Source organism: Hydrogenophaga taeniospiralis CCUG 15921 (genome assembly GCF_001592305.1).
Lineage (GTDB): Bacteria > Pseudomonadota > Gammaproteobacteria > Burkholderiales > Burkholderiaceae_C > Hydrogenophaga > Hydrogenophaga taeniospiralis.
This window is the reverse complement of sequence record NZ_BCWR01000001.1, coordinates 448580-561651: the sequence shown is the minus strand read 5'-3', so window position 1 is coordinate 561651 and position 113072 is coordinate 448580. Positions and strand designations below refer to the sequence as shown.

Sequence of the window (113072 nt, the reverse complement as noted above, 5' to 3'; positions counted from 1 at the left end):
TCACCGACGCCGTGTCGCAGTTCTCGCCATCGCTGGGGCCGACGGTCGACCTTGGACCGCACGTTCGCCTGGTGCCGGCGCCCCGCCAGTACCACGCTGAGGGCGCCGACCTGGGCGAGCGCTTCACCCGCGACGTGGAGGCGGCCATCGCCGACCTGCAGCGCCACGGCATCAAGCCGGCGGCCCTGATCGTCGATTCGCTCTTCACCAGCGACGGCATCCTGCCCGAGCCTGCGGGCTTTCTGAAGGGTGCGGTCGAGGCGATCCAACGTGCCGGCGGCCTGTTCATCGCCGACGAAGTGCAGCCCGGCTTCGGACGCACCGGCGGGCACATGTGGGGCTTCCAGCGCCACGGCCTCAAGCCCGACATCGTCACCCTGGGCAAGCCCATGGGCAACGGCCAGCCCATCGCCGGTCTGCTCGCGACCGCCGACGCGCTGGCGGAGTTCGGCGAGTACTCGCGCTACTTCAACACCTTCGCCGGCAACACCGTCTCGTGCGCAGCGGCCCTGGCCGTGCTGGAAACCATCGAACGGGAACAGTTGATGCCGCATGCCGCCAAGGTCGGCCAGCTGCTGCTCGACGGCATCGCCGGGCTCGCCGCCAGGCACGAGGCCATTGGCGATGTGCGCGGAGCGGGGCTCTTTGTGGGCGTCGAGCTCGTGTCGGACCGCACCACGCGGGCGGCGGACCGCGGCCTGACCAGCCGGGTGGTCAACCTGATGCGCGACAAAGGCGTGCTGCTCAGCGCCTGCGCCCAGGGCCACAACGTGCTCAAGATCCGTCCGCCGCTGGTGCTGTCGGCGGAGCAGGCCGGCATGGTGATCGATGTGCTGGACCAATCCTTGGCCGAGGCGCAACTCACATCGCCCAGGTCGGCCTGACGGTACGATGGCGCCATGAGTTCTGCAGTTTCGTTCGACCGGTTTGACCTCAAGATCCTGGTGCGGCTTCAGCGCGAGGGCCGCTGCTCGAACGTTGATCTGGCAAAGGCTGTGGGCCTCAGTCCCAGCCCGTGTTTGCTGCGCACGAAGCGGATGCAAGAGGTCGGACTGATCCGAAGCTATGGCGCCGACATCGCACTGGAAAAGCTGGGTGACCACGTCATCGTGTTCTCTGAGGTCACCCTCGGCAGCCACACGCCCCACGACTTCCGAAAGTTCGAGGAAGCCGCCGCCAAGTACGAGGAGATCGTCGAGTGCTACAACGTCAGCGGCGGCTACGACTACCTGCTGAAGATCGTGGCGCCGGGCGTCGGTTACTTCCAGGCGCTGATGGACAAGATGCTGGAAGACGACATGGGCATCGAACGTTTCGCCAGCCGGATCGTCCTGCGTCAGCCGCTGAACCGGCGTGAATACCCCCTGAGCATCATCGCGAGCCGCAAGCGCTGGGAGTAAGGCTCGGGAGCGAGAGCGCAACGGCAGGATCTGCTGGCAGGTACCCACACAATCGCAGCCTGCTTTGTGCAGGCCCCTCAATACGGCATCGGCGCGAGGGGCATGCGGTCTAGACTTTTGGTGATCCACCCCCTGAACGACGAAACAGATCCACCATGTCCCCTCCGCTGCAACACATCCAGACCTCGACCCCGCTGCCGGCCTCCGCCGACGTGGTGGTGATCGGCGGCGGCATCATCGGCGTCTTCACGGCCTACTACCTGGCCAAGCGCGGTGTGTCGGTCGTATTGCTTGAAAAGGGCCGGATCGGCGCCGAGCAATCCAGCCGCAACTGGGGCTGGTGCCGGCAGCAGAACCGCGACGCCCGCGAACTGCCCATGGCGAGCAAGAGCCTCGACCTGTGGGAACAATTCGCCTCCGAGAGCGGTGAAGACACAGGGTTCAACCGCTGCGGGCTCTTGTACCTGAGCAACGACGAGGCCGAGATATCGCGTTGGGCCAGCTGGGGCGAATTTGCCAAGACCGCCGGCGTGACCACCCACATGCTGAGCGCCCGTGAGGCCGCCGAGCGCGGGCGGGCGACCGGCCGCGCCTGGAAAGGCGGCGTGTTCTCGCCCACCGATGGCACCGCCGACCCCGGCAAGGCCGCGCCCGCGGTGGCCGCCGCGCTCATCAAGCTCGGTGGCAGCGTCCACCAGAACTGCGCAGCCCGCGGCATCGAGCTGGAGGGCGGGCGCGTCAGCGGCGTCATCACGGAAGCCGGCGTCATCAAGACCCGAACGGCCGTGCTCGCCGGCGGCGCCTGGGCGTCTTCGTTTTGTCGCCAGTTGGGCATTCGTTTTCCCCAGGCCACGGTCCGCCAGTCCATCCTGAGCGTGTCCCCGGTGGAAGACCGCTTGCCGGGTGCCCTGTTCAGCGCCGACGTGTCCGTGACGCGCCGCAGCGACGGACGCTACGCGCTGGCCATCAGCGGCAGCGGGCATGTGGACCCGACCATGCAGCTGTTGCGCTTCGCGCCTCAGTTCCTGCCGATGTTCGCCAAGCGCTGGCGCAACATCCGCCCGGGCGGCCTGGAAGGCATTCGCGGCGGCCATGAAACGTTGGCGCGTTGGCGGCTCGACGCGCCGACACCCATGGAGCGCGTGCGCATCCTCGATCCGAGGCCCGATGGGGCCATGATCCGGAAGATCCACCACCGCGCCGTCGAACTGCTGCCCCAGCTTCGCGAAGCCCAGATCACCCACACCTGGGCGGGCTATATCGACAGCACACCAGACGGCGTTCCCGGCATTGGCGAGGTGCCGGGTGTGCCTGGCTTCATCCTGGCCGCGGGCTTTTCCGGGCACGGCTTTGGCATCGGACCCGGCGCCGGCCACTTGATCGCGGACTTGGCCAGCGGCGCCCAACCGATCTTTGATCCCGCACCCTTTCGGCCGGAACGGTTCAGCGCTTCGGCGTGGGGCAAGGTGGCGGATTTCTAGGCCGAACCCCGCAAATCCCCAACCGTTTGCCGGCGCTGGTCACTCACCGGCATACACCTCGGCGAGGTTGCACAAATCCCAGTTTCCACCAGTCAGCACCACACAGACTTTTTCGTCGGGCCTGAGCTTCACGCTGCCGGCCAGCAGGGCGCCGATGCCGATGGAGGCGGCGGGCTCGGCGATCAGCTTCGCATCCCTGGCCAGCGCGCGCATGCCCGCAATGATGTGTTCGTCCTCGACGAGGATGATCTCGTCCACGTACTTTTCGATGATGGGAAAGGGGTTCTGCCCCGGCACGCTGATGCGCAATCCGTCCGCAATGGTGTTCCCCAACGGCAGCGAAGTGCGTTCCTTGTTGATGCGGCTGTGGAAGTACTTGGGTGTCAGGGCGGGTTCAGCGCCGATCACGCGCACCGAGGGCCGGGTTTCCTTGATGGCGGTGGCGATGCCTGAGATGAGGCCGCCGCCGCCCATGGGGATGATGACCGTGTCCACATCGGCCAGGTCTTCCAGGATTTCAAGGCCGATGGTGCCCTGGCCGGCCATGACCAGCGGGTCCTCAAAGGCGTGCACGACCGCGTAGTGGTGCTCTGCGGCGATTTCATACACACGCTTCCATCGGGCGGCGGTGTCGCCATCGAACAGCACCACTTCTGCGCCCAGGGCCTTGGTGTTCTCGATCTTGATCTTGGGCGTGGTCACGGGTACCACCAGCACCGCCTTGACGCCCAGCATCCGGGCGGCATAGGCCAGCCCCTGGGCGTGGTTGCCTGACGAGGTGGCGATGATGCCGTTGGCAATCGCTTCTTTGGGGAGAGACATCGACTTGTTCAGCGCGCCGCGGATCTTGAAGGCGCCGGTGATCTGCAGTGTCTCGGGTTTCAGATACAGCTGGCAGCCCACGCTGGGCTCGATCTTCTCTGCGCGCAGCAAGGGCGTGTGCCGGATGAGGGGCTTGAGCCGATCACGGGCCTGGTGGATGTCCGCAAGGGTGGGGTGTTCGAGCATGCTGATGGTCATGATCAAGAAATGAATTCGAAGGTGGTGCCGGTCTGGCTGGCGATGGCGTTGCGGTAGATCTTGGCTGCGGTGGTGTTGTCCTGGATGGCCATGCCGGTGGAGTCGAAGATCGTGATCTCGTGATCGGTCTCGCGCCCCGGTTTTTTGCCCAGCAGGATTTCACCCAGCTCCGCATGGATGTCTTCGCGGCGGATGATGTTCCGGTTCAACGGGTGCCAGGTTTCGCCCTTTTCGATGCACTGCGCGATCGAGTCGTTGACGATCTTGGCGCCCCTGAAAATCTCGGGCTCGAACTCCTGCTTGCCATAGGTGTCCGTGCCCATGGCCACGATGTGCGTGCCGGGCTGGATCCAGGCGGCTTCCACCAGTGCGCCTTTGCCGCGGGTGGTGGTGATCAGGATGTGTGCCTGTTCCACCGCCGCTTGCATGGAGCGGGCCATCACCACCGGAATGCCGAACTCTCCTTCGATGTCGGCCTTGTAGCGGGCGAGGTTCTCGGGGTGGTGGTCCCAGGCGTGGATTTCTTCGATCTTCATCACATGGTGGATGGCGCGGATCTGCATGCGGGCCTGTTTGCCGGTGCCGATGGAGGTGACGGTCTTCACATTCTTGCGCGCCAGGGCCTTGACCGACACCGCGCCGGCTGCGCCGGTGCGCAGGCCAGTGAGCAGGCTGCCGTCCATCACGCAGATGAGTGCGCAGCTGCGCGCGTCAAACAGCAGGACGGTGCCCATGCCGCTGGGCACGCCGTGGTCGATGGGATTGTTGGGGAATCCGCCGGACGAGGCCTTCATCGAGATGATCTCGTTGGCCGCGCTGTGGCTGATCTTGAAATCGATCTCGCCCGAGGGCGGCAGGTGGATGCAGGTATAGGGCGGTTGATTCACCTGGCCGCTGTTGAAGGCCTTGTAGGCCTCCTCCACGGTCTCGATGACTTCCTTCATGCAGATCAGACGGCCGACGTCCTCTTTGTTCAGCAACAGTGTTTTCATTGGTGTAGGTTCCTGATTCAGTAGCCCCGAGCCCGGTCGACCAGCCCGATCATGGGCAAGCCTTGCTGATGCCGGCGCAGGTTGTCGATGACGGCGTCGACGGCGGTTTCGGGCTGGGTCATGCTGGCGATGTGGGGCGTGAGCACCACCTGGGGATGGGTCCAGAACGCATGCCCTGGCGGCAGTGGCTCGGGTTCGCAAACGTCCAGCACGGCGCGGGAGAGCTGGCCTTCGTCCAGGGCGCGCAGAAGATCGTCCTGCACCAGGTGCGCGCCTCTGCCCACGTTGATCAGCGCGGCGCCACTGGGCAACTGGTCGAACAGTGGCTTGCAGAGAATGCCGCGGGTGCTGTCGGTCAGCGGCAGCAGGCAGATCAGGATGTCGGTGCGGGCCAGAAACGCCGTCAGACCTTCAGCACCGGCATGGCATTCAACGCCCGCAATCTGCTGCTGCGACCGGCTCCAGCCCGCGCAGGGAAAACCGAAGCTGCCCAGGCGCTCCAGCACGGCGCGCCCTAGCACACCCAGGCCCAGCACACCGACACGCCGCGAGCCGGCGGGGTGCACGCGATGGGCTTCCCAGCGACCTTCCTGCTGCTGCTGGCGGTAGGTGGACCAGTCGCGGTGCAAGGACAGCACGGCCAGCGTCGCGTATTCGACCATGCCGTTGACGATGCCGGACTCGACCATGCGCACCACCGGCAGCGTCTCGGGAATGACCGAGAAGTCGAACTGGTCGATACCGGCGCCGGTGGAAAACAGCACTTCCAGATTCGGGAACCGGGTGGCCAGGTCCGCGGGCGGTTCCCAGGCGGCGAGGTAGCGCACGGCTCGCGGGTCCGGCACGTCGGGCCAGATGCGAAACGGCAACTCCGGCAGCTGCTGTGCGAAGCGCTCAGCCCACACCGCGCCGCGGACGGGGTCGGACTTGTAGAGAAAAGTCATGTGTAAAACCCGTTGACAACCAGCTTCCGCCGCTTTATTCGGCGCTGAGTCTGGCGATTTCGCGCATCAGCAGCGGTGGGCTGGCCAAGACCGGGCATTTCAGTTCCGCAGCGAACACGTCGCGCAAATGCGCCAGCGATGCCTGGGCCAGCACCAGCACATCGACCTCGCTGGCCATCTCGGTGGCTGCTTCATGAAGCATGGCGTCGTGCTGCGCACGGTCACCGGCCATCAGTGCCTGGTAGGCCTCGGGGCGCAGCACCGTCTTGATGGTGATCTCGCGCCCTTGCTCCGCCGCGTGCGCGCGCAGCAGTGCGTTGCTCGGTTCCACCGTGCTGCTGGCCGTGCACAGCAGGCCAATGCGCGGGCCGCTGCGCGCCGCTTCCGCCATCATCGGGTCGTCGATCTTCAGGATCGGCTGTTGCACGAGGCGCCGCGCGATATCGACGGCCGGCGATGTGGATGAACAGGTGACAACGATGAGGTCGGGCTGCGCTTGCGCCGCCAGCACGATCTGATCCACCACGCGCCGGTACACCAGCGGTTGCGGTGCTCCGCGCAACAGGTCTTGCAACAGGCTTTCGTTGAGGATGTGGAAGCAGTCGGCGGTGGGAAATTCGGCGCGCATACGCGCGCGGAAATCATCGACCAGGAAACCGACGGTATGGACAAAGGCGATGCGCTGGGTCATTCAAGTGCTTCCTGTGAGCGGGTGTCTTCTAGATGTCGAGCTTGAAGACCGACTTGAGTTCTTCGATCTGCTCGGCGTTCAAGGGGCTGGTCGGCGTGTTGCGCAGCAGCAGGAAGAGCTTGGCCGTCTCTTCCAGTTCCTCCGTGGCGTAGACGGCCGCTTCGAGCGAGGTGCCGGAGACCACCGGCCCGTGGTTGGCCAGCAGCACGGCGCAATGCTTGCGCGCCAGGCCGCGGATCGCGTCGCCGAGCGCAGGATCGCCGGGGCGGTGGTAGGGAATCAGCGGCAGGCGGCCAATCTTCATCACGAAGTAGGGCGTCAAGGGCGGGATGCTGTCGTGATGGTTCAGGCCGCACATGCAGGAGACGGCGGCCGAATGCGTGGAGTGCAGGTGCACGATGGCGCCCGCGCCCGCGCGCTCCTCGTACATCGCGCGATGCAGGAAGGCTTCCTTGGACGGCGCATCGCCGCTGACGTGGCGGCCACTCCAGTCGAGCTTGGCCAGTCGTGCCGGATCGAGGCGGCCGAGGCAGGCATTGGTCGGCGTCAGCAGCCAGCCGTCGTCCAGCCGCACACTGATGTTGCCGCTGCTGCCGGCGGTCAAGCCGCGGTCGAACAGCGAGCGGCCGAATCCGACGATCTCTTCGCGCAATGTGGCTTCGTCGCGGCCGGTGGACATCATCGCGCTCATTGCAGCTTGTCCCAGGCCTTGAGGAAAAAATCCTCGCTGCCGAAATTGCCGGACTTCAGCGCGAGCGCCAACGGCTGTGCGCCATCGTCGTGCAGGGTGCTGGTCCACGGTACGCCAGGGTCGATTTCGGGGCCGATGCGCAATCCCTTCACGCCGAGCGCCTGGACGACCGCACCGGAGGTCTCGCCGCCGGCCACAATCATCTGGCCCACGCCGGCCTCTACCAAGCCGCGCGCAATGCTCGCCAGCGCATGCTCCACAAGATGGCCAGCCTGCTCGACGCCGAGTTCGCCCTGTACCTGCTTGACTGCTTCGGGCGTGGCCGTGGCATAGATCAAGACCGGTTGCTGCGCGATGTGACCACCTGCCCAGTTGAGCGCAGCCGACACCAGATCCTCCCCGCGTGCCAGCCGCAGCGGGTCGATGCCGAAGGATGGGAAGGTCGTGCGCATCACGTCCACCTGCCTTTGCGTGGCCACCGAACAGCTGCCCGAGATCACGGCGCGCAGGCCGCCGGTCTTCGGCAATGCATCGGCCACAGCATTCGCCGCCAGCAGGCCGCGGCTTCGGAAGTTTTGCGGCAATCCGAGCGCAATGCCGGAGCCGCCGGTTACCAGCGGCAGATCGGCACAGGCAGCACCAATGGCGTCGAGGTCCGCATTGGACAGTGCATCGACGATGGCAAAGCCGTGGCCCTGCTCGCGCAGCGCGTTGAAGCGTTCACGGATCGCCGCACCGCCCCTGCTCACCGTTGCAAAGTCGACGAGGCCGACCTTGCGCCGCACCTGCTGCTGCAGCACGCGCACCAGGTTCGCGTCCAGCATCGGCGTCAGCGGATGGTGGCGCATGCCAGACTCTTTGAGCAGCACATCGCCCACGAACAGATGGCCTTTGTAGAGGGTACGTCCGTTGGCGGGGAAGGCCGGGCAGGCGATGGTGAAATCGGTGTCCAGAGCCTGCATCAAGGCCTCTGCGACGGGGCCGATATTGCCGCGCGGCGTGGAGTCGAAGGTCGAGCAGTACTTGAAATAGAACTGCTGGAAGCCTGCCGCCTGCAACCAGCGCAGCGCGGCCAGCGACTCGGCCACCGCATCCTCGGCCGGACTGGTGCGCGACTTCAACGCGATCACCACCGCGTCGACATCCTCGGGCAGCGGCCCGTCCGGCACACCGATCCATTGCACGGTGCGCATGCCCGCCTTCACAAGCATGCCTGCGAGGTCCGTGCCGCCGGTGAAATCGTCCGCAATGCATCCCAACTGCGCTGTCATGGCCTGGCCTTTTTTTTATGCCGGGCGGTAGATCACGTACAACTTCGCCACGTTCTCGCGGCTGTCCCAGGTGCAAGAGGCCTTCTGCTCGATGAGGAAGATGTCGCCCTTGGAAAACGTGGCGCTGCGACCCGCTTCATCAACGAAGGTCACGCTGCCTTCGAGCAGGAACATCAGTTCCATGTGCCGGAAGAACATGGCGCGGCGCGCATAGGGCGTCGAGTCCCAGGTGCCGCAGGTGAATTCGCCGTCGGCCGAACGGTAGTCGGTGTGGTTGCGGCAAACCGGCGCTGGCGTGAGCAGCAGATCGGCCAGCGGTCCGCCCGCCGACGGTCCCATGGCCGGGTTCTCCTTGATCGGCACGATGGCACCATCGCCCGTCTGGCTGTTGTTGTAGCGGGTGAAGATCAGCGTCACCGGTCCTTGTGCGGACCAGGTGAACGCGGCGCCGTGCTTGAGCATCGCGCTCTGGTTGGGGCCCAGCGTCAGGGTGGAGTCCTGCTGCGTCAGGGTCAGGCTGCCTTCGTGGACGATGATGAATTCATCCGCCGGCAGGGACGGCACGGCACCGCTGCCAGATTTCAGCGTGATGACACCTGCGGTCACCGGGCTTGGAGCCCAATCCAGGACGCGGCGGCTGGACAGGAACAGGTCCTCTCCCGCCGCAGTGCTCACTGCGATGCCCTGGCTCTGGTCGCGCGCGAACTGGCGCAGATCCACAAAGGAGGGCGGGTTGGCCAGCATGGCCGCTGCTTGCTGCAAATTCGACATGGTTTGTTTGCGATGTGATGACGATGAATGGAAAGGCTAGGCCGCTTGCGTGGCCTGCTGGGAAAAACGCCCGATGTGGTAACACTCGATGGGTGTGGTCGTGGTGCCGGTGTGGATCAGTTCGGCCATCACGTCGCCCACGCCCGGGCCCAGCTGGAAGCCTTCGCCGGAGAAGCCGAACGCGTAGTACAGGCCCGGCACGCGCGCGCTCGGCCCCATGGCCGGCCGGCTGTCTTCCATGTAGCCCTCGATCCCGCTCCAGACGCGGATGATGTTCAGGTGCTTGAAGGCGGGCACCACGCGCGGTGCATTCGCCAGCTTGTACAGCGTCCTGCTCGGGTTCACGTAGGCGCGAAGGTTCACCATGTCCACCGGCTCATGGCCGCCGCCGCCGATGACGATGTTGCCGCGCGCCACCTGGCGGAAAAAGACGACCTGCTCGAACACGTCCGCGATGGCACCAATGGTCGGCTTGATGGCGTAAGGCACCGGTTCGGTGACGCACATCTGCGGCGCTTTGACGATCATCGGTACCGGTTCGCCGAAGCTGGCGCTGATGCGGTTGCCCCAGGCGCCGGCGGTGATGAGCGCCACAGGCGCACGGAAGATCCGGCCATCGGCGGCGGTCACGCGGAATTCCTCGCCGTCTTTTTCGACCGCCACGATCTCGGTGTTCTCAAACACCTGCGCGCCTGCGCGTGCGGCCGCCCGGCCGATGATCGGTGCCGCCAGACGGGGGTTCGCATGGCCATCGTTGGGGGCATAACAACCCGCCGTGATGTCCGGCCCCAGGTAGGGAAAGCGTTCGTGCAGCGCTTGCTTGCCCAACATCTGCATCCCCAAGCCGAAGTCCTTGGCGTCCTGCGCATACTGGACCATGCGTTCTTCGTGCGCCTGCGTGGTGCCGACGCGCAGGTGGCCGTTCAGCAGGAGCTCGACGTCCGCACCGAACAATTCCTTGAACTTCAGCCAGGTTTCGCGCGCGCGGTTGGACAGCGGCAGTTGTTCAAGGGGGCGCCCCATCCGGCGCGTGTTGCCGAAGTTGACACCGCTGGCCTGCTGGCCGATCAATCCCCGCTCCAGCAGGATGACGGACATTCCGCGCTGGCGCAAAAAGAAGGCTGCGGAGGCACCCATGATGCCGCCGCCGACGATGACCGCATCTGCTTTGTTCGTGCTCATTCCGTTTCCTCCCGCACCGCTATCGACAGCGGCTTGACCGGCGCCTGGCCGCGCAGCCGCCCGACTTGTTCCACCGGCACGCCGGCCGCGTGCGCGATGACCTCGGCTCCGGCGTGGCCGCAGTAGCGCCCCTGGCAGCGGCCCATGCCGACACGGCTCAGGGCCTTGGCCCGGTTGGCCTCCTGCGCGCCCATGTCGCACACCACACGGCGCAACTCTCCGGCGGTGATGGTTTCGCAGCGGCAGACGATGGCCTCGTCCGGCAGTTGCGCGGCCTGCTGCTGCGGCCAGGGAAAGGCCTGCGCCAGCCCCTGGCGGAACCGCTCCATGCCGGCCTGTTCGGCGCGCAGCCGCTGCAGCTCGGTCTGTGATGTCGGAAGGCCGAAGTCCTTGAGCACCGCCATGGCGGCCAGCCGGCCGGCGGTTTCGGCGGCGTCCGCGCCCAGCACGCGCGCGCCGTCGCCGGCCAGGTACACGCCGGGGACGGAGGTGCGGCCGTCTTCGCCAACCTCGGGCAGCCACTGCCGCGTCTCGGCATCGAAGCGGAAGGCACAGCGCGCCAGGTCGGCCAGCTGGGTCTCAGGGCGCAGGTGGTAGCCCATGGCGACCGCATCGCACTCGAAGCGGCGCGTGGCGCCGCCGGCCTCACGGACCGCCACGCCCTGCACGCCTGCGTCCGGCGAGCCGGTGATCTCCACCGGCGTGACGCCGGTCAGCACCGGCACGCCCGCGCGGCGGATGCGCGCCACCAGGGCCAGGCCCTTGAACAGCACGGCGGGCCGCGCGAGCAGCTTGGGCAGGGCGGCGATGCGGCGCGCGAAGGGCGAGGTGTCGAGCACGGCGGCCACCTGCGCACCGGCCTTGAGGTACTGCGCGGCCACCAGGTAGAGCAGGGGGCCGGTGCCCATGAACACCACGCGCTGGCCGATGGCGCAGGCCTGCGCCTTCAGGGCGATCTGCGCGGCGCCCAGGCTGTAGGTGCCGGCCAGTTGCCAGCCCTTGACGGGCATGAGGCGGTCGGTCGCGCCAGAGCAGATCACCAGCGCGTCGTAGGGCAGGGCCGATGAGATCTCGTCCTTGACGACATGCAGTTTCTTGTCGAAGACATTCCAGGCCAGGGTCCCGGGCCGGTAGTCGACCTGCTCGCGCAGCGCGTCGAAGCTGGTGTGCAGCGCCTCTGCGCGGCCGGCTTCGGTGCCGTAGAGCTGGGCGTAGGGGCGTGTGAAGTTGTCCGGCTGGCGGCGGTAGATCTGGCCGCCGTCGCGCCGGTTCTCGTCGATGACGGTGGGGCGCAAGCCGGCGGCCACCAGGGTCTGGGCGCAGCGCACGCCGGCGGGTCCGGCGCCGACGATGATCACGCGAGGTTGGGCCATGTCGCCTCCGGTTGCTTTGTGATGATGTGCATGCCTTCTTCCACGACGGTGGTGCAGGCGCGCAGGCGCTCGCCGCTGGCGGTCCACACCCAGCAGTCCTGGCAGGCGCCCATCAGGCAGAAGCCGGCGCGCTGGCCGTCGCCGAATTCCGATTCACGCAGGTGCCGCGTGTGGCTGAGCAGGGCGACCATCAGGGTATCGCCGGCGAGTGCGGCGACCATCTGTCCGTCGATCACGATGCGCACGCGGGCGCGGTTCTTCTCTGCCAGACGCACAAATCGTTGGCTCATGTCATGTCTCCTGGTGGCCTGCCCGGGAGCGGGCAGGGCGATGAGGTCAGCGGTCGTTCAGCAGAGCGCCTGCGTCACGATGGCAAACAGCCGGGGCGCGCCATCGGGGTGCTGCAGCGGCTCGCCGCGCACCATGGTGGTGGCCGCGTCCACACGCAGCAGGCCCAGGCTCTCCAGCCACTCGGCCAGGCCGGAGTCGAAGTCGATGTCGATGCGGGTGAAGCGACCGGCGTTCGTGCCCGCCAGGTGGGCGATCAGGGCCTTGGCGCCCTCCGTGTCGGGAGCGATCACGGGACCGATCACGTGCCCACGTCCAAAGCGGCGCAGGATGGCAAAGCCCTTCTGCGTGCCGTCGTGGTCCAGCACCACGCAGGCCTCGGCCTGGGCCAGCAGGCTGTCGATGAGTTGCGGCCGCGGCATGCCCCGGGCGTCTGCGTCCAGCCGATGCAGGGCCTGCGCCTCGTTCTGGCCTGCCGGGCGCAGCCGCCAGCCTTCGGGCAGCGCGATCAGCGGCGCGGGTTGCGCCACACCCTGGTGCTGGCGGATTTCACCGGTGCGCACGAAGCCCAGCCGCTCGTACAGGCCACGGCCTTCCATGGTGGCTTGCAGCAGCACGGTGTGGTGGTCCAGGCCATCCAGCAAGGCGGTCAGAAGCCGGTGACCAATGCGGCGCCCCTGGCAGGCGGGAGTGACGATGATCAAGCCCACGGTGGCGTGTCGCTCACCCCAGAGCCAGCGAAGGGCGGTGGCGATGATCTTTCCATCGCGCTCGGCCACCAGACCTTCCGCGAGCGCAAACACGTGCTCCCAGTCGGTCAGGCGATGGGGCCAGCGAAGCTCTGCGGACAGCGCCTGGGCATGAGGCAGGTCGGCTTCGGTCATGGGGCGAAGCAGCACGCCATCGTCAGCGGGGCTTGTGTCGCCAAGGGCGGGGAACGGGTTCTTCAACAGCATCTTCGTCAACCTGTTTCGTCGTTGATTTGCTTGCTATCTTGGACGACATCGCGCCATTTCGCCAGCGCGAATCAGGGTTTGCGAGCAATTCGAAAGCTTGCGCCGTGAGGGCCGGGGCTTTTGCAATTCGCTGCTGTGCGGGGCCTGCCTATGGTCACAAATGCTGGGGCTTACTGCATAGCATTCAAGACACCATCCGCCAGGGGGCTTTGGCGTCCGTTGAAGGACTTCTCCCTGGCACCTTTCTCCCATACCTCTCTTCATCGCCCCATGCAGATCTTTGACCCCCGATCCATTGCCGTCCAGAGCGCCCACTTCATCGGGGGCCGTGTGGTGCCCGACACCGCGTTGCTGAACGTGCTGCGCCCCTCCGACGGGCAGGTGCACGCCGGCCTGCCGCTGGCCGATGCCAGCACGGTGGATGCCGCCGTGCAGAACGCCTGGCAGGCCTGGCGCCACACCGACTGGGCGCGCCGCGCGCCGCGCGAGCGGGCCCGGGTGCTGCGCCGCTGGGCCGACCTGATCGAGGCCGAAGGCGAGCGCCTGGCCCAATTGGAGGCCGTGTGCTCCACCCGCCCGGTGCGCGACGCCGCGGCATGGGATGTGCCCTTCACGGCCGAGGGGCTGCGCTTCTTTTCCGAGTACGCGGACAAACTCGGTGGTGAGGTGGCGGCGACGCGCCACGACCACCTGGGCCTGGTGGTGGCCGAGCCCTATGGTGTGGTGGGTGCGATCACGCCCTGGAATTTCCCGCTGGTCATGGTGTCGTGGAAGGTGGGGGCTGCCCTGGCGGCCGGCAATGCAGTGGTGCTCAAGCCGTCGGAGATGACACCGTTCTCCGTCATCCGCCTGGCCGAACTGGCCATCGAGGCCGGTGTACCTGCCGGCATCTTCAACATCGTTCAGGGCGACGGCCGCACCACGGGCGATGCGCTCACGCGGCATCCGCTGATCAGCAAGATGACCTTCACCGGCTCCACCCGAACGGGCGCGGCGATCATGGCCAGTTGTGCCCTGCAGGGACCGAAGCCCGTGACGCTGGAGCTGGGTGGCAAGAGCCCGCAGCTGGTGTTCGACGACGTGCCCGACGTGGACCGCGTGGCGGGCATCGTTGCCCGTGCCATCACGGGCAACGCGGGTCAAGTCTGCGTGGCGGGTTCGCGCCTGATCGTGCAGCGCGGGGTGGCCGAAGCGCTGATCGATGGCATCGCGCAGCGCTTCGGTGCGCTCAAGCCGGGCGCCACCTGGGATGGGCAGGCGACCTTGCCGCCCATCATTTCGGCCCAGCAGGCGGCGCGCATGCTGGACATCGTGGAACGCGCGCGGGACGCCGGTGCACAACTGCGTTGCGGCGGAGGCCTCTTCGATGGCGGCCCGGGCGGCGCGTACTTCCAGCCCACGCTGATCGAGGGCGTGACCGCGGACAACCCGGCGGTGCAGGAAGAGATCTTCGGCCCCGTGCTCACCGTGCAGACCTTCGACACCGAAGAAGAGGGCCTGGCCTTGGCGGCGCACGAACACTATGGACTGGCCGCGGGTGTGCACACGGCCGACATCGGCCGCGCCATGCGCGCCATGCGTGGCCTGTCGGCCGGCACCGTCTGGATCAACCGCTACGGGCGCAGCGACGACTTCGTGATTCCCACCGGCGGCTACCACCAGTCGGGCATCGGCAAGGACCTGGGGCGCCAGGCGGTGGAGGCCAACTTGCGCTTCAAAAGTGTGCTGATGGACTTTGCTGCGACGCACCAATGATGGGTTTCTGCACACATCAAGTGCGCACCACACGACATGCTGACAAGCCCCATGAAATGCGCAACTTTGTCTCGTCAGGCCACCCCATTTCCCTACGCGACCGATTCGGTTGAATGCTCCAATCACTTCGTCATCACCCTGTCGCAAACAGCCAAACAAGGATGCGACCCGCGACGGTCGGCAACCGAACTTTCAAGGAATCGAGACCATGATTTTTCGCCCCAAGTACGTGACCTTCGACTGCTACGGCACGCTCACCCGTTTTCGCATGGGTGAGATGACGCGCGAGCTGTTCGCGGACCGCATCCGGCCGGAGCAGATGGAGCAGTTCATCGCCGACTTCACCGCCTACCGCTTCGACGAGGTGCTGGGCGCCTGGCAGCCGTATGACGTGGTGCTCAAGAACGCCGTGCGCCGCCTGTGCAAGAAATGGAAGATTCAATATTTCGACACCGACGGCCAGGCCTACTACGACGCCGTGCCCACCTGGGACCCGCACGCCGACGTACCGGCCGGTCTGGCCAAGGTGGCCAAGGAGATCCCGCTGGTCATCATCTCCAACGCCATGGACTGCCAGATCCAGAAGAACGTGGCCATGCTCGGTGCACCGTTCCACCGGGTCTACACCGCCGAGCAGGCCCAGGCCTACAAGCCGCGCCTCAAGGCCTTCGAGTACATGCTCGACTCCCTGGGCTGCAACCCCGAGGATGTGTTGCACGTGTCCTCCAGCCTGCGCTACGACCTCATGTCGGCCGACGATATCGGCATCAAGAACAAGGTGTTCGTGAACCGCGGCCATGGCCCGGGTTGCCCCGCCTACGGCTACACCGAGATTCAGGACATCGGCGGCCTGCCCGGCGTGGTCGGTCTCTGATCCACGTGTCGACGCCATCAACCCACGAAGCATCATGAAGCTCGACTCCTACTGGAACGACTCGCTCCCGGCGACACCCGTGGCCTCGGCGCAGGGCCTGCCCGCGCAGGTGGATGTGGCCATCGTGGGCGGCGGCTTCACGGGCCTGTCCGCTGCCCTGCAGCTGGCGCGGCGCGGCGCCTCGGTGGTCGTGCTTGAAGCCGGTGCCACGGTGGCGCCGGAGGCCTCCGGCCGCAACGGCGGCCATGTGAACAACGGTCTGGCCCTGGATTACGTCGAGGTGGCGGACAGGGTGGGCGTTGAACGGGCCCGCGCCTGGTACCACGCCTACGACAGCGCGGTCGATGCGGTGGAGCGGCTGGTGCAGCAGGAGCACATCGACTGCGGGTTTCTGCGCCACGGCAAGCTCAAGCTCGCCACCAAGGCCTACCAGGTGGACGCGCTGCACCGCAGCGCCGAGCGTCTCGTGGCCGATGGCGTCGACACCGACGTGCGCGTGCTGGGCGCCGATGAGGTGCGCTCGGAGGTGCAGAGCGAACGCTTCGTGGGCGGTCTGCTGTACCCACGCAGCGCGCAGATGCACATGGGGCGCTTTGCCCAGGGCCTGGCCCAGGCGGCGCAGCGCCAGGGCGCACAGATCCACACCGGTACTAGGGTCAACCGCGTGGAGCGGGTGCAAGGCCAGGTGCACCGGCTGCACACCGAGCGCGGGGTGGTGCGGGCCAACCAGGTGCTGCTGGCCACGGGGGCTTCGCGCCACGGCGGCTACGGCAGCTTTGGCTGGCTGCGCCGGCGCATCGTGCCCATCGGCAGCTTCATCGTGGTGACCGAACCCCTGGGGGCCGAGCGCGCGAACGCCTTGCTGGCCCAGCGCCGCACCTACACCACCATCGCCAACATCCACCACTACTTCCGCCTCACCGAGGACCACCGGTTGGTGTTCGGTGGGCGTGCTCGCTTTGCCATCTCCAGCCCCACCTCCGACGCCGCCAGCGGCGAGGTGCTGCGCCAGGGCCTGGCCGAAACCTTCCCGCAGCTGGGCAAGGTCCGGCTCGACTACTGCTGGGGCGGCCTGGTGGACATAACGCAGGACCGCCTGCCCCATGCGGGCGAACGCGACGGGCTGTTCTATTCCATGGGCTACAGCGGCCATGGAACGCAGATGTCGGTGCTCATGGGCCAGCGCATGGCCGAGGTGATGGCCGGCAACGAAGATGCGAATCCGTGGAAAGACCGGTCCTGGCCGGCCATACCGGGCCACTTCGGCCCTCCCTGGTTCCTGCCCGCTGTGGGCTTGTACTTCCGGTTGAAGGACCGGCTGGCTTGATGTTGATATGGCCTTCGGGCCCGAATGATCTCTCTGACCCCCCACGCAACTGCAATTTTCAAACGAGGAGCACACCATGAGCGAGAAGCAGAAACAGTTTCAGGAACTTGTCGGTCCCAGCGAGAGCGTCCGCATGATGGACTCGCTCAAGCGCGGCGCCACACGCCGCGACGTGCTGGCCATGCTGACGGCGGGGGGCATGCAGGCCACGCTGGCGGGCGGCATCGCGTCGCTGGCCACCACAGCCCATGCGCAGACGCCGAAGAAGGGCGGTCGCATCAAGGTGGCCAGCTCATCCTCGGGTGTGAACGACACGCTGGACCCGGCCCGTCAGTCCAGTCACGTCGACTACTGCCGCGGTTTCATGTTCTACAACGGCCTGACCGTGCTGGACGGCAGCCTGAGCCCGCAGCCGCAGCTGGCCGAAGAGTTCACCACCAAGGACGCGCAGACCTGGGTGTTCAAGCTGCGCAAGGGCGTGACCTTTCACAACGGCAAGCCGCTGACGCCGGCCGACGTGGTGTTCTCAATGATGCGGCACAAGGACCCGGCGACCGCTTCGCGGGCCAAGGTGCTGGCCGACCAGATCGAGTCCGTGACCGCGACCGGCCCCAACGAGGTGACCTTCCGCCTGACCTCGCCCAACGCCGACCTGCCCGTGATCCTGGGCACCTACCACTTCCACATCGTCCCGGAAGGTACCACCAACTTCGCCGCCGGCATCGGCACCGGACCCTTCAAGGTCAAGGAGTTCAAGCCCGGGGAGCGCTCGATCGCGGTGCGCAACGACAACTACTGGAAGCCCAACCGCCCCTACCTGGACGAGATCGAACTCGTCGGCATTTCCGACGAATCGGCGCGCGTCAACGCGCTGCTCTCCGGCCAGCTGGATCTGGTGGTGGCAGTGTCGCCGCGCTCGATCAATCGCGTGCTGGCCAGCGGCACGCACACCATCTTCGAGACCAAGGCCACGTCGTACACCAACCTCATCATGCGACGCGACAGCAGCCCGGGCAACAACCCGGACTTCGTGCTGGCCATGAAGCACCTGTTCAACCGCGAGCAACTGCTCAAGTCCATCCAGCTCGGCCGCGGGGTGGTGGCCAACGATCAGCCCATCGCTTCGAACAACCGCTTCTTCTTCAAGGGCCTGCCGCAGCGTGCGTACGACCCGGAAAAGGCCAAGTGGCACCTGCAGAAGGCCAACCTGGGCAGTGCGCCCATTCCGGTGGTGGCCTCGCCGGCCGCGACCAACTCGGTCGAGACGGCGCTGGTCATGCAGCACGCCGCCAAACAGATCGGGCTCAACCTGGACGTCAAACGCATGCCCGCCGACGGCTACTGGTCCACGCACTGGATGAAGCACCCGGTGGGTTTCGGCAACATCAACACCCGTCCCAGCGCCGACCTGGCCCTGACCCTGTTCTTCAAGTCCGACGCACCCTGGAACGAGGCAGGCTGGAAGAACGAGAAGTTCGACCAGCTGCTGGTGGCGGCGCGCGGCGAAACCGACCAGACCAAGCGCGCCCAGATGTACGCCGACATGCAGGTGATGATCCACCAGGACGGTGGCATCGGCATCCCGTTCTTCACCTCCAGCCTCGACGGCCACAGCAAGCAGCTCAAGGGTCTGTCGCCGATTCCGATTGGCGGCATGATGGGCACCTCCTTCGCCGAGCACGTGTGGCTCGACGCGGCGGCCTGAAGCGGATGCCAAGGCCATGAACGGCATCCTGTTCAAACTGGTCGCGCAGCGCGTCGGCCTGGCGCTGCTGTCGCTGCTGGCGGTGTCGGCGGTGGTGTTTGCCATCACCTCCGTGCTGCCGGGCGACGCGGCGCAAGAGCAACTGGGGCAGGAGGCCACGCCCGAGGTGCTGGCCGAGCTGCGTGCCCAGCTGGGGCTGGACGCGCCGGCCCACGAGCGCTACCTGCGCTGGCTTGGCGGGCTCGCCCAGGGCGACCTGGGCGTCTCGTCCACGGCCCGCGTGCCGGTGGTGGAACTCATTGCCAGCCGGCTGCCGAACTCGCTGCTGCTGGCGGCCGTGACCGCGCTGTTCTCGGTACCCATTGCCCTGACGCTGGGCATCTCGGCGGCGGTCTGGCGGGGCTCCTGGTTCGACCGCAGCGTCTCCACCGCGGCGGTCTCCGTGGTCTCGGTGCCGGAGTTTCTGGTGGCCACCCTGGCGGTGCTGGTGTTTGCCGTGCATCTGCGCTGGCTGCCCGCACTGTCCTACGTCAGCGACATCGAATCCGTGGGCCAGATGCTGCGTGCCTTCGCCATGCCCGTGGTGACGCTGACCTGCGTCATCGTGGCGCAGATGATGCGCATGACGCGCGCCGCCGTGATCGACCAGCTGGAGGCCCCCTATATCGAGATGGTGCGCCTCAAGGGCGCCTCGCCCATGCGCACCGTGCTCGCGCACGCGCTGCCCAATGCCGTGGGTCCGATCGCCAACGCGGTGGCGCTGAGCCTGTCGTACCTGCTGGGCGGCGTGATCATCGTCGAGACCATCTTCAACTACCCCGGCATCGCCAAGCTGATGGTGGAAGGCGTCACGCAGCGCGACATCCCGCTGGTGCAGGCCTGCACCATGCTGTTCTGCGCCGGCTATCTGTTCCTGGTCACGCTGGCCGACCTGTGCGGCATCGTGGCCAACCCCCGTCTGAGGCACGCATGAAGGACTTCGCCATGAGCAATGCCATTCAGGGCAGCGCCCCCGATCGGCCGGCCGGACGCCGCTGGTTGCGGCGGCTGGCCCATTTCGGACTCACCGGCTGGATCGGCCTGGTCGTCGTGCTGTTCTGGGCCGGGGCCGCGATCTTCGGACCGTCGCTGCTGTCGCAGACCGGGGCCGCCGACGGGGGCGAGGTGTTTGCGCCCATCAGCGCCGCGCACTGGCTGGGCACCGACTACCTCGGCCGCGACATGCTGGCGCGGGTGATCGAAGGCGCACGCTACACCGTGGGCGTGGCCTTTGTCGCGACGCTGCTGGCCAGCGGCAGCGGCACGCTGCTGGCCCTGCTGGCGGCGGCCACCGGCCGCTGGACCGACAGCGTGCTCAGCCGCGTGCTGGACACGCTGACCGCGATCCCCAGCAAGATGTTTGCGCTGCTGATGGTGGCCAGCTTCGGTTCGTCGGTGACCATGCTCATCGTCACCGCGGCCATCATCTACCTGCCCGGGGCCTTCCGGATCGCGCGCTCGCTGGCGGTCAACATCAACGCGCTGGACTACGTGACCGTGGCGCGCACGCGCGGCGAGAGAACCGGTTACGTGATGCTGTACGAGATCCTGCCCAACATCACCGGCCCCATGCTGGCCGACTTCGGGCTGCGCTTCGTCTACGTGGTGCTGCTGCTGGCCAGCATGAGCTTTCTGGGCCTGGGCATCCAGCCGCCCGAGGCCGACTGGGGCTCGCTGGTGCGCGAGAACATCGAGGTGCTGGCCGACGGTGGTGCCTCGGTGATCGCGCCTTCGATCGCTATTGCCAGCCTGACGATTTCCGTCAACCTGGTCATCGACAATCTGCCGGGCCGCGCGGCCCGTGAACGGGGAGGGCGCTGAAATGGGCTCACTGGTCGTTGTTGACAAGCTCACGGTCAGCGCTGGCGATGCCACGCTGGTCGACCAACTGAGCTTCACCATCCGTCCGGGCGAAGTGCTCGCGCTGATCGGCGAATCGGGTTCCGGAAAAACCACCACGGCACTCGCCCTCATGGGGCATGTGCGCCGCGGGTGCCAGATCAGCGGTGGTAGCGTGCGCATCGGTGACAAGGACGTGCTCTCGCTCGGCGCGCAACCACTGCGGGCGCTGCGCGGGAGGATGGTTTCCTACATCGCCCAAAGCGCTGCCGCTTCGTTCGACCCCTCGCGCAGCATCATGGATCAGGTGGTTGAGCCCACGCGCATCCACGGCACGATGTCGCGGGCGCAGGCGGAGAAGAAGGCCGTGCAGCTGTTCAAGGAGCTGGCCTTGCCCAATCCCGACACCATCGGCCAGCGCTACCCCCACCAGGTCTCGGGCGGTCAGCTGCAGCGCCTGATGGCGGCCATGGCGCTTATCACGGATCCCGAACTGGTGATCTTGGACGAGCCCACCACCGCACTGGACGTGACCACGCAGATCGAGGTGCTGCGCGCCTTCCGCCGTGTGGTGCGCGAGCGCCGCGCCACGGCGGTGTACGTGAGCCACGACCTGGCGGTGGTGGCGCAGATGGCGGACCACATCCTCGTGCTGCGCAATGGCCAAGCGCAGGAGATCAACACCACTGCGGGCATCCTGTCCCAACCCGCCCACGAGTACACGCGGAGTCTGCTGGCGGCGGCCCGCCCGGCCCCGCTCACCACCGAGGTGCGCAAGGGCGAGTTGCTGCTGGAAGTGAGCGAGCTCTCGGCCGGGTACGGCGCGCTCAATGCGCAAGGCAAGCCCCCGGTGCTGATTCTGGAAGACATCAACTTCAAGCTCCACAAGGGGCAGGCCATCGGGGTGATCGGTGAGTCCGGGTCCGGCAAGACCACGCTGGCCCGCGCCATCGCGGGTTTGATTGCTCCGTGCCACGGCAGCATCCTGTTCAAGGGGCGCCCGCTCCAGCCCGAGGTGCGCCAGCGCAGCAAGGAAGAGCTGCGGCAGATCCAGATCGTGTTCCAGATGGCGGACACGGCCTTGAACCCGTCCCAGAGCATCGAGCGCATCCTGGCGCGGCCCTTGCAGTTCTACAAGGGATTGAAGGGGCCGGCGCTGCACAAGCGCATCCACGAACTGCTGGATCTGGTGCGGCTGCCGCGCTCGGTCGCGCAGCGGCTGCCCGGCGGCCTGTCGGGCGGACAAAAGCAGCGCGTGAACCTGGCCCGTGCCCTGGCCGCCGAGCCCGAGCTGATCCTCTGTGACGAGGTGACCTCGGCCCTGGACACCGTGGTGGGTGCGGCGGTGCTGGAGCTGATGGCCGACCTGCGGCGCGAGCTGGGCGTGTCCTACCTCTTCATCAGCCACGACCTGCACACCGTGAAGTCGGTGTGCGACGAGATCATCGTCATGCAGCATGGCCGCAAGCTCGACCAGGTGGCGCGTGCCGACTTTGAACGCGGTCCGCACCACCCGTACTACGAGTTGCTGGCGGCGTCGGTGCCCGAGATGCGCCAGGGCTGGCTGGACGAACGCGATGCCGCCCTGCCTGCTGCTGCGCTGGCGACTTGAACCAAGGAGAAGCGTTTCATGAACCCGATTTTTCGGATCGCCGTTCTGGCCGGTGACGGCATCGGCAAGGAAGTGATGCCCGAAGGCCTGCGCGTGGTGCAGGCTGCCGCCCAGCGCTTCGGCTTCGAGCTTGAATGCCACACCTTTGAATGGGCCAGCTGCGACTACCACGCCGCCCACGGACAGATGATGCCGGACGACTGGAAGGCGCAGCTCTCGGGCATGGACGCGATCTACTTCGGCGCGGTCGGCTGGCCCGCCACCGTGCCGGACCACGTGTCGCTCTGGGGCTCGCTGCTCAAGTTCCGCCGCGAGTTCGACCAGTACATCAACCTGCGGCCGGTGCGCCTGTTTGAAGGCGTGCCCTGCCCACTGGCCGGCCGCAAGCCCGGTGACATCGACTACCTCGTGGTGCGCGAGAACACCGAGGGCGAATACACCTCGCTCGGCGGCATCATGTACGAAGGTACCGACCGCGAGGTCGTCATCCAGGAATCGGTCTACTCGCGCCACGGTGCCCACCGCCTCCTGAAGTTCGCCTTCGACCTGGCCCAAAGCCGCAGCAAGAAGCACGTGACCCTGGCGACCAAGAGCAACGGCATCGCCATCAGCATGCCGTGGTGGGACCAGCGCGCCGACGCCGTCGCCAAGGATTACCCCGAGGTCACGCTGGACAAGCAGCACATCGACATCCTCACCGCGCGCTTCGTGCTGCAACCGGGCCGCTTCGACGTGGTGGCCGCCACCAACCTGTTCGGCGACATCCTCTCCGATCTCGGCCCCGCCACCACCGGGACGATAGGCCTGGCCCCATCGGCCAACCTCAACCCCGAACGCGATTTTCCCAGCCTGTTCGAGCCGGTGCACGGCTCGGCGCCCGACATCTACGGCCAGAACATCGCCAACCCGATCGCCATGATCTGGTCGGGCGCACTGATGCTGGATTTCCTCACGCATGGCGAGGGTGCGGGCCGCGCGGCGCACGACGCCATCGTGGCCGCCATCGAGCAAGTCCTGAGGACGGGGCCGCGCACGCCCGACCTGGGCGGAACGGCCAACACCACGCAGGTCGGCGAGGCGATCGCGGCACTGGTCGCGGGGGCCTGATCCGGCGCCCTTCTTCCACTCTTCACTCACTCCATCACTGCCATGCCTTTGACCCTTCAACGTGCGGACCTGGTCCGCAGTGCCAACTTCATCGCCGGTCGGTGGTCTGCCACCGAGTCCACGCTGGACGTCACCGACCCCGCCACCGGCGAGCTGATCACCCGCGTGCCCGACTCGGGTGCGGCCGAAGCCGGTGCGGCTCTCGAAGCCGCCCACCGGGCCTTCGCCACCTGGAAGAAAGTGCCGGCCAAACAGCGGGCCGCGATCATCAAGCGCTGGAACGACCTGGTCATGGCGCACCAGGACGACCTGGGCAAGCTCATCTCGCGCGAGCAGGGCAAGCCGCTGGCCGAGGGCAAGGGCGAGGTCGCCTATGCCGCGAGCTACATCGAGTGGTTCGGCGAAGAGGCCACGCGGCTGAACGGCGAGGTCATTCCCGCGCACGTCAGTGGTCGCAAGGTGTTTGCGCTGAAAGAACCCATCGGCGTGGTGGCCGCCATCACGCCCTGGAACTTCCCGGCCGCGATGATCGCCCGCAAGATCGCGCCCGCACTCGCCGCCGGGTGCACCGTGGTGTGCAAGCCCGCCGAAGACACGCCGCTGACCTCGCTGGCCCTGGTGCATCTGGCCAACGAGGCCGGGGTGCCCCCGGGCGTGCTGAACATCGTCACCGCCTCGCGCGAGAGGACGCCGGAGGTGGTGGACGTGTGGCTGGACGACAGCCGCGTGCGCAAGATCACCTTCACCGGCTCCACGCTGGTGGGCAAGCACCTGGCCCGGCGCAGCGCGGACACGCTCAAGAAGCTGTCGCTGGAACTCGGTGGCAACGCGCCCTTCATCGTCTTCGACGACGCGGACCTGGACGCCGCGGTCGACGGCGTGATGGCGGCGAAGTTCCGCAACGGCGGTCAGACCTGCGTCAGCCCCAACCGGCTGTTCGTGCACCGCAAGGTGCAGGAAGCGTTCGCGCAGAAGCTCTGTGCGCGTGTCGAAGCGCTCAAGGTCGGGCCGGCCAGCGACCCCGCTTCGCAGATCGGCCCCATGATCAATGCGCGTGCGGTGGAAAAGATCGAGCGCCATGTGCAGGACGCCGTGTCGCGTGGGGCGAAGCTGCTCTCCGGTGGCGAGCGCCTCACGGCCCTCGGCCCCAATTACTACGCGCCCACGGTGCTTATGGGTGTGGACCCAAGCATGGCCTGTTCGTGTGAAGAAACCTTCGGACCGGTCGCGTCGATGGCGGTGTTCGATGACGAGGCGACCGTGGTGACCCAAGCCAACGACACACCCTTCGGCCTGGCCGCGTACTTCTACAGCCAGGACGTGCGGCGCATCTGGCGCGTGGCCGAGGCGCTGGAAACCGGCATCGTCGGCATCAACGAAGGCGCGCTCGCATCGGAGGCTGCGCCCTTCGGTGGCGTCAAGGAATCGGGCTACGGCCGCGAAGGTTCCACGCACGGGCTGGACGACTACACCCACGTGAAATACGTCTGCCAGGGGCAGCTGGACTGACGGTGGGGCTGATCGGCGTCGTGTGCCCTGAAGGCGCACCCGGCGTCACTGTTTGAACAGCTCGATGATCACCGCACGAACCCACAACAGGAAGGGATCGTGCTCGTGTCGCCGTCCCCAGTGCAGCGACACCGTGAAGTCCTGTTGCGGCAGGTCCGCGTCGAGCAGGTGAAACTCCTCGCGCGGTTCGAACTCCTGAGCGATCGCTTTCGGGATGATCACCGCCAGATCCGTTGAACGCACGATCGCGGGCAAGGCCAGAAAGCTCGATACCCGCAACCGGATGCGCTCTTCCAGCTGCAGCACGCTCAGGATGCGTTGCGTCTCGCTGTGGGAGCGCACCGTGACAAAGTCGAAGCGGCTCAGCGCGCGGGTGGAGAGCCCGCTCCTTCCCCGTCCACGGATCAGCGGGTGTCCCGCCTTGACCATCAGCGCATAGCGGTCCTTGAGCAGTTCGATCTTCTGCGTCCCCTGGGTCTGCGGCAGGAAGCCGATGGCCAGGTGCAGGTCGCCGTTGTGCAGGGCTTCGGCGATGTCCTTCTGCGGCCAGGGACTGGCCAGGACCTTGACACCCGGTGCCCGGGATTGCAGCGTCTGCACCAGCCGGGGCAGGAAACGCATCTCGCCGATGTCGGTGAGGTGAAGCTTGAGTTCGGCCCGGCTGGTCTGAGGGTGGAACGCGTCGGGCTCGCGCAGACCCTCGTCGAGCAGGGCCAGCCCTCCCTGCACCGAACGGGCCAGACGGTCCGCGCGCTCGGTGGGTTTCACGCCACCCGCCGTGCGCTCGAACAGCGGGTCCCGCAGTTCGATGCGAAGCCGGCTCAGCGCCTGGCTGCACGCGGGTTGGGACATGCCCAGACGCTCGGCGGCCTTGCTGATGCTGCGGGCCGCATAGATCGCGTCAAAGACACGGAGCAGGTTCAGGTCCATCGTCAAATTATAAGAATCAAGCATGTCACTTAGTAGGTCCATCTAATTGGCGAATTTTGGCTGGACATACACACTGCGGGCGTTTTCAACCGAGGAAGCCCATGAAGCGCCCAACATCTGCACAGACACGCCGTTCGGAACAGCGACCGACCGTGAGGGAGGCCGTGCACCAGTGGATGCGGGACGTCGGCATCGACACCGTGTTCGGCAACCCGGGCTCGACCGAGTTGCCGATGTTCCGCGACTTTCCCGAGGACTTCCGCTACATCCTGGGTCTGCAGGAGTCGGTGGTGGTGGGCATGGCCGACGGCTACGCGCAGGCCACTCGCAACGCCGCGCTGGTGAACCTGCATTCGGCGGCGGGGGTGGGGCATGCGATGGGCAACATCTTCACCGCCTTCAAGAACCAGACCCCACTCGTCGTCACGGCCGGCCAGCAGGCGCGCTCGATCCTTCCCTTCGACCCTTTCCTGTTCGCGGCGCAGGCGACCGAGCTGCCCAAGCCCTACGTCAAGTGGGCCTGCGAGCCGGCGCGCGCAGAGGACGTGCCGCTGGCGCTGGCCCGCGCCTATCACCTGGCCATGCAGCCGCCTTGCGGACCGGTGTTCGTGTCGATTCCGGCCGACGACTGGGACAAGCCCAGCGCCTGGGTGCCGCCCCGCACGGTGACACGCTCCATCGCGCCGGACCCCGTTGCCATTCGTGCCGTGGCCAAGGCCCTGGATAAGGCCAAACGCCCGGCCATCGTGGCGGGCACGGGTGTCGATCGCGATGGCGCGGTGAACCTGCTGGTGACCCTGGCCGAACAGCACCGTGCCGCGGTCTACACCGCACCCATGAGCGCACGCTGCGGTTTTCCCGAGAGGCACGACCTGTTCGGTGGTTTTCTGCCGGCCATGCGCGAGCGCATCGTGGCGACCCTGGCCGAGCACGACCTGGTGCTGGTGCTCGGGGCGCCCGCGTTCTCCTACCACGTGGAAGGGGAGGGGCCGCACGTGCCCGAGGGCACGGCGCTGTGGCAGATCGTGGACGACCCGCACACGGCGGCCTGGACACCGAGCGGCAACAGCGTGGTTGCCAGTCTGGATCTGGCCATTGCGGCCCTGATCGACGGCACCAAGACCGTCAAGCGGCGGGCTCCTCCCCGGCGCCAGCGGGCCAGCCCGGAAGAGGCCGGTCAGCCGATGAGTGTGGCCTACGTCCTGCAGGCGCTGGACCAGGCGCGGGGTGCCCATGATGTGGTGGTCGAAGAGGCGCCCGGCTCGCGCGGTGTGATGCAGCAGAACCTTCCCATGAACGGCGCGGACAGCTTCTACACCATGGCCAGCGGCGGGCTGGGGTTTGGCATGCCCGCGGCGGTCGGTGTTGCGCTGGGTCGCCAGAAGCAGCGGCTTAAAGGTCGCACCATCGCGCTCATGGGTGACGGTTCGAGCATGTATTCGATCCAGGCGCTGTACACCGCCTCGCAGCTGAACCTGCCCATCACCTTCATCATCCTGAACAACCGGCGCTATGCCGCCCTGCAGGACTTTGCGCCGGTGTTCGGTTACGCCAAGGGGGACAAGCCCGCGGGCACCGATCTGCCCCATCTCGACTTCGTGTCGCTGGCCAACGGACAGGGCGTACCGGCCAGTCGGGCCGAACGACCGGAGCAACTGAGAAAGAGCCTGGAGACCGCCCTGGCGGCCAAGGGGCCCTATCTCGTTGAACTGGTCGTCAGTTGATCACCGCCTCTTTCAACCAATCACCTTCCAGGAGACAAACATGACCACCATCAACATGCTCATCAACGGCGAAGCCGTGCAGGCGCAAAGCGGCGCAACCTTCACCCGCTCCAACCCGCTGGACGGCAAGGTCGCCACCACCGCACCCGCCGCGTCTGTGCAGGATGCGGTGATCGCCGTCGACGCCGCCGCTGCGGCTTTCCCGGCCTGGGCCGCCACCTCGCCCGGTGAACGCCGCGCCCTGCTGCTCAAGGCCGCCCACGCGCTGGAAGCCAAGGCGGCCGAGTTCACCGCCGCGATGGCCGCCGAGATCGGTGCTTCTGGTCTCTGGGCTGGCTTCAACGTGCACCTGGCCGCCGACATGCTGGTCGAGGCCGCATCGCTGACCACCCAGATCAACGGCCAGGTGATTCCCTCCAACGTGCCCGGTAGCCTGGCCATGGCCACGCGCCAGGCCGCTGGCGTGGTGCTCGGCATGGCGCCCTGGAACGCGCCGGTGATCCTGGGCGTGCGTGCCGTGGCCGTGCCGCTGGCCTGCGGCAACACCGTGGTGCTCAAGGGCAGCGAGCTGTGCCCGGCGACCCATGGCCTGATCATCCAGGCGCTGCAGGAAGCCGGCCTGCCCAAGGGCGTCGTCAACTTCGTGACCAACGCGCCGGCCGACGCGGCCGAGGTGGTGGAAGCCATGATCGCCCACCCGGCCGTGCGGCGCGTGAACTTCACCGGCTCGACCCACGTCGGCCGCATCATCGCCACCAAGTGTGCCACCCACCTCAAGGCGTCCGTGCTGGAGCTCGGCGGCAAGGCGCCCCTGCTGGTGCTCGACGACGCCGACCTGGATGCGGCCGTCAACGGTGCCGCCTTCGGCGCCTTCGCCAACTCGGGGCAGATCTGCATGTCCACCGAGCGCATCGTGGTCGACGCCAAGGTGGCCGATGCCTTCGTCAGCAAGCTGGCCGCCAAGGCCCAGTCGCTGCCGCTGGGTGACCCGCGCCAGGGGCCGGTGGTGCTGGGCTCGGTGGTCGACATGCGCACTGTCCATCGCGTCAACGAGCTGATCGACGACGCCCTGGCCAAGGGCGCCAAGCTGGTCTGCGGCGGCAAGGCCGAGAACACGCTGATGCCGGCCACGCTGCTGGACCACGTGACGCGCGACATGCGCATCTACAGCGAAGAGACCTTCGCGCCGGTCAAGGCCATCGTGCGGGTGGACGGTGAAGAGGCCGCCATTGCCTGCGCCAACGACAACGCCTTCGGGTTGTCTGCCGCGGTCTTCACCGCCGACACCGCGCGCGGCTGGCGCGTGGCCCAGCGCATCGAATCGGGCATCTGCCATGTGAATGGCCCGACCGTGCACGACGAGGCGCAGATGCCCTTTGGCGGCGTCAAGGCCAGCGGCTGGGGCCGCTTCGGTGGCCAAGCCGGCATCGAGGCCTTCACCGACCTGCGCTGGATCACGCTGCAGACCGCTCCGCGCCACTACCCGTTCTGAGCGCGCCATGAACGTCACCATCCTGGGCGCAGGGGCCATGGGCTCCCTGTTCGGCGGTCTGCTGGCCGCGCAGGGCCACACCGTGGAACTGCTGGACGTCAACGAACGGCACATCGGCGAAATCCAGCGTGCGGGCCTGACCCTCGATACAGACCAGGGCTCCCAGAACGTGCGGGTGAAGGCCTGCCGACCCGAGCAGGGGACAACCCCGCCAGACTGGCTGATCGTCTTCACCAAGACGCTGCACACGGACAGCGCCCTGCGCGCCGCGCAGCACCTGATCGGACCTCATACCTGTGTGCTCAGCCTGCAGAACGGGCTGGGCAATGTCGAGAAGCTGCAGGCCTTCGTGCCCCGTGAGCGGATTGCCATCGGGGTCACCACGGTGCCGGCCGACATGAAGGGCCCTGGTCATGTGCAGTCGCACGGCAATGGCTACAGCCGCTTCATGTCGGCGGACGGGCAGCGCAACCCCGCGCTGGTCCAGCTGGCGGCGGATTTCAACCAGGCTGGCCTGAGTTGCGAGCTGGACGACCAGGTGCTGGCCGCCATCTGGCGCAAGGTGGCCTTCAACGCGGCGCTCAACGGCATCTGCGCGGTCACCGGCAGCACGGTGGGCCAGCTCGGCCAGCACCCGGACACCCGGGCCCTGGTGCACCGGACCTCGCAGGAAGTCGTCGACGTGGCGCGGGCCGCGGGTGTTCTGGTGGATGCCAACGGCGTGCACCACGACCTCGACCACGCCATGGAACACCACGTGCACCACAAGCCCTCGATGCTGCAGGACCTGATGGCCAGGCGACCGACCGAGGTCGATGCCATCAACGGCCAGGTCCGCGCGCACGGCGAACGGCTCGGTGTTCCCACACCTTGCGTGTCCACCCTGCACACCCTGGTCAAACAAATCGAAGCCACGGCGTTCTGAGCCGTGGACCCCGCCAGTTCACCCACCTCGATCCAACCTGAAGGAGACAACATGAAAACCTCGACATTCACCCCCACGTCCATCGTGGCCGGCTTCTTCGCCGTGCTCGCTTCCACCGCCGCGCTGCCCGCTGCGGCCCAGCAGGTGACGCTGCGCGTCCACCACTTTCTTCCCGCCACGTCCAGTGCGCATGTGAAGCTCATCCAGCCTTGGTGCGACAAGGTCGCCAAGGAGTCCGGGGATCGCCTGAAGTGCCAGATTTTCCCGGCCATGCAACTGGGGGGAGCGCCCGGCCAGCTGTACGACCAGGTCAAGGATGGCGTGGTGGACGTTGTCTGGACGGTGCCCACCTATGCGGCGGGCCGCTTCACCAAGGCGGAGGTGTTCGAGCTGCCCTGGATGGCCAGCTCGGCCAAGGCCGGCAGCCAGGCGCTGTGGACCTATGTCGACAAGAACGCCCAGGACGAGTTCAAGGGCGTTCGCCGCATCTTCATGCACGTCCATGATGGCGCTCTCTTTCACTTCAAGGACAAGGCGCCCCAGAGCCTGGAGGACATGAAGAACCTGAAGATCCGGGCGGCTACACGATCCAATGCCCGAATGATTGCGGCACTGGGGGCGATCCCTGTCGCCATGCCGCTGCCGGCGGTGCCCGAAGCCTTGTCCAAGAACGTGGTCGATGGTGCAGCGGTGCCCTGGGAAGGTTCGCCAGCCATTCGGCTCGCCGAGCTCACCAAACATCACCTGGACGTGCCGGAAGGCTCGCCCCGCATCTCGAACACGATCTTCCTGTTCGGCATGAACGAGGCGAAGTACAACAGCCTTCCTGCAGACCTGAAGAAAGTGATCGACAGCAACAGCGGGGTGGCGACTTCTGCCTGGGCTGGCGAGGTCGGGTTTGATGCGGTGGTGGCCACCTACAAGAAGGCGGCAAAAGACGCCGGCGGGACGCTGGTGAACCTGAGCGCGGCGGAGTACCAGCGCTGGGTCAAGGCGACCGACTCGGTGGACGACGAGTGGGTCAAGGAAACCTCCGCCAAGGGTGCCGATGCCAAGAAACTGCTGGAGGAGGCGAGGGCGCTGGTCGGTCAGTACTCGAAGTAAGCGCCCGAGTTTCGAGCGGGGCCGGCGAGGTAAATGCGCCGGCCCCGTTTTTTATGTGGCCGCCACCCAGGACCGGGTGTTGTGCATCCCTTGCAACCAAAGATTGTTTTTTTCCAATGCTCAAAAACACAAGCCGTGCTGTTTGAGGCCTCATTACGAGACGTGAAATTTGTTCGCCGGTGCTTCAATGACCCGGCCCCGATGGATGTCCCAAAAGGGTGATCTGCGTGGTGGCCGATGGGCCACCTGCCGGTCCAAAAGCAACTATTTGAGGAACAAATGAAACTCTCCACAAGCATTCGATGCCTTCTCTCCATGGGGCTCTTGCTGGGCGGTGGCGCTGCCATGGCCCAGTCCAACGTCATGATCAGTGGCAGTCTTGACGTTGGCGTGTTCCGGGACAAGGCGTCGGTGACCCACCTCGGGACCATCAAACGCAGCCATATCCAGTTCGATGGCTCGGAAGACCTGGGCAACGGTCTGGCGGCAACGTTCAAGCTGCGTCAGCGCCTGGAGCTGGACACGGGCGCTCTTGAAGGTGCCGGGTCCAAGCCCGCGTGGCACGGCGAAACCACCGTCGGCCTCAAGGGCGGATTCGGCGCCGTGCGCCTGGGGCGCGCGGTGGATGCGATCCAGAGTCAGGACTGGGCCTTTGACGCATGGGACAACTTCAGCCGGGTGGCGTCGCCCGCCTGGGACCTGTGGCACTGGAACTACTCGGCAGACCCGGTGGGTGGCGGTTCTGGTCGTGTGGCCAATGCGGTCTTCTTTGACTCCGCCAAGTTTTCCAACCTTTCGCTGCACGTGAGCTTCTCGCCTGAGAAGCCGGAGGGTGCCGACGGGAGAACCCGCGCGGCTTCGCTGGTCTACAACGACGGGACCACCCGGGCCATGTTGGGCGCTGGAAAGAACAGCGCGGGTGCGAAGGAGACATCCATCGGTCTGCGCAGCCGCTTGGCTGGCGTGACGCTGATGGGCATGTACAACGTCAGCGAATCGGCCGCCGGGTCTAAAGCCAAGGTGACGACGCTGGGCGCGACGTATGCGCTGGGTGCCACGACCCTGAAGGCCGGCTGGGGCAGCGCCGATGTGGACGGCATCAAGAAGCAGCGCGTCGTGTCCGTTGGTGCGAACTACGCGCTGTCCAAGCGCACCGGTGTCTACGTCGACGTGGCGTCCAAGCGCTACGTCGCCGACGGCACCAAGCAGGTGTACGGCGTGGGCTTGACCCACTCGTTCTGAAGCACTCTCAGTGCGCAGCAGGACTGCGCTGACTTGAAAGCGGGTCCCGGGTTCGTGCGTGGTGCGCGGACCAGGGACCCCACACCAGACAGGTAGAACCATGCCCCTCTTGCCCAACGATGCCTCCCCGGTCGGGGACCTGCTGCCGGACCTGATCAGCTTGCGCCGGGATCTGCACGCCCACCCGGAGCTGGCCTACGAGGAGCGCCGCACGGCCGGCATCGTGGCCAGTGCCCTGCGCCTGCTGGGCCTGGAGGTGTGTGAGGGCGTGGGCGGCACGGGTGTTGTTGGGACCTTGCATTGCGGCGACAGCGCGGTAAGCGACCCGCAGGGGCAGCGCAGCCGCAGTGTCGGGCTTCGGGCCGACATGGACGCCTTGCCCCTGGTGGAGTTGGGACAACGGCCTTACACCAGCCGGCATGCGGGCAAACACCACGGATGCGGCCACGACGGCCACACCGCGATGCTCATTGGCGCGGCGCGTCAACTGGCCCGGACCCACAGGGCGCTGGGCCTGACCGGCTCGGTGCATTTCATCTTCCAGCCGGCCGAAGAGGGGCTGGCCGGTGCGGCCCGCATGATCGAAGAGGGGCTGTTCGAGCGCTTTCCCTGCGACAGCGTCTATGCCCTTCACAACTGGCCCGACCTGCCCTTGGGTCATGCGCAAACCCGGGCCGGCCCCATCATGGCGGCGGCCGACCGGTTCGACCTCACCGTGCGTGGCAAGGGGGGGCATGCCGCGCAGCCGCATCACACGCCGGACGCCCTGTTGGCGGCCAGTCAGCTGGTGGTGCAGCTCAACACCATCGTCTCCAGACGGATCGATCCGAACGAGTCGGCCGTTCTCTCCGTCACTCGCATGGAGGGCGGGCACAGCCACAACGTGCTGCCCGCAGAGGTGAAGATCACGGGTACCGTGCGCAGCTTTGACGCCGACACACAGGATCGCATCGAAGCGGCGCTGCGTGACACCGCTCAGGGCATCGCGCTGGCGAGCGGAACCACGGTCGCAGTGAACTACCAGCGCTATTACCCCGCCACCATCAACACCGCCGCCGAAGCCGCGCTGGCCCTCGACGCGGCCGAGGCCGTGGGCTTGCAGGCCCGGATGGCGCCACGCGCGGCGTTCACCTCGGAAGACTTCGCGTTCATGTTGCAGCGCAAGCCAGGCGCCTATCTTTGGTTGGGGCAGGGCGGGGGCGATTTCGGGTCCGAAGGGTCGTTCGCACTCCACCACCCTTGCTACGACTTCAACGACGAGGCGCTGCCTTTGGGCGTGCGTTGGTTCTGCGAGGTGGCTGCGCGTGCGCTGGCACGTCCTGCTGTGGTGTGAGCCGATCCCATCGTCCATTCATGACGCACCTGAACAGGGTGCATTGGTCAAGGCCCAGGGAGATACGGTGCAACACCAGTGCGCTCGGGCATTGAGGCCTCAGTCGTAGAGCCAGAGGCCTGCCACGCGCACGGCGGCGGCGCGGGATTCGCCGAGCGCCTGCACCACCGGCTGCCAGAGGCTGCCGTAGGGCGGCAGGGCGTCGTGCTCGAAGGCGGTGTGCGGCCAGTCGGAGCCCCAGACCAGGCGCTCACCCAGGGTCTCCGCCACACGCTGGATGTGGGTGTGCAGCGCCTCGTAAGGCGCGCTGGCCTGCAGCCGGTACCAGCCCGAAAGCTTGACCCACGCGCCCTGCGCCGCCAGGCGTTCCAAGGATGCCCAGGCGGGATCGGTGGCGCCGACGCCCGGGTGCAGCCCGGCCAGATGGTCGAGAACGGGAATCAGGCCACTGCCCTCGTGCAGGTCGGCAATGGCGGCCAGTTGGTCGGCCCGGGCGTACCACTGCACATGCCAGCCACGTGCCTTCAGCCGGGGAGCGAGGGCGCGAAAAGCACTGGGGCCGTTGCCCACGGGTGACACCAGGTTGAAGCGCACGCCGCGCACGCCCAACCGGTGCATGGTGTCGAGTTCGGCGTCGGTCACGGAGGTGTCCAACACCACCACCCCCCGGTGCAGGCCCGGCTCGCGGGCCAGCGCCCGCAGGATCAGGCCGTTGTCGGTGCCATAGACGCTGGGTTGCACCAGCACGAGATGGCCCACGCCCAGCGCCGTAGCGGTTTGCTCGATCTCGGGCAGGTCGCGCAGCGCGGGCTGGTAGTGCCCGGCCTGTGCAGGGTGCACGGGATCGAACACATGCACATGGCAGTCCCAGCCTCGCGGGACGGATGCAGGGATCGCATTCACTGGAGTACCTTCGCGCTGCGGTGCTGAGCGCCTTCAGGCGACCGTGCGGCACTCATCCGGTGGTGATGCCGCGCTCTTTGATCACCTTGGCCCACAGCGCCTGCTGCGCAGCGATGAACTTGCCCGCGCTCTGCTGGCTGGCGTCGGCAAACACGTCGCCGCCGAGCTGGCGGATGCGGCCGAGCACTTCGGCGTCTTCCAGCGCCTTGCGGATCGCCGCTACCAGCGTGGCCTTCACATCGGCGGCCATGCCAGCCGGCCCGAGGATCGGGTTCCACTCCAGCACCTCGTAACCGCTGACGCCGGCCTCGGCCATGGTCGGCACGTCGGGCAGGGAGCGGGCGCGCAGCGTGCTGGTGACGGCGAGCGGGCGCAGCTTGCCGGCCTTGATGTGACCGAGCGACGAGGCCACGTTGGCAAAGAACAGCGGCACCTGGCCGCCCATCACGTCGTTCATGGCGGGGCCGCCGCCGCGGTAGGCCACGTGGGTCAGCGTCACGCCGGTGCGCTGCTCGAACAGGGCGCCGGCCAGGTGCTGCGCTGAACCGTTGCCCGACGAGGCGTAGTCCAGTGGACGGGCCTTGGCCAGGCGGATCACGTCTTTCACGCTCTTCGCTTCAAAGCTGGGTGTGCACACCAGCACGTTGGGAAATGTGGCCAGCACGGCCAGGGGCGTGAAAGCGGTGGAGGCGTTGTAGGGCAGTTTGGGGAAAAGCGATGGCGTGACGGCAAACGATGAGGCGTCGAGCAGCAGCACACTGCCGTCGGCCGCGGCACGCGCCACGTGCCCGGCCGCCAGCTGGCCGCTGGCACCGGCCTTGTTTTCCACCACCACGGTCTGGCCGAGCGCGGCCTCCAGCCGGGGCGCGATGGTGCGGGCCATGAGGTCGGCGCCGCCGCCGGGTGGGTAGGAGACGACCAGCGTGATCGGCTTGCCGCCAGCGATCTTGCCTTGCGCGTGCGCGCCGATCCAGGGGGCGGCCAGGGTAGCGCCCGCAGCCGTGATGAGGGTGCGGCGCGAGAGCCGGGCGTCGATGGGAATGCAGATGTTGCTCATGGGGGCCCCTTCAGGTGATGGTGACGGTGTAGTGAAAGGCGTGGGCATCGCCGCGCGTGGTGCGCAGTTCGACGCAGCGCCCGGTGAGGTCGAAGGCCGAGCGCTGCACTTGCGCGCAGGGGTGGCCGGCGGGCAGGCCCAGGTGGCGGGCCTGTGTGGCGCTGAGCTGGGCAAAGCCGATGTCGTCCAGCGCGCGGTGCACGTGGACCTGCACGCGGCGCGCGAACATGGGGTAGAGCAAGTCATCCCAGGTGCTGAGGTCGTCGTCGGCCAGCGGCTCAAACAGGTCGAGCGGCAGCCAGAGTTCTTCCAACAGGCAGGGCTGGCCGCCCATGAGGCGCAGGCGGTGCAGGCGCAGAACCGGTTCCCCGGTGCCGATGCCCAGCGCCCGCGACACCGCGGCTGGCGCGCTCACAAGGCTGCGCTGCAGGATGCGCGAAAGCGGCACCTCGCCCGTGCCGCCGTCGAAGCGGAAGAAGCGCAGCATGGACGCGCCCGCCAGCCCCTGACGGACAAAAGTGCCCTTGCCGTGGATCCGCTCGATGAAGCCTTGCTCCACCAGCAGCTCCAGGGCGCGGCGCATGGTGCCCAGGGCCACGCTGTGCTCGCTGGCCAGCTGGCTTTCGGCCGGCAGGGCCGAGCCCGGTGGCCATTCCCCCGCCACCACACGGGCCCGCAGGGCCTGGGCGAGCGAGGCGTAGCGGCTGAGGCCGGGTTCGGCGGGTACGAGGCGAAGCGGTGGGTTCATGTTCTGTACTATAGTCCTCTATAGGACTAGATGAATAAGGGTGAACCCTATGGTGTCGCTGGGGCTCGTGCGTGCGGTGTTGCGGCACCGGGCGCGTCGGCCGCCGCCGTGGTGTGCCTAAGCCACGACCTCAATGCCGCGCTTTTGCACCAGGTGCAGCAGCTTGAGGGCGGTGCCCGTGGGCTTCTTTTGACCAATCTCCCACTTCTGCACGGTCGAGAGGCTGGTGTTCAACAGGCGTGCAAAGACAGCCTGGCTGACCCTTGTGGTTTCGCGGATCTGCTTGATCTGCTCGGGCTGCAGGGGTTCGACGGGCGGCAGGCACAGTTGATCGAAGTCGCGCAGCGTGACTTGATTCATCACGCTTGGAAATTAGCCCATGAGGCTGCTTCCATGGCCGACCAGCGCCGTTTCTCTCTGCTTCACTGCACGATCTCGTCCGCCGGCCCGCGGTGGGCATCGGGCTTCGCGGTCGCCGCGCTGCCGGCGGCGGCGCCCATCACCAGCATGACCGCCAGCCACTGCAGGCCGGTGAGCTGTTCGCCCAGCATCAGCAGGCCGAGCAGCGCGGCCACGGCGGGCTCCATGCTGGTCATCACGCCGAAGGCCGCCGGGGTCAGGCGTTTGAGCGCGACCATCTCCAGCGAGATTGGGATGGCGCTGGACACGGCCGCCACGCCCAGGCCGACGAGCAGGATCCCGGGTTGCAGCAGCGCGCTGCCGGCGTGCCAGATGCCGAAGGGCACCACCGTGATCGCGGCCATGGTCAGGCCCAGGGCCACCGAGTGGCCTGCGTGCAGGTGGCCGACTTTTTTGCCGAACAGGATGTAGGTCGCCCAGCAGACGGCGGCGCCGAGCGCAAAGCCCACGCCCACCGGGTCCAGCGAGCTGACGTCGTGCCCCAGCGGCAGCAGCAGGCCCAGGCCAGCCGCGGCCAGCGCGATCCAGAGGGTGTCGATGCGCTGGCGCGAGGTGAAGAAGGCTACTGCGAGCGGCCCGCTGAACTCGATGGCCACGGCCACGCCAAACGGAATGCTCTGCAGCGACTGGTAGAACATCAGGTTCATGCAACCCAGCGCCACGCCGTAGCGCAGCAGGCTCTTCGCGTCGGCCTTCGACAGCGGCCAGCGCCAGGGCCGCCAGATCAGCAGCAGCAACAGCGCGGAAAAGCCCACGCGCAGGGCCGTGGTGCCCAGCGAGCCGACCTGCGGGAACAGCTGTTTGGCGAAGGATGTGCCGATGCCCAGCGCGACGACCGAGCCGAACACGGCGAGCAGGGGCAGGGCTTGCGCCCAGCGGGAAGCGTTCATGGGATGTGCGGGTGCCGCGAAGCCATGGGCTGGCTGGGCGGTGCGGGGAGTGTGGTCAGACCAGCGGCACGGTGAGCTGGTCGATCACGGGGCGGGTGACGGGGCGCACGCCGCGCCACCACTCGAAGGCCTCGGCCGCCTGTTCCACCAGCATGCCCACGCCGTCGGCGATCTGCGTCACGCCCGCGGCCTGCGCCTGCCGCAGGAAGGGCGTGAGGCCCTTGCCGTAGACCAGTTCGTAGGCCAGCGCGCCGGGCGCGAACACGCCCGCGGGCAGCGGCAGCTCGGCCTGCGAGAGGCCGGTGGAGGTGGCATTGAGCACCACGTCGAACGATTCGCCGGCCAGGTCTTCGTAGCCGCCGGTCTGCAGCGCGGCGTGGCCGGCGAAGTCGGTCTTCAGGCCGTGGGCCTTGTCGGCGCTGCGGTTGGCAATGGCGATGAGCGCGGGCCGCTGCGCGGCGATGGGCACGATGGCGCCGCGCGTGGCGCCGCCCGCGCCGCAGATCAGCACGCGTTTGCCCGCCAGCGACACGCCCAGGTTGCGCTGGATGTCGTTCACCAGACCCAGGCCGTCGAAGTTCTGCGCATGGATGCGCTCGCCGTCGAACTTCAGCGCGTTGACCGCGCCGGCCAGGCGGGCGGACTCCATCGGGTCGGTGGCGATCTCGAAGGCCTGCAGCTTGAAGGGCAGGGTCACATTCATGCCGCGTCCGCCGCTGGCGCGAAAGGCTTCCACCGTGGCCCGGAAGCCGTCGAGCGGGGCTTCGATGGCGGTGTATGTGATGTCCTGGCCCGTGGCCTGGGCGAACAGGCCGTGGATCAGCGGCGACTTGCTGTGCGAAATGGGGTGGCCGATGACGGCGTAACGGTCGGTCATGGTGCTCGGGGGCGCGGTGGGTGGGAGGCGATTGTCGCGCAAGCCCATGCGTGGCGCTGGGGCTGGTCGGGCCGGGGACTGCGGGCACGGGCGGCTGTCGCTACCATCGCCGCATGAACGCAGCGCCGGGCCGTTCCCCAGCAAGCCCGCACCGCAGCCCACAGGGCGAAGGTAAACCCATGACCACGAACCTCAAGATCGACTTTGTGTCCGACGTGTCCTGCCCCTGGTGCGCCATTGGCCTGTCCGCCCTGGAGCAGGCCCTGGCCGCCGTAGAGGGCGACATCCACGCCGAGATGCACTTCCAGCCCTTCGAGCTCAATCCGCAGATGGGCCCCGAAGGCCAGGACGTGACCGAGCACCTGACCCAGAAATACGGCAGCACGGCCGAGCAGCAGGCGCAGATCCGCGCCACCATCCGCCAGCGCGGGGCCGAGGCCGGCTTCACCTTCAAGCCCGAAGGCCGGGGCCGCATCTGGAACACCTTTGACGCGCACCGCCTGCTCGCCTGGGCCGACAAGGAGGGCGCGCCCGGCCAGCAGCACGCGCTGAAGAAGGCGCTGCTGACCGCCTACCACGGCCGCGCCGAAAGCCCGGCCGATCACGCCGTGCTGCTGGCCGCGGTGGTCGACGTGGGGCTGGACGAAGCCCGCGCCCGCGAGGTGCTGGCCAGCGACGCCTTCGCGCAGGAGGTGCGCGAGCGCGAGCAGTTCTACCACCGCCAGGGCATTCACTCGGTGCCCGCGGTCATCGTCAACGACCGGCACCTGATCTCGGGCGGTCAGCCCGCCGAGGTGTTCGAGCAGGCGCTGCGTCAGATCGCCGCGGGTTCCTGAGCAGCGATGCCGTTTGACAGCACCGCTCATCTCCTCTCCGAGTCGCCGGGTGATGAGACCCCATTTCTGGATCGGCGCCAGAGATGGACCGGCGTCAGCAGCTTTCTGCTGGGGGTGTTGGTCGCGGTGGGCATCGTGTCGCTGTACATCGGCCTGTCGCGCTGGGTGGACGGGGCGGACAGCCTGGCCCAGCTGTCGCTGTACTCCGACGAGCGCGGGGACCTTGACATCGACGAGGTGGCGGCACTGCCCGCGGGCGCGTTCAAGCCGGTGAGTGCCCAGGTGTCGCTGGGGTATTCAAGCGCGGTGCGCTGGTTTCGCGTGGAGATGCCTTCAGGGACGGTCGGCCGGCGGGCGCTGGTCGTGCAACCGAGCTACCTGGACGATGTGCGCCTGTACCTGCGCGATGCGGGGCAGGCCGGCGGTTGGCGACTGGAGCAGCAGGGCGACCGGTTCGCGTTCGCACAGCGGCCCCGGGAAGACCTTGCGTTCACCGCCGAGGCCGAGTTCTCCGCCGGGGTGGCGGCGTTTGTGCGCGTGAAGACGCGCAACGCGCACAACGTGCGGGTGAGGGTGATCGATCCCCGGACGGCGCACCGGGAAAACGCCTGGACCTTGGCCGGTGTGGGGCTGTATGGCGGCGTGGTTTTCGTGCTGGCCTGCGCGTCGGCCATGTCGGCAGCGTTGCAGCGCGACCGCTATTGGGCGGTCAATGCCTTGTTCCAGCTGACGTCGATGGTGACGATGTTTTCCTATTTCGGGCTGGGGGCACAGTTCCTGTTCCCCGAGGCGCCGCGCGCGGCCGATCTGCTCTCGGTCTGGTGCGGCTACTTTCACTTCTTCTTCGGGGCCTTGTTCTATCGCCTGTTTCACGCGCTGTACGGCGTGCCGCGCTGGTTGCTGCGCCTGCAGACGCTGACGCTGCTGTTCCTGCCCACACAGATACTGCTGATGGCCGTGGGGCGCTCCGATCTGGCGCTGCAGCTGCCGGCGATCCTGATGCCCGTTTCCATGGGGCTGGGTCTTGTCAGTGTGTTCATGCTGCGCTGCCATGACACCTTCCTGCTCAATCTGCTGCGGGTCAATGCGATCACCACCACGGCGTACTTCATCGTCCTGTACGTCGCCCACCTGGGCTGGTTTCAGGCGGGTTTCCTGCACCTGTACCCGGGCGTCTTCATCAACCTGCTGACCGCTGTGCTCCTCCATCTGGTGCTGCTGCGGCGCAACTTCCTGCTGAGCCGTCAGCAGCAACTGGACCAGCGCGAGTTCGCGCTGGTCCAGCAGCAGATGCACATCGAGCGTCAGAAACGCGAGGAAGACGGGCGCTTCCTGAGCATGTTGCTGCACGAAATCCGTTCGCCCTTGTCCGTGGTGGCACTGGCCCGCTCGGCGCTGGAGCGCAAGCTGCCCCAGATCGGCCACGCCACGCGAGACGCGGCGGCGCGCGATCTGCAGCGCATCGAGGCGTCGGTGCAGCAGATGCGCGAGGTGTTGCAGCAGGTGCAGGCCACGAGCGAGCTGGAGTACCGCATGAACGCCGACGAGGGCCTCTCGGCCAAGGCGGCGCTGGGCACCTGCGAGCTGTCTGCGCTGCTCAACCGCCTGCTGGCCGAGCACGTGCGGCATGCGTCCGTCGACACCGCGCAACTGTCGTCCTTCGAGCAGGGCGGGCGCTGGGTGGTCGCCGGGGGGCTGGAGCGGGTGCTGATGATGATCCGCAACCTGGTGGACAACGCGATCAAGTACTCCGTGCCCGGCTCCATGGTGGTGCTGGATATGGCGGTGCGCCCGATGAGCGGGGACTGGAACTCCCAATGCGCCCTGGCGGTGCGCAACCAGGTGGGCGCGGTGGGCATGCCGGACCCGCAGCGGGTGTTCGAGAAGTATTACCGGGGCCCCAACGCCCACCAGTACTCCGGCTCGGGGCTGGGGCTGTACTGGGTCCGGGGCCTGGCGCAGATGCTGGGCGGCGATGTGGGCTGCAGCGTGCAGGGCAGCGAGGTGACGTTCACGCTGGTGCTGCCCATCCTGGCGGCGGGCGAGCGGTGTTCGACTTTTCCGCCGCCGGGCGGGGACAAGGGGTGACGGATGTGGGATGTACTGGTCTGCGAAGACTTCACCAACTTGCGCGAAGCCCTGGTGGACTACCTCAACGACAGCGGCGTCTGGCGGGTGCGCGCTGTGAGCGATGGCCAGGGCGTGCGCGTGGCACTGGCCGAGCGTGTGCCCGACGTGCTGCTGCTCGACGTGGGGCTGCCCCAGGAAAGCGGCATCGAGGTGGCGCGCTGGGTGAAGGCGGCGCACCCGGGGCTGGGCATCGTCATGTTGTCCGGGCGCACCTCACCGGTTGATCGCCTGGCCGGCTGGCGCTGCGGGGCCGACGTGTACCTGCTCAAGCCCGCTGAAATGGAAGAGGTGGAGCTGGCGCTCACGGCCCTGGTGAAACGCGGTCAACCCGCCGCCATTCGGCCCGAGCCCACCGAGGCCCAGCCGGTGCTGCAGGTCGCCAAGGGGCAACTGGTCTGCCCCGGCGGCCAGGCCAGTCCGCTCACCGGCCGCGAGGTCATGCTGCTGCACGCGCTGGCGCTGTCACACGGCAGCCTGGTGGAGAGCGAAACCCTCAGGCGCCTGCTGTGGTCCGCGCAGGAAGAGGGCGACGTCGACCTCAACAACGCCCTGTTTTCCCTGGTGCGGCGCCTGCGCCGAAAGCTCGATGGCCTGGGCTTTCCCGCGGACGCGCTCAACGTTGTGCGGGGCCGCGGCTACCGGCTGGCCTGTCCGCTGCGCATCGAATAACCGCCGCCACAGGCGGTGATGCCGAGCCGCCAGACCGCTTGCCCCGGGCAACGCGTCACGCCATGCCGTACGGCGTGCAATAAATCACGCCTAAACCAGCCTTGACCATGGCGCCATGCCTTTTATCAAGGTTTCTGTCGACTTGTGACAGGTTGTGACAGATTCGCAGAAAACGTAGTCCATAGACTGACTCCGGTTATGAAAATATCACTGGAGAGTCTTAATGAAGCGTGAATTTGAGCGATTTGGTGGTGTTGCTAGAAAGCAACGTCAAGGCGGTTTCACCTTGGTGGAGCTGTCGGTGGTGCTGGCCGTCATCGGCCTGATCATCGGCGCCATGGCCATTGGCAAGGACGTCCAGCGCAATGCGGAGTTCACCAAGGTCAAGAACAAGTTCATCGACCAGTGGGAGCAGTCCTACAACCAGTACTACCAGCGCACCGGCGTGGTCGTGGGCGACAACCAGGTGTCGCCGCGCCTGATGGTCAACGGCGCCGCCTACGTGGCCGGCGGGGTGCTGCCGATCTCGGGTGGCAACATGACCGCCGTCGTGGCACCGCCCCGGGTGTGCGACAAGGCCGACAACGCCGCCATGACCGCGCGCACCGTCGCCGCGGCCACCACCCTGCGCACGCAGATGACGCAGGCCGGCATCCGCATGCCGCCCGGCCGTGCCGAGGGTTTTGAAGACCGCTACGTCTACCTCGACAGCAACGGCAACCCGCAGGAGGTGCAGGTCTGCTTCCAGTGGAACAACCCCAGCGCCCCCGAAGGTGCGGGCAACGTGATGATCGTCTCGGGCCTCACGCCCGAGCTGGCCCGCATGCTCGACCAGATGGTCGACGGCAAGCCCGATGCCCAGGAAGGCCGTTTCCGCCTGCAGGGCGTGGCCAACGGCACCGCGAACGCGCCCGGCGTGCAGTGGAACCGCACCAACGACGACACGGTCGCCAGTGGTGCCGGTGCGGCGGGCGACAACCTCCAGCGCGACGAGAGCCAGGTGGTGACCGTGGTCGCTGTCTACAAGATGAACCAGTGACCCCCAGCCTTCACTCCTCACTCTTCGGGAACCACGCCATGACCGTTTCTTTCAAAGCCCGCCGCGGCGCCCAATCGGGCTTCACGCTGATCGAGTTGACCCTGGTGCTGGCGGTGATCGGCCTGATCATCGGTGCCATCGCCATCGGCAAGGACGTGCAGCGCAACGCCGAATACACCAAGGTCTCCAACAAATTCCTGGAGCAGTGGAAGATGGCGTACGACCAGTACTACCAGCGCACAGGGACCGTGGTCGGTGACTGCCAGCAGGCACCCACCTACATGATCAACGGCTCGGAGACCACCATTGGTGGCACGGGTGCCTGCCAGCGCACCGGTGGCCAGGCCGTTGCCGGCATCCCCGAGAACTTCGGCGGCACGGGCGCCAAGGTCTGCGAAGGCCAGGGCTACGCCGCCAACCAGGCTGGCGCGGGCGACACCGCGCTGGCCGTGCAGACGCTGCGCACGCTCATGACCCGCCACGGCGTGCGCCTGCCGCCGGGCCGCGGCGAAGGCCACGAAGACCGCTACGTCTACCAGGACAGCAACGGCAATTCCACCGAAGTGCAGGTGTGTTTCCAGTGGAACCCGGCGGGCACCGCCAGCGGTGCAGGCAACGTGATGGTGGTGCGCGGGCTGACGCCCGACCTGGCCCGCTACATGGACCAGCTGGTCGACGGCAAGCCCGATTCGCGTGAAGGCCGCTTCCGCATCCAGGATCGTGCCGCCCACACCCAGACCACCGACGCCAATGCCCCGGGCACGTCCTGGGAGGCCAACAACACCATCGCCAGCAACATCGACGGCAACAGCCAGAGCGGCAACGACCCCACCGCGGTCGGGCCGAACAACCCCGGCGCCGCGACCACCACCGGCCGGCAGTACGACGAAGACCGCGTCACGCTGCTGACGGCCCACTGGATGATGGATCAGTAAATGGCCATCTCCCGTCATGGACGTCTGGTCGTCCTCGGAGTGGTGACGGTCGCCCTGGCGGCGGCGGCCTGGCTGGCCATGAGCCAGGTCTCGCAACTGAACCAGGCCCGCGCACAGGTGGCGTCCACCCGGGCCGAGCTGGTCCAGTTGCGTGGCCTGATGCCCGTGGTGGAGCAGCGCGAGCGCTACGCGCGCCTGGACGCCGAGATCCGCGCGCTGGCCGAGCGCGAGGGCATCGACCCCACCCGCTGGAGCACCCGCCGTGTCCAGCGCGCGCCCTCGGCGGTGTCGCGTCTGGAGGCCGAGCGCCTGCTGAGCCAGCAGCTCGGTGGTGGCGCCCTCCAGTGGTTTGCCGCCGATCGTTTCGACGTGGCGGTGGTCAGCCCCACGGCCGGCCTGTTCACGCCCGCCTTGCCCGATGACCGGGGCTTCAGCCTGGAGCTGTCCGGTGTTGTCTACTTTCCGTTGGGTGCCCCATGAAACCTGACCAGATCATTCTTGTCTGCGCGCAGGGTTGGTTCCAGCTCGCCGAAGGCCGCTGCCGCGAGCTGCAGCCCTGGGCCGACGTGAAGGGCTCCGCGCTCGTGGTGGTGGAGTTCGCGCAGTCCCAGGTGGGTGTGCAGTCCTGCAAGGGCAAGGCCGAATACGCCGCGGCCATCATCGAAAAAGCGGTGCGCGCCGAGGGCGCCGTGGACGGCCCCCTGCAGGTCTTCGTGCACCGGCAGATACGCCACAACGACAGCAGCTCGGTGCTCTACACCGCCATTCCGCTGGACCTGTGGCAGCAATTCCAGACCTGGTCGCAGCAGCAGCCCGACCATTGCCTGATCGTGCCGCTGGCCGGCCTGTTCCTGGGCAAGGCCGCGGACGACCAGTTGCAGGTGCTGCACCTGGGCTCGCAGCTGCATGCGTTCAGCGCGGCGGGCGGCAAGATGCATTACGCCGGCGCGACGGCCATCGGCAGCGACCCCGCCGACCTGCACGCCCCCTTGCGCACCGTGGTGATGCAGCTCAAGGCCAGCGGCTGGACCGGCGCACCCAAGGGCCTGCGCTGGGGAGCCGTGCTGTCCGACGATCTGGACGTGGAGCGAGGCCTGCTGGGCAAGCTGGCCGAGGCCGGCCTGAACGACGCGCGCCTGATGCCGCACGAGGCGTTCCGCATCGGCGACGTGGCCTGCGCCACCGTGCTGCCGCACCTGCTCGACGCCATGGATGCCCAGGCGATCCAGGCGCCCTGGCTGGGCCGCATGGCCTGGCTCAGCGAGCGTTACGTGGTGCCGCTGGCCGCGCTGATCGCGGTGATGACGGTGGGCCTGGGTGCCTTTGCCTTCTTCTCCAGCCACCTGATCGAACAGGAGAGGACCGCCCTGCAGGCCCTGCGGGGTGAAGCGGAGCAGCTGCGCCAGCGCGTGAGCCAGGTCGACCGGGCCAACACCGCGGCCCTCGATCCCGCGGCGGCCACTTTCGTGCGCCAGCTCGGTTTTGCCGCCGTGCACGACCCCATCCAGATGCTGGCCACGGTGCGCCAGGCGGCGCGCCCCGGCGTGCGGGTGCAGCGTGTGCAACTGATCAAGACCGACAGCCAGGCCAGACCCCGCTTCCGCGTGGACGGTGTGGTGGACGGCCCGGCCAACCAGGAATTGCGCCGCTTTCTGGCCGAGCTGCTGGCCCAGGGCTGGCAGGCCGAATCGGTGTCACCCAACGACGGTTCGTCGGGGGCGTTCGCCTACCTGTTGAAACCGGTCGTGCCGGGCAAGAGCATCTGAGCGCCCGGTCCGCGAGCGGGAGGCCCGTCGGTTGGCGGGCCCCCGGTCCGGTGTCTTTTTCCGAGTACCGCATCCAGCGACACAGCCCATGAAATACGTAGCCCTGACTCTCACCACCGCCGCCACGGCGCTGCTGGTACTGGCGATGGCGGGCATCGCCCAGCAGATCGGCAGCAACGGCCGGTCGATGCCGCCTTTGCAGGTCTCGCTCAGCCCCTTGAGCGAGCAGCAGATGCGCGAGCAGGACGAGGTGAAGGACGCCCTGGTGGTCCTGCGCGGCGCGGCCGCGGGCCGTCCGCAGGGGCTGGCCCAGGTTGGCCGGCTCCCGGCCGCGCCGGTGGACCAGGGCGTGCAGGCGCAAGCGGACTACGGCAGCATCTTTGCCCTGCCGCCCGAGGTGGTGGCCACGAAGGCGGTGAAGGGGAGCCCGCGGCCCGAGCGGGTCGCGCTCTCGGCCGTGGCCCTGCCGCGTGTGAGCGTGGTGCTGCGCGCCGGCAGCGAAGGCAAGGCCGTGGTCGACGGTTATCTGGTGGGCGTGGGCGACCAGGTGGCCGGTGGCCTCGTGGTCAAGTCCATCCGCATGGAGACGGTCACGTTCTCCGCCCATGGTGAAGACATGGAAGTGGCCGTTCCGCTGGAGCGCCTGCGGGTGCTGGGCGCCTTTCCTTCGCGGGGCAAAGGCCACTGATGAACAAGGGTGTGCTCGTCGGGGGTGGGCTGGGTTTGCTGTTGCTGGCGTTTTTGGCCGGCGTCTGGCTGTCCAGGCCGGCGCCCGAGCCGGTCCCGGCGGCGGCGCTGCCCGCCGCGCCCCAGGTGCGCCCGCCAGCCAGTGGCGCGCCGGACGCACCCGCGGGCCTGCCGGCCTCGCCCGCCGAGGCGCCCGCACCGTCTGCCAGCCCCGCGCCGGGCGGGCCGGGGCAGGGCGCTGAAGGCAGCGCACCGCCCTGGGCCGTGAGCAGCCCCCAGGCCCAGGCCGGCGGCCCGGGCGCGCCGGCCCTGACGCGCGAGCAGCGCCGCCAGATCCGGACCCAGATCCGCGCGAAGGTCAACGAGCTGCTGAGCAAGGGCCCCCAGCTCTCGCTGGCCGAGACCCAGGGGCTGCTGGACGACATCGAGAAGCTGGGGCAGGGCCAGTTCGACCCCCGGTACTTCCAGGTCATGCGGCAGATGATCCAGCACAGCGTGCAGACCCAGCGCCTGAGCGCGGAACTGAACCGCATCGCCCAGAGCACCGCGCCCAAGGACGTGGCGCGCCGCCAGGCCATCCTGGGCGAGCTGCGCGAGATCGGTGACCACATGGCCAAGGGCGCGCAGACGATGCAGTCGTATTCGCGCGACCTGCTGGCCGGCCAGCAGAAGCCCTGAGCGAGCACCGCCATGCACGCCACCCGCTCCCACCGATCCGCGCAGAAAGGCTTCACCTTTGTGGAGATGGCCGTGGTGCTGGTCGTGGGCGGCCTGCTGAGCTGGGCCGCTTTTTCCGCCTACGACACGGTGCTCGATGCCAAGGACCGTCGGCAGGCCCAGGACATGGCGCGCCAGGTGCAGTCGCAGCTGCGCGCCTTTGCCGTGCGCCACGGCCGCCTGCCATGCCCGGACGCCAGCGCCGCGGGCACGGGCCTGGAGAGTCTGGTCGGCGGCGTCTGCGGCACCGGCAATTTGATCGGCTGGTTCCCCTACGTCAGCGTGGGGGCGGACCTGCCCGTGGCCGAATACCGCGCCCGCTACGCCGTGTACCGCGCCCCCAACGCCAGCGCCCCGGCCGACGCGGACCTGGCGCTCAACCTGGAGCGCAGCGGCGACCCGCTCGGCCACGTGAACCACCGCGACGTGAGCGACCTGATCGTCGCCCTGAACAACGTGGCCGGCCTGGCCCTCGCGACCGACCAGCCCCACCTGACCGGCGACGGCGGTGTGGCCGGCGCGGTGGACTGCGCCACCAACCGGCAGATGTCGGTCGCCTACTGGCTCGTGGTGCCGCTCAAGGACCGCAGCGGTGACGGCGAGCGGCTGGACCCGCCGCAGGCCAGCGCCGGCCCCTGTGTGTTCAGCCCGGGCACCCCCGTCAGCGCCACCAACGACGACGTCGTGCTCTCCGAATCGCCCACGCAGCTGGCCGGCTGGCTGCGCAAGAGCCTGCCCTGAACCGCCGTCCTTTCCTTCACCGTTTTCTCCGCTTCAAAGACCGCCATGCACCACTTCAAGTTCTCCATGTTCAAGCCCGGAATGGCCACCACCACCGCGATTGTTTCGGCAGCCTTGCTGGGCGCCTGCGTGGCGCCGCCGCCCCAGAGCGCCAAAAACCTGGGCGACCCCGACGTGGACTCCCTGAAGCGCATGCAGGAGGTGACGCGGGCCGAGTCGGCGAAGCTGCTGGCCCAGCAGGAGCAGATCCTGCGGGAGATGCGCCGCACCGCGGCGGCCAAACCGCTGGAGCCCGCGGCCCCCACCTACGACCCGCTGGAAGGCAAGACCATCAGCGTGGCCGTGTCCAACGGCAACATCAGCCAGATCCTCACCGCCTTCGCCGACGCGGCCAAGGTCAACCTCATCGTGGAGCCGGCGGTGGTGCAGCAAGGCGCGTTGACCGACATGTTCCTCAAGGATGTGTCGCTGCGCGAGGCCTTCAACGAACTGCTGCGCAGCTACGACGTGGCTGGTGAAATCCGCAACCAGACCCTGCGCGTGAAGCTGCACGAAGAGAAGTTCTTCGCGATGGACTTCCTCAACATCAACACCCAGATGTCGCTCAACTCGGGCGGCAACGTGTTCGGCTCCAACTCCACCGGCGCCAATTCCGCGATCTCGGGCAGCCTGTCCATGAGCGCCGCGGCCGGCAGCCGCGCCGACCCCTACACCGAGATCGAGAACAACCTCAAGACCATTCTGGGCGAGGCCCGCTCGCCCGTGGTGGACCCGGCCTCGGCGGCCAAGGGCAACCAGGACCCGACCCAGGTGGTGCAGCCCAACCAGCAGCACGGCTTCACGCTGAACCGCACCTCCGGCACCCTGTTCGTCAAGGCCCGCCCGTCGCAGATGCGCTCGGTGGAAAAGCTCATCAAGAACACACAGGACATGCTGACCAAGCAGGTCTACATCGAGGCGCAGCTGATCGACGTGACGCTCAGCGACGGCTACGAGTTCGGCATCGACTGGACCCAGCTGCGCAGCCGCCTGGCGCTGAACTTCGGCTCCAGCGCGCTGGAACTGGCCGGCGGCGTGGCCAGCCTGCCGAACTCATCGCGCACGCGCAACTACCCCGCGAGCAGCCTGACCATTCCTTCCAGGCTGGTCGGGCCGGGCACGGGCCAGACCGGCGGCGGCGCGGCCTACCAGGACAGCAGCGGCTCGACCGTGATCAACGCCCTGCGCTCTTTCGGCAACCTGCGCATCCTCTCCAACCCGAACATCCAGGTGCGCAACGGCACCCCCGCGATGCTGTCGGTGGGCACCAGCCAGCGCTACGTGTCCAAGTCGAGCTCGGCCGAGAACAACATCGGCGGGGGCGCGACCACCACCTCGTCCGAGGTGCAGACCGACGCCGTGTTCTCCGGCGTGATGGTCGGCGTGCTGCCCATGATCCGCGAGGACGGGCGCATCGAGCTGCTGATCAACCCGGTGCAAAGCGACGTGGACCCCTCCAGCCTGGCCCTGGTCGAGGTGAACGACTCCAACCGCGTGAGCCTGCCCCAGGTGGCCTACAAGGGCCTCACCACCACGCTGAACGTGAACGATGGCGACGTGGTCGTGGTCGGGGGCCTGATCGACCAGAAGAGCGGCAACAACAACGGCGGCCTGCCGTTCCTGTCGGACGTGCCTTTCTTCGGCAAGCTCGTCACCAAGGAAAACAACAGCCAGTCCGCCCGCGAGCTCATCGTCGTGCTGCGTGTGCGCCTGCTATGAGCCTCATCTACCAGGCTCTCAAACAAACCGAACAGCAGGCGGCGCCTTCCCAGCCCTCTGGTCGTCGGTGGACCGGCGTGGCCACGCCCGCGCCGGCCCGGCGCGGCTGGAACCCCATGCCTGCGTTGTGGGGCGTGGTGATCGCGGCCGTGGCGGTGCTGGCGGGTTGGATGGTGAGCCTGGCCATGGCGGCCCAGCACGGGCCGTCGGCGGCGTCAGCGCAGGTTTCACCGCAGGTGCCAGTGCCCGTGGTGCTGGCGGCGCAGGGCCGTGCTGCCATGGTCTCGTCCGCACCGGTGGCCCCGGCCCCGGTGAGCGCTGCCCGCGTGGCCTTGCCTGAAACTGCCTTGCCTGAGGTGGCCTTGCCCAAGGCGGACCTGCCGCTGCCCACCGCCTCGCCCCGGCTGGCGCTCTCGCGCGCCTTGTCGGCACCGGCCGCACCGGCTCAGAAACCGCAGGGCACGCAGAGTGTTGAAGACGCACGCCCACCCGCCGAGCCCGCCGCCGGAAAGAAGGGGGCTGCAGCGAGCCCGCCTGCACCGGCGAGCGTGCCGGTGTCCCAGCCCACGCCCGACGAACTGCCGGCCCTGTTCGATGCGCTGAACCAGGCGCTGGCCGGCCACGATGTGGACGCGGCCCGCCGGCAGCTGCAGGCGATCCAGGCCAGGCTGCCGGAATCTTCCGTGGCCCGGTTGCGCGCCGAGGCCTGGTTTGCCCACCAGACCGACGATCTCGACGGCGCGCAGCGCCTGTACCGGCGCCTGCTGGACAAGCTCTCGGGCGACGAACACGCCAGCCTGAATCTGGCGGCCATCGAGAAGAAGCGCCAGCGCTTTGACCAGGCCAAGGACGTGCTGGCCAAGTCCCTGCGTCAGAACCCGAATTCGGCGGTGCTGCGCACGGCGGTGGACCAGTTGGCCCGCAGCGAGACCAGCCCATGAACGCCCGCAACAGCCACCTGGCCGCGCTGGGCCTGGTGCGCAACCCCTTTCCCTACACGCCCGACGCGGGCTGCTATTTCTCGACCCCGCACCTGGACGAGCAGTTGGTCGAGCTGGAGCACTGCGTGCTCTCGCGCAAGGGCTTTTCGCTGCTCACGGCCGAGGTCGGCATGGGCAAGAGCACGCTGGTGCGGCGGCTGATGACGGACCTGGCCGCGAAGAACGTGGTCTCGGCGCTGGTGTTCAACACCTTCCTGCAGGGGCCGGAGCTGCTGGCCGCCGTGCTGCAGGACTTCGGCCTGGAAGGCACCGGCGCGCTGCCGTCCGACATCTCCGCGCTCAACACCTTCCTGCTCGCCAACCACCGCGAGGGCAAGACCTGCCTGCTGATCATCGACGACGCGCAGAACCTTTCGGCGAACTCGCTGGAGCTGATCCGGCTGCTGTGCAACCTGGAGACCGACCAGGAAAAGCTGCTGCAGATCCTGCTGGCCGGCCAGCCCGAGCTGGAAGAGATGCTGTCGCAGCACAGCCTGCGGCAGTTGCGCAGCCGGCTGGTGAAACATTCGCGGCTGTATGGCCTGACCAGCACCGAGATCGCCGACTACGTGCGCTTCCGCTTCGAGTCGTCCGGCAGCAACGGCTCGCTGGTGCTGCAGACCGATGCCTGCCAGCTGCTCTGGCGCGAAACGCAGGGCGTGCCCCGGCAGATCCACCTGATCATGGACCGCTGCCTGTACGGGCTGGCGGCGCGCAACGGCAACGTGATCGACGCCAACCTGATGAAGGAGGCTATCACCGACAGCCGGGTCGATCTGGTGGGCGCCCCCACGGTGGACGCCGTGGGCGTGGTGCCGCCGGCCCGCACCCGCCGGCCCTGGCTGGTCGCCGCCGCCTTCGCCGGCCTGGTCGCCACCGGCGCGGCCCTGGGCTCGCGTTTCGGCGGCGTGGACGCAGGCCAAGCGCAGCCGATGGCTGATGGCGCGGCGGCCCAGGTGGTCGCTTTGGCTCCGCCGTTGACCGAGCCTGCGCCGGCCCCCGCATCGGCGGCCCCGGACGCACCGGCCGTGGCGGCGCTGTCCGTTTCGCCCGATGCATCCGCCGCTGCACCGGGCACACCGGCCGTGGCGCCCGGCGGCCTCTTCGGCGCCGGCTGCGAGCCCGCCACCGAGCAGCCCGACGGGCGCATGGTCGTGAGCCAGCCGCTGGCGGAGCTCACCCACCAGCTGCTGGGCGCGCGCCTGGCCCGGCTGGCCGACGTCTGCATGGACAGCCGCCAGGGCCAGGTGTGGCTGACCTGGAGCACGCCCCAGGCCGGCCACGCCCTGAACAACCGCCTGACCGCGGCCCGCTTCCAGATCGCGCTGACCGAATACGGCAGCCTGCTGCCGCGCGAAGTGGACGGCATCTGGGGCGAGCGCAGCCGCGGCGCCCTGAGGCAATTCCAGAACGAACTGGGCCTGAGTCCCTCGGGCGAGGTGGACCCCCTGAGCGGCCTGCTATTGGAGAAGTTCTATGTACAAGAACAGTGACACCGGGATGGAACCCATGAACGAAACGCGCCTCAGCTTCAGCCGGATGCTGGTGTCCAACGGACTGGTCAGCCAGATCGTGATCGACTACGTGCGCCAGAAGCAGGCGGTCGAAGGGCAGAAGCTCGGGCGCATGCTGGTGGAGCTGGGCTTCATCAGCGCCAAGGACCTGGCGCGCCAGCTGGCGATCCAGCGCGGCATCGAATTCCGGGAGGTGCCCGCGGTCGACCCGGAAGTGGCCGCGGCCTTCAACCGCAGCCTGTGCCTGACGCACAACTTCCTGCCCGTGGGCCGCGAGGGCGACAAGCTGCGGGTGCTGCTGGGCGACGCGGAGCCCGATGCCGTGGCCACGCTGATCCAGCGCCGCGTCGGGCAGGAAGTGGTGTTCTGGCAGGGCGAGTTCTTCGCCGTCATCGACGCCATCCACCAGCACTACTACTTCCAGGAAAACCCGGTCGAGCGGCTGATCGAGGCCGAGATCCGCAAGCTCGGCGACGACCGCGACCACGCCTACAGCCCCGACCGGTTGATGGAGCTGATCCTGCACACCGCCGTGCGCGAGCGCGCCACCGACGTGCACCTCGCCCCCACTGCCCGCAGCCGCGGGGTGCTGATGCGCATCGACGGCGTGTTGCGCCCGATGTTCGCGATGCCGCCCTCGCTGGACCGCCTGGTGTCGTTCATCAAGCTCAAGGCCGACATGGACGCCAGCGAGCAGCGCCTGCCGCAGGACGGCAGCTTCACCATCAACCTGATGGACGCGACCTACACGATCCGGGTCTCGACCATGATCTCGGAGTTTGGCGAGCGCGTGGCCATGCGTCTGCTGGCCGAGCGCAGCGACCTCGACCGCCTGCAGGACCTGGGCTTCCTGGAGGAAGACGTGGCCGAGATGGAAAAGGCCTTCGCGCGCCCGCACGGCCTGATCCTGATCACCGGCCCCACCGGCTCGGGCAAGAGCACCACCCTGCACGCGGCCCTGCGCGTGCAGCCGCTGGTGGAGCGCAACGTGCTGACGGTGGAAGACCCGGTGGAATACCGGGTGCCGGTGGCCTGCCAGACCGAGGTGAACCGCCGCGCCGGCTACGACTTCGCCAGCGCCATGCGGCACTTCCTGCGCCACGACCCGGACATCATCCTGGTGGGTGAGGTGCGCGACGCCGAGACGGCGCGGGCCGCGCTCGACGCCTCGTCCACCGGGCACCTGGTGCTCTCCACCCTGCACGTGGGCGGCATCTTTGGCGTGGTGCCCCGCCTGCGGCTGCTCGGTGTGGACGCCGAGACCGTGGCCGAGAACCTGGTCGCGGTCATCAACCAGCGCCTGGTGCGCTGCATCTGTCCCTACTGCAAGGCCCAGCGCGCCGCGACCGAGGACGAAAAAGCCTGGCTCGGGCCGGAGGTGTCCATGGTGCACCACGGGGTGGGTTGCAGCCACTGCCGAGGCACGGGCTACCGCGGCCGGTTGCCGGTCTATGAAATCCTGACGGTCAAGCGCGAGCTGGCCGACGCCATCGTGGGCGAGGCCCCGCGCGCGCGCATCCGCGAGCTGGCCGAGGCCAGCGGGCTCAAGCCCATGGCGGGCATGGCCCGCTACCGGGTGCTCCAGGGCGAGACCACGGTGGACGAGGTGCGCCGCGCCATCGGACTGGAGTAAGCCATGAGCACCGCCGCCGGTCTGCGTACCTACTTCTACCGCGTGCTGCTGCCCCACGGCAAGGTGAAAAGCGGTTTCCTGCGCCTGCTGGTCGAGCGCGACCACTCGGTGCGCCTGCGCCTGGAGCAGACCACCGAGGGCGCCGTGCTCAGCCTGGTGCGCCTGCCGGCCTGGGTCACGGCCCTGAACGACCTGCGCATGCGGCTGTTTCGCCGCCACGTGCGCCAGCAGGACCTGGCCGGTTTCCTGCGCGACATGGGCATCATGCTGGACGCGGGCGTGCCGATGATGGAGGCGCTCAAGACGCTGGTGGAAGACGAGTCCGGCGACGACGGCGTGGCCGAGCTCGCGCAGCGCGTGCACACCGACCTGGGCTCGGGCATGCGCATGCCGCAGTCGTTCGCCCGGCACCCCGACGTGTTTCCGGAAACCGTGCGCAACCTGGCGGAGATCGGCGACCAGTCGGGCGAGCTGCCGCGCATGCTGCTGGAGTCGGCCTCGCACATCGAGCGGCTGATCGACATCCGCCGCGACATCCGCACCGCGCTGATCTACCCGGTGCTGGTGTTCACCACCATCCTGGGCGTGGGCTTCTTCTGGCTCTACTACGTGGTGCCCAACATGGCCCAGCTGTTCAAGCAGCTGCAGGCGAAGCTGCCGCCGCTCACGCAGTGGCTGATCGCGGTGTCGGACGCGCTGGTCCATTACCTGGTGCTGTTCGCGGTCGGCGTGGTGCTGCTGGTGATGCTGCTGATGTGGCTGTACCGCTCCATCCCCGGCTTCAAGCTGGCCTGCCACGAGCTGCTGCACCGCCTGCCGATCGCGCGCACCCTGTCCACCTCGTCGGGCATGGCCTTCATCAGCGAGCACCTGGCCCTGCTGGTGCGCGCCGGCCTGGACTTCATGCTCAGCCTGGACGTGTTGTCCCGCGCCACCACCGACCAGTACTACCGCGAGCGCCTGCTGCGGGTGCGCGACGGCGTGGCGCGCGGTGAAGGCATCGGCGCGTCCATGCGCCGCGTGGGCGGATTCCCGGCCATGGCGGTGCGCATGATTTCCGTGGGCGAGGAGTCCGGCTCGCTGGACAAGCAGCTCGACCGCCTGGCCACCGAATACCGCAAGCGGCTGGACGTGGTGGTCAAGTCGCTGGGCGAGATCATCAAGCCCGCGCTGATCCTGCTGGCCGGCGCGCTGTTCATCTTCCTGATCGTGGCGCTGCTGCTGCCGATCTACGACCTGGTGCGCCAGTCGGTCAACCACTCGCTGGGAGGGGGCTGATGCGTGTGATGCCCCGGGCCCGCCCACCCACCCCGGCACCCCGGCGCCGCCACCGCGGCCTGGGCCTGCTGGAGGTGCTGCTGTTCATCGCCATCGTGGGCGGGCTGGCCACGGTCGGCTACCTGGAATGGCGCGAGCGCTCCGCGCTGCAGAGCTCGCGCCAGGAGCGCGCGTCGCTCTCCCAGGCGGACACGGCGGTGATCACCTTCGCCACGGTGATGCGCCGCCTGCCGTGTCCCGACACCGACCGCGACGGGCTGGAAGACTGCGGCGGCGGCGCCCAGAAGGGCTGGCTGCCCTCGGTGTCGCTCAAGCTGGCGGGGGCCGACGCCGGCGTGGGCGTGGCCCAGCTGCGCTACCTGGTGCAGCGCGGTGCCACAGCCTACGACCTCGCGGTGCTGGGCGACGACTGGCGCCCGCTGGAATACGACGATGGCGCGACCACCTTCGCGGCCATGCGCGACACCGTCGGCAACGGCGGCAGCTACCAGGCCAACATCCTCACCCTGCCCGACCTGTGCCAGCGGGTGGGGGAGGGCGCGGTGGCCACCTTCGGCGCGGGCATGGCCCACGTAACCGCGTCACCCTTGCGGGCGGTGGCCTATGCGCTGGTGCATCCGGGCCTGGAAGACACCGACGGCGACGGCTCGCTGTTTGATGGCGTCAACGGCGCGGCGGGCAACACGGTGGAAGACCCCGACCGCTCGCCGCTGCTCAGCAGCTACGACGACGTGGTGCGCGAGCGCTCGTTCGCCAGCCTGCAGTCGGCCTTCCACTGCCAGCCGCTGGCGCAGTCGATCGACACCGTGGCCCTGGGGCTGGACGTGGTGAATCAGGTCGACGACATGCGCGAGGACAACATCGACGCCGCCGAGCGCGCGGTGATCTTCGCCGCGCTGGGCGCGGCGATCACCGCGGTGGAGCTGACCGCTTCGGTGGTGGAGGCCGCGTCGGACACGGGCAACGCGGTGGCCGAGGCCACACTGTGCGGCGCCACGCTGGGCCTGGCGGTGAACGCCTGCGCCGCCTTCCCGCAGCACATCGCCTCGGCCGTGCTCGCCGGGGTGTCCACCGCGGCCAACATCGCCACCATCGCCCTGAACGTGACGGCCGCGATCATGGCGGGCAACGCGCTGGTGCTGGCCGACAACAGCCGCCCGCCGGCATCGGTGTCCTGCCCCGTGCCCGACGTCAGCGCGGCGCTGGCCGCGTCGCTGGACGAATGGAACAAGGCCAAGGCCGAGGTCACCCGCCTGGAGGGCGAGGTTGCGCAGAAGCAGACCGATCTGGCCAACGCGAACACCACCAAGACCGATGCGATCAACGCCTTGTATTTCTGGGTCCGGTACGGCGGCTCATCGTCCGACCTCGACGGCACCGTGACCCTGTTGGTCAACGGATCGAACACCTGGAACCAGGAGGACCTGGACTATGACGAGGCCCAGGCGACCCGGACCCTCTACCAGACCGAATACGACAGCTGGAGCGACATCGTCGTGCGCTACAACAACATGCTGACCAACCGCACCACGCTGATCCCCCAGGTGGAGGCGGAGATTGCCGCGCTGGACATCCTGATCGCCGCCGAGACGGACCAGACCGCCAAGGAAGCCCTGCAGCTCCAGCGCAGCAACAAGCAGGGGGAGCTGGCGCTGCTCAACGACGTCACCACGCTCACCTCGGAGCGCGACAACGGGATCGTCAAGCGGGACCAGGCCTACGTGAACCTGCAGGCCGCCATCGCCGCCGAAGCCAGCGCGCTGGCGGTGCTCAACGGCGCGCTCGCCAGCTACCAGACGGCCTACGCCAACCTCGCCAACGGCAGCCTGGGCCCCTACAACTTCTATTACCCGCCCTTGACCTTCATCGCCTGCACCACGAAGCCCCTCCCGGCACCGGCCTGCACGAGTGGAAGTTATTCGACCAGTCCGTTTGTCCTGTCGGCGATGCAGGACCTGTACGGCTCGGGCGGTGACACCGGATCGACACAACCCCACGCAGACAGCAAATACATGAGGCCTCTGACGATTCAGCGCGAGCTCGACGGCTTGAACGCGCAGCTCACCGCCGCGCGGGAGATGGAAGTCGATACCAAGAAGCGCTACGACGACCTGAAGGCCCAGGCCGACAACCCGCCGGCCTGCAACCTCACCGGCACCGGCGTCACGCCCTGGTCGCCCACGACGGCCGCCGACCTGCTCATCAACGTCGACGTGAAGGGGGGCACACGATGAGACCCGTCTTCATCCGTCGCCGTCAGCGCGGTTTCTCGCTGATCGAACTGGGCGTGTCGCTGGTGATCGCCGGCGTGATCGGGCTGATGCTCTGGCGCTGGATCGCCGCCACGCAACAGCCCGTCTCGGCGCAGGACATGCGGCGCCAGTTGGGCGAAGCGCAGTCGGCGGTCGAAGGCTTCGTGCTCACGCGCCACCGGCTCCCGTGCGCCGCCGCCAACACCGGTGGCGTGGAAGCCTGTGGCACGGCCGACGCCGTTTTCCTGCCCTGGAAAACGCTGGGCCTGAGCAGCGATCTGAGCGTGCTGCACTACGGTGTGAACCGGGGTGGCGGCGCCGATCTGGCGGCCACCGGGGCGGCTTGGATCGCGCCCGACCTGAACATCGACTTCAGCGGCGTGCCGGTGCTGCCGGTGGCCACGGCCGATGCCCCGGCCGCCGCCACCGCCGCCACGCAGGTGACCAGCCTGATCACCGCGGCGGTGGCCCGGCGTACGGTGGTCAACGGGCTGGACTGGTGCCGCGTGTTGCGCGGTTTCGCGGCCAACCCCACGGCGGCCGGCGTGTTGAGCGCCGGCAACATCACGGCCAGCCTGCCCGTGGCCTACACGCTGGTGCACCCGGGGCTGAACGGCCAGTTCGACGGCAACAACCGGGTCGGCGCGGGCGGCTCCTGGCGCTTCGACCTGCCGGGTCGCGTGCAGGACGAGAGCTTCGACGACATCGGCCTGGCCGTGGGGCCGGCGGACCTGTCCGCGCGCATGGGCTGCGTGGCGCGGCTGAGCGCCGCCCAGGCCTCGGCCCAGGCCGCCTTCGCCCAGTACGACACCACCCGCGTGATGCAGGAGTACTGGTCGCTGCGCGAATTCGACGTGACCACGGCCGAAGACGGCGTGAGCGGTGCCGAGACCGGCGTGGCCATGGCGGCCATGGGCCTGGCCATTTCGACCACCAGCACCCTGGTGGGGCTGGCCTCGGCCGCCAACACCGAGGGTCTGACCGTCTACGCCGTGGCCATCGCGGCCGTCAACATGGCCGTGGCCGTCACGGAAACCGTGCTGGCGGCGCAGGACCTGGTGGATGCCCAGCAGGCCCTGGTGGACTCCCGGGCCAAGCTCGTGGCCACCAGCACCTACGCGGCCGGTGTCTATGGCTCGCTGGCCGACGCGCTGAGCCAATCCATCGCCCTCGACACGAAAGGACTGAACCCATGAGACAGCGCATGAAGGGGTTCACGCTGGTGGAGATCTCGGTGGCGCTGCTGGCGCTGGGCCTGATCGTGTGGGGGGCGGTGGCGTTCTGGCAGCAGTCCGCGGGCCAGCGCGTGTCGGCCGTGCAGCTGGACGCGCAGCAACAGGCCCACCAGTCGGTGCTGGGTTTTCTGTACGCGCGGCACCGCCTGCCGTGCCCGGCGGCCGACGCCAACGGCGTGGAGTCGTGTTCGCTCGCGGGTGGCGGTCTGCGCCAGGTCGGCTACGTGCCCTGGCAGACGCTGGCCTTGCCACGGCCCGAGGCTGGCCGGCTGCGCTACGGCGTGTTCCGTGAGGCCTCGGCCACGGCCCCCCTGGACCGCGACCTGGCCGTGGCGCAGGACCGCATGAACCCCCTGCGTGTGCGCACGCCCAACCCGCGCCCGCAGAACGGCAACGCCCCCAACGGCAACGCGCCGCCCCTGCCTGTGGCCTCGGCGGGGCTGCTGGGCGCCACCCAGTCCGGCGACGTGGCGGCGCCGCTCAACAGCGCGTGCAATGCGGCCAACGCGCCGCCCTGCAGCCTGGGCGGCGCGGCCTCGGTCAACCAGGTGGACGTGTGCCTGGCGCTGAACACCGCCTCGGACGCGGCCACCGCGCCCGCCGGGTCGCTCGGTGTGATGTCCGCTGGCGTTCGCCGCCCGGCCGCCTTCGCCATCGCCGCGCCGGGCCTGCTCGACGCCGATGGCAACGGCCAGGCCTTCGATGGCGCCAACGCCACGGCCAGCGACGCGTCGCCCACCTTCGAGTCGTCCAACACCCGCGCGACCCACGCCTACGACGACACCGTGCTCGCCGCCAGCCACGCCGAGCTGTTTGCCCTGCTGGGCTGCGAGACCGGCCTGTCGGTGGCCGAGCACGCCCACTTCAACGCCGCCACCGGCGCCTTCGTGCTGGAGCGGGCTTTGTACGACTACCGGGACCAGCTGTACGTGATGGTCAAGCTGGCGGAGGCGGACGTCGCGGCCGCCACGGCGGGGGTGACCAGCGCCATCGCCGGCGGGGCCGACGCCGCCCAGGCGATGCTCTCGGCCACCGCCGACACCACCATGAGCGCGGGCGCGCGTTCGTTCCAGATCGGCCTGGCCGCGGTCGGGATCGCCGCCGCGGTGGCGGGCGGCATTGCCGCGGGCGTCTCCATGGGGCTGGCCGTGGACTCGCTGGTGGACGCGCAGGACACGCACAGCGAATTCGCGGCCCGTACCACCGCCATCACCGACCTGTCCATCTCCATCAACCGCAACGCGCTGCTCGCGGACGCCATCGGCTTCTGAGCGTCCGAGTCCTACTTTGTTTTGGGGTATGCACCATGAATCGACCGATCCGCACCACACCCGCCCAGTCCACCGCGCCCGGCCATCGCCAGCGCGGCTTCACCCTGGTGGAACTGAGCATCACCCTGCTGGTGATCGGTCTGCTGCTGGGCGCCGTGGCCGTGGGCCGCGACCTGCAGCGCAGCGCAGCCAACCAGCGCCTGTCCACCGACTTCGTGCAGGGCTGGCAACTGGCCTACGAGGCCTATGTGAACGGCGTGGGGCGACCGCCCGGTGACAGCGCCACCAACCCGACCGGGCAGATCAACGGCGGCACCGCCCCGGCGGGCACAGAGCTGTGCGGCAACGACATGCTCAACGCGTTCCTGGCCGCCGGCGTTCGCCTGCCCGAAGGGCGCACGGCCGGCAGCGCGGACCGCTACGTCTACCTGGACAGCAACGGCAACCCGCAGGAAGTGCGGGTCTGCTTCCGGAGCGTGGACTGGGCCGAACCCGGCGCCGCGGTCAACACCTACGCCACCCGCCCACGCAACGTGATGGTGCTCAGCAGCGTCACCCCGTCGCTGGCGTCCATGCTCGATCAGCAGATCGATGGCCGCAACGACGCCCGCTTCGGCCGCTTCCGCGATGTGTCGTTCGCCAACGCGATCGCGACCACCGTCGGGCAGACCTGGCCCATCGACGACCGCATGGCGTTCGGCACCACCGTGGCAACCTCGCTGGACGAATCCCAGGTGGCCGTGACCACGGCGTATCTGCAGATGATGCGCTGAGGGGGCGTCGCCGCCGAGCGCGACCGCTTGACGCCGATGGCCCAACTGTGGCGCCGCAGTGTCTTGGCATGGGTGGGCACCATGAACGAAGTACCGGCGTGCGAACGGCAGGAGTTGCTGGGCTGAAGCTTGTGACTCAGCTCGCCCGGTACGTGCTGTCTCCGTGCGGTGCGGCGCAGAACTCGGGCAGTGCTTCGGCGGCACCCGACAACACACACAGCAGCGGGTAGCGCTCGGCAGGCACCTCGGCGGGCAGCATTTGCTGAATGAACTGCCAGGCCACGGCGGTGCTCACCTCGGCCTGGCCCAGCGTGGCGCGCGAGACGTTCAGCGCTTGGGCGTTCAGTCGTGTCTCCAGGCCGTCGCAGGCGGCGAGCAGTTGCCCGGTGACCCGCGTGACCCAGGGCTCGTGCTGCTTCTCGGCGGGGCGCAGGCCGCGCTCGTACACGATCTGCACCGCCTTCTCGCACGCAGCCAGCGCCAGGCCCACGGTGCGCAAGGCCTGCGCCAGCGCGGCGGGTTCCTTGGGGAACAGGCTGCGCCCGGCCAGCGCTTCGGCGTACTGCAGGATCAGCGTTGAGTCCATCAGCACCGTGCCGTCGTCGCACACCAGCGTGGGCGCCTTGACCACCGGGTTGATGCGGCTGAACTCGTCAAAGGTGCGGAACACCGAGAGCGACTGGTGTTCGAACGGGAGGTCGAGCAGTTGCAGCGAGATGGCGACGCGGCGCACATAGGGTGAGTCGAGCATGCCGATGAGTTGCATGGCAGATCCTTCGGGTTTCAGTGGTGGGCAGCCAGCGCCTTGGCGATCTTCCCGCGCTTGACGGTGGCGCGTGGCACTTGCTGCGGCAGGTGTTCGAACCAGCGCCGCACATCGTCTTCCACGCACAGGCCGTGCATGTAGTTGTAGATCGCCTTGCGCAGGCCGATGCCAAGCGCATCGTGGTCGGTGCCGGTGGGGTCGATGAAGCCGATGTCGTTCTTGGCGAAGCTCACCGGCGGCAGCGGGATCAGCTCGATGCCGTAGGCCGCCGGGTCCTGGCCCACGGGCGAGTGCACGGTGCAGCTGAAACGGTGGAAAAAGCCGCTCTGAATGCAGCCGGCCTCGAACAGCTGGCGCACGTATTCAAGTGCGTCCACCGTGTCCTGCAGCGTCTGGGTGGGGAATCCGTACATCAGGTAGGCGTGCACCAGGATGCCGGCGTTGGAAAAGCCCTTGGTGACGCGCGCCACCTGCTCGACGCTCACGCCTTTCTTCATCAGCGTGAGCAGGCGGTCGCTCGCCACTTCCAGGCCGCCGCTCATGGCGATGCAGCCGCTTTGCGCGAGCAGCTCGGCGAGCTCGGGCGTGAAGGTCTTTTCGAAGCGGATGTTGCCCCACCACGAGATGTTGAGTTCGCGCCGGATCAGCTCCTCGGCCAGCGCCTTCAGTGCCTTGGGCGGAGCGGCTTCGTCCACGAAATGGAAGCCGGTCTGGCCGGTCTCTTCCACGATCTGCTGGATGCGGTCGGCCAGCTTTTGCGCCGTGGCGGTTTCGTAGCGGCCGATGTAGTCCAGGCTCACGTCGCAGAAGCTGCATTTTTTCCAGTAGCAGCCGTGCGCCACAGTGAGCTTGTTCCAGCGGCCGTCGCTCCACAGCCGGTGCATGGGGTTGAGCATGTCGAGCAGGCTCAGGTAGCGGTCCAGCGGCAGGCCGTCCCAGGTGGGTGTGCCCACGTCTTCGAACGGGATGTCGGGCTCGGCGAGGTGGATGTAGCGCACGGTCCCTTCGCTGTCGTCCCGCACGAACGTGCGCTGCAGCCGCTGGCGCCCGCGTTGGCCCTGCAGGTGCTCGATGATGGACAGCACCGGCCGCTCGCCCGCGTCCAGCGTCACGAAATCCACGAAGTCGAAGATCCGCGGGTCGGACAGTTCGCGCAGCTCGGTGTTCACGAAGCCGCCGCCCAGGGCGATGCGGATGTGTGGGTTGTGGCTCTTGATGGTCTGCGCGATGCGCAGGGCCGCGTAGACCGAGCCGGGAAAGGGCACCGAGAGCAGCACCAGCGTCGGGTTGTGGCGGTGGATGGCGGCGAGCGTGAGGTCGTGCAGCAGCTCGTCCACCAAGGTGGGCGGCGCGGCGAGCGCGGCCGCGAGCGGGTCGAAGGTGGGCTGGCTGCTGGCCAGCGACTCGGCGTAGCGCACGAACTCGAAGCGCTCATCGACCGCGTCGCGCAGCACGTCGGCCAGATCGTTGAGGTACAGCGTGGCGAGGTGGCGGGCCTTGTCCTGCACGCCCAGCGCGCCGAAAGCCCAGGCCAGCGGGTCGCCGCCGCCGTCGCCCAGGTCCACGTCGTCGTACACATCGAGCGCGGCAAAACGCGGGCCCTCGGGCAGCAGGCCGCGCGCGGCGATGCGGTGCGCCAGCGTGGAATCGCGGCCCTGCAGGAAGGCGATGGTGGGGCCGATGGTGCTGCGGTAAGCGTCGAACTGGTCCAGGAAGGCGTGCACGCTGCCCGAGCGCTGAGCTTCGGGCAAGGCCAGCGCCCGCCCGCGCACGGCCTCCAGCCCGGCCGGGGTGAAGAGCTTGAGCACCAGCGCCAGAGCCAGGTCTTCCTGCGCCGCATGGATGCCGCGCGAGCGCAGGAAGCCGGTGAGGTAGGCGGTGGACGGGTAGGGCGTGTTGAGCTGCGTCATCGGGGGGATGAGGCTCAAGACGCGGAAATCGGATGTCATGGGGCGGGCGGCGGTGGTGGGCCGCTGGGCAGGGCGGTCGGGGCGCTGCCGGTGCAACGCCAGCCGGCAGTTTAAAGGCCCAGCAGCGCGCTTGCACGCAGCCGTTCAGAACCCTGGAAATGCTGATTCAGCCAGTTCTGCACCGCTGCCTGCCGCTGGCCCGGTGAGAGTTCGGGCGCACGGGACAGGTGCTCGATGGTCGAGCGGGCCGTGGTCAGTCGTTGTTCCCACTCGGCCTGGGCGCGTTCCTCGGCCTGCAACCGATCCGCCGCCTCCTGGCCCAGCGCCACCACCCGCTCGTGGTGCCAGGCTTGCGGCGCCAGGCCCGCGGGCGCCGCAGCGGTCCACACAGGCTCGGCCGCGCTCTGGGTTTGGGGGGGCCGGTCCAGGCGCTGGCGCAAGGCCGTTTCTTCTTCCCGATAGAACGCATCGGCCCAGGCCATGCCCAGCAGCTCCCGCCTGACCAGCTGGCGCTCCTGCAGCACGGACGCCCAGCGCTCGGGCCGACCCAGGTCCATGGTCTCGCGGAAGGCGTGTTGCTGCAGTTTCAGGTAGCGGTCCCACACCTCCAGCACCGCCTGCGCGCCCGGGGGCCCCAGGTCGCGTTCGGCCAGCCAGGCCACCAGCAGGCGCAGTTCGTCGGGCCGTGTTTCGCCCAGGGTGGTGAGCAGCTGGTCGAAGCGGCGGCGCAAGTCGGCGCTGGGGGTCAGCCGCCGCCCGTCCCAGGCGCCCCAGGCGCCATCGAGTTCGGCGCCCCGCAGGGACCCATCGGTCAACAGGGTGTGCCACAGATCTTCAGGCGCTACGGGTGGGCGGGGCGCTTGCGGGGCGGCATTGGCCGATGGCCTGTCTGCGCCACCCAGCGCCAGCAGGCTCCAGCCCGGGCCCGCGCTGCTCTGTGCAGCGGATGGCTGTGCCGGGGGCGGGACCGCCGGTGACGGGGCCAGCAGGGCCACCAGCCCCGCCACCCCTGCGGCACACAGCACGGCCCCCACGGCCCAGAGACGCTGTGGGCGCCCCATCGTCAGAGCCCGGCCAGCTTGAGGCGGTTGGCGTGGGTGCGGTAGAAGGCCACCGGGTCGGGGGTGAACAGCCCGCGCAGGCCAAAGGCCTGATTGACCTCGTCAAGGTGGTTCCACGGGTAGTTGTCGCGCAGCACCACGCCCCAGTGTGAAGAGCAGCGACCCACGAGCCCATCGTTGGCGCCACCCTTGAAGCTCAGCGAGCCCACGGCCATCAGGCCATCGGTGGGGTCGAGCAGGTTGGTGACCACGCCGGTGCCGCCGATGGAGTAATAGCGCACGTTGTTGACCACGGCCATGCCTTCCCCGCAGGGCTCGCTCGGTTTCCCAGCGGGGAAGCGCTGGGTGAACGCGGCGCTGCCCTGGGTGGTGAGCGAACGCATGGCCGCTTCGGAGTTCTGGGGTTTGGCTTCGCCCGACAGGGCGCTCACGAGGCCGGCGAAGGCATCCATCAGTTTCGCGGCCACCGCCGTGCTGCCGGTGCCGTCCACCGCGGCCTCGATGTCGTCGGCCACGGGGCTGCCGGCGTGGGGCGAGCCCACACTGGTGGCCGAAGCGACCAGCTCGGGCGCCACGGCCGCCACATAGCGGATGGTGTGACCGCCGTGGCTGTGCCCGATCAGGTTGAACTTCTGGTACCCGTAAGCGGCCTGCAGCCGGCGCAGCTCGGCCAGCAACTGTTCACCACGCACCTCGCTGGCATTGGCCGCCGATTGCTGGGTGACGTACACCTTGGCCCCGCTGCTGCGCAGTGCGGACGGCACGCCCCACCAGTAGTCCACCGGGCCGATGGCGTCGAAGCCGAACAGGCCGTGCACCAGCACGATGGGATGCCGGGTCTGGGTGTAACCGCTTTGGGCGCTGGCGGGCATGGCCACGCACGCCGCCACGGCCAGCACGGCAATGGGCAGAAGTTTCTTCATGTCGTCCGTCTCCTCGTTGGTCTGTTGAGTTGGTACCGATTGGTACCAATCGGCCCCACTTTGTAATAGAACGACCGTTCGCTTGGGGAGAGGGTTTGTACCGACGGGTGCGGTGGGACGCAACAAGCGGGTCACGCCACAGGCGGCACAGGGGTAGCCAATCAGCACTCCACGATGTTCACGGCCAACCCGCCGCGCGAAGTCTCCTTGTATTTGGTCTTCATGTCGGCGCCGGTCTCGCGCATGGTCTTGATGACCTTGTCCAGGCTGACGTGGTGCACGCCGTCGCCGCGCAGCGCCATGCGGGCGGCGTTGATGGCCTTGACCGAGGCGATCGCATTGCGCTCGATGCAGGGGATCTGCACCAGGCCGCCCACCGGGTCGCAGGTCAGGCCCAGGTGGTGCTCCATGCCGATCTCGGCCGCGTTCTCCACCTGCTCGGGCGTGCCGCCGAGCACCGCGCACAGCGCGCCAGCGGCCATGGAGCAGGCCACGCCCACCTCGCCCTGGCAGCCCACCTCGGCGCCGCTGATGCTGGCGTTTTCCTTGTAGAGGATGCCGATGGCCGCCGCGGTGAGCAGGAAGTCGACCACGCCCTCGTCGTTCGCGCCGGGCACGAAACGCCGGTAGTAGTGCAGCACGGCGGGCACGATGCCGGCCGCGCCGTTGGTGGGTGCTGTGACCACGCGGCCGCCAGCGGCGTTTTCCTCGTTCACCGCCAGCGCGTAGAGGTTGACCCAGTCGAGCACGGCCAGCGGGTCGGTCAGGGCCTTTTCGGGGTGTTGTGTGAGGTCGCGGTAGAGCTGCGGTGCGCGCCGACGGACCTTGAAGCCGCCGGGCAGCACGCCGTCGGTGCGGCAGCCGCGCTCCACGCAGGCCTGCATCGCCACCCAGATGCGCAGCAGCCCGTCGCGCACCTCGTCGTCGCTGCGCCAGTGGCGCTCGTTCGCGCGCATCACGCCAGCGATGGACAGGCCCTGCTCGCGGCAGCGCTGCAACAGTTCGTCGCCCGAGCGGAACGGGATGGGCAGCTGGGTCGCGTCGGGCGCGATCACTTTCTGTTTGCTGCCGTCGGCGGCCACCTCATCGCTGACCACGAAGCCGCCGCCCACCGAGTAGTAGGTGCGCTCTGCCAGCAGCGTGCCGGCGGCGTCCCAGGCGCTCAGGCGCATGCCGTTGGCGTGGAAGGGCAGGGTCTGGTTGCGGAAGAAGGAAAGGTCTTCGCGGTTGTTCCAGGCCACGGTGTGCTGCTCCAGCAAGCGGATGCTTCCAGATGAGCGGATGCCATCGATGGTCGGTTCCACCGATTCGATCGGCACCGACTCGGGCTCGTGCCCGCACAGGCCGAGCAGCACGGCCTTGTCGCTGCCGTGGCCCTTGCCGGTGGCGCCCAGCGAGCCGTACAGCCCGCAGTGCACGCGCGCCACCTGCGCGAGCAGGCCGTGGGCCTGCAGCCCGGCGACGAACAGCCGCGCAGCCCGCATGGGCCCCACGGTGTGCGAGCTGCTGGGGCCGATGCCGATCTTGAACAGATCAAAAGCCGAAATGGCCATGGTGTCTCCTTGTATTGGTTGTAGGGGCCGGTATATGTGTTCCATGGCGCCGCAGCGTCACCCGCAACACCTGAAGTGGTGCAGCCCAGGGCACCGCCGGGCCGGCTTTGCCGGACGGCCAGTGCCGCCCCCTTGAGGGGGTGACGCGAAGCGGCGCGGGGGTGCTTCATTTCAAGCTGTGGCGGACTGCAGCACGGCGCGCGGCGCCAGCCCCTCTTGCCACTGTGCCACGTGCCCGGTCAGCTGGTGCGCGGTGATGGCAGAAAGCGTCCAGCCCAGATGGCCATGGCCGGTGTTGTAGAACACGTTGGCCAGCCGGCCCGCGCCCACGCGCGGCAGCATGTTGGGCATCATGGGCCGCAGGCCGGCCCAGGGTTCCACGCGGCGCGTGCTCACGCCGGGGAAGCAGCGGTTCACCCAGTCCACCAGCGGGCGGATGCGGTCGGCGCGGATGTCGAGGTTCAGGCCGTTGAACTCGGCCGTGCCGGCCACGCGGAAGCGGTCGTCGCCCAGCCGGCTGGTCACCAGCTTGGTTTCGTCGTCGAGCAGGCTCACGGTGGGCGCGGCGGCCTGGCTCTGGGCGTCGTTCAGCGCCACGGTGATGGAATAGCCCTTGACCGGATAGACGTTGAGCCGGTCGCCGAGCTGCGCGCCCAGGGCGCGGCTGTGCACGCCGGCACAGACCACCACCGCGTCGGCGCTCAGCTCTTCGCCATTGGCGAGCGTGACGTGGGCGGTGTGGCCGGAGCTGCGCACGCGCGCCACGGTCTGGCCGGTCAGCAGCTTCACGCCCAGGCGCTCGCAGGCGAGAGACAGGCCGTGGGTGAACTTGTGGATGTCGCCGGTGCTGTCGCTCTCGGTGTAGTAGCCGCCGAAGTACTGGCCCTGCAGCGTGGGCTCGATGGCGCGCATCTCGTCGGGCGTGACGGCGCGGCGTGGCAGGCCGCCTTCGGCCAGCAGTTTCGACACCTCGCCTGCGTGCTCGAAGCCAGAGCGGTCGCGGTAGATGTGCAGGATGCCCTGTTGTTTCAGGTCGAAATCGATGCCTTCGGCCTGCGCCCAGCCGAACAGGTGTTCGCGCGCGGCAATGGCCAGCTTTGCGGTGGCGATGGTGTTGTCGCGGTACTTCGGAATGGAGGCGATGAACTCGGCGAACCAGCTGAGCTTGTGCCACGAGGGCTTGGGGTTGACCAGCAGCGGCGCGTCGGCCTTGAGCATCCACTTCAGACCTTTGACGAGCGTGGACGGGTGGGTCCAGACCTCGGCGTTGGAGGCCGAGAGTTGCCCGCCGTTGGCGTGGCTGGTTTCCATGCCCGCGTAGCGGTGCTTTTCGATCAGGGTGACCTGGTGACCCTGGCGGGCCAGGGCGTAGGCGCTGGTGACGCCGGTGATGCCGCCGCCGATGACGATGAGGTGTGCCATGGGAATCTCTCTTTCGAAGCCGTCAAACAAGGAAGGCACGACCCGCACACCGTGTGCGGGCCATGACCCCCTCTGTTTGTGACCTGAGAGATTCACCCACCGGTGTGGCGGGCTTGCTCCTGCGGTGGGCCGGGACGACGAATCCCGGCCGCTCTTCAGAGTGTGTGGTGCGGCGATACGCACCGGATGCGCTCCAGCGGTCTGGGGTGCCTGAGAGTTTCCGGGGTGGTTGCTCCTTCGGCGCCAGGGCTCGCTGGCCCTGGTCTCTCCCGCTGTGGCGAAAAACGGGCGATCAGGCCAGTTCGGAAACCGGGATGCAGTTGCAGAACAGGTTGCGGTCGCCGTAGACGTTGTCGATGCGGCCCACGGGCGGCCAGTACTTGGCGTGTGCGCGGGTCGATGCACTGGCGGCGCCCACGTCGCGTGCGTAGGGGTGCGGCCAGTCGGTCTTCATGAGGCTGTCGGCCGTGTGCGGCGCGTTCTTCAGCGGGTTGTCGTCCTGCGGCCATTCGCCTTTTTCCACGCGGCGGACTTCCTCGCGGATGGCGATCATCGCGTCGATGAAGCGGTCCAGCTCTTCCAGCGTCTCGCTCTCGGTGGGCTCGACCATCAGGGTGTTGGCCACGGGGAAGGAGAGCGTGGGCGCGTGGAAGCCGTAGTCCATCAGGCGCTTGGCCACGTCCTCGGCCATCACGCCGCTGGTTTCCTTCAAGCCGCGCAGGTCCAGGATGCACTCGTGCGCCACGTGGCCGTTGGTCGAGGCGTAGAGCGTGGGGTAGTGCGGCGCCAGGCGCTTGCTGATGTAGTTCGCGGCCAGGATGGCGGCTTCGGTGGCGTGCTTCAGGCCGTCGGCACCCATCATGCGGATGTACATCCAGCTGATCGGCAGCACGGCGGCGTTGCCGAGAGGCGCAGCGCTGACGGCACCGACGCGGAATTTGTCTTCCGCCTCCGGCGTGCCGCACACACCGGCCGGCTCGGCGCCCGCACGGTGACCAGGCAGGAACGGCACCAGGTCTTCCACCACGCAGACCGGGCCGACGCCCGGGCCGCCACCGCCGTGGGGAATGCAGAAGGTCTTGTGCAGGTTCAGGTGGCTCACGTCGCCGCCGAACTCACCCGGCGCGGCCACGCCGACCAAGGCGTTCATGTTGGCGCCGTCCACATAGACCCGGCCGCCGTGGCTGTGCACCAGGGCGCAGAGCTCTTTCACGGTGGTCTCGAACACGCCGTGGGTGGAGGGGTAGGTGATCATCACGCAGGCCAGGTTGGCGCTGTGTTTTTCGCACTGGGCCTGCAGGTCGGCCAGGTCCACGTTGCCGCTTTCGTCGCACTTGGTCACCACCACCTGCAGGCCGGCCATCTGGGCGCTGGCGGGGTTGGTGCCGTGGGCCGATGAAGGAATCAGGCAGATGTTGCGGTGCGCTTCACCGCGCGAGTCGTGGAAGGCCTTGATGGCGAGCAGACCGGCGTATTCACCCTGCGAACCGGCATTGGGCTGCAGGCTGATGCCGGCGTAGCCCGTGGCCTGGCACAGCCAGGCGCGCAGCTGTTCGTCGAGTTCCTTGTAGCCCTGGAGCTGATCGGCCGGGGCGAAGGGGTGCACGTTGGCGAACTCGGGCCAGGTGATGGGGATCATCTCGCTGGTCGCGTTGAGCTTCATGGTGCAACTGCCCAGCGGGATCATGCTGCGGTCCAGCGCGAGGTCCTTGTCGGACAGCGCGCGCAGGTAACGCAGCATGCCGGTCTCAGAGTGGTGGCTGTTGAACACCGGGTGGGTGAGGTAGCTGCTCGTGCGGCGCAGCTCGGCCGGGATCAGCGGCTCCACGCCCTTCTCGAAGGCGTCGAAGCTGGGCAGAGCCTGCCCGTCCTGGGCGAACACCGACCACAGCAGGGCGACGTCGTCGCGCGTGGTGGTTTCATCCAGCGACATGCTCACGTACTGGCCCCAGGACCGCTTCAGGTTGGCGCCCTGGGCCACCGCCTTGGCCACGATGGCCTGGGCTTGGGTCGCGTCGGCGGCCTTCACGGTCAGCGTGTCGAAGGCGGACTCGCTGGTCAGCGTGCAGCCCAGTTGCCGCAGACCTTGCGCCAGCACGGCGGTGTAGGCGGCCACGCGCTGCGCGATGCGCTTCAGGCCCTGTGGGCCGTGGTACACGGCGTACATGCTGGCCACGACGGCCGGCAGCACCTGCGCCGTGCAGATGTTGGAGGTGGCCTTCTCGCGGCGGATGTGCTGCTCGCGCGTCTGCAGCGCGAGGCGGTAGGCCGGGTTGCCGTGGGTGTCCACGCTCACGCCGACCAAGCGACCGGGCATGGAACGCTTGAATGCGTCGCGGCAGGCCATGTAGGCGGCGTGCGGGCCGCCGGCGCCCATGGGCATGCCGAAGCGCTGCGTGGTGCCGATCGCGATGTCGGCGTCGAATTCGCCCGGAGGCACCAGCAGGGTGAGGGCCAGCAGGTCGGCCGCGACGATGAAGGCGGCCTGTTTGCCGTGCACCGTCTGCACCTCGGCGCGCAGGTCGTCGATACGGCCGCTGGTCGAGGGGTACTGCGCCAGCACGGCGAAGTAGTCGTCGCCCGCGAGCGCGTCGGTCCATTCCTGCGCCGAGTTGGCCAGCTTCACCGTCAGACCCAGCGGCTTCGCGCGGGTCTGCACCACTTCGATGGTCTGCGGGTGCGCGTCGCCGGCCACCACGATCACGTTGCCCTTGGCTTTGACCGAACGGCGCGCCAGGGTCATGGCCTCGGCGGCGGCGGTGGCTTCGTCGAGCATGGACGCGTTGGCGATGGCCATGCCGGTCAGGTCCGTGACCATGGTCTGGAAGTTCACCAACGCTTCCATGCGGCCCTGCGAAATCTCGGCCTGGTAGGGCGTGTAGGCGGTGTACCAGGCGGGGTTTTCCAGCACGTTGCGCAGGATCACGCCGGGGGTGTGCGTGCCGTAGTAGCCCTGGCCGATGAAGCTCTTGAACACCTGGTTCTTCGCCGCGATGGCCTTGAGCTCGGCCAGTGCGGCGGCTTCGGTCACGGCGGGCGGCAGGTCCATGCCCGCACTGCGCGCGATGCTGCGCGGCACGATGCCGTCGATCAGGGCGCGGCGCGAGGCCTCGCCGATCACCGACAGCATCAGCGTTTCGTCGGCTTCGCTGATGCCGATGTGGCGGGCGATGAACTCCGAGGCGTTTTCGAGTTCATCCAGGGGTTTGACAGACGGCATCAGCATGGGACGACCTTGTGGCGATAGAGGAAAGTCTGGGTTCTGCGGTTCAGCATGGCGAATGACCGCCGCATCGAGAGAAGTGACCCCATCCGCGGGCGCCGCGGAACCGGCTTCGCCGGGCCGCCAGCGCCGCCCCCTTGAGGGGGTCGCGCGCAGCGCGGCGGGGGTGGGTCAAGCTCAAGCCGCGAAAGCGGCGTAAGCGGTTTCGTCGAGCAGGGCGTCCAACTGCGAGGCGTCCGACAGCTTGACCTTGAAGAACCAGCCGGCGCCCAGCGGGTCGCTGTTGGCCAGGGCCGGGTCGGCGCGCAGGGCCTCGTTCACTTCGGTGATGACGCCGCTCACGGGCATGTACACGTCGGCCGCGGCCTTGACGGACTCGACCACGCCGGCCACTTCCTTCTGGGCCAGGGTCTTGCCCACTTCGGGCAGGTCCACGAACACCACGTCGCCCAGCGCGTCCTGCGCGTGGTGGGTGATGCCGACGGTGGCGATGTCGCCGTCAACGCTGATCCATTCGTGGTCTTCGGTGTATTTGGTGGTCATGGTGGGCTCCGGTGAAGAAAGTTGAAATGGGGCGGCTCAGCCGCGGAAGTATCTATTGGGAACGAAGGGCATGGGCGCGACCTCCATCGGCACGGCCTTGCCGCGCACGAGGGCGTTGACGCGGGTGCCGATGGCGGCGAACCCGGGGGCGACGTAGCCGATGGCGACCGGCTTGTCGGCCGTGGGGCCGAGCAGGCCGCTGGTGACTTCGCCGATCTTCTGGCCGTCCAGGCTCTGCAGTTCGACGTGTTCACGCACCGGCACACGCTCCAGCGCGACCAGGCCCACGCGCTTGCGCGTCAGGGCTTCGGTGCCGTCGAGCTGGCCGAGCACGCGGGCCGCACCCGGGAAACCGCCGGCGCGCGCGCCACCGGTGCGGCGCACCTTCTGCATCGCCCAGTTCAGCGTCGCCTCGACCGGCGTGGTGGTGGTGTCGATGTCGTTGCCGTAGAGGCAGAGGCCGGCTTCGAGGCGCAGCGAGTTGCGCGCGCCCAGGCCGATGGGCTTGACCTCGGGCTGCGCCAGCAGGGCGCGGGCGAACGCGTCGGCGCTGGCCGCGGGCAGGGAGATTTCGCAGCCGTCTTCACCGGTGTAGCCGCTGCGGGTGACGAACAGGTCGGCACCGTTCCAGGTGAACGCGGCACCGGTCATGAACACCAGTTTTTCCACGCCGGGCAGCAGACGCTGCAACGCGGTCACGGCCTGCGGGCCTTGGAGGGCGAGCAGGGCGCGGTCGAATTGAGACTCCACGGTGCAGCGCTTGCCGATGCGCTCCACGATGTGGGCCAGGTCGCCGTGTTTGCAGGCGCCGTTGACGATCACGAAGATGTCCGAGCCACGGTTGACGAACATCAGGTCGTCGATGATGCCGCCTTCGTCGTTGAGCAGCAGGCCGTAGCGCTGCTTGCCCACGGGCAGGTCGATCACGTCGACCGGCATGAGCGACTCGAACGCGGCGGCCGCATCGGGGCCGGAGAGCGTGAGCTGGCCCATGTGCGAGACGTCGAACAGGCCGGCGGCGGCGCGGGTGTGGTGGTGTTCGGCCATCAGGCCGGCGGGGTACTGCACCGGCATGCTGTAGCCGGCAAAGGGCACCATGCGGGCACCGAGTTCAAGGTGCAGGGCGTTCAGCGGGGTCTGGAGCAGGTCGGTACTGGCGGAGCTGTGGGACACGGCGGGCTTTCCGGAACGCTCGGGCGTTCATTGGGGGCAGGCCTCTGGGCAGAGGGTCAACACGGTGCATCCGTGCGCTGCCCCTCTGTCCGCTTTACCTGAGAGATTCGCGCGGACGATGCCGCACTTGCTCCTTCGGTGGACCGCCTCGGGGGCGGCCTCTCTCCAGTGGGGGACACCGCCTGTGAAAGCGGTGGTTGCCAGTCCTTTTGCCTGAGCGTTCAGGACCTTCCCGCGAGATGCGGCCCGGTCTCCTGCGCCTTCGGCGGCGCCCCGTGCGGGGCGCGCTCTCCTGACCGGCGGAGTTTACCTCAGGCCGCGGCCACCACGGGGTTGGGGCGGCGCGAAAACTGCCCGTTCAGCACCGCCACCACCACCGCCACCAGCAGGATCAGCATGATGGGGTGGGCCGGCGACATATAGCGCGGAATGTTGTGGGACACGAAGGCGTAGAACGACATCAGGCCGAACGGCAGCACGGTCACGGCCAGCAGGTCGGGGCGGCGCCGCAGCAGGCCCACGAAGAAGGCGGTCAACAGCGCCAGCCCGGCCAGCAGGTTCAGCACCTCCACGATGGCGTCCTGCGTCGCCAGGCTCACGAGTGGAATCTCGACCTTTTTCAGGCCCCAGAAACCATGCCAGAAGAATGGCAGGGTCATGACGAGATGGCGCACCGGGCGCTCCTTGAGCATCTGGATCGCTTCCTGGCGCCGCATGCCGTCGACCACCTCTTCCGGGTAGTGCTTGCCCTGAACTCTGAGCTGGTTGACCAGGATGGTGTACCGCGCGCCGGCCTCGGCATGGAAGCTCACGGCCAGGTCCGGGCGGCCCGCACGAATGGCCTCGATGTCCGACTTCCAGAAGCTGGAGAGCCCGCGGTTGAGCCGTTGCCAGCGCCCGCCACGCTCGAACTCGTCGCGACCGTTCTGGCCGAGCCGCGTTCCGTCGACGAGCCGGCGGTAGATGGTGGGGCTTTTCTCATAGATCAGGCCAATGACTTCGTCGTTGGTCATGTTGTTGAGCGTTGCCCGGCCGTGCAGGATCAGCCCCCCACGATCCGAGATGCGCACGCTGTCGAACTGCAGGTGGTTGCGGACCATCCAGGGTGCCACGACCACCGCCAGCCCCAGGCCCATGGCCAGCCCCCAGGTGGCGATCCGGCCCACTGAAACCTGCATGCGTTGGCGCGCGAGCAGCATCACGGCCACCAGCAACAGCAGGGCGACCACGTTGATGTAAATCGATGAGGCCTTGGTCAGGGCCAGCAGCCCCATGGTGGCGCCACCGGCCAGGAAGAAGCCGGTCTTCTTGTCTTTCACGCCGCGGTACAGCAGGTACGAACCCCAGACAATCGCCGTGGCCGTGGTCAGCTCGGTGTAGAAGGTGTCGATGTACTCGCGGGCGTTGAAGAAGAACACATAGGCCAGTAGGGTGGCTGTGAGGGTGGCGGTGACGCTGTGTGTGAGCCGGCGCGTGAGCAGCCACACGCCGAGCAGCCCGGTGAACACCCAGAGCAGGTTGCTCATCTTCACGAAGCGGGTCAGATCGCCGGCCCGGAAATGGCCGAAGCCCAGGTGCTCGCTGTTGGAGGGGGCGAACAGCTCCAGGTAGGCATAGACCACCATGGGCGGCAGGGGTTCGCGGAAGTCGGTGGGCAGGGGGTTGGCGCTCCCTTCGTGCGAGAACACGCCGTGTTTGTACAGGTTGGTGGCGATCAGCAGGTTCTGGACGCCGTCGCCCAGCACCGGGCCGTCGGTGATGTTGCTGGCGCTGTGGTAGGTCAGGCCGGTGCAGAGCAGCAGGGGCAGGGCCCAGCCGTGAACGAAAGAATGGCGGACCCGGGCGTAGAGGGCCGGTTGGCGACGGGCGAGGTAGCCGACCAGCGCCTCCAGCAGCAGCCAGACCGCCGCAATCTTTAGGGCCCACAGCAGCCCACGGGGGACCACGACGCCGAGGTGTGGCCGGAAGAAGGCCTTGGGGACCTTGAGGCTGAGGAAGGGGTCGGCGCCGGTGCTCTCGAAGGTGATGGCCTGTGGCGAGGCCGCGACCAGCTTCAGTTCCGTGTTGGTCTGCAACGCGGCCTGCAGCGCCTCTCCCTTGAGTTGCTGTTCGGCCCAGCGGCTGGACAACCGGACTTCACTGATCTCGAACCGGCCCGGCTGTGTCATGGGGTCGATGCGGACTTCCTCGATGGCCCGGTAGCCCTGGATGGCGATCGAATAGCGTTGCCAGCTGTCTTGGGCAGCCTTGCGGGTTTCGCGCAAGCGGGGGTCGAAGTGGCTGCCCGGCACGTCGTAATAGATTTCGACAGGCCCGCCGTGGTCGACCCGCATCTCGAAGTCGACCTCCAGGCTCTGGTGAAGGTGGGCGAGGGCGACGTAGGTCACCAGACCCAGCACCAGCACCAGCAGTGTGCGGAAGACCGACCCGCCCAGTGACAGGGAGCGAAGGGAAGCGATGCGGTCTGCGGGCATACGGGGGATTTCGTTGGGCGCGTGACAGGACGCCGGGTGCCTGCGCTGCCGTCGAGTCTTCTTGGACGGGCGTTGACAATGTTTTTCGATTGTGATTTTAGTGTGACCAATGTCACCAAAAGACCGGACCGCGTGGTACCGCGTCGGCCGTGAGAGCGTTTTCCCTCTTTGAGGGGAGTTGGCTCGGTGTCAGTTGCTCTGGAGCAACGTCGCCCGCCTGGAGCGCCTGTGCGGGCCTCAGTCCCGGCTGAATTCGTAACAGCCCGAAACCGGGTTCCAGAGCACCTGCCGCTGCGCCCGGCCGCGTGAGGCCTCGATCCGGCGGGCGTTGGGTTCGTCGGTGCTCTCGATCCAGGCCAAGGCCTGTTCCCGGGTCCGGCCGAACTGCTCGTGCCGGCGTCTCAGGCGCTCCAGCCGCAGGGCGGCGTCCACGTGCAGGTACCAGACTTCGTCGAGCAGGCCGGCCACGGGTTGCCAGGCCGGGTCGTCGTCCAGCAGCAGGTAGTTGCCTTCGGTGACGATCAGCGGCGTGCTGGCGAACACCGGCAGGGCGCCGGCCACGGGTTCTTCGATCTCGCGCCGGAAGTCGGGCGCGTAGACCACCTCGTGCGGCGCCTGCGCGCGCAGGCGCCGCAGCAAGGACGCGTACCCCGCAGCGTCGAAGGTGTCGGGCGCGCCCTTGCGGCGGGCGCGGCCCAGGCGCTCCAGCTCCACCTGCGCCAGGTGGTAGCCGTCCATGGGAACGGCCTGGGCCCGCTCGCCCAGGTGGTCGGCCAGCAGCGCGGCCAGGGTGGACTTGCCCGAGCCGGGGGCTCCCACGATGCCCAGCAGGCGGCGTGGAGCGCTGGCGAGATCGTCGAGCCGGCGGGTCAGGGCGGGGGCGAGGCGGGTGGTGGGCATGGGATCGCGTGGGTCATGGGGCGGTGGCCTCCGAGGGGAGGGATTGTCCCCCGTCCTGGCGCAGGCTCTGCAGCCGCTCGCGCGCGGTGTTGAGGTGTTCGCGCAGGGTGTACCAGCGGTCCGCATAACGGTCGGGCAGATCGATCAGGGCCACCTGTCTGTCCAGCGCGTCCAGGCGGGCGAGCACTTCGCGGTGGGTCACGGGATCGGTCGGCGGGCTGCGCGACAGGTCTTCTTCCAGGAATTTGAGCTCGCCGTAGAAATACTGCAGCGCCGCGTCCACGCGCCATTCGATGTAGCGGGGCGCACGCAGCAGCAACACCATGGTGAGCAGCCCCAGAGGGACGTAGATGAACAGGATCAGCTCGGCCCACTGGGCGGTGCGGTAGGGCAGCAGCGTCTCCAGCCAGGGGTGTTTGCCGTACCGGCTGCGCAGGGCCACGGGGGACACCGGGAAATCGCTGCCAACGGTACTGGGGTACTGGCCCTGTCCCTCCAGGAAACCGGCCATGGCGTGCAGCTCGCCGGCCACGTTGAGCAGGGCTCGCTGCAGGGCCGGGTGCAGGTCGGGGCGCACCAGCAGATGCGTCAGCGTCACCATGGTCGGGAGGTCCGCCGCCGGCAGGTTGCTGCGCAGCTCGATGGAACCCTGGGGCATGACCACGGCCCGCAGCGTGGGCACCCGGGTGGCCAGGGCGCCGGCCCGTTCGATGGGCAGCAGGTGGACGTTGTCCAGCCGGGCCAACGTGGCCGCGGTGTTCGAGTCGCCCGAGGCCACGTGGACCACGGCGTCCACCCGCCCCTCGGCCAGGGCCGCCACCGCGTCGTCGCCAACGGCGGGCACGAAGCTCACGTCGCCCGGGGCGATCCGCGCATGGGCCAGCAGCCGTTCGGCGGCCATGCGGTTGGAGGCATGGGGGACGGAAGCGGCGATGCGCTGGCCTCTGAGCTGTTCGATCCGGTCGATGCCCTCGCGCGCGAACACCCAGACGATCTCGTGCCCGATCACCGACAGCGCCATCACCTGGGGCGCCGTGGGCGCGTACAGCCCCTGGGCAAACGTGACGTCGATCGAGCTGTCGCCCTCGGCCATGCGCTGCAGCGGGTCCTGTGGACGCGGGTGGGCCACGATGTCCACGGCGATCCCCATGCGCTCGAGCCGCTCGGCATACAGGCGCGCCACACGCAGGTAGCTGCTCTGGGCCGGCCCGGTGCCGATCACCACGCGCTGCGGCGGCGGGGGCCTGGCGAACAGCGTGGCCAGCACCATCAGCAGCACGCTGGCCGCGGTGATCGGCAGGTACAGCAGCCACCAGCGTCGGCGGTAGAGCAGGGGCAGTCTCATCGGCCCCGGTAGCTCCGCAGGCGCCGGCGGACGAAGTCCACATGCTGGAGCAGGGTGTGCCAGCGCTGGGCCAGCTCCTTGGGCAGTGGCATGGTGGCGATGGCCGCCTCCATCTTCCTGAGGCGGGTGTTGATGCGGCTGAGTTCGATCCCGCCGATGTCGACGTTGTGGTGGGCCAGGTCGTGCTCGATGAAGCGCAGTTCACCGTACCAGCGCGTCATCCGGCTTTCGAGCCGCACCCGCAGCAGGGCCGGAATGAACAGGAACAGCAGGCCCGCCACCAGCAGCAGCGGCACGCAGATCACCAGCAGCCGCTGCACCACCTGTGCCCACCAGAAAGGCAGCACGCGTTCAAGCCGGTTCAGACCGCCACCGAGCACCTGCCGGGCCTGGGCCGAGGCGGGAAAGTCGCTGCGGCGCAGGTTGGGGAAATCGCCCGCCCGGTGGAACGGGCCGGCCTGCCCATGCACTTCCATCGCCACGGCGGTCGCCATGCGCTGGAGGGCGGGGTTCAGGTCCTCCCGGGCCAGCAGGTGCGTGGGCGTGGTCAGCAGGGGGGTGTCGGCCGCGGGCAGGTTCTGACCCAGCCCGTCCTGGGGCAACAGGCGGGTTTCAAGAAAGCCGTTGCGCTCGGAGAGTGCCGCCGTGCGTTGCAGCATGGCCAGGTGCACGCCGGGTGTGGCCAGCAGGGCCCGCACCCCGGGCGCCTGGGACGAGGCGACCATGAACACCGCGTCCACGTCGTGGCGGACCAGGGCGTCGCGCGCGGCGGCACCGCTCAGGGGCGACCAGCGGATCTCGTCCAGGCCGATGCGCTGTTGTGAGAGCAGGCGTTGAAACAGCACGCGGTGTCCGCTGCCCTGCGGCCCGGCCGCCACGTGCAGGCCGGCCAGAGCGGCCAGCGAGGTGAGTGCCGGGTCGCGGCTGAACAGCCACAGACCTTCGATGTCCACGCTGGCCAGGGTCTGCACCCCGTCAAAACGATCGGGCTGCCCGGGCTGGGACGACCAGCCGAAACCGCCCTGCACGAAGGCCAGGTCCGCCTGCGCGGGGCTGTGGCGCAGGCGTTCCAGATTCTGTTGTGAGCCGTTTGAGGTTTCGATGGTCAGCGCGATGCCGTGGCGGGCAAAGGCCTGGGCGTAACGGTCGGCGAAGAGCCGGTAGGCGCCATCGGGCTGGCCGCTGCTGATGGTGAGCCGCGCATCGGGCATGGGGTACAGCCAGATCCAGGCCAAGCCGGCCAACGCCGCCGCCACCAGAGCCACCGGCAGGCGGATCATCAACCAGCGATGGCGGTACAGGGTGGCGGAGTTCATGCAGAGTCCATCCGGAACGTCGTCGCACTATAGCCCACGTAACTTTTTGTACAACCCTGTTCGCGCCGCGCCGGAAAAGAAAAAGGGCCGCCTGCTGGCGGCCCCGGAGAGGCGGGTTCGTGTGCGGGCTCACATGCCCGCGTAGTTCGGTCCACCGCCGCCTTCGGGCGTGACCCAGACAATGTTCTGCGTCGGGTCCTTGATGTCGCAGGTCTTGCAGTGCACGCAGTTCTGCGCGTTGATCACCAACTGGTCGGCGCCGTCCTTGTTCACGAACTCGTACACGCCGGCCGGGCAGTAGCGGCTCTCGGGGCCGGCGTATTTCGCGAGGTTGATCGCCACCGGCACCGAGGCGTCCTTCAGTGTCAGGTGCGCCGGCTGCTGCTCTTCGTGGTTGGTGTTGGAGACGAACACACTGGAGAGCCGGTCGAAGGTGATCACGCCATCGGGCTTGGGGTAGCTGATCTGCGGCATCTCGGCGGCCGGGCGCAGCTTGGTGTGGTCCTGGGTGGTGTTGTGCAGCGTCCAGGGTGGCGCGCTCACGCCCACCTTGGGCAGGAACCAGTGTTCGATGCCGGTCATGAGCTTGCCCACCAGCGGGCTCTTCTTGAACCAGTTCTTGAAGTTGCGGTAGGTCCACAGCTCCTCAAACAACCAGCTCTTCTGGAACGCTTCGGGGAAGGCCGTGAGCTCGTCGTTCTGGCGGCCGGCGGCCACGGCCTCGAACGCGGCCTCGGCACACAGCATGCCGCTCTTGATGGCTGCGTGGCTGCCCTTGATGCGCGCGGCGTTCAGGAAGCCGGCGTCGCAGCCCACCAGCGCACCGCCCGGGAACACCGTCTTGGGCAGGGCCTGGGGTGTGCCGTTGTTCAGTGCGCGCGCGCCATAGCCCAGGCGCTTGCCGCCTTCGATGTGGGCCTTGATGCTGGGGTGGGTCTTCCAGCGCTGCATTTCTTCGAACGGGCTCATCCAGGGGTTCTGGTAGTCCAGACCTACCACGAAGCCCAGCGTGACCTTGTTGCCCTCGAGGTGGTACAGGAAACCGCCGCCGAAGGTGTCGTCGTCCATGGGCCAGCCGGCGGTGTGCACCACCAGGCCGGGCTTGGCTTTGTCGGCCGGCACTTCCCACAGTTCCTTTATGCCGATGGCAAAGGTCTGGGCGTCCTTGCCTTCATCCAGCTTGTATTTCGCGATCAGCTGCTTGCCCAGGTGGCCACGTGCGCCCTCGGCGAACACGGTGTACTTCGCGTGCAGCTCCATGCCGATCTGGAAACTGTCCATGGGCTCGCCGTCCTTGCCCACGCCGAGGTTGCCGGTGGCCACACCTTTGACCGAACCATCGTCGTTGTAGAGCACTTCCGCAGCGGCGAAGCCGGGGAAAATTTCCACGCCCAGGGCCTCGGCCTGTTCGCCCAGCCATTTGGTGACCGCGCCCAGGCTGATGATGTAGCAGCCGTGGTTGTCAAAGTTGCGCGGCATCAGCCAGTCGGGCGTGCGGGTGGCGCCGGTTTCACTGAGCACCAGCAGGTCGTCACCGGTGACGGCCTGGTTCAGCGGGGCGCCGCGCTCTTTCCAGTCGGGGAAGAGTTCGGTGATGGCCCGGGGGTCCATGACCGCGCCCGAGAGGATGTGGGCGCCGGGCTCGGAGCCCTTCTCCAGCACGCAGACGTTGCACTCGCTGCCCTTTTCGGCGGCCAGCTGTTTGAGTCGGATGGCGGTGGCCAGACCGGCCGGGCCGCCGCCCACAATGACCACGTCGTATTCCATGGCTTCGCGCGGGCCGAACTGGGCAAGGATTTGTTCTGGGGTCATGAGGGTCTCGCGGATAATGGTTTGTACTTTCGCCGCCACCTGGTGCGGCGTGTGTCGTCGGGCGGACAGCATTCTATGCTGCGGCGCCAGAAAATCGAACGATCGTGCTAATTTGCACCTGCCCGGAGATTATCCCGTGACCTACCAGATCGACCTTTCGGGCCGCGTGGCCCTCATCACCGGCGCTTCCGGTGGCCTGGGCGAGCAGTTCGCCAAAACCCTGGCCAACGCGGGTGCTGCCGTGGTGCTGGCCGGCCGCCGCACCGATCGCCTGATGGCACTGCGCGCGCACATCGAGGCCGAGGGCGGTGACGCCCATGTGGTGGCGCTGGACGTGACCGACATCGCGTCCATCAAGGCGGCCATTGCGCACGCGGAAACCGAAGTCGGCGCCATCGACATCCTGATCAACAACTCGGGCGTGAGCACCACGCAGCGCCTGCAGGATGTGCGCGAGGAAGACTACGACTTCGTCTTCGACACCAACACCAAGGGCGCCTTCTTCGTGGCGCAGGAAGTGGGCAAGCGCATGCTGGCGCGCGCCAACGGCAACGCCCCGGGCACCTGGGTCGGCGGGCGCATCGTCAACATCGCCTCCATGGCCGGCCTGAAGGTGCTGCCGCAGATCGGCGTGTACTGCATGAGCAAGGCTGCCGTGGTGCACATGACCAAGGCGATGGCCATGGAGTGGGGGCGTTTCGGCATCAACGTGAACGCGATCTGCCCGGGCTACATCGACACCGAGATCAACCACCACCACTGGCAGACCGAGCAGGGCCAGAAGCTCATCAACATGCTGCCGCGCAAGCGCGTGGGTCAGCCCGCCGATCTGGACGCGGTGCTGATGATGCTGTGCGCCAACGAGAGCCATTTCATCAACGGCGCGGTGATCGCCGCGGACGACGGCTTCGGGATCTGAGGATGGCCCACCCTCGCGCCGCGCTGAGCGCGTCACCCCCTCAAGGAGGTAACAGCTGCGGCCTGGCGAAACCCGATCAGCGGTGTTCCCGCTGGCGCTTCTTCGCTCGCTGCCGTGCTGATCACTGAGGTGTCGTCGAGTGCCAAGGGCCTGCCGCCCGGCATGGCCACAGGCATCGCGGCCGGGCTGGGGGCGGGGGCGTTCTGGGGCACGACCTTCGTCGCGCCGCTGGTCGCGCCCGGTTTTTCGTCGGTGGACTACACGGCGGGGCGTTTCGTCGCCTGCGGCCTGTTTTCACTGGCCTGGATGCTGTGGCAGACGCTGCGCATGCCTGTGGGGCAGCGTGCCGGCCAGTGGCCCGATCTGGCCCAGGCCGGGGCGGCGCTGTGGCTCAGTGTGCTGGGCTACACGGGGTACTACCTGCTGCTGGTCTACGGCATCGCCGACGCCGGGGCGGCGCTGCCGGCGCTGATCATCGGCACGTTACCAGTCTGGATGATGCTGTTGGGCAAGCCCTCTCACCTGCGCTGGGCGGCGCTGCTGCCCGGTCTGGTGCTCACGGCGGCCGGCATGGTGCTGATGATGGATGCCACGGCGGACGAGGTGAACGCCAGCGGGGCCGGGCACTTCTGGCGCGGGGTGTTGTTGGCCGTGGGCGCCATGCTCAGCTGGTTGGCCTTCGGCATGCTCAATGCCCGCTGGATCCGCCGCCACCCGGGGGTGAAGTCCACCGCCTGGGCCAACTGGCTCGGGCTGGCCGCCGGCCTGGGCGGGCTGGGACTCTGGCTGGGCTGGGGCACCGGTTGGGCGGAGCTGATCGACCGGCCCGGCTTCGGCCGGTTCGTGCTGGTGTGTGCCTTCACCGGCATCGGCTCGGCCTGGATCGCCTCGGTGATGTGGAACATCGCCAGCCGCTGGCTGAGCACCAGCCTGGCCGGCCAGCTGGTGGTGAGCGAAACCGTGTTTGCGCTGATCTACACCTTCGCCTGGAGCGGCGACTGGCCGGCCGCCACGCAACTGCTGGCCTGCGTGCTGTTCGTGGCCGGCATCCTGGCCTCGATCAGAGCGCACAGATGAACCCCCACGCTCCACCGCTTCGCGGGTCGCTGCCCCCCAAAGGGGGCGCGTTTCGCCTTGGGGCGGCCCGGCGGCGAAACCTGAGGAATATCCGATGAAGCTTGAACTGCCTGCCGAGAAACGCCTGGTGCATGAAATCGTGGTGCCCATCCGCTGGGGCGACATGGACGCCATGGGCCACGTCAACAACACGATCTATTTCCGCTACATGGAGATCGCGCGGCTGGACTGGTTCTTTGGCATGGGCCTGCCGGCCGATCCGCAGGGCGAGGGGCCGGTGATCGTCAACGCCTTCTGCAACTTCATCCGGCAGTTCGAGTTCCCCGGCGACGTGCTGGTACGCACCTACGTGGGCACCATGGGCAAGACCTCGTTCGACACCTTCCACGAGATGCTGCGCACCGACGACCCGGCCACGGTGTACGCGAATGGTGGTGCCACCATCGTCTGGGTCGACTTCCCGAAGCAGAAGTCGGTGCCCATGTCCGACCACGCCCGCGCTCTCATCGAAGCGGCAGGTGGGCCGCCCCGCCTCACTTCGACTTAGGAACCCGTCCCATCAGATAGAACTCGGGGTTGGGCATCATCCCGCTGAAGCTGGCCATGCGGTTGGACAGGCCGAAGAAGGCGGTGATGGCGGCGATGTCCCAGGCGTCTTCGTCGCTGAAACCGTGGGCGTGCAGGGCGTCGAAATCGGCGTCCTCGATCTCATGCGAAGCCAGGCAGACCTTCATCGCGAAGTCGAGCATGGCGCGCTGGCGCGGCGTGATATCGGCCTTGCGGTGGTTCACCGCCACCTGATCGGCCACCAGCGGCTTTTTCTCGTGGATGCGCAGGATGGCGCCATGGGCCACGACGCAGTACAGGCAGTGGTTGGCGGCACTGGTTGCGGTGACGATCATTTCGCGGTCGCCCTTGGTGAGGCCGCTCTCTCGGCCCACGGTTTCGGGCGTCATCAAGGCGTCGTGGTAAGCGAAGAAGGCGCGCCATTCGGCCGGGCGGCGCGCCAGCGCCAGGAACACATTGGGCACGAAGCCGGCTTTTTCCTGCACCTCCAGCACCTTGGCTTTGAGGTCCTCGGGGAGGGTGTTGAGGTCGGGCAGGTGGTAGCGGGCATCGCTCATGGTTTGTCTCCGGTCAGTTTCTTGCTTGGTTTGAAAGTTTATCCTTGGCACCCGACATCCACCGAATCCGGAGCACCCCATGCAGGACGAGCAATACCACCGTGGCCTGGCCACCCGCCGCGAGGTCATGGGCGACGCGTTCGTGGACCGCGCGCTGGCCGGCGCCACCCCGTTCACCCAGCCCATCCAGGACCACATCTCGCGAGCCGCCTGGGGCGACGTCTGGCAACGCGACGGCCTGGACCGCAAGACGCGCAGCCTGGTCACCGTGGCCATGCTGACCGCGCTGGGCAAACAGCACGAACTCAAAGGCCATGTGCGTGGCGCGCTGAACAACGGTGCCACCGCGCAGGAGATCCAGGAGGTGTTGCTGCACGCGGCCATCTACTGCGGCATCCCCGCTTCGGTGGAAGCGTTCCGCACCGCGGCCGAGGTGGTGGAGCCGCCCAAAGCCTGACGGCGCCACCCCGAACAGAACCGTTTTTTTCTTCAGGAGTTGAACCCATGACATCGCCCCGCCGTTCCTTCATCGCCCGTGCCGGCCGCCTCGCGCTGGCTTTGTCCGCCGTCGCTGGCTTCGGTCTCGCCCAGGCGCAAAGCCCCACCAGAATCCTCGTCGGCTTCCCCGCCGGTGGCGGCTCCGATGCCGTCGCTCGCATCCTGGCCGAGCGCCTGCAGGTCGAGCTGGCTGCGAACGTGGTGGTGGAGAACAGGGCCGGCGCTGGCGGCCAGCTGGCGGCGCAGGCGCTCAAGGCCGCGCCGGCCGATGGCCACACCGTGTTCCTGAGCCACGACCACAGCGTGTCCATCCTGCCGCTGACCATGAAGAACCCCGGCTTCGACCCCGAAAAGGACTTCGTGCCCGTGGCCGGGTTTGCCACCTTCGTGAACGCCGTGGCGCTGTCGGGCGGCACACCCGCGCGCGACTTCAAGGCCTGGATCGACAGTGTCAAGGGCAGCGGCGGCAAAGCCACCATGGGCATTCCTGCGCCCGCGTCCACGCCGCAGTTCGCCGTGCAGGTGATCGGCAAGCAGTTCGGCCTGGACCTGGTGGCCGCGCCCTACCGCGGCAGCGCTCCCATGATGGGCGACATGCTGGGCAACATCATTCCCGCGGGCGTGGGCTCGGTGCCGGACTTCATCGAGAACCACAAGGCTGGCAAGCTGCGCGTGGTCGCCGTGATGGGTACGCAACGCCAGGCGGCACTGCCCGACGTGCCGACCTTCACCGAGCTCGGCATCAAGGGCTTCGAAGAAGTGCCGTACTACGGCCTCTTTGCGCCGGCTGGCACACCCAAAGCCGCGCTGGACAAGCTCGGTGCGGCACTGCAGAAGGTGATCGCCATGCCCGATGTGAAGGACAAGCTGACCGCCATGGGCCTGACCGTGGGCTTCATGAGCGGCGCCGAACTGGGCAAGCGCGAAGTGGCCTACCGCGAGGTCTGGGCGAAGATCATCAAGGACTCCGGTTACCAGCCTCAGTGAATGGGGATGGCCAGGATGGCGTCCGATGCCGCCTGGCCATGCCCACACGGGGCAGGGCGGCTGCGACCTGAGCCGTGAGCAGGGGAGGCCGGTGCAGCTTCCTGCGTGAAGGAATGCGGGGTTTTGCCGCTTCTGTGGGTCTTCTTGGTAGAAACCCTTCCATTCGCGTGGATACCATGGAGGGTTTTCACAACGTCTCCACAACCATGCTCACAAAAAAAACAAAACGCAGCCTGCTGGCAGCGGGTATTTCGCTGCTCGCCAGCGCCGCCATCCAGGCGGGCGAGGTCGAGGTGCTGCACTTCTGGACCTCGGGCGGCGAGGCCCAGTCGGTCCAGGAACTCAAGGCCATGATGACCGCGCGGGGCCATTCCTGGAAAGACTTCACCGTCGCGGGCGGCGCGGGCGGGAATGCCATGGCGACCCTGAAGCAGCGCGTGCTGGAGGGGCATGCGCCAGCCGCGGCCCTGATCAAGGGGCCGGCCATTCAGGAATGGGCCGAGCTGAACGCGCTGACCAATCTGGACTCGATGGCGTTGTTTGACAAATGGGACGAGTCCTTGCCCAAGGTGGTCGCCGACCAGATGAAGTACAAGGGTCACTACGTGGCTGTGCCGGTCAACGTGCACCGTGTCAACTGGTTGTGGGCCAACTCGGCGGTGCTGAAGAAGGCCGGCGTCGCAGACATGCCCCAGACCTGGGACGCGTTTTTTGTCGCCGCCGACAAGATCCGTGCGGCCGGCTTCGTTCCCTTGGCCCATGGCGGGCAGGACTGGCAGGACTTCACGGTGTTCGAAACCGTGGCCCTGGGGGTCGGCGGACCCGAGTTCTACGACAAGGCGCTGCTCAAACTGGACAAGGCGGCCATCGGCAGCGATGCGATGAAAAAGACGCTGGAGACCTTTCGCCGCCTCAAGACCTATGTCGATGGCAAGTCTCCCGGTCGGGACTGGAACGTCACGACCGACATGGTGATCAAGGGCAAGGCCGGGTTCCAGTTCATGGGGGACTGGGCCAAGGGCGAGTTCCTGGCCGCCAAACAGCAGCCGGGCAAGGACTTCACCTGCACGCCCGCTCCAGGCACCACCAACGCTTACACCTTCAACGTCGACTCTTTTGCCATGTTCCAGCTCAAGAGCTGGGAGGCTCAGAAGGCCCAGGGCTATCTGGCCTATGTGCTGATGGGTAAAGACTTCCAGGAGCGGTTCAACCTGCGCAAGGGCTCCATCCCGGCGCACTTGAACCTGAAGATGAACAAGTTCGACGAATGTGGCAAACGCTCCAACGTTGACTTCGCGGCAACGGCCAAGGCGGGCACCTTGCTGCCTTCGGTGGCGCACGGCATGGCGTTGTCGACGGCGCAGCAAAACGCCATGCGGGCGGCCGTGAGCGAGTTCTGGAACACCGACTCGATGTCTGTCGGTGATGCCATCGGCCGATTGCAGACGCTCAATGCGCCCGTGGCGGCCGTTGTGCCCAAGCCGGTCGAATCCAAGCTGGCCAACGCCGCCAAGAAGCAGTAGCCGATGCGGAACGCGGCGGTTCGCCCGCCGCCCATCAACCCGCCACCAGGCGGTGCACCAGATCCGGTGTGCTGTGCGCCTGGTACTTGCGCATCAGCCGCGCGCGGTAGATCTCTACCGTGCGGTGGCTGATGCCCAGTGCCTTGCCGATCTCCTTGCTGGTCAGGCCATCCATCAGGAAGGCCGCCACTTCGCGTTCGCGCCCGGTCAGTTCGGCCTTGACGGCGCGGCGTGAGCTCAGGTCTTCGAAGCTCCAGATGCCGGCCTCGTGCGGCGCTTCGCGGCGCAGGGCCCGACCGGTGACGTGGCACCAGAAGGTTTCTCCCTTGAGGCGGCCGTCCACGCGTTTCATGATGCGGTCGTCGGCGTAGGTGCCGCTGCGCCCTAGGATCGGCGCGATGCGTGCGCCGGTGCGCTCGTACTCGTCGGCACTGGGGTAGAGCACCTGGAAACTCTGGCCCACCAGCTGTTCGCGCGTGGCGCCAAACATCTCGCACAAGGCCTGGTTGCAGTCCACAATCGTGCGCTGGCGCGAGAGCACCAGCCCGAGTGGCGCCAGATCAAAGGCGAGGCGGTAGTCGATGCCGGAGAGGTCGGTGTTCGGGTTAGTCATTAGGTCAAACTACGTATGCTATTACGTAGTATCGTAGCGCCCATCCCTGTTCAACCACTGGAGCAACCGACGTGAACAAGATTTACCCGAGCGCAGCCGAGGCCCTCAAGGGCGTGGTGGCCGACGGCCAGCTCATCGCCGTGGGCGGTTTTGGCCTCTGTGGCATTCCCGAAGCGCTGATCGACGCGCTGCGCGATTCCGGCGTGAAGAACCTGACCGCCATTTCCAACAACGCCGGCGTGGATGGCTTCGGCCTGGGCAAGCTGCTGGAGACGCGGCAGATCAAGAAGATGATCTCGTCCTACGTGGGCGAAAACAAGGAGTTCGAACGCCAGTACCTGGCCGGTGAACTCGAACTCGAATTCACGCCGCAGGGCACGCTGGCCGAGAAGCTGCGCGCCGGTGGTGCCGGCATTCCCGCCTTCTTCACCAAGACCGGTGTCGGCACCCTGGTGGCCGAGGGCAAGGAACTGCGCGAGTTCGACGGCGAGACCTACGTGATGGAGCGCTCGCTGGTGCCCGAGGTGTCGCTGGTGAAGGCCGATGTGGCCGACATGTCCGGCAACCTGCGCTTCAACATGACGGCGCGCAACTTCAACCCCGCGGCAGCCACCGCCGGCAAGATCTGCATCGTGGAGGTGGAGCGCATCGTGGCCACCGGCGAGATCGCCCCCGACGACGTGCACCTGCCCGGCATCTACGTGCACCGCATCGTGCTCAATGCCAACCCGGAAAAGCGCATCGAGAAGCGCACCACCCGCGATCGCAAGTAAGGAGAACACCATGCCTTGGACCCAAGACCAGATGGCCGCGCGTGCGGCGCAGGAGCTGCAGGACGGCTTTTATGTGAACCTCGGTATCGGCATCCCCACGCTGGTGGCCAACCACGTGCCCGACCATGTGGAGGTGTGGCTGCAGAGCGAGAACGGCATGCTGGGCATCGGCCCGTTCCCCTACGAAGACGAGGTGGACCCGGACCTGATCAATGCCGGCAAGCAGACCGTGACCACTATGAAAGGCTCGGCCATTTTCGGCAGTGACCAGTCGTTCGCCATGATCCGCGGCGGCAAGATCAACCTGTCCATCCTGGGCGCCATGCAGGTGACCGACAAGGGCGATCTGGCCAACTGGATGATTCCCGGCAAGATGGTCAAGGGCATGGGCGGCGCCATGGACCTGGTGGCCGGCGTCAAGCGCGTGATCGTGCTGATGGAGCATGTGGCCAAGAAGAAGGACGGCAGCGAAGACCTGAAGATCCTGCCGCAGTGCACGCTGCCGCTGACGGGCAAGGGTGTGGTCAACCGCATCATCACCGACCTGGCCGTGATGGACGTGACGCCCGAGGGCCTGAAAGTGGTGGAACTGGCGCCCGACGTGACCCGTGAGTTCCTGCAGTCCAAGACCGGCGTCCCCCTGATCTGACGAGACGGCGACCGCGCGCCAACCGGCGCCCGGTTGCCCATCAACCGTCGTCTATACTCGCGCCTCACCCGTCATTGGGGAGTAGCCGCTCTGCACCACGCAGAGGTCCGCGTCAACACACTTGGCCCCCACGGCCATGGCGCCGACAGCTTCAAGCCTGGCAAGACCTTTGACCGCACAGTCTCCGGAAGGGCCGGGGCTGCTGTGCGGTCTTTTGGTTTTCCGGCCCCTGGAGCATTGTTTTGGAAGCCTTCCTCCTTTCCACCGGTATCGTTGCCCTGGCCGAAATGGGCGACAAGACGCAGTTGCTGTCGCTGGTGCTGGCCGCGCGTTTCAAGCGCCCCTGGCCCATCCTCTGGGGCATCCTCGCGGCCACGCTGCTCAACCATGCCCTGGCCGGCGCGGCGGGCGCCTGGGTCATGGCCACCGTGGGTCCGACCGTGATGCGTTGGGTGCTCGGCCTGTCCTTCATCGCCATGGCCGGCTGGATGCTGATCCCCGACAAGCTCGACGATGACGACGCCGTGCCCCGGCGGCAGTTCGGCGTGTTCGCCACCACCACCTGGGCGTTTTTCCTGGCCGAGATGGGCGACAAGACCCAGATCGCCACCGTGGCCTTGGGAGCCCAGTACGCGCCGCTGGTGGCCGTGGTCGCGGGCACCACCCTGGGCATGATGCTGGCCAACGCGCCGGTGGTGTTCTTTGGCGACGCCCTCACGCGGCGCGTGCCCATCAAGGCGGTGCACGTCGTGGCTGCGCTGATCTTTGCGGCGCTGGGTGTGCTCGCGCTGCTTGGGGTGGGGTCTTCGTTCGTGGCCGGGTGAGGGCTCGACCCCCGTCCGATCCCGGCCGGCGCCGTGTGGCGCGGAAATGAAACGAGGCCCGCTGGGGGGCCTCGTTTCGTTGTTCTGGAGCGGGTGAAGGGAATCGAACCCTCGTATGAAGCTTGGGAAGCTGCCGTTCTGCCATTGAACTACACCCGCAAAAACGTGTCGGATGATAACCCACCGATGCTGCATAGGGCGCACGCGTGGCGCATGGCCTCGTATCGGGGGTCTCACACCCCCCGGAAACGGTCATGTGAATGGCCTTCTGACACATCTTTCAAGGAGTTGCATATGCGTTTCCCTGCACAAATGGTCCTCGTTGGCGCGCTCGCTGCGGCACTCGCCGGATGCGGTGCAACGGGGGGCCCGAAAGAAACCGGTGGTACGGTCATTGGCGGCGTGCTCGGTGGCGCCCTGGGGTCGCAGGTGGGCGGAGGGCGGGGGCGCACGGCGGCCACGATCGTGGGTGCCCTGATCGGCGCCAACATCGGTGCCAACGTCGGGCGATCCATGGACGACAACGACCGCCGGCGCACGGCCTACGTCCTGGAAACCTCCCAAACGGGCCAGCCGACCCAGTGGGTCAACCCCGACACGCGCAACCAGTACACCGTGACACCCACGCGCACCTACGAGTCGGCCGGGGCACCCTGCCGCGAATACACCATGCGAGCGGTGGTGGGTGGTCGGCCCGACGACGTGTATGGCCGGGCCTGCCGGCAACCCGATGGCAGCTGGCAGGTGGTGAACTGATGAGCTGATCGGCTCCGGAGCGCGCATCGCAACGAACGCAAGCGCCTCCGTCCAGAAGCGCCAAGGGTCCGGCTCCGCCGGCCCAAGGCGCTGTCCCCCTCCAAGCCGAAGGCGCCAGAGAGGGGGAAGCCGCGTCAGCGGCGCAGGGGGTGGTTCACTTCTGAATGTCGCCCAGGCAGAGGTATTTGATCTCGACGTAGTCGTCCATGCCGTGGTGCGAGCCCTCGCGGCCCAGGCCGGACTGCTTCACGCCGCCGAAGGGCACGTGCTCGGTGGCCAGGATGCCGACGTTGATGCCGACCATGCCGTACTCCAGCGCTTCGGCCACGCGGTAGATGCGGCCGATGTCGCGGCTGTAGAAGTAGCTGGCCAGGCCGAACTCGGTGTTGTTGGCGGCGTCGACGGCTTCCTGCTCGGTCTTGAACTTGAACACCGGCGCAAACGGGCCGAAAGTTTCTTCCTTGGCACACAGCATGTCGGCGGTGGCGTCGGCCACCACGGTGGGCTCGAAGAACTGACCGCTCAGGCGGTTGCCACCCACGAGCACCCGCCCGCCCTTGGCTTTGGCGTCGTCCACGTGGCGCTGCACCTTCTCCAGCGCGGCCTCCTCGATCAGCGGGCCCTGGTTCACGCCGTCTTCAAAGCCATTGCCGACCTTGGCCGTCTTCACCTTGGCGGCGAACTTGGCGACGAACTCGTCGTACACACCTTCCTGCACATAGAGACGGTTGGAGCAGACACAGGTCTGGCCGGCATTGCGGTACTTGCTGGCGAAAGCGCCTTCCACGGCCGAGTCGATGTCGGCGTCGTTGAACACGATGAAGGGCGCGTTGCCCCCCAGTTCCAGTGACATCTTTTTCACCGTCGGCGCGCTCTGCGCCATCAGGATGCGGCCCACTTCGGTGGAGCCGGTGAAGCTGATGTGGCGCACCACGTCGCTGGCGCAGATGACCTTGCCCACGGCGATGGAGTTGGACGCATCGGCGGTGATCATGTTGAGCACACCGGCCGGGATGCCGGCGCGGATGGCCAGCTCGGCCGCGGCCAGCGCGGTCAGCGGCGTGAGTTCGGCGGGCTTGATGATGACGGGGCAGCCGGCGGCCAGCGCGGGCGCGACCTTGCGCGTGATCATGGCGAGCGGGAAGTTCCAGGGCGTGATGGCCGCGCAGACGCCGATGGGCTGCTTGAGCACCATCAGGCGGCGGTTGTTGTCGAACTGCGGCAGGGTCTCGCCGTTGACGCGCTTGGCCTCTTCGGCGAACCACTCGACGAAGCTGGCGCCGTAGGTCACTTCACCCTTGGCTTCGGCCAGCGGCTTGCCCTGTTCGGCGGTCATGATGCGGCCCAGGTCGTCCTGGTTGGCCATCAGCAGGTCGTACCACTTGCGCAGGATGATGCTGCGCTCCTTGGCGGTCTTGCCCTTCCAGCCGGCCCAGGCCGCGTTGGCGGCGGCAATCGCTTTTTCGGCATCGGCCGGGCCGAGGTTGGCCACGTCGGCGAGCTTCTGGCCGGTGGCCGGGTCGAGCACGTCAAAGCGGCTGCTGCCTTTGACCCATTCGCCGTTGATCAGCGCGTCGGTCTTCAGCAGGGTCGGGTCCTTCAGCAGGGCCAGGGGGGAGGTCTTCATGTCCATGGGGTGTCTCCAGAAATTGAAACGATAAACGAAATATTTAACTTATTAAATGATTGTGGCACGAGCGGACATGGCGTGCCAGTGCGTGGGCATTCAGCGGTACTTCACCCCGGGCAGCACGCACAGCATTTCAAACAGCAGGTTGGCGCCCAGCAGGGCGGTGTTGCCGCTGGTGTCGTAGGCGGGTGAGACCTCGACCAGGTCGCAGCCCACGAGGTTCAGTCCGCGGCAGCCGCGCACAATCTCCAGCGCCTGCGGCACGGTCAGGCCTCCGATCTCGGGCGTGCCGGTGCCGCCAGCGTAGGCTGGGTCGATGCCGTCGATGTCGAAACTGAGGTAGGTGGGCGTCTCGGGGCCGATCTTTTCGCGGATCTGCGCCATCAACGGTGCCAGGCTGGTCCACCAGACTTCGTGCGCCGGCACCACGGTGAAACCCTGCTGGCGCGGCCAGTCGAAGTCGTCGGCCGAATAGCCGCTGCCGCGCAAGCCGATCTGCCAGACCTTGTTGCCGATCAGCAGGCCTTCTTCCACCGCGCGGCGGAACGGTGTGCCGTGGGCGATGGCCTCGCCGAACATGTCGGGGTTCACGTCGGCGTGCGCGTCCACGTGGATCAGCGCCACCGGGCCGTGTTGCGCCTTCATGGCGCGCAGGATGGGCAGGGCGATGGTGTGGTCGCCACCGAGCGTGAGCGGGATGCAGCCGGCCGCGATGATGGGGCGGTAGTGCTGCTCGATGAGGTCCACCGATTTCAGCAGGTTGTAGGTGTTGATCGCCACGTCGCCCAGGTCGGCCACCTGCAGCGCGTCGAAGGGCGCGGCGCCGGTGGCCATGTTGTAGGGGCGGATCAGGCAGGACTCGGCGCGGATCTGGCGCGGGCCGAAGCGCGCGCCCGGGCGGTGGCTGGTGCCGGTGTCGAGGGGCACGCCGATGAAGCCGGCGTTCAGGCCCGCCGCCGATGTGGCCACAGGCAGCCGCATCATGCTGGCCAGGCCGCCGAAGCGCGGCATGGTGTTGCCGCCGAGGGGTTGGTTGAAATGGGTGGGATGGGTCATATGCGATGTTTTCACAAGCACACACCGTGGAACCGGCTTTGCCGGGCCACTGGCGTGGTCCCCCCGATGGGGGGAAGACGCGAAGCGGCGCAGGGGGGCTTCATGTTCGGGGCCGCGTCAGCTGGAAATCCAGGTGCGCCTTCACCGTCGGCCATTCGCCGGCCAGGATGCTGTAGACGCAGGTGTCGCGCAGCGTACCCTGCGCATCGGGGTGGCGGTTGATCTGGTGCGAACGCAGCACGCCGTCGAGCTTGGCGCCCAGGCGCTCGATGCCGCGCCGGCTCTGGTGGTTGAAAAAGTGGGTGCGGAACTCCACCGCGATGCAGTCCAGCGTCTCGAAGGCATGGGTCAGCAGCAGGCGCTTGCATTCGGTGTTGAGCGGGCTGCGCTGCACGGCGCTGCGGTACCAGGTGGAGCCGATCTCGACGCGGCGGTTGGCGGCGTCGATGTTCATGTAGGTGGTCATGCCCACGGCCTTGCCATGCGCATCCAGCACGGCAAAGGGCAGCATGCTGCCGGTTCGCTGCAGGCCCAGACGGCGTTCGATTTCGGCGGCCATGCCCTCGGGCGTGGGGACGCTGGTGTACCAGAGCTTCCAGAGCTCGCCGTCGCGCACGGCCTCGACCAGGTCGTCGTGGTGGGCGGGGCGTAAGGGCACCAGCTTGGCGTGCTGGCCGGTCAGGGTGGTGTCGGTGGTGAAGGTCATGAGGAGGATTTTGAGGGTTGCGGGCCGGTGGCTCAGTAGGGGCCCTGGCGCCTGGCGGTGGCGTCGTCCAGGGCAAAGAAGTCACAGAGCTCGGCGTCTGGAATCTGCTGCGCAGCGTGGTCGAACCGCCCGTGTTCCAGCATGGCCAGTGAGGCTTGGCGGACCAGGCCCAGGCAGGCGCGCGCGAGGCTGCCCCCGACGCTGATGCGCCGCACGCCCAGGCCGCGCAGGTCCGCCACGGTCAACGAAGACGAGGCCAGTCCCATCACGACGTTGACTGGCGCGGCCACTTCGTGGACCAGTCGTTCGATGTCCGCAGCGGTCGTCAGGCCCGGCACAAAGACGCAATCCGCACCAGCCTGCACAAAGGCCTGGCACCGTTCGATGGCTTGAGGCAAGGCCTGTGCACCACCGGTCAGGCAGGCGTCCGTCCGAGCCGTGAGGGTGAACCAGGGGCTCGCGGCGCGGGCCGCGCGAATGCGGTCAACGGCCAGCTCCAGGTCGTACAGGCCGCTCGGGCTGTCGGGGCTGGCGTCCTCAATGTTGCCGCCGACGGCGCCGGCCTGGATGGCCATGGCAACGGTTTGCGCCACATCGTCCGGGCCGGTACCGAAGCCGGCCTCCAGGTCGGCGCTGACCGGCACCGACACCGATGAGGCGATGCGGTGCACCGCGTCCATCATCTCGGTGCGGCCGATGGCCTGCGCGCCATCCGGAAGCCCGCGCGAAAACGCGATGCCGGCGCTGGTGGTGCCCAGCGCCGCAAAGCCCTGGGCGGACAGGATGCGCGCGCTGCCCGCGTCCCAGGCATTGGGCATCAGGAAGCAACCACTGTTTCCATGCAGGTGCCTGAAAGCGGTGGCCTTTTCTGCGGTGTTCATGGATCCTGCCCTGGGGGGCCTTTCACTTGCGGCGCCCACGCAGCCACTCCAGCGTCAGCATGAGCGCGGTGGTGAACAGGATCAGCAGGGTGGCGACCGCGGCGATGGTGGGTGAGATGTTTTCGCGGATGCCGGTGAACATCTGGCGCGGCAGCGTGACCTGCTCGGGGCCGGCGAGGAACAGCGTGACCACCACCTCGTCGAACGAGGTGGCGAAGGCGAACAGCGCGCCCGAGATCACGCCCGGTGCGATGACGGGCAGCGTGACGCGGAAGAAGGTCTCCAGCGGGCTCGCACCCAGACTCAGGCTGGCTTTCACCAGGTTCTGGTTGAAGCTCTGCAGCGTGGCCAGCACGGTGGTCACCACGAAGGGTGCACCGAGTGCGGCGTGCACCAGGATCAGACCGAGGTAGGAGTCGTTCAGGCCCCAGCGCGCGAAATACAGGTAGGTGCTCACGGCGACCACCACGATGGGCACCACCATGGGCGCGATCAGCAGGCCGGTGATGAAGCTCTTGCCGAAGAACCTGGTGTGGGCCAGGCCCATGGCCGCCAGCGTGCCGAGCGTGGTGGCCAGCAGCGTGGCGAGCGGGGCGACGATGAAGCTGTTCTTCGCGGCGCGCGACCAGTCGTCGGACGCAAACATCTCGCGGTACCACTTCAGCGACCAGCCTTCGATGGGGTAGGCGAGGAACGAGGAGTCGCTGAACGACAGCGGAATGATCACCACCACCGGCAGCAGCAGGAAGGCCAGCACACCTACGCCGCCGAAGCGCAGGGCAAACCAGCCGAGCTTGTCGAGCAGGGTGTAGTAGGCGGGGAAGTCGGGCAGTTTGAACATCATGGTTTCCTGATCAGCCCAGACTCAGTTCGGATTTCGATACCTTGCGGTACACGGCATAGAGGATCAGCGTCGTGGTCAGCAGCACACCACCCAGCGCGCAGGCCATGCCCCAGTTCACTTCCACGTTGGTGTACTGCGCCACGTAGTAGCTCAGCATCTGGTCGCTCGGGCCGCCGAGCAGGGCGGGGGTCACGTAGTAGCCGATGCTGGTGATGAAGACCAGCAGGCCGCCAGCGGCCACGCCGGGGTAGGTCTGCGGCAGGTAGACGCGCACGAAGGCCGAGAATGGCGCGCTGCCCAGCGAGATGGCAGCGCGCAGGTAGTTCTGGGGCACCGACTTCATGACGCTGTACAGCGGCAGGATGGCGAACGGCAGCAGGATGTGCACCATCGCGATGATCACGCCCACGCGGTTGAACAGCAGCGGGATGGGCGTGTCGGTGATGCCCAGCCACATGAAGAAGCGGTTGACCAGTCCGTTGTTCTGCAACAGCACGATCCAGGCGGCGATGCGCACCAGCACCGAAGTCCAGAACGGCAGCAAGACCAGGATCAGCAACACGTTGGCCTTGCGCGCGGAGAGTGTCGAGAGCCAATAGGCCAGCGGGTAGGCCAGCAGCAGGCAGAAGAAGGTGACGACCGCGCTCATCTGGAAGGTGCGGCCGAGGATGTCACTGAAGGCGGCCTCGCCTTCGCCCACCTTGACGATATCGCCCTGCGGGGTGCGTTTGAGGTCGACCGCGGTCAGCAGGTAGTCGGGCGTCCAGCGCGAGCTGTTTTTCGCGATGGCCTGCCAGTAGGGCAGCTCTTCCCAGCGCGCATCCAATTCGATCAGTTTGGCCTTGGCTTGGTCGGGACCCAGGGTTTCGCCCTTGGTCTCCTCGGCCTGCAGGGCGCGGTAGGTGCCCATGACCAGTGAGCGGGCACCGGCCACTTCGCTGTTGAGGCGCCGCGCCAGCACACCGGCTTGCGCGGTTTCCTCAATGGCCGACAGGTCGGTCAGCACCGCAGCGTAGGCCGCAGCAGGGGGCGGGCTGTCGCGGTCCCAATCGGCCAGCGCCTGCCCGGTTCGGGGCAGCACGTCGGCCACTTCGGGGTTCTCGATCGCCCGCACCAGCAGAGACGCCAGTGGAACCAGGAAAAACACCAGCAGGAATGCCAGCAGGGGCAGTGTCAACGCAAACGCGCGCGTCTTGCGGCGTCGTTCGGCACGGCCCAGTTGGGCTGCCAGATCAAGGGTTCCACCGGCCATCATCATTGCGCTGCCCAGGCGGAGAAGCGCTTCTCCAGGGCTTCACCCTGGTCGGCCCAGAAGCCGATGCCGAACTGCAGCGCGTCCTTGCTGTTGGCCGGCGAGGTGGGCAGCATGCCCAGCACCTTGGCGTCGAGCTTGGTCAGGGCCTTGTTGTTGGTCGGGCCGTAGCTGATGTTCTTGGCGTATTCGGCCTGAGCGTCGGGCGAGCTGGCCAGGGCGATGAACTTCAGGGCGGCGTCCTTGTTGGGCGTGCCCTTGGGCATGACCCAGTAGTCCAGGTCGTAGATGCCGCCGGTCCAGGTGATCTTGAGGTTCTTGCCTTCGCGCTGGGCGGCATCGATGCGGCCGTTGTAGGCGGTGGTCATGACCACGTCACCGGCGACCAGGAACTGGGGCGGCTGCGCACCGGCTTCCCACCACTGGATGTTGGGCTTGAGTTCGGTCAGCTTCTTGAACGCGCGTTCGGCGCCTTCCTTGGTGGCCAGCACCTTGTAGACGTCGGCGGTCTTGACGCCGTCGGCCATCAGGGCGAACTCGAGGTTGTAGCGCGCGCCCTTGCGCATGCCGCGCTTGCCCGGGAATTTCTTCACGTCCCAGAAATCGGCCCAGGTGGTGGGCGCGGTCTTGAGCTTGTCGCCGTCGTAGGCCATCACGGTGGACCACACGAAGGTGCCCACGCCGCACTCGTGCACGGCGGCTTTCTGGAAGTCGGCCTTGTTGCCGACCTTGGCCCAGTCCATCTTCTCGAACAGGCCTTCGTCGCAACCGCGGCTCAGGTCCGGGCTCTCGACTTCGACCACGTCCCAGGTGACCTTCTTGGCCTCGACCATGGCCTTGATCTTGGCCTGTTCACCGTTGTACTCCACCATGGTCACCTTGGCGCCGCCGCTCTTTTCGAAGGGCTCGACATAAGCCTTCTTCTGCGCGGCGCCGTTGGCACCACCGAAGTTCACCACGGTGAGCTGGCTTTGGGCGAAAGCAGGCAGGCAGGCCATCACGGTCACCGCCAACAGAACGGGTTTGAGTTTCATGGGTTTATCTCCAGGAGGTTGAGGAACGGGAACGGGAACAGAAACGTCAGAGGTAGATGCGCAGGTGCTCGGGCGGGATGTGCAGATGGACGGTCTGGCCGGCGGCCATGTGACCCAGGTGCTGCAGTGGCACTTTCACACTGAGCTCTGGCTGTCCGGGCACCTGGCAGCGCAGGCGCAGGTGGTCGCCGAAATAGATCACGTCGTTGACGGAGGCCGGCAGGCGGTTGCCGCTGCTGCTCTCGGTGCCGACCAGCGCGATGCGCTCGGGGCGCACGCTGCACTGCACGGTGTCGCCCACCTGGGCATGGTTGACGTTGACGCCGTGCAGGTGGACACCATCGGCGAGCTGCACCTCGCAGGTCTCGCCGTGGTTCTGGATCACGCGCGCATCGAGCACCGAGTTGTCGCCCACGAAGCTGGCCACGAATCGGTTGGCCGGCGTTTCATACAGGCGGTCCACCACGTCGATCTGCTGGATCACGCCTTCGTTGAACACCGCCACGCGGTCGGACATGGTGAGAGCTTCCGATTGGTCGTGCGTGACGTAGACGAAGGTGACGCCCAGGCGGCGGTGCAACGCCTTGAGTTCGATCTGCATGTGTTCGCGCAGTTGCTTGTCGAGCGCGCCCAGCGGTTCGTCCATGAGCACCAGTTGCGGGTCGAACACGAGGGCGCGGGCCAGGGCCACACGCTGCTGCTGGCCGCCCGAGAGCTGACCGGGAAAGCGGCTGCCCATGTGGCCCATCTGCACCATGTCGAGCGCACGCCTGACCTTGGTGTCGACCTCGTTCTTGTCGAGCTTGCGCACGGTGAGCGGGTAGGCAATGTTGTCGGCCACCGTCATGTGCGGGAACAGCGCGTAGTTCTGGAACACCATGCCGAAGTTGCGCTTGTGCGGCGGGGTGCGGGTGATCGGTACGCCGTTCAGGCTGATTTCGCCCGAGGTGGGCGACTCGAAGCCGGCCAGCATCATCAGCGTGGTGGTCTTGCCCGAGCCCGAGGGGCCGAGCAGCGAGAGGAACTCGCCTTTCTGGATCTCCAGGTTGAGGTCGCGCACCACCAGGGTGTGGCCATCGTAGGTTTTTTGGACACCGGTGAAGGTGACGAGGGCTTGTGCGGATTCCATGCAGACAAACGCTTTCGCAGGTGACGATGGCGCGACTGTAATGCCCGGGACGCGATGTCAACATATACAGATGTGCTGTGGCGCCGACCCACTGTACAGCGACCGACCCCTGTACACAAAAACCCTTATGGTGCACCGCGGAAAACGGGTGCCCCAGGCTGGTGATCCGGGGGCTGTTTTTGGCCCCGTTTCGGCGCATTTCAGCCACCATCCGGCGGCATGTGGCGGGTCTGCGGCCAGGTGCTTGAACGACGGCCCGGTACAGCGGGCGCCTCCTGGGCGGGGAACCGGTGGCGCCGCGCCAGGCCAAGCGTCGGCTTCCCACCACAACGGAACGCTCAGACCATCGATCAGGGGGGCGGCACGATGTGGCGGTAGGCGTGCCAGGTGGCGTGGCCGATCACCGGGCCCACGATCAGCAGGCCGAGGAACACCGGCAGCATGGCCAGACCGATCAGCACCGTGATCAGCGCGCCCCAGATCAGCATCACCCCCGGGTTCTGCAGGCAGGCGCGGATGCTGGTGAGGCCGGCCGAGATCGCGTCGGTCTGGCGGTCCATGATCATCGGGATCGAGATCACGCTGGTGACGAAGATCAGGCCGGCGAAGAGGCCGCCGACGACGGTGTAGGTGATCAGGAAGCCGAGGTTCTCCGGGTTGATGAGCTGCGGCAGCAGCTTCTCGGTCGAGGGCATGGTGTTGAAGGTGACGGCAAACACCACCAGCGAGGCCCGGCCCCAGAGCAGTTCCAGGATCAGCAGCACGCCAGCGAAGATGCCCATGGTGCCCTTGGTCGGCCGCCACGCCTGCAGGGACGCGCGCAGCGAAGGCCGGTGGTCGTGGGTCTGCATGGCCTTGCTAGCGTCGTACAGGCCCAGGCACAGGAACGGCCCCATCAGCAGGAAACCGGCGCTCAGCGCCAGCACGTAGGCGGGCGCGTTCTGGAACACCGCCAGCAGGGCGTGGCCCATGGCGAAGAAGCACAGGCCATAGAACAGGCCAATGCGCGGGCAGCGCTGGAAGTCGGCCCAGCCCAGGCGCAGCCAGCGCACCGGATCGGAGGGGCTCAGGTCGGCCAGCTTGAGGGCGAAAACCGAGGGGCCGCGTGGTCCGGTGTCGGCGGGCTGCACCGATGGGGCGGCCTCTGGCGTGCCGGGCTCGGTCGGGCCGTCGTGCGATGCGACAGCGTGGATGGCTTCGGCCATGGTGGTCTCCTTTTTCGGACCAATATAGCCACCACCGCATGTGGTACGCACATGGTTTACCCGATACCCGTGAGGGTTGTGGGGATCGGGCCGCGGGTGTGCTTTAGCCGGGGGACGCGTGGGCGCCACGCCCGCCACGCGGGCGGTGCACTGTCGCCACCGGCGGGGGCTCACGGCGCATGTGCAGCGCCAGCGCCGCGTCCAGCGTCTGGGTGTGTTTGGCAAACCAGGCCGCCAGTTCGCCGGCCATCTCGCGCACCGGGTCCATCTGGCCCGCCTGGGCCATGGCCAGGCCTTCGCGCAGCAGGTTGAGCACCACGCGGTGCTGCATGATGTGGTTGTCGGCCGAGGCGAAGCCGGTGCGTTGCATCCACTCGTCTTCGTGGCCAAAGTGGCGCACGGTGTGGGCAACGACGGCGGCCCAGGTCTGCGGCAGCGCCGCATCGGACGCGTTCTGCGCCGCCGCCAGCAGGTCCACGAACTCCCGGTGCACGGTGTCCATGGGCTCGTAATCCAGCAGCAGCGCATCGGACCATTCAACAGTGTTCATGACGACCTCCAAATCCAATTCGTGGTCGAAAGCTTGACAGCACCCGCTCGCTGTGGATTTGATCCAGCGCAGGAGTTGCGCACGCCGGTGGTAGGGCATTAACCGCCTGTTACGCCTGCCCCACGGGGCCGGCCCACAGGCAGGTGGCCGCTACACTGCCAGCCCATGACCAGCGAATTCCAGCCACCCTACGTGCCCCTGGCCGGGCTCGATCAAAGCCTGAAAACCCGGGGCTTTGCCCTGATCAGCGCCGCCGATGTGCGGCAGTGGCTGCCCGCCACGCCGGACGAGTTGCAGGAACTGCACCGCGGCTGGAATGACCTGCCGGCCGATGGCTACCTGAAAGATGGCGGGCACTACCGCCGGCGGCGCCACAGCTGTTTCGAGGTGCGGGGGGAACAGGTGCAGCAGGCGCCGCACCGCGCCCACTGGCAGCCGCTGGAATACAACGCCCTGCACGGCGGCATGCAGCGCCTGTTCGAACCCATGGATCCGGCGCTGGTGGCGCGCCCGGTGTGGCCGCGGCTGCTGGGGCGGGTGGGGGCGGTGGTCTCGGCCCTGCGTGGCGAGCAGCCCTGGTTCGTGGAGGCGCACGCCTTTCGCATCGACACCACCGACGGCATCGGCCGGCCCACACCGGAAGGTGCGCACCGCGACGGTGTGGACTTGGTGGCGGTGTTCATGCTGGAGCGCCACCTCATCAAGGGGGGCGAGAGCCGCGTGTTCGAGGCCAACGGGCCGGCCGGCCAGCGCTTCACGCTGCTCGAACCCTGGTCGCTGCTGCTGCTCGACGATCAGCGCGTCATCCATGAAAGCACGCCGATCCAGCCGCTGCAGGCCGAGGGCTTTGGCTGGCGCGACACCCTGGTGCTGACCTACCGCAGCGGCGGCTTTCAGGGCGACTGAATCATCGCCTGATTGCATTGGGGAAATATAGCGCGGTCAGGCTGCGGCTGTGCACCGGCGAGAAGTTCTCGCCCACCGCGGCGGCGCCGCTGCCGTAGCGGCGCCACTCGCGCACCCAGTACAGGTGGTCGCAGACCTCCATCAGGCCGATGGTCTCGCGGTCGCCGATCAGGATGCCGTGCGCGCGCAGCGCCAGCCGTTCCTTGGCCTCGCGCAGGCGCTGCAACGTGGCGGGCGTGACGCCGAACTCGCCGTCGCTCACGATCAGCAGGTCGGCCTCCTGCCAGCCGGCGGTCTGCACCAGTTCGATCGCGCGTTCGATGGGGGACTGCACGTCGGTGCCGCCGTCGAAGCTCTGGCCCATCAGGTCGAGCAGGTGTTCCAGCCCGGTGGCGTCGAGCGTGAGGTCGCGCTCCAGCAGCTCGCTGGGGCCGCCAAAGGCCAGCAGCCGGCAGCGGCGCTGGCCGGTGTGGGCGCTGCGCAGGGCCTGCAGCACGCAGGCCTTGGCCACGTTTTCCGGTGCGCCGCGCATCGAGCCCGAGGTGTCCAGGCAGACGATCAACGGGCCACGCCCGGCGTGCGCCGGTTGCCGGCGCTGGGGCTGCGGGTCGGGGCGCGGCAGGGGGCGCGGGGATTGTTCGCGGGCGCGGTCGTCGTAGCTCAGCAACTGGGCTTCGGCAAAACGCGCGCGCCACAGCCGGTGCAGCACCGGGTGGGTGAGGTTGATGCTTTCGCCGCCGGTCATGCGGGCGAGGTTCCGTGAGCGGCGCACGCCGTCCACCGCGGTGGGTTCGGGGCGGCGTTCTTCCTCGTCGGCGGGGCGCTGTGCGGCCTGCGCGTCGGGCGCCGGGTCGGGCCTGGCGGTGTGGGCCGGCGGGTGTCGGGGCTCGAACGCGCGGCGGCCCACGCCGTCAATGAACGCCGCCAGCGCCGGCAGGCGCTGCAGCAGCTCGCCGATGCGGCGCGCTTCGCGCCACTCGCGCCGGTTGAGCTGGCCGGCGAGGTCGTCCCAGCGCAGGTGCGCCAGATCGCCCAGCGATTGCAGCAGCGCCAGCGCCTCGTCCCAGCCTTTGCGCTGCAGGTCCCAGCTCTCGCGAAACACGGCCTGCATGCGGGCGATGGCCTGCGCGCGGGGCTCGTCAACGGGCCGGTCGATCAGGCTGTCCAGATGCCACATCAGGCTTTGCAGCAGTTGCCGGGTGAGCGGCGCGCTCTGGCGCGTGAGGGTGAGCAGATCGAGTTCGGTCAGCAGCGGGCGCAGCGCCTGCGTGGCGGAGGCGTCGCCGAAATCGTGCGCCGGGTCGGGCAGGGCGCCGTCCATGAGCGCACGCGCCCACTGCGCCAGCTCGGGGATGCGCCGTGCCGCGTGGCCGCTGCTGCACACCACGGCCCAGCGCCAGAGTTCGCGCGGCAGGGCGTCCAGCGCGTGGTACGGCCGGTCGGGCGGCGGGTGGTTTTCGGTGGAAACGCTGTTTGGCTGCTCGACACTGCCGGGGCGGGCAGGGGCATGGTGTGCGTGGTCGACCGACCCGCCCGCCCGGGCCGAGCCTGCCGACGCCATCACGGGGATTCCCAGGACACCGGTGCCGGTGCTTGCGCGGTGGCACTGGCCTCCACCGGCAGGGCCGCAAAGCCGTTGCGCGTGGACTGATGCTGCGCGCACAGGCTGGCCAGGTGGCCGCAGCGCTCGGCGTGCACGGCTTCGATCGGCAGCAGCCAGCTGGGGGGCAGCCAGTCGTGCGCGCGGGCCTGGGCCAACACCTCGCGCGCCACCGCCAGCCATTCGCCGTGCAGTGCCATCAGCCGCTCCAGCAACTGATCGCATTGCGCCACGCGCGCTTCGATGTGCACGGGGCTGTAGCGGCGCTGGGCGCGCTCGCTGGTGATGCGCAACATCTCGCTTTCTTCACCCGGCCGGCTGATGGCACGCGCCAGCGCCAGCTTGCCCGCACTGTCGTCCTGCGCGTCGGGCGGGGCGCGGCGCTCTGTGTCGAGCTGCTGTTCGAACGCCTGTACCGCGCGCTCCAGACCCTGCACGGCAATTGGTGCGGTCCGGGCCACGCCGTGCAGGAAAAACCCGGTCCAGCCGGGCACCTGCGCCGGGTCGGCGGCCAGCACAAAAGGCAGCAGCCACAGGTCCCAGGGGCCGACCTCGCTGGCCTGGCGGCTCGCGGCCTGCAGTTGCAGCAGCGCCACCAGCTGGCGCCAGCGCCGGTCCGACACGGTCTGCCCGCTCTGGCTCGCGTGTTGCCGGGCCTGCAGCAGCAGTGCCAGCGCGGCTTCGCCCAACGGGACCAGCGGCGCTTGCTCGCGCAGGGCCTCCACCACCGCCGGGTCGATCAGCGCATCGGCCGGGGCGTCGCCCGCGTCTGGCGCGTCGGCCAGCAGCAGGGCGGTGAAGTGTTGATCGTCCACCGGCTGCACCGGCACGCGCAGCAGGAAACGGTCGTAGAACGCGTGCAGGCTGTCGTCCTGCGGCACCTCGTTGCTGGCGCCCACCAGGCACACCAGCGGCACCGGCAGGCGCTGGCTGCCGTTGTCGAACTGGCGTTCGTGCAGCAGGCCGAGCAGGGTGTTGAGGATGGCCGAGTTGGCCTTGAACACCTCGTCGAGAAACGCCACCTCGGCGCTCGGCAGGTAACCTTCGGTCAGGCGTTCGTAGCGGTCGTCTTCGAGTGCGCGCAGCGAGAGCGGGCCGAACAACTCCTCGGGCACGGTGAAGCGGGTGAGCAGGCGCTCGAAGTAGTGCGCGCCGGGCAGCAGGCGCTGCAGGCGGCGCGCAAGCTCGCTCTTGGCCGTGCCGGGCGGGCCGAGCAGCAACACGTGTTCGCCCGCCAGCGCCGCCAGCAGCAGCGCACGGGCAGCCACGTCGCGTTGCAACAGACCGCGTTCGAGTTCTGCGATGGATGCTGCCCAGCGCATGGCCTTACAGCCTTTCGAATACCGCGGCGATGCCCTGGCCGCCGCCGATGCACATCGTGACGAGCGCGTAGCGGCCGTTGATGCGCTGCAGTTCGTACAGCGCCTTCACCGTGATCAGCGCGCCGGTGGCCCCGATGGGGTGGCCGAGCGAAATGCCCGAGCCGTTGGGGTTGACCTTGGCCGGGTCCAGGCCGAGGTCTCTGGACACGGCGCAGGCCTGGGCGGCGAAGGCTTCGTTGGCTTCGATCACGTCGAGGTCGTTGACGGTGAGGCCGGCCTTCTGCAGCGCCAGCTTGGAGGCCGGCACCGGGCCGATGCCCATGTACTTCGGGTCCACGCCGGCGTGGGCGTAGGCCACCAGGCGCGCCAGCGGTGCCAAGCCGCGGGCCTTGGCGGTGGCGGCCTCCATCAGCACCACGGCCGCGGCGGCGTCGTTGATGCCCGAAGCGTTGCCGGCGGTGACGGTGCCGTTGTCCTTCACGAACACCGGTTTGAGTTTGGCCAGCTCTTCCATGCCGCAGTTGGGGCGGAAGTGCTCGTCGGTGGCGTAGGCCACTTCACCCTTGCGGCTCTTGAGCATGACCGGGACGATCTGGTCCTTGAAGCGGCCTTCTTCGGTGGCGCGCTGGGCGCGGTTGTGGCTTTCCACGGCCAGCCGGTCCTGGTCTTCGCGGCTGATGCCCCACTTGGCGGCGATGTTCTCGGCGGTCACGCCCATGTGGATGGTGTGGAAGGGGTCGTGCAGGGCACCGACCATCATGTCGACCATCTTGGTGTCGCCCATGCGGGCGCCCCAGCGCATGTTGAGCGAGGCAAACGGCGCGCGGCTCATGCACTCGGCGCCGCCGCCGATGGCGATGTCGGTGTCGCCCAGCAAGATGGATTGCGAGGCCGAGACGATGGCCTGCAGGCCCGAGCCGCAGAGGCGGTTGACGTTGAAGGCGGGCGTGCCTTCGGCGCAACCACCGTTGATGGCGGCCACGCGCGAGAGGTACATGTCCTTGGGTTCGGTGTTGACCACGTGGCCGAACACCACGTGGCCCACGTCTTTGCCGTCGAGCTGGGCGCGGGCCAGGGTTTCCTTGACGACCAGCGTGCCGAGTTCGGTAGGGGGCACGTCTTTCAGGCTGCCACCAAAGGTGCCGATGGCGGTGCGGGCGGCGCTGACGATAACGACTTCTCGGCTCATGGGGGGTCTCCAGACAGGTAGGGATGGATGGTTCCGCTGGGGGCCGGGCGGCCACGCCGCGGAAAACAGCACATCGTACCCCCGCGCCGCCGAGGCCCAAGGGGCGGCACGCCCCGCCAGCACCGACCAGGGCGCCCGGGCTCAGTCGCGCACGTCGGCCACCGGCTGCTCGCCAAAGTCCGGGCGCTCCAGCCAGGCGAGCACGCGCGCGGCGGCGGTTTCGGGTGCGGCGAGTTGCCCCTGGCTTTGCAGTTCCAGGAACCGCTGCCGGTCGGGGAAGGCGCTGGGGTCGCCCGCGCGCAGCTGCACCTGCATGTCGGTGTCGATCACGCCGGGAGCCAGCGACACCAGCCTGGCGCCGTGCGCGCGCCGGGCCTCGTCGAGCGCGCTGCAGCGGGTGAAGTGGTCCATGCCCGCCTTGGCCGCGCAGTAGGGCGCCTGGGCGGCCATGGGGTAGCGGCCCAGTCCCGAGGAGATGTTGAGCACCTTGCGCGGGCCACGCCAGCCCGCGTCCACCCAGGCGCCGGTCGCGGCCAGAAACGCCGCGGTGAGCTGCATCGGCGCCTCCAGCCCCACGCGCAGCGCGTTGGCCAGCTCGTCGGGCGGGCAGGCGTCGAGCGGGCCGATGCGCGGGATCACCCCGGCGTTGTTGATCAGCGTGGCGCTGGCCAGCGCAGAAGCTGGTTGGCTTTCAAGCCAGTGCCGCAGCCGCGCGGCCGCAGCAATGGTGTCAGCCAGGTCCTGCGACCACTGCAACAGGTGGGCGCCGTGTTGCGCGGCTTCGGTCTCCAGCGCGGGCGATGCGTGGCGCGAAATGCACAGCAGCAGGCGCCCGGGCGTGAGCAACTGGCGCGCCATGGCCAGACCCATGCCGCGCGAGGCGCCGGTGAGGATGGTGAGGTGTTGTGTATCTGGGTTCATGGCGGCTCCTGGGGTCAGAGGCTGAGAGTTTTTCGGGCGTTGCTCGGTCACGCCCGAAAAACTCTCAGCCTCTCAGAACGGACAGGGACATTCGAACCGCAGTGTCTCCCCCGAGACCGGGTGCGGCAGTTCCAGCGCCTGCGCGTGCAGCAGCAGGCGCTTGGCCAGCGCCTCCTGGGCCGGGCTGGCGTAGAGCGGATCGCCCACGATGGGGTGGCCAATGGCTTGCAGATGCACGCGCAGCTGGTGCGAACGGCCGGTGACGGGTTCGAGGTCCAGCCGGGTCATGTCCGGCCCGGGCGCGGGCGCCGCGGCCAGGCGCCAGTGCGTGAGGCTGGGTTTGCCAAACTCGTGGTGCACGATGCTGCGCGGTCGGGCGAGCCAGTCCAGGATCAGGGGCAGGTCGATGGTGTTCCAGCCGTTGTCGGGTAGCGGGTTGTCCAGTGTGCCGACCACCACCGCCGTGTAGCGCTTGTGCACGCGGCGCTTTTCGAACGCGGTGCTCAGGGTGCGCTGGGCTTCGATGCCGCGCGCCATGACCACGATGCCGGAGGTGGCCATGTCCAGCCGGTGCACCACCAGGGCGTCGGGCCAGACCGCCTGGGCGCGGGCGCTCAGGCAGTCCTGCTTGTCCGGGCCGCGCCCGGGCACGCTCAGCAGGCCCGAGGGCTTGTCGAACACCAGCATCGCCTCGTCGGCGTGCAGCAGGTTCAGGCCGTGGTCGTCCACCGTGCGGCCGTCGGTCAGGGCGCGGGGCCGAGGGCCTGCGTCAGCTCGGCGGCATCCAGGCTGCGCGCCGCGCCAAAGCCGGCCACCTGGCGTGCGCCGCTGGCGCGCAGGCGCGCGAAGCGGAAGTCGCCGAGCGCGGTCATGGGTTCGGCGTCGGGGAACCGTTCCAGATAGACAGCGCGGCAGGCCAGCGCTTCGGGGCTGCCGGGTTCGGCCACGAGGGCGGTGGCGTCGAGCGTGACGCGCGGCAAGGCGTGCACCGGTTCGCCCGCCACCTCGGCCTGGCAGACCAGCACCGACACACGGGGCGAGCGCTGCAGGTTGCGGCTGTGCGCGGCCAGACCGCTGACGTGGATCACCAGGCTGTGATCAACCGGGTCCACCGCGAACGGGACCATGGAAACAAAAGGTGCGCCGTGTTCGTCCAGCGTGCCGAGCGCGGCCGTGCGCTGGCTGGCCAGCAGCTCACGCAGGGCGCGGGTCAGGCTGTGTTCGGTGGCCATGGGTGGTGGTGTGTCAGGGTGTGCTCAGCGCACGTCGATCACGGCGCGGCGGTTGCGGGGCTCGGCCACCTCGTCGTCGGTGGGCACCAGCGGTTCGCGTTCACCGCGGCCCACGGCCTCGATGAGCTCGGCCCGCAGGCCACGCTCGATCAACTGTTCGCGGATGGCCTGGGCGCGCTCCAGCGAGAGCGCGTCGTTGGCTTCCAGCGGGCCCTGGCGGTCGGTGTGGCCGGTCACCACGATCTCGCCGCCGGGACGGGCCTTGGCGCGGGCCACCACGTGGTCCAGCTGCGCCTGCGACTCGGGGGTGAGCTGCGGGGTGGCGAGCTCGAATTCCAGCACGAAGCGCTCGGGCGGCGGCGGCTGCAGCGTGATCAGGCGCGGGTAGGCCTCGCGCACCTTCTCGGCCGTGGTGGTGTCCACGCTGAGCGCACCGCGCGCGCCCACGTTGGCCACCTGGTAGGGCTGGTCGATCACCTGCTCGCCCCGGGCGGTGCTCACCGCCACCGCACTGGGTGTGCCGTTGGCCTGGGGCAGCAGGATCACGCGCGTGGTCGGCGCGCAGGCCGACAGCACGGCGCCCAGCAGCATCGCGAGGAGGGCGGTGGATCGTCGGGGCAGGGGATGGATGTCAGGCATGGGTCGGGCCTCGGGTGGTTCAGGGCTGTGCCGGGGCGTCCACGATGAAGTCGGTGCCGCGCACGCCCACCACCGAGGTGGGGGTGGTGATCTTGAACAGTTCGGGGTTGATCTTCGCCAGCAGGCCGGTGACGACGCGGATCGAACCCTGCAGCAGCTCCAGCGCGAGCTGGCCCGACTGGGTCGTGGGGTTGTACTGGAACCGGCTCAGTTCCACCAGGGTGTTGGGGCCCATGGTCACCACGGTGCCGTCCTTGAGGGTGATGGTGGCCGCGCCGGTCTTGCCGGTGCGCAGGCGCTCGGCTTCGTGGAGACCGTCTCCGGGCACAGGCGTGCGCCGCGCTTCGGCCGGGCCGACCCAGATCTCGCCTTCCACCTGTTTGAAGGTGCCCACACGGTTCGTGTCGGCAAGCACGGCCGGGGGCTGCTGCTGCGCCCCGGCCTGGGGCAGCACCGCCAGCAGGACGGCGGCCAGAAGCAAGGGGAGGGGCGCACGCATGGGGGAACTCCGGGGTGTACGAAACAACCCGCGATGGTACCGGACGGCGCTCAACCGCGGCCAACGCACGAAAGCGGGTGTCTCGATAGAATCGCCAGGGTCCACCCGCACCGTCGCGGCAGCCCGCCGCCCACGGCCGCCCACACCCTCCACCCACCCATGACCCTGCTGCTCGCGCCCATGGAAGGCCTGCTCGACGCGACCTTGCGCGACGTGCTCACGCGCACCGGTGGCATCGACCGCTGCGTGAGCGAGTTCATCCGCGTCACCCAGACCCTGTTGCCCGAGCGCGCGTTCCTGCGGGTGGTGCCCGAACTGCTGCATGGCGGGCGCACCCGCGCGGGCGTGCCGGTGCGCCCGCAATTGTTGGGGTCCGACCCGGTCTGTCTGGCCGAGAACGCGGCGCGGCTCGCGGGCCTGAGCCCATTCGGCGTGGACCTCAATTTCGGCTGTCCGGCCAAGACGGTGAACCAGAGCCGGGGCGGCGCGGTGCTGCTGGACGAGCCCGAGCTGATCGGCCGCATCGTGGCCGCCGTGCGCCGCGCGGTGCCGGCCCAGGTGCCGGTCTCGGCCAAGATGCGCCTGGGCTTCAACGACGACCACCGGGCCGAGGACTGCGCGCACGCCATCGCCGAAGCGGGGGCCGACGAGCTGGTGATCCACGCGCGCACCAAGGCGCATGGCTACCGCCCACCCGCCTACTGGGAGCGCATCGCGCAGGTGCGGGCCTCGCTGCCCGCGGGCGCGCGCATCACCGTGATCGCCAACGGCGACATCTGGAACGTGGCCGATGCCGAACGCTGCCGCGCCGTCACCGGTTGCGACGCGCTCATGATCGGCCGCGGCATGGTGACCGACCCGGGCCTGGCGCTGGCCATCAAAGGGCTGGGTGGTGTGCCCTGGCAGCAGATACCGCCGCTGCTGCTGGCGTTCTGGCAACAGGTGAGCGTGCGCGTGGAGCGCCGCCACCGCGCCGGGCGGCTCAAGCAGTGGCTCAACTACCTGCGCCAGCGCTACCCGCAGGCCCAGGCCGCGTTCGACGAACTGCGCCTGGTGCACGAACCCGCCGCCATCGAAAGCTGGCTGCAGGCGTCGCAGATCCGCCCGCCTATTACCACAGAGCCGATCCCGGCGCTGCCAGCGGAGTTGGCGCACTCGTGTTAACTTCCGGCCCCGGACCCGAACCACGACGCCTGTATGACCTCTGTAACACCCCGGCTGGATGCCCTCACGGCTGAGCGCCTGCGCGGCATGCGTCGCGGCATCGAAAAGGAAAGTCTGCGTGCGCAGCCCGACGGACGGCTGGCCCTCACGCCGCACCCCGCGGCGCTGGGCAGCGCCCTGACCCATCCGCACATCACCACCGACTACAGCGAATCGCAGCTGGAACTGATCACCGGTGTGCACGACAGCGTGGCCTCGTGCCTCGCCGAGCTCACCGAGATCCACCAGTACACCGTGCGCAGCCTGCGCAAGGCGGGCGACACCTCGGGCGAGGAAATGCTCTGGGCCTCCAGCATGCCCTGCGGCCTGCCCACCGACGAGACCATTCCGCTGGGCCGCTACGGTTCGTCCAACGTCGGGCGCGCCAAGAGCGTGTACCGCATGGGCCTGGGCCACCGCTACGGCCGGCGCATGCAGACCATTTCAGGCATCCACTACAACTGGTCGCTGCCGGGCGTGGACAACGACGGCTACTTCGCGCTGATCCGCAACTTCCGCCGCCATGCCTTCCTGCTGCTCACGCTGTTTGGCGCCTCGCCCGCGGTGTGCTCCACCTTCGTCGAAGGCCGCGAGCACGAACTCTTGCCCCTGGGCAGCAGCGGCAGCCTGCACATGCCCTATGGCACCTCGTTGCGCATGGGCCGCCTGGGCTACCAGAGCGACGCGCAGGCCACGCTGGACGTGAGCTACAACGGGCTCGAAGGTTACGCGGCCTCGCTGCACGACGCGCTCACCCGGCCCTGGCCCGCCTATGAAGCGCTGGGCATCCGCAACCCGGGCGGTGAATACAACCAGCTCGCCACCACGCTGCTGCAGATCGAAAACGAGTTCTACGGCACGATCCGGCCCAAGCGCGTGATCTTCCCCGGCGAACGCCCGCTGCACGCGCTGCGCGAACGCGGTGTGGAATACGTCGAGGTGCGGCTGATGGACCTCGACCCGTTCGAGCCCATCGGCATCGGCGCGCCTACCCTGCGTTTTCTCGATGTGTTCCTGCTGCACTGCCTGCTTAGCGACAGCCCTCCCGATACGCCGGACGAAATCCACGAACTCAAGCGCAACCAGCACCTCACCGCCGCGCGCGGACGCGAGCCCGGCCTGCGCCTGGAGCGACGGGGCCAGAGCGTGCCCCTGGTGCAATGGGGCAGCGAGATCCTGGACCAGCTCGATCCCATCGCGCGCGCGCTCGACGCGGCCCAGGGCAGCGACGCCCACACCGAAGCGGTGAACCAGGCCCGCGCCGGGCTGCTGGCGCCCCAGACCCTGCCCTCGGCGCGGGTGCTCGCCGCGATGCACCGCGAGCACGGCGATTCCTTCGTGGCGTTCGTGCGCACGCAGTCGCAGCAGATCCATGCCCACCTGCTGGGCCTGCCCTGGAGCGCCAAGCAGCAGGCGCGTTATGAAGCCATGGCGGCGCAGTCGGTGCTGGACCAGCGCGCGATCGAAGCGGCCGACACCCTGCCGTTCGACATCTATCTGCAGGAATACACCTCGCCCACCCGCCTGGGTCGGCCCAGCGCTTCGCCGCTCGCCACCACAATCGCTGCCTGAGCCGCAGGGGTATCACGGGGGCGCAGGCTCCCGCTGGTTACCCCTTGAAACCCGCGTTTCGCCTGCGTGTATGCGTCGCGGCGGTGCCCGGCGCTAAGCTGCGGTGTCGTTTGCAAGGAGGCCCCCCATGGCACGCTTGACCGCCGCGGACTTTGACCAGGAACTGCTGATCCTGTTTGACGCTTATGTGCATGGCGACATCGACCGCCGCGGCTTTCTGGAACGGGCCAGCCGGTTCGCCGTGGGCGGTGTCACGGCGGCCGGGCTGCTGGCCGCGCTCAGCCCCGATTTCGCGGCCGCCCAGGTGGTGCCCAAAGACGACAAGCGTGTCCTGACGCTGATGGTGGACGTGCCCTCGCCGTCGGGGTCCGGCACCGTCAAGGCCTACCTGGCCAAGCCCGCCACGGGCACGGCCAAGCTGCCCGGCGTGCTGGTGGTGCACGAAAACCGTGGCCTCAATCCCCACATAGAAGACATCGCCCGGCGCCTGGCCCTGGAGGGCTATCTGGCCTTTGCGCCCGACGCGCTCACGCCGCTGGGCGGCTACCCGGGCGACGAAGACAAGGCGCGTGCGCTGTTCGCGCAGCTCGATCAGACCAAGACCCGGCAGGACTTCATTGCCGCGGCCGGGGCGCTGAAAGGCCGGCCCGACTGCACGGGCCGCATCGGCGTGGTGGGCTTCTGCTATGGCGGTGGCATCGCTCACATGCTGGCCACCCAACTGCCCGAGCTGGCGGCGGCGGTGCCGTTTTACGGCAACCACCCTCCGGCCGAGGACGCGGCGAAAGTCAAGGCGCCGCTGCTGATCCACTTCGCTGGTATCGACGAGCGCATCAACGCCGCCTGGCCCAC

At 68.0% G+C, this 113072-nt stretch carries 103 protein-coding genes, 1 tRNA gene and 5 riboswitches (2 of these 109 running past the window's edge); of the genes, 51 read left to right on the top strand and 53 right to left on the bottom strand.

The window, feature by feature from the left end; genetic code table 11:
* From HTA01S_RS02565 to HTA01S_RS02555, 3 genes are all read left to right on the top strand, one after another.
* Positions 1–884, top strand: the 3' portion of a protein-coding gene (locus HTA01S_RS02565; protein WP_068166976.1) for an aspartate aminotransferase family protein. It extends 475 nt beyond the left edge of the window; only the last 884 of its 1359 coding nucleotides appear in the window; its start codon lies off the left edge, out of view; it ends in the stop codon at positions 882–884.
* 15 nt (positions 885–899) lie between these two features.
* Positions 900–1400, top strand: coding sequence for an Lrp/AsnC family transcriptional regulator (locus HTA01S_RS02560; protein WP_068166975.1), 501 nt, complete (start codon positions 900–902; stop codon positions 1398–1400).
* 155 nt (positions 1401–1555) lie between these two features.
* Positions 1556–2881, top strand: coding sequence for an NAD(P)/FAD-dependent oxidoreductase (locus HTA01S_RS02555; protein ID WP_068166974.1), 1326 nt, complete (start codon positions 1556–1558; stop codon positions 2879–2881).
* 39 nt (positions 2882–2920) lie between these two features.
* Here the strand turns inward: HTA01S_RS02555 and HTA01S_RS02550 are convergent, their stop codons facing one another.
* The 11 genes from HTA01S_RS02550 to HTA01S_RS02500 are packed head-to-tail and all read right to left on the bottom strand — an operon-like array spanning position 2921 to position 13060.
* Positions 2921–3901 (bottom strand): threonine ammonia-lyase, encoded by a 981-nt coding sequence (locus HTA01S_RS02550; RefSeq protein ID WP_245637971.1) that lies wholly within the window; start codon positions 3899–3901, stop codon positions 2921–2923.
* Positions 3902–3903: 2 nt separating this feature from the next.
* Positions 3904–4893, bottom strand: a complete 990-nt coding sequence (locus HTA01S_RS02545; protein WP_068166973.1) for an ornithine cyclodeaminase family protein — start codon at positions 4891–4893, stop codon at positions 3904–3906.
* Positions 4894–4910: 17 nt separating this feature from the next.
* The gene (locus HTA01S_RS02540) at positions 4911–5837 is read right to left on the bottom strand and encodes a 2-hydroxyacid dehydrogenase (RefSeq protein ID WP_068166972.1); all 927 of its coding nucleotides are present in this window, start codon (positions 5835–5837) and stop codon (positions 4911–4913) included.
* Positions 5838–5871: 34 nt separating this feature from the next.
* On the bottom strand, positions 5872–6528 hold the full coding sequence (locus HTA01S_RS02535; protein ID WP_068166971.1) for an aspartate/glutamate racemase family protein: 657 nt from the start codon (positions 6526–6528) through the stop codon (positions 5872–5874).
* A gap of 28 nt (positions 6529–6556) precedes the next feature.
* On the bottom strand, positions 6557–7219 hold the full coding sequence (otnC, locus tag HTA01S_RS02530) for a 3-oxo-tetronate 4-phosphate decarboxylase (RefSeq protein WP_068166970.1): 663 nt from the start codon (positions 7217–7219) through the stop codon (positions 6557–6559).
* Positions 7216–8490: a 3-oxo-tetronate kinase gene (gene otnK / locus HTA01S_RS02525; protein WP_068166969.1), complete on the bottom strand. Its 1275-nt coding sequence runs from the start codon at positions 8488–8490 to the stop codon at positions 7216–7218. The genes otnC and otnK overlap by 4 nt, the downstream gene beginning before the upstream one ends.
* Positions 8491–8505: 15 nt before the next feature.
* Complete coding sequence (locus HTA01S_RS02520) at positions 8506–9261, bottom strand: cupin domain-containing protein (RefSeq protein WP_068166968.1); 756 nt, start codon at positions 9259–9261, stop codon at positions 8506–8508.
* 36 nt (positions 9262–9297) lie between these two features.
* Positions 9298–10443, bottom strand: coding sequence for an NAD(P)/FAD-dependent oxidoreductase (locus HTA01S_RS02515; protein ID WP_068166967.1), 1146 nt, complete (start codon positions 10441–10443; stop codon positions 9298–9300).
* Positions 10440–11816 (bottom strand): FAD/NAD(P)-dependent oxidoreductase, encoded by a 1377-nt coding sequence (locus HTA01S_RS02510; protein WP_068166966.1) that lies wholly within the window; start codon positions 11814–11816, stop codon positions 10440–10442. The genes HTA01S_RS02515 and HTA01S_RS02510 overlap by 4 nt, the downstream gene beginning before the upstream one ends.
* Positions 11798–12106, bottom strand: coding sequence for a (2Fe-2S)-binding protein (locus HTA01S_RS02505; RefSeq protein WP_068166965.1), 309 nt, complete (start codon positions 12104–12106; stop codon positions 11798–11800). Before HTA01S_RS02505 ends, HTA01S_RS02510 begins: the two co-directional genes overlap by 19 nt.
* A gap of 57 nt (positions 12107–12163) precedes the next feature.
* Positions 12164–13060: a GNAT family N-acetyltransferase gene (locus HTA01S_RS02500; RefSeq protein WP_084235781.1), complete on the bottom strand. Its 897-nt coding sequence runs from the start codon at positions 13058–13060 to the stop codon at positions 12164–12166.
* 270 nt (positions 13061–13330) lie between these two features.
* Here HTA01S_RS02500 and HTA01S_RS02495 point away from each other — a divergent pair, with 270 nt between their 5' ends.
* The 9 genes from HTA01S_RS02495 (at position 13331) to HTA01S_RS02455 (ending at position 24827) form a co-directional block, all read left to right on the top strand.
* Entirely contained in the window at positions 13331–14815 is a 1485-nt protein-coding gene (locus HTA01S_RS02495) for an aldehyde dehydrogenase family protein (RefSeq protein WP_068166964.1), read from the top strand.
* Between the two features lie 208 nt (positions 14816–15023).
* The gene (locus tag HTA01S_RS02490) at positions 15024–15689 is read left to right on the top strand and encodes a haloacid dehalogenase type II (RefSeq protein ID WP_068166963.1); all 666 of its coding nucleotides are present in this window, start codon (positions 15024–15026) and stop codon (positions 15687–15689) included.
* Between the two features lie 34 nt (positions 15690–15723).
* Complete coding sequence (locus tag HTA01S_RS02485; RefSeq protein WP_068166962.1) at positions 15724–17016, top strand: NAD(P)/FAD-dependent oxidoreductase; 1293 nt, start codon at positions 15724–15726, stop codon at positions 17014–17016.
* 76 nt (positions 17017–17092) lie between these two features.
* Entirely contained in the window at positions 17093–18721 is a 1629-nt protein-coding gene (locus HTA01S_RS02480; RefSeq protein WP_068166961.1) for an ABC transporter substrate-binding protein, read from the top strand.
* 16 nt (positions 18722–18737) lie between these two features.
* Positions 18738–19694: an ABC transporter permease gene (locus tag HTA01S_RS02475; protein WP_068166960.1), complete on the top strand. Its 957-nt coding sequence runs from the start codon at positions 18738–18740 to the stop codon at positions 19692–19694.
* Between the two features lie 11 nt (positions 19695–19705).
* Positions 19706–20581 carry an ABC transporter permease gene (locus HTA01S_RS02470; RefSeq protein ID WP_245637970.1) on the top strand — a complete coding sequence of 292 codons (876 nt, stop codon included), beginning with the start codon at positions 19706–19708 and terminating at the stop codon, positions 20579–20581.
* Between the two features lies 1 nt (position 20582).
* Positions 20583–22211, top strand: coding sequence for an ABC transporter ATP-binding protein (locus HTA01S_RS02465; protein WP_068166958.1), 1629 nt, complete (start codon positions 20583–20585; stop codon positions 22209–22211).
* 18 nt (positions 22212–22229) lie between these two features.
* Complete coding sequence (locus HTA01S_RS02460) at positions 22230–23318, top strand: tartrate dehydrogenase (protein WP_068166957.1); 1089 nt, start codon at positions 22230–22232, stop codon at positions 23316–23318.
* Between the two features lie 42 nt (positions 23319–23360).
* The gene (locus HTA01S_RS02455; RefSeq protein WP_068166956.1) at positions 23361–24827 is read left to right on the top strand and encodes an NAD-dependent succinate-semialdehyde dehydrogenase; all 1467 of its coding nucleotides are present in this window, start codon (positions 23361–23363) and stop codon (positions 24825–24827) included.
* Positions 24828–24872: 45 nt separating this feature from the next.
* On the opposite strand, the gene HTA01S_RS02450 is transcribed toward HTA01S_RS02455, so the two are convergent.
* Positions 24873–25757 (bottom strand): LysR family transcriptional regulator, encoded by an 885-nt coding sequence (locus tag HTA01S_RS02450; RefSeq protein ID WP_068166955.1) that lies wholly within the window; start codon positions 25755–25757, stop codon positions 24873–24875.
* A gap of 101 nt (positions 25758–25858) precedes the next feature.
* On the opposite strand from HTA01S_RS02450, the gene mdlC reads away from it, so the two are divergent.
* The 6 genes from mdlC to HTA01S_RS02420 all read left to right on the top strand — a co-directional run bounded on the left by mdlC (position 25859) and on the right by HTA01S_RS02420 (position 33577).
* Positions 25859–27481, top strand: coding sequence for a benzoylformate decarboxylase (gene mdlC / locus HTA01S_RS02445; protein ID WP_068166954.1), 1623 nt, complete (start codon positions 25859–25861; stop codon positions 27479–27481).
* A 40-nt stretch (positions 27482–27521) separates the two neighbouring features.
* Positions 27522–28973 (top strand): aldehyde dehydrogenase, encoded by a 1452-nt coding sequence (locus HTA01S_RS02440; RefSeq protein ID WP_068166953.1) that lies wholly within the window; start codon positions 27522–27524, stop codon positions 28971–28973.
* A gap of 7 nt (positions 28974–28980) precedes the next feature.
* The gene (locus tag HTA01S_RS02435; RefSeq protein WP_068166952.1) at positions 28981–29898 is read left to right on the top strand and encodes a ketopantoate reductase family protein; all 918 of its coding nucleotides are present in this window, start codon (positions 28981–28983) and stop codon (positions 29896–29898) included.
* 51 nt (positions 29899–29949) lie between these two features.
* On the top strand, positions 29950–31002 hold the full coding sequence (locus HTA01S_RS02430) for a TRAP transporter substrate-binding protein (protein WP_068166951.1): 1053 nt from the start codon (positions 29950–29952) through the stop codon (positions 31000–31002).
* Between the two features lie 279 nt (positions 31003–31281).
* Complete coding sequence (locus tag HTA01S_RS02425) at positions 31282–32244, top strand: porin (RefSeq protein WP_169804736.1); 963 nt, start codon at positions 31282–31284, stop codon at positions 32242–32244.
* Positions 32245–32344: 100 nt separating this feature from the next.
* Positions 32345–33577: an amidohydrolase gene (locus HTA01S_RS02420; protein WP_068166949.1), complete on the top strand. Its 1233-nt coding sequence runs from the start codon at positions 32345–32347 to the stop codon at positions 33575–33577.
* A gap of 99 nt (positions 33578–33676) precedes the next feature.
* Here the strand turns inward: HTA01S_RS02420 and HTA01S_RS02415 are convergent, their stop codons facing one another.
* The 6 genes from HTA01S_RS02415 to aroE all read right to left on the bottom strand — a co-directional run bounded on the left by HTA01S_RS02415 (position 33677) and on the right by aroE (position 38472).
* Positions 33677–34480, bottom strand: a complete 804-nt coding sequence (locus HTA01S_RS02415) for an amidohydrolase family protein (protein ID WP_068166948.1) — start codon at positions 34478–34480, stop codon at positions 33677–33679.
* 52 nt (positions 34481–34532) lie between these two features.
* Positions 34533–35537: a tripartite tricarboxylate transporter substrate binding protein gene (locus HTA01S_RS02410; RefSeq protein WP_068166947.1), complete on the bottom strand. Its 1005-nt coding sequence runs from the start codon at positions 35535–35537 to the stop codon at positions 34533–34535.
* A gap of 10 nt (positions 35538–35547) precedes the next feature.
* A complete protein-coding gene (locus HTA01S_RS02405) occupies positions 35548–36285 on the bottom strand; it encodes a GntR family transcriptional regulator (RefSeq protein ID WP_068166946.1) in 738 nt (245 codons plus the stop codon).
* A 117-nt stretch (positions 36286–36402) separates the two neighbouring features.
* Positions 36403–36645 (bottom strand): helix-turn-helix domain-containing protein, encoded by a 243-nt coding sequence (locus tag HTA01S_RS02400; RefSeq protein ID WP_084235778.1) that lies wholly within the window; start codon positions 36643–36645, stop codon positions 36403–36405.
* 62 nt (positions 36646–36707) lie between these two features.
* Positions 36708–37595: an EamA family transporter gene (locus tag HTA01S_RS02395; protein ID WP_068166945.1), complete on the bottom strand. Its 888-nt coding sequence runs from the start codon at positions 37593–37595 to the stop codon at positions 36708–36710.
* Between the two features lie 55 nt (positions 37596–37650).
* The gene (gene aroE, locus HTA01S_RS02390; protein WP_068167128.1) at positions 37651–38472 is read right to left on the bottom strand and encodes a shikimate dehydrogenase; all 822 of its coding nucleotides are present in this window, start codon (positions 38470–38472) and stop codon (positions 37651–37653) included.
* A gap of 179 nt (positions 38473–38651) precedes the next feature.
* Here aroE and HTA01S_RS02385 point away from each other — a divergent pair, with 179 nt between their 5' ends.
* From HTA01S_RS02385 to HTA01S_RS02295, 19 genes are all read left to right on the top strand, one after another.
* Positions 38652–39308, top strand: coding sequence for a DsbA family oxidoreductase (locus HTA01S_RS02385; protein WP_068166944.1), 657 nt, complete (start codon positions 38652–38654; stop codon positions 39306–39308).
* 6 nt (positions 39309–39314) lie between these two features.
* On the top strand, positions 39315–41396 hold the full coding sequence (locus tag HTA01S_RS02380; RefSeq protein ID WP_068166943.1) for a sensor histidine kinase: 2082 nt from the start codon (positions 39315–39317) through the stop codon (positions 41394–41396).
* A gap of 3 nt (positions 41397–41399) precedes the next feature.
* The gene (locus tag HTA01S_RS02375) at positions 41400–42107 is read left to right on the top strand and encodes a response regulator transcription factor (RefSeq protein WP_068166942.1); all 708 of its coding nucleotides are present in this window, start codon (positions 41400–41402) and stop codon (positions 42105–42107) included.
* A gap of 223 nt (positions 42108–42330) precedes the next feature.
* The gene (locus tag HTA01S_RS02370; protein WP_068166941.1) at positions 42331–43146 is read left to right on the top strand and encodes a type II secretion system protein; all 816 of its coding nucleotides are present in this window, start codon (positions 42331–42333) and stop codon (positions 43144–43146) included.
* 38 nt (positions 43147–43184) lie between these two features.
* Positions 43185–44081, top strand: a complete 897-nt coding sequence (locus HTA01S_RS02365; RefSeq protein WP_068166940.1) for a type II secretion system protein — start codon at positions 43185–43187, stop codon at positions 44079–44081.
* On the top strand, positions 44082–44561 hold the full coding sequence (locus HTA01S_RS02360; protein WP_068166939.1) for a hypothetical protein: 480 nt from the start codon (positions 44082–44084) through the stop codon (positions 44559–44561). It abuts the gene before it with no gap.
* Positions 44558–45847 (top strand): hypothetical protein, encoded by a 1290-nt coding sequence (locus HTA01S_RS02355; protein ID WP_068166938.1) that lies wholly within the window; start codon positions 44558–44560, stop codon positions 45845–45847. Before HTA01S_RS02360 ends, HTA01S_RS02355 begins: the two co-directional genes overlap by 4 nt.
* An 88-nt stretch (positions 45848–45935) precedes the next feature.
* Complete coding sequence (locus HTA01S_RS02350; RefSeq protein ID WP_068166937.1) at positions 45936–46535, top strand: hypothetical protein; 600 nt, start codon at positions 45936–45938, stop codon at positions 46533–46535.
* Positions 46535–47212 carry a hypothetical protein gene (locus HTA01S_RS02345; RefSeq protein WP_068166936.1) on the top strand — a complete coding sequence of 226 codons (678 nt, stop codon included), beginning with the start codon at positions 46535–46537 and terminating at the stop codon, positions 47210–47212. The genes HTA01S_RS02350 and HTA01S_RS02345 overlap by 1 nt, the downstream gene beginning before the upstream one ends.
* A 12-nt stretch (positions 47213–47224) precedes the next feature.
* The gene (locus tag HTA01S_RS02340) at positions 47225–47992 is read left to right on the top strand and encodes a type II secretion system protein (RefSeq protein WP_068166935.1); all 768 of its coding nucleotides are present in this window, start codon (positions 47225–47227) and stop codon (positions 47990–47992) included.
* Positions 47993–48037: 45 nt separating this feature from the next.
* On the top strand, positions 48038–49750 hold the full coding sequence (mshL, locus tag HTA01S_RS02335; RefSeq protein ID WP_245637968.1) for a pilus (MSHA type) biogenesis protein MshL: 1713 nt from the start codon (positions 48038–48040) through the stop codon (positions 49748–49750).
* Positions 49747–50691 (top strand): tetratricopeptide repeat protein, encoded by a 945-nt coding sequence (locus HTA01S_RS02330; protein WP_068166934.1) that lies wholly within the window; start codon positions 49747–49749, stop codon positions 50689–50691. The genes mshL and HTA01S_RS02330 overlap by 4 nt, the downstream gene beginning before the upstream one ends.
* Complete coding sequence (locus HTA01S_RS02325) at positions 50688–52223, top strand: ExeA family protein (RefSeq protein WP_068166933.1); 1536 nt, start codon at positions 50688–50690, stop codon at positions 52221–52223. Before HTA01S_RS02330 ends, HTA01S_RS02325 begins: the two co-directional genes overlap by 4 nt.
* Complete coding sequence (locus tag HTA01S_RS02320; protein ID WP_084235777.1) at positions 52207–53877, top strand: GspE/PulE family protein; 1671 nt, start codon at positions 52207–52209, stop codon at positions 53875–53877. The genes HTA01S_RS02325 and HTA01S_RS02320 overlap by 17 nt, the downstream gene beginning before the upstream one ends.
* Before the next feature lie 3 nt (positions 53878–53880).
* The gene (locus HTA01S_RS02315; protein ID WP_068166932.1) at positions 53881–55155 is read left to right on the top strand and encodes a type II secretion system F family protein; all 1275 of its coding nucleotides are present in this window, start codon (positions 53881–53883) and stop codon (positions 55153–55155) included.
* Positions 55155–57389 (top strand): type II secretion system protein, encoded by a 2235-nt coding sequence (locus HTA01S_RS02310; protein WP_068166931.1) that lies wholly within the window; start codon positions 55155–55157, stop codon positions 57387–57389. The genes HTA01S_RS02315 and HTA01S_RS02310 overlap by 1 nt, the downstream gene beginning before the upstream one ends.
* Positions 57386–58603 carry a type II secretion system protein gene (locus HTA01S_RS02305; RefSeq protein ID WP_068166930.1) on the top strand — a complete coding sequence of 406 codons (1218 nt, stop codon included), beginning with the start codon at positions 57386–57388 and terminating at the stop codon, positions 58601–58603. Before HTA01S_RS02310 ends, HTA01S_RS02305 begins: the two co-directional genes overlap by 4 nt.
* Positions 58600–59913, top strand: coding sequence for a type II secretion system protein (locus HTA01S_RS02300; protein WP_068166929.1), 1314 nt, complete (start codon positions 58600–58602; stop codon positions 59911–59913). Before HTA01S_RS02305 ends, HTA01S_RS02300 begins: the two co-directional genes overlap by 4 nt.
* 35 nt (positions 59914–59948) lie before the next feature.
* On the top strand, positions 59949–60686 hold the full coding sequence (locus tag HTA01S_RS02295) for a type II secretion system protein (protein ID WP_068166928.1): 738 nt from the start codon (positions 59949–59951) through the stop codon (positions 60684–60686).
* Positions 60687–60822: 136 nt separating this feature from the next.
* Here the strand turns inward: HTA01S_RS02295 and HTA01S_RS02290 are convergent, their stop codons facing one another.
* The 14 genes from HTA01S_RS02290 to HTA01S_RS02225 all read right to left on the bottom strand — a co-directional run bounded on the left by HTA01S_RS02290 (position 60823) and on the right by HTA01S_RS02225 (position 81107).
* Entirely contained in the window at positions 60823–61452 is a 630-nt protein-coding gene (locus HTA01S_RS02290) for a glutathione S-transferase (RefSeq protein ID WP_068166927.1), read from the bottom strand.
* A 17-nt stretch (positions 61453–61469) separates the two neighbouring features.
* Positions 61470–63401 (bottom strand): B12-binding domain-containing radical SAM protein, encoded by a 1932-nt coding sequence (locus HTA01S_RS02285; protein ID WP_068167125.1) that lies wholly within the window; start codon positions 63399–63401, stop codon positions 61470–61472.
* A 71-nt stretch (positions 63402–63472) separates the two neighbouring features.
* On the bottom strand, positions 63473–64423 hold the full coding sequence (locus HTA01S_RS02280; protein WP_157571932.1) for a lipase secretion chaperone: 951 nt from the start codon (positions 64421–64423) through the stop codon (positions 63473–63475).
* Between the two features lie 2 nt (positions 64424–64425).
* The gene (locus HTA01S_RS02275) at positions 64426–65346 is read right to left on the bottom strand and encodes an esterase/lipase family protein (RefSeq protein WP_068166925.1); all 921 of its coding nucleotides are present in this window, start codon (positions 65344–65346) and stop codon (positions 64426–64428) included.
* A 161-nt stretch (positions 65347–65507) separates the two neighbouring features.
* Positions 65508–66899, bottom strand: coding sequence for an L-serine ammonia-lyase (locus tag HTA01S_RS02270; protein WP_068166924.1), 1392 nt, complete (start codon positions 66897–66899; stop codon positions 65508–65510).
* 171 nt (positions 66900–67070) lie between these two features.
* Positions 67071–68321 carry a D-amino acid dehydrogenase gene (locus HTA01S_RS02265; RefSeq protein ID WP_068166923.1) on the bottom strand — a complete coding sequence of 417 codons (1251 nt, stop codon included), beginning with the start codon at positions 68319–68321 and terminating at the stop codon, positions 67071–67073.
* Positions 68322–68383: 62 nt separating this feature from the next.
* A riboswitch (glycine riboswitch) is annotated at positions 68384–68490 on the bottom strand.
* 18 nt (positions 68491–68508) lie between these two features.
* Positions 68509–68603: riboswitch (glycine riboswitch) on the bottom strand.
* Between the two features lie 10 nt (positions 68604–68613).
* Positions 68614–71547, bottom strand: coding sequence for an aminomethyl-transferring glycine dehydrogenase (gene gcvP, locus HTA01S_RS02260; RefSeq protein ID WP_068166922.1), 2934 nt, complete (start codon positions 71545–71547; stop codon positions 68614–68616).
* A 174-nt stretch (positions 71548–71721) separates the two neighbouring features.
* Positions 71722–72087: a glycine cleavage system protein GcvH gene (gcvH, locus tag HTA01S_RS02255; RefSeq protein WP_068166921.1), complete on the bottom strand. Its 366-nt coding sequence runs from the start codon at positions 72085–72087 to the stop codon at positions 71722–71724.
* 36 nt (positions 72088–72123) lie between these two features.
* On the bottom strand, positions 72124–73260 hold the full coding sequence (gene gcvT / locus HTA01S_RS02250; protein ID WP_068166920.1) for a glycine cleavage system aminomethyltransferase GcvT: 1137 nt from the start codon (positions 73258–73260) through the stop codon (positions 72124–72126).
* Positions 73261–73335: 75 nt separating this feature from the next.
* Positions 73336–73439: riboswitch (glycine riboswitch) on the bottom strand.
* Positions 73440–73460: 21 nt separating this feature from the next.
* Positions 73461–73556, bottom strand: a riboswitch (glycine riboswitch).
* 15 nt (positions 73557–73571) lie between these two features.
* Entirely contained in the window at positions 73572–75734 is a 2163-nt protein-coding gene (locus HTA01S_RS02245) for a glycosyltransferase family 39 protein (protein WP_068166919.1), read from the bottom strand.
* Between the two features lie 237 nt (positions 75735–75971).
* Positions 75972–76634 carry a nucleoside/nucleotide kinase family protein gene (locus HTA01S_RS02240; RefSeq protein WP_068166918.1) on the bottom strand — a complete coding sequence of 221 codons (663 nt, stop codon included), beginning with the start codon at positions 76632–76634 and terminating at the stop codon, positions 75972–75974.
* A 13-nt stretch (positions 76635–76647) separates the two neighbouring features.
* A complete protein-coding gene (locus tag HTA01S_RS02235; RefSeq protein WP_068166917.1) occupies positions 76648–77979 on the bottom strand; it encodes an ABC transporter substrate-binding protein in 1332 nt (443 codons plus the stop codon).
* The gene (locus HTA01S_RS02230) at positions 77976–79295 is read right to left on the bottom strand and encodes a TAXI family TRAP transporter solute-binding subunit (RefSeq protein ID WP_068166916.1); all 1320 of its coding nucleotides are present in this window, start codon (positions 79293–79295) and stop codon (positions 77976–77978) included. The genes HTA01S_RS02235 and HTA01S_RS02230 overlap by 4 nt, the downstream gene beginning before the upstream one ends.
* Before the next feature lie 129 nt (positions 79296–79424).
* Complete coding sequence (locus HTA01S_RS02225; RefSeq protein ID WP_068166915.1) at positions 79425–81107, bottom strand: electron transfer flavoprotein-ubiquinone oxidoreductase; 1683 nt, start codon at positions 81105–81107, stop codon at positions 79425–79427.
* A 136-nt stretch (positions 81108–81243) separates the two neighbouring features.
* Between HTA01S_RS02225 and HTA01S_RS02220 the strand changes: the two genes are divergently transcribed.
* From HTA01S_RS02220 to HTA01S_RS02210, 3 genes are all read left to right on the top strand, one after another.
* A complete protein-coding gene (locus tag HTA01S_RS02220) occupies positions 81244–82026 on the top strand; it encodes an SDR family oxidoreductase (RefSeq protein WP_068166914.1) in 783 nt (260 codons plus the stop codon).
* Positions 82027–82140: 114 nt separating this feature from the next.
* Positions 82141–83103, top strand: a complete 963-nt coding sequence (locus HTA01S_RS02215) for a DMT family transporter (RefSeq protein WP_322788358.1) — start codon at positions 82141–82143, stop codon at positions 83101–83103.
* 94 nt (positions 83104–83197) lie between these two features.
* Entirely contained in the window at positions 83198–83650 is a 453-nt protein-coding gene (locus tag HTA01S_RS02210) for an acyl-CoA thioesterase (RefSeq protein WP_068166913.1), read from the top strand.
* On the opposite strand, the gene HTA01S_RS02205 is transcribed toward HTA01S_RS02210, so the two are convergent.
* The gene (locus tag HTA01S_RS02205) at positions 83637–84227 is read right to left on the bottom strand and encodes a peroxidase-related enzyme (protein WP_068166912.1); all 591 of its coding nucleotides are present in this window, start codon (positions 84225–84227) and stop codon (positions 83637–83639) included. The two genes, HTA01S_RS02210 and HTA01S_RS02205, sit on opposite strands and share 14 nt — an antisense overlap.
* A 79-nt stretch (positions 84228–84306) precedes the next feature.
* Here HTA01S_RS02205 and pcaC point away from each other — a divergent pair, with 79 nt between their 5' ends.
* The 3 genes from pcaC (at position 84307) to HTA01S_RS02190 (ending at position 87235) form a co-directional block, all read left to right on the top strand.
* Positions 84307–84684 carry a 4-carboxymuconolactone decarboxylase gene (pcaC, locus tag HTA01S_RS02200; RefSeq protein WP_068166911.1) on the top strand — a complete coding sequence of 126 codons (378 nt, stop codon included), beginning with the start codon at positions 84307–84309 and terminating at the stop codon, positions 84682–84684.
* 47 nt (positions 84685–84731) lie between these two features.
* Positions 84732–85712, top strand: coding sequence for a Bug family tripartite tricarboxylate transporter substrate binding protein (locus tag HTA01S_RS02195; RefSeq protein ID WP_068166910.1), 981 nt, complete (start codon positions 84732–84734; stop codon positions 85710–85712).
* Positions 85713–85918: 206 nt separating this feature from the next.
* Positions 85919–87235, top strand: coding sequence for an ABC transporter substrate-binding protein (locus HTA01S_RS02190; protein ID WP_245637967.1), 1317 nt, complete (start codon positions 85919–85921; stop codon positions 87233–87235).
* 34 nt (positions 87236–87269) lie between these two features.
* On the opposite strand, the gene HTA01S_RS02185 is transcribed toward HTA01S_RS02190, so the two are convergent.
* The gene (locus HTA01S_RS02185) at positions 87270–87848 is read right to left on the bottom strand and encodes a LuxR C-terminal-related transcriptional regulator (RefSeq protein ID WP_068166909.1); all 579 of its coding nucleotides are present in this window, start codon (positions 87846–87848) and stop codon (positions 87270–87272) included.
* 71 nt (positions 87849–87919) lie between these two features.
* On the opposite strand from HTA01S_RS02185, the gene HTA01S_RS02180 reads away from it, so the two are divergent.
* The 3 genes from HTA01S_RS02180 to HTA01S_RS02170 all read left to right on the top strand — a co-directional run bounded on the left by HTA01S_RS02180 (position 87920) and on the right by HTA01S_RS02170 (position 90094).
* The gene (locus HTA01S_RS02180; RefSeq protein ID WP_068166908.1) at positions 87920–88621 is read left to right on the top strand and encodes a CoA transferase subunit A; all 702 of its coding nucleotides are present in this window, start codon (positions 87920–87922) and stop codon (positions 88619–88621) included.
* A gap of 10 nt (positions 88622–88631) precedes the next feature.
* A complete protein-coding gene (locus HTA01S_RS02175) occupies positions 88632–89270 on the top strand; it encodes a CoA transferase subunit B (RefSeq protein WP_068166907.1) in 639 nt (212 codons plus the stop codon).
* A 64-nt stretch (positions 89271–89334) separates the two neighbouring features.
* Positions 89335–89506, top strand: a riboswitch (yybP-ykoY riboswitch).
* Between the two features lie 6 nt (positions 89507–89512).
* Positions 89513–90094, top strand: coding sequence for a TMEM165/GDT1 family protein (locus HTA01S_RS02170; RefSeq protein WP_068166906.1), 582 nt, complete (start codon positions 89513–89515; stop codon positions 90092–90094).
* Between the two features lie 85 nt (positions 90095–90179).
* Here HTA01S_RS02170 and HTA01S_RS02165 read toward each other — a convergent pair.
* Positions 90180–90253, bottom strand: a tRNA-Gly gene (locus tag HTA01S_RS02165).
* A 135-nt stretch (positions 90254–90388) separates the two neighbouring features.
* On the opposite strand from HTA01S_RS02165, the gene HTA01S_RS02160 reads away from it, so the two are divergent.
* Positions 90389–90850 carry an RT0821/Lpp0805 family surface protein gene (locus HTA01S_RS02160; RefSeq protein ID WP_068166905.1) on the top strand — a complete coding sequence of 154 codons (462 nt, stop codon included), beginning with the start codon at positions 90389–90391 and terminating at the stop codon, positions 90848–90850.
* A 154-nt stretch (positions 90851–91004) separates the two neighbouring features.
* On the opposite strand, the gene HTA01S_RS02155 is transcribed toward HTA01S_RS02160, so the two are convergent.
* The 10 genes from HTA01S_RS02155 to HTA01S_RS02110 form a co-directional block, all read right to left on the bottom strand.
* Positions 91005–92483, bottom strand: coding sequence for an NAD-dependent succinate-semialdehyde dehydrogenase (locus tag HTA01S_RS02155; protein ID WP_068166904.1), 1479 nt, complete (start codon positions 92481–92483; stop codon positions 91005–91007).
* Between the two features lie 93 nt (positions 92484–92576).
* On the bottom strand, positions 92577–93536 hold the full coding sequence (speB, locus tag HTA01S_RS02150) for an agmatinase (RefSeq protein ID WP_068166903.1): 960 nt from the start codon (positions 93534–93536) through the stop codon (positions 92577–92579).
* 100 nt (positions 93537–93636) lie between these two features.
* Positions 93637–94242 (bottom strand): GNAT family N-acetyltransferase, encoded by a 606-nt coding sequence (locus HTA01S_RS02145; RefSeq protein ID WP_068166902.1) that lies wholly within the window; start codon positions 94240–94242, stop codon positions 93637–93639.
* Positions 94243–94274: 32 nt separating this feature from the next.
* The gene (locus tag HTA01S_RS02140; protein WP_068166901.1) at positions 94275–95123 is read right to left on the bottom strand and encodes an isocitrate lyase/PEP mutase family protein; all 849 of its coding nucleotides are present in this window, start codon (positions 95121–95123) and stop codon (positions 94275–94277) included.
* Between the two features lie 22 nt (positions 95124–95145).
* On the bottom strand, positions 95146–95964 hold the full coding sequence (locus HTA01S_RS02135; RefSeq protein ID WP_068166900.1) for an ABC transporter permease: 819 nt from the start codon (positions 95962–95964) through the stop codon (positions 95146–95148).
* A 13-nt stretch (positions 95965–95977) separates the two neighbouring features.
* Positions 95978–97222, bottom strand: coding sequence for an ABC transporter permease (locus tag HTA01S_RS02130; protein ID WP_068167123.1), 1245 nt, complete (start codon positions 97220–97222; stop codon positions 95978–95980).
* Positions 97222–98253 (bottom strand): ABC transporter substrate-binding protein, encoded by a 1032-nt coding sequence (locus HTA01S_RS02125; RefSeq protein ID WP_068166899.1) that lies wholly within the window; start codon positions 98251–98253, stop codon positions 97222–97224. The genes HTA01S_RS02130 and HTA01S_RS02125 overlap by 1 nt, the downstream gene beginning before the upstream one ends.
* Positions 98254–98299: 46 nt before the next feature.
* Positions 98300–99382, bottom strand: a complete 1083-nt coding sequence (locus tag HTA01S_RS02120) for an ABC transporter ATP-binding protein (RefSeq protein ID WP_068166898.1) — start codon at positions 99380–99382, stop codon at positions 98300–98302.
* A 350-nt stretch (positions 99383–99732) separates the two neighbouring features.
* Positions 99733–100587: a DUF2189 domain-containing protein gene (locus HTA01S_RS02115; protein WP_068166897.1), complete on the bottom strand. Its 855-nt coding sequence runs from the start codon at positions 100585–100587 to the stop codon at positions 99733–99735.
* Positions 100588–100690: 103 nt separating this feature from the next.
* On the bottom strand, positions 100691–101137 hold the full coding sequence (locus tag HTA01S_RS02110) for a bacteriohemerythrin (protein ID WP_068166896.1): 447 nt from the start codon (positions 101135–101137) through the stop codon (positions 100691–100693).
* Positions 101138–101302: 165 nt separating this feature from the next.
* Between HTA01S_RS02110 and HTA01S_RS02105 the strand changes: the two genes are divergently transcribed.
* On the top strand, positions 101303–102043 hold the full coding sequence (locus HTA01S_RS02105; protein ID WP_068166895.1) for a 2OG-Fe dioxygenase family protein: 741 nt from the start codon (positions 101303–101305) through the stop codon (positions 102041–102043).
* 1 nt (position 102044) lies between these two features.
* Here HTA01S_RS02105 and HTA01S_RS02100 read toward each other — a convergent pair whose 3' ends face one another.
* The 8 genes from HTA01S_RS02100 to HTA01S_RS02065 form a co-directional block, all read right to left on the bottom strand.
* Positions 102045–103604 carry a VWA domain-containing protein gene (locus HTA01S_RS02100; RefSeq protein ID WP_084235775.1) on the bottom strand — a complete coding sequence of 520 codons (1560 nt, stop codon included), beginning with the start codon at positions 103602–103604 and terminating at the stop codon, positions 102045–102047.
* On the bottom strand, positions 103604–104965 hold the full coding sequence (locus HTA01S_RS02095; protein ID WP_068166894.1) for an AAA family ATPase: 1362 nt from the start codon (positions 104963–104965) through the stop codon (positions 103604–103606). Before HTA01S_RS02095 ends, HTA01S_RS02100 begins: the two co-directional genes overlap by 1 nt.
* 4 nt (positions 104966–104969) lie before the next feature.
* Positions 104970–106154, bottom strand: a complete 1185-nt coding sequence (bktB, locus tag HTA01S_RS02090; RefSeq protein ID WP_068166893.1) for a beta-ketothiolase BktB — start codon at positions 106152–106154, stop codon at positions 104970–104972.
* 141 nt (positions 106155–106295) lie between these two features.
* Entirely contained in the window at positions 106296–107075 is a 780-nt protein-coding gene (locus HTA01S_RS02085) for an SDR family NAD(P)-dependent oxidoreductase (RefSeq protein WP_068166892.1), read from the bottom strand.
* A gap of 72 nt (positions 107076–107147) precedes the next feature.
* Positions 107148–107762, bottom strand: coding sequence for an RluA family pseudouridine synthase (locus tag HTA01S_RS02080; RefSeq protein WP_084235811.1), 615 nt, complete (start codon positions 107760–107762; stop codon positions 107148–107150).
* Between the two features lie 56 nt (positions 107763–107818).
* A complete protein-coding gene (locus HTA01S_RS02075; protein WP_068166890.1) occupies positions 107819–108307 on the bottom strand; it encodes a HugZ family pyridoxamine 5'-phosphate oxidase in 489 nt (162 codons plus the stop codon).
* Positions 108308–108331: 24 nt separating this feature from the next.
* Complete coding sequence (locus tag HTA01S_RS02070; protein WP_084235774.1) at positions 108332–108946, bottom strand: OmpA family protein; 615 nt, start codon at positions 108944–108946, stop codon at positions 108332–108334.
* Between the two features lie 19 nt (positions 108947–108965).
* On the bottom strand, positions 108966–109445 hold the full coding sequence (locus HTA01S_RS02065) for a FecR family protein (RefSeq protein ID WP_068166888.1): 480 nt from the start codon (positions 109443–109445) through the stop codon (positions 108966–108968).
* A gap of 159 nt (positions 109446–109604) precedes the next feature.
* On the opposite strand from HTA01S_RS02065, the gene HTA01S_RS02060 reads away from it, so the two are divergent.
* From HTA01S_RS02060 to HTA01S_RS02050, 3 genes are all read left to right on the top strand, one after another.
* The gene (locus tag HTA01S_RS02060; protein WP_068166887.1) at positions 109605–110609 is read left to right on the top strand and encodes a tRNA dihydrouridine synthase; all 1005 of its coding nucleotides are present in this window, start codon (positions 109605–109607) and stop codon (positions 110607–110609) included.
* A 33-nt stretch (positions 110610–110642) separates the two neighbouring features.
* Positions 110643–112220: a glutamate--cysteine ligase gene (gshA, locus tag HTA01S_RS02055; RefSeq protein ID WP_068166886.1), complete on the top strand. Its 1578-nt coding sequence runs from the start codon at positions 110643–110645 to the stop codon at positions 112218–112220.
* A 127-nt stretch (positions 112221–112347) separates the two neighbouring features.
* Positions 112348–113072: the 5' portion of a dienelactone hydrolase family protein gene (locus HTA01S_RS02050; RefSeq protein WP_068166885.1), read on the top strand. It continues 163 nt past the right edge of the window; only the first 725 of its 888 coding nucleotides appear in the window; the start codon lies at positions 112348–112350; its stop codon lies beyond the right edge, outside the window.

Bases quoted from the DNA above. Each gene is read 5' to 3' on its own strand.
- HTA01S_RS02350 (WP_068166937.1), top strand. From the start codon at position 45,936: ATGAAATACGTAGCCCTGACTCTCACCACCGCCGCCACGGCGCTGCTG.
- HTA01S_RS02095 (WP_068166894.1), bottom strand. From the start codon at position 104,965: ATGCGCTGGGCAGCATCCATCGCAGAACTCGAACGCGGTCTGTTGCAA.
- HTA01S_RS02120 (WP_068166898.1), bottom strand. From the start codon at position 99,382: ATGGAATCCGCACAAGCCCTCGTCACCTTCACCGGTGTCCAAAAAACC.
- HTA01S_RS02330 (WP_068166934.1), top strand. From the start codon at position 49,747: ATGAGCCTCATCTACCAGGCTCTCAAACAAACCGAACAGCAGGCGGCG.
- HTA01S_RS02135 (WP_068166900.1), bottom strand. From the start codon at position 95,964: ATGTTCAAACTGCCCGACTTCCCCGCCTACTACACCCTGCTCGACAAG.
- HTA01S_RS02360 (WP_068166939.1), top strand. From the start codon at position 44,082: ATGGCCATCTCCCGTCATGGACGTCTGGTCGTCCTCGGAGTGGTGACG.
- HTA01S_RS02410 (WP_068166947.1), bottom strand. From the start codon at position 35,537: ATGAGCAACATCTGCATTCCCATCGACGCCCGGCTCTCGCGCCGCACC.
- speB (WP_068166903.1), bottom strand. From the start codon at position 93,536: ATGACCCATCCCACCCATTTCAACCAACCCCTCGGCGGCAACACCATG.
- HTA01S_RS02485 (WP_068166962.1), top strand. From the start codon at position 15,724: ATGAAGCTCGACTCCTACTGGAACGACTCGCTCCCGGCGACACCCGTG.
- HTA01S_RS02105 (WP_068166895.1), top strand. From the start codon at position 101,303: ATGACCAGCGAATTCCAGCCACCCTACGTGCCCCTGGCCGGGCTCGAT.
- HTA01S_RS02240 (WP_068166918.1), bottom strand. From the start codon at position 76,634: ATGCCCACCACCCGCCTCGCCCCCGCCCTGACCCGCCGGCTCGACGAT.
- HTA01S_RS02065 (WP_068166888.1), bottom strand. From the start codon at position 109,445: ATGCGTGCGCCCCTCCCCTTGCTTCTGGCCGCCGTCCTGCTGGCGGTG.
- HTA01S_RS02355 (WP_068166938.1), top strand. From the start codon at position 44,558: ATGAAACCTGACCAGATCATTCTTGTCTGCGCGCAGGGTTGGTTCCAG.
- HTA01S_RS02265 (WP_068166923.1), bottom strand. From the start codon at position 68,321: ATGGCACACCTCATCGTCATCGGCGGCGGCATCACCGGCGTCACCAGC.
- gshA (WP_068166886.1), top strand. From the start codon at position 110,643: ATGACCTCTGTAACACCCCGGCTGGATGCCCTCACGGCTGAGCGCCTG.
- HTA01S_RS02290 (WP_068166927.1), bottom strand. From the start codon at position 61,452: ATGCAACTCATCGGCATGCTCGACTCACCCTATGTGCGCCGCGTCGCC.
- HTA01S_RS02510 (WP_068166966.1), bottom strand. From the start codon at position 11,816: ATGGCCCAACCTCGCGTGATCATCGTCGGCGCCGGACCCGCCGGCGTG.
- HTA01S_RS02205 (WP_068166912.1), bottom strand. From the start codon at position 84,227: ATGAGCGATGCCCGCTACCACCTGCCCGACCTCAACACCCTCCCCGAG.
- HTA01S_RS02075 (WP_068166890.1), bottom strand. From the start codon at position 108,307: ATGGCCACCGAACACAGCCTGACCCGCGCCCTGCGTGAGCTGCTGGCC.
- HTA01S_RS02160 (WP_068166905.1), top strand. From the start codon at position 90,389: ATGCGTTTCCCTGCACAAATGGTCCTCGTTGGCGCGCTCGCTGCGGCA.
- HTA01S_RS02340 (WP_068166935.1), top strand. From the start codon at position 47,225: ATGCACGCCACCCGCTCCCACCGATCCGCGCAGAAAGGCTTCACCTTT.
- mdlC (WP_068166954.1), top strand. From the start codon at position 25,859: ATGAAGCGCCCAACATCTGCACAGACACGCCGTTCGGAACAGCGACCG.
- HTA01S_RS02235 (WP_068166917.1), bottom strand. From the start codon at position 77,979: ATGAGACTGCCCCTGCTCTACCGCCGACGCTGGTGGCTGCTGTACCTG.
- HTA01S_RS02555 (WP_068166974.1), top strand. From the start codon at position 1,556: ATGTCCCCTCCGCTGCAACACATCCAGACCTCGACCCCGCTGCCGGCC.
- HTA01S_RS02470 (WP_245637970.1), top strand. From the start codon at position 19,706: ATGAGCAATGCCATTCAGGGCAGCGCCCCCGATCGGCCGGCCGGACGC.
- HTA01S_RS02295 (WP_068166928.1), top strand. From the start codon at position 59,949: ATGAATCGACCGATCCGCACCACACCCGCCCAGTCCACCGCGCCCGGC.
- HTA01S_RS02430 (WP_068166951.1), top strand. From the start codon at position 29,950: ATGAAAACCTCGACATTCACCCCCACGTCCATCGTGGCCGGCTTCTTC.
- HTA01S_RS02085 (WP_068166892.1), bottom strand. From the start codon at position 107,075: ATGAACCCAGATACACAACACCTCACCATCCTCACCGGCGCCTCGCGC.
- HTA01S_RS02460 (WP_068166957.1), top strand. From the start codon at position 22,230: ATGAACCCGATTTTTCGGATCGCCGTTCTGGCCGGTGACGGCATCGGC.
- HTA01S_RS02535 (WP_068166971.1), bottom strand. From the start codon at position 6,528: ATGACCCAGCGCATCGCCTTTGTCCATACCGTCGGTTTCCTGGTCGAT.
- HTA01S_RS02505 (WP_068166965.1), bottom strand. From the start codon at position 12,106: ATGAGCCAACGATTTGTGCGTCTGGCAGAGAAGAACCGCGCCCGCGTG.
- otnC (WP_068166970.1), bottom strand. From the start codon at position 7,219: ATGAGCGCGATGATGTCCACCGGCCGCGACGAAGCCACATTGCGCGAA.
- HTA01S_RS02275 (WP_068166925.1), bottom strand. From the start codon at position 65,346: ATGAAGAAACTTCTGCCCATTGCCGTGCTGGCCGTGGCGGCGTGCGTG.
- HTA01S_RS02325 (WP_068166933.1), top strand. From the start codon at position 50,688: ATGAACGCCCGCAACAGCCACCTGGCCGCGCTGGGCCTGGTGCGCAAC.
- HTA01S_RS02400 (WP_084235778.1), bottom strand. From the start codon at position 36,645: ATGAATCAAGTCACGCTGCGCGACTTCGATCAACTGTGCCTGCCGCCC.
- HTA01S_RS02175 (WP_068166907.1), top strand. From the start codon at position 88,632: ATGCCTTGGACCCAAGACCAGATGGCCGCGCGTGCGGCGCAGGAGCTG.
- HTA01S_RS02225 (WP_068166915.1), bottom strand. From the start codon at position 81,107: ATGACCCCAGAACAAATCCTTGCCCAGTTCGGCCCGCGCGAAGCCATG.
- HTA01S_RS02080 (WP_084235811.1), bottom strand. From the start codon at position 107,762: ATGCTGGTGTTCGACAAGCCCTCGGGCCTGCTGAGCGTGCCCGGGCGC.
- HTA01S_RS02210 (WP_068166913.1), top strand. From the start codon at position 83,198: ATGAAGCTTGAACTGCCTGCCGAGAAACGCCTGGTGCATGAAATCGTG.
- HTA01S_RS02420 (WP_068166949.1), top strand. From the start codon at position 32,345: ATGCCCCTCTTGCCCAACGATGCCTCCCCGGTCGGGGACCTGCTGCCG.
- HTA01S_RS02185 (WP_068166909.1), bottom strand. From the start codon at position 87,848: ATGACTAACCCGAACACCGACCTCTCCGGCATCGACTACCGCCTCGCC.
- HTA01S_RS02285 (WP_068167125.1), bottom strand. From the start codon at position 63,401: ATGACATCCGATTTCCGCGTCTTGAGCCTCATCCCCCCGATGACGCAG.
- HTA01S_RS02230 (WP_068166916.1), bottom strand. From the start codon at position 79,295: ATGAACTCCGCCACCCTGTACCGCCATCGCTGGTTGATGATCCGCCTG.
- HTA01S_RS02405 (WP_068166946.1), bottom strand. From the start codon at position 36,285: ATGAACCCACCGCTTCGCCTCGTACCCGCCGAACCCGGCCTCAGCCGC.
- HTA01S_RS02395 (WP_068166945.1), bottom strand. From the start codon at position 37,595: ATGAACGCTTCCCGCTGGGCGCAAGCCCTGCCCCTGCTCGCCGTGTTC.
- HTA01S_RS02190 (WP_245637967.1), top strand. From the start codon at position 85,919: ATGCTCACAAAAAAAACAAAACGCAGCCTGCTGGCAGCGGGTATTTCG.
- HTA01S_RS02550 (WP_245637971.1), bottom strand. From the start codon at position 3,901: ATGACCATCAGCATGCTCGAACACCCCACCCTTGCGGACATCCACCAG.
- HTA01S_RS02140 (WP_068166901.1), bottom strand. From the start codon at position 95,123: ATGAACACCGCAGAAAAGGCCACCGCTTTCAGGCACCTGCATGGAAAC.
- HTA01S_RS02545 (WP_068166973.1), bottom strand. From the start codon at position 4,893: ATGAAAACACTGTTGCTGAACAAAGAGGACGTCGGCCGTCTGATCTGC.
- HTA01S_RS02270 (WP_068166924.1), bottom strand. From the start codon at position 66,899: ATGGCCATTTCGGCTTTTGATCTGTTCAAGATCGGCATCGGCCCCAGC.
- HTA01S_RS02100 (WP_084235775.1), bottom strand. From the start codon at position 103,604: ATGGCGTCGGCAGGCTCGGCCCGGGCGGGCGGGTCGGTCGACCACGCA.
- HTA01S_RS02465 (WP_068166958.1), top strand. From the start codon at position 20,583: ATGGGCTCACTGGTCGTTGTTGACAAGCTCACGGTCAGCGCTGGCGAT.
- HTA01S_RS02380 (WP_068166943.1), top strand. From the start codon at position 39,315: ATGCCGTTTGACAGCACCGCTCATCTCCTCTCCGAGTCGCCGGGTGAT.
- HTA01S_RS02450 (WP_068166955.1), bottom strand. From the start codon at position 25,757: ATGGACCTGAACCTGCTCCGTGTCTTTGACGCGATCTATGCGGCCCGC.
- HTA01S_RS02195 (WP_068166910.1), top strand. From the start codon at position 84,732: ATGACATCGCCCCGCCGTTCCTTCATCGCCCGTGCCGGCCGCCTCGCG.
- HTA01S_RS02245 (WP_068166919.1), bottom strand. From the start codon at position 75,734: ATGCCCGCAGACCGCATCGCTTCCCTTCGCTCCCTGTCACTGGGCGGG.
- HTA01S_RS02440 (WP_068166953.1), top strand. From the start codon at position 27,522: ATGACCACCATCAACATGCTCATCAACGGCGAAGCCGTGCAGGCGCAA.
- HTA01S_RS02515 (WP_068166967.1), bottom strand. From the start codon at position 10,443: ATGAGCACGAACAAAGCAGATGCGGTCATCGTCGGCGGCGGCATCATG.
- mshL (WP_245637968.1), top strand. From the start codon at position 48,038: ATGCACCACTTCAAGTTCTCCATGTTCAAGCCCGGAATGGCCACCACC.
- HTA01S_RS02520 (WP_068166968.1), bottom strand. From the start codon at position 9,261: ATGTCGAATTTGCAGCAAGCAGCGGCCATGCTGGCCAACCCGCCCTCC.
- aroE (WP_068167128.1), bottom strand. From the start codon at position 38,472: ATGACCGACCGTTACGCCGTCATCGGCCACCCCATTTCGCACAGCAAG.
- HTA01S_RS02560 (WP_068166975.1), top strand. From the start codon at position 900: ATGAGTTCTGCAGTTTCGTTCGACCGGTTTGACCTCAAGATCCTGGTG.
- HTA01S_RS02125 (WP_068166899.1), bottom strand. From the start codon at position 98,253: ATGAAACTCAAACCCGTTCTGTTGGCGGTGACCGTGATGGCCTGCCTG.
- HTA01S_RS02345 (WP_068166936.1), top strand. From the start codon at position 46,535: ATGAACAAGGGTGTGCTCGTCGGGGGTGGGCTGGGTTTGCTGTTGCTG.
- HTA01S_RS02480 (WP_068166961.1), top strand. From the start codon at position 17,093: ATGAGCGAGAAGCAGAAACAGTTTCAGGAACTTGTCGGTCCCAGCGAG.
- gcvH (WP_068166921.1), bottom strand. From the start codon at position 72,087: ATGACCACCAAATACACCGAAGACCACGAATGGATCAGCGTTGACGGC.
- HTA01S_RS02425 (WP_169804736.1), top strand. From the start codon at position 31,282: ATGAAACTCTCCACAAGCATTCGATGCCTTCTCTCCATGGGGCTCTTG.
- HTA01S_RS02300 (WP_068166929.1), top strand. From the start codon at position 58,600: ATGAGACAGCGCATGAAGGGGTTCACGCTGGTGGAGATCTCGGTGGCG.
- HTA01S_RS02145 (WP_068166902.1), bottom strand. From the start codon at position 94,242: ATGACCTTCACCACCGACACCACCCTGACCGGCCAGCACGCCAAGCTG.
- HTA01S_RS02455 (WP_068166956.1), top strand. From the start codon at position 23,361: ATGCCTTTGACCCTTCAACGTGCGGACCTGGTCCGCAGTGCCAACTTC.
- HTA01S_RS02310 (WP_068166931.1), top strand. From the start codon at position 55,155: ATGCGTGTGATGCCCCGGGCCCGCCCACCCACCCCGGCACCCCGGCGC.
- HTA01S_RS02435 (WP_068166952.1), top strand. From the start codon at position 28,981: ATGAACGTCACCATCCTGGGCGCAGGGGCCATGGGCTCCCTGTTCGGC.
- HTA01S_RS02495 (WP_068166964.1), top strand. From the start codon at position 13,331: ATGCAGATCTTTGACCCCCGATCCATTGCCGTCCAGAGCGCCCACTTC.
- HTA01S_RS02320 (WP_084235777.1), top strand. From the start codon at position 52,207: ATGTACAAGAACAGTGACACCGGGATGGAACCCATGAACGAAACGCGC.
- pcaC (WP_068166911.1), top strand. From the start codon at position 84,307: ATGCAGGACGAGCAATACCACCGTGGCCTGGCCACCCGCCGCGAGGTC.
- gcvP (WP_068166922.1), bottom strand. From the start codon at position 71,547: ATGCTGATGCCGTCTGTCAAACCCCTGGATGAACTCGAAAACGCCTCG.
- HTA01S_RS02155 (WP_068166904.1), bottom strand. From the start codon at position 92,483: ATGGACATGAAGACCTCCCCCCTGGCCCTGCTGAAGGACCCGACCCTG.
- HTA01S_RS02115 (WP_068166897.1), bottom strand. From the start codon at position 100,587: ATGGCCGAAGCCATCCACGCTGTCGCATCGCACGACGGCCCGACCGAG.
- HTA01S_RS02500 (WP_084235781.1), bottom strand. From the start codon at position 13,060: ATGCTGTTGAAGAACCCGTTCCCCGCCCTTGGCGACACAAGCCCCGCT.
- HTA01S_RS02130 (WP_068167123.1), bottom strand. From the start codon at position 97,222: ATGATGGCCGGTGGAACCCTTGATCTGGCAGCCCAACTGGGCCGTGCC.
- HTA01S_RS02365 (WP_068166940.1), top strand. From the start codon at position 43,185: ATGACCGTTTCTTTCAAAGCCCGCCGCGGCGCCCAATCGGGCTTCACG.
- HTA01S_RS02370 (WP_068166941.1), top strand. From the start codon at position 42,331: ATGAAGCGTGAATTTGAGCGATTTGGTGGTGTTGCTAGAAAGCAACGT.
- HTA01S_RS02490 (WP_068166963.1), top strand. From the start codon at position 15,024: ATGATTTTTCGCCCCAAGTACGTGACCTTCGACTGCTACGGCACGCTC.
- HTA01S_RS02305 (WP_068166930.1), top strand. From the start codon at position 57,386: ATGAGACCCGTCTTCATCCGTCGCCGTCAGCGCGGTTTCTCGCTGATC.
- HTA01S_RS02315 (WP_068166932.1), top strand. From the start codon at position 53,881: ATGAGCACCGCCGCCGGTCTGCGTACCTACTTCTACCGCGTGCTGCTG.
- HTA01S_RS02385 (WP_068166944.1), top strand. From the start codon at position 38,652: ATGACCACGAACCTCAAGATCGACTTTGTGTCCGACGTGTCCTGCCCC.
- HTA01S_RS02540 (WP_068166972.1), bottom strand. From the start codon at position 5,837: ATGACTTTTCTCTACAAGTCCGACCCCGTCCGCGGCGCGGTGTGGGCT.
- HTA01S_RS02110 (WP_068166896.1), bottom strand. From the start codon at position 101,137: ATGAACACTGTTGAATGGTCCGATGCGCTGCTGCTGGATTACGAGCCC.
- HTA01S_RS02060 (WP_068166887.1), top strand. From the start codon at position 109,605: ATGACCCTGCTGCTCGCGCCCATGGAAGGCCTGCTCGACGCGACCTTG.
- HTA01S_RS02070 (WP_084235774.1), bottom strand. From the start codon at position 108,946: ATGCCTGACATCCATCCCCTGCCCCGACGATCCACCGCCCTCCTCGCG.
- otnK (WP_068166969.1), bottom strand. From the start codon at position 8,490: ATGACAGCGCAGTTGGGATGCATTGCGGACGATTTCACCGGCGGCACG.
- HTA01S_RS02475 (WP_068166960.1), top strand. From the start codon at position 18,738: ATGAACGGCATCCTGTTCAAACTGGTCGCGCAGCGCGTCGGCCTGGCG.
- bktB (WP_068166893.1), bottom strand. From the start codon at position 106,154: ATGAGCCGAGAAGTCGTTATCGTCAGCGCCGCCCGCACCGCCATCGGC.
- HTA01S_RS02280 (WP_157571932.1), bottom strand. From the start codon at position 64,423: ATGGGGCGCCCACAGCGTCTCTGGGCCGTGGGGGCCGTGCTGTGTGCC.
- HTA01S_RS02375 (WP_068166942.1), top strand. From the start codon at position 41,400: ATGTGGGATGTACTGGTCTGCGAAGACTTCACCAACTTGCGCGAAGCC.